This window comes from Xanthomonas arboricola pv. juglandis (assembly GCF_001013475.1).
GTDB lineage: Bacteria > Pseudomonadota > Gammaproteobacteria > Xanthomonadales > Xanthomonadaceae > Xanthomonas > Xanthomonas arboricola.
In genome coordinates this window covers 1,153,665-1,260,790 of the sequence record NZ_JZEF01000001.1, presented here as the reverse complement: position 1 = coordinate 1,260,790, position 107,126 = coordinate 1,153,665, and the positions used below count along the sequence as shown (strand labels likewise).

At 64.9% G+C, this 107,126-nt stretch carries 114 protein-coding genes, 9 tRNA genes and 2 pseudogenes (2 of these 125 cut by a window edge); 39 read left to right on the top strand and 86 right to left on the bottom strand.

Annotated elements, in window-relative coordinates:
- Window positions 1-1,116, top strand: the 3' portion of a protein-coding gene (locus XARJCFBP2528_RS05230; protein WP_144422025.1) for an ApeA N-terminal domain 1-containing protein. 162 nt of this gene lie to the left of the window's left edge; the window shows 1,116 of its 1,278 coding nt (coding positions 163-1,278); its start codon lies off the left edge, out of view; the stop codon is at window positions 1,114-1,116.
- Between the two features lie 185 nt (window positions 1,117-1,301).
- On the opposite strand, the gene XARJCFBP2528_RS21615 is transcribed toward XARJCFBP2528_RS05230, so the two are convergent.
- Both XARJCFBP2528_RS21615 and XARJCFBP2528_RS05220 read right to left on the bottom strand, forming a co-directional pair.
- The gene (locus XARJCFBP2528_RS21615) at window positions 1,302-5,711 is read right to left on the bottom strand and encodes an NACHT domain-containing protein (RefSeq protein WP_016903420.1); all 4,410 of its coding nucleotides are present in this window, start codon (window positions 5,709-5,711) and stop codon (window positions 1,302-1,304) included.
- A 141-nt stretch (window positions 5,712-5,852) separates the two neighbouring features.
- The gene (locus XARJCFBP2528_RS05220) at window positions 5,853-6,938 is read right to left on the bottom strand and encodes a site-specific integrase (RefSeq protein ID WP_016903419.1); all 1,086 of its coding nucleotides are present in this window, start codon (window positions 6,936-6,938) and stop codon (window positions 5,853-5,855) included.
- A gap of 105 nt (window positions 6,939-7,043) precedes the next feature.
- On the opposite strand from XARJCFBP2528_RS05220, the gene XARJCFBP2528_RS05215 reads away from it, so the two are divergent.
- Both XARJCFBP2528_RS05215 and XARJCFBP2528_RS05210 read left to right on the top strand, forming a co-directional pair.
- Window positions 7,044-7,985, top strand: a complete 942-nt coding sequence (locus tag XARJCFBP2528_RS05215) for a DNA-binding protein (RefSeq protein WP_026064550.1) — start codon at window positions 7,044-7,046, stop codon at window positions 7,983-7,985.
- Between the two features lie 147 nt (window positions 7,986-8,132).
- Complete coding sequence (locus XARJCFBP2528_RS05210; RefSeq protein WP_016903417.1) at window positions 8,133-8,405, top strand: BPSL0761 family protein; 273 nt, start codon at window positions 8,133-8,135, stop codon at window positions 8,403-8,405.
- A 514-nt stretch (window positions 8,406-8,919) separates the two neighbouring features.
- On the opposite strand, the gene XARJCFBP2528_RS05205 is transcribed toward XARJCFBP2528_RS05210, so the two are convergent.
- Both XARJCFBP2528_RS05205 and XARJCFBP2528_RS05200 read right to left on the bottom strand, forming a co-directional pair.
- The gene (locus tag XARJCFBP2528_RS05205) at window positions 8,920-10,728 is read right to left on the bottom strand and encodes a hypothetical protein (RefSeq protein ID WP_047124423.1); all 1,809 of its coding nucleotides are present in this window, start codon (window positions 10,726-10,728) and stop codon (window positions 8,920-8,922) included.
- Between the two features lie 13 nt (window positions 10,729-10,741).
- A complete protein-coding gene (locus tag XARJCFBP2528_RS05200) occupies window positions 10,742-11,341 on the bottom strand; it encodes an NfuA family Fe-S biogenesis protein (protein WP_024938663.1) in 600 nt (199 codons plus the stop codon).
- Between the two features lie 89 nt (window positions 11,342-11,430).
- Here XARJCFBP2528_RS05200 and XARJCFBP2528_RS05195 point away from each other — a divergent pair, with 89 nt between their 5' ends.
- The 3 genes from XARJCFBP2528_RS05195 (at window position 11,431) to zupT (ending at window position 13,304) form a co-directional block, all read left to right on the top strand.
- Window positions 11,431-11,787 (top strand): 4a-hydroxytetrahydrobiopterin dehydratase, encoded by a 357-nt coding sequence (locus tag XARJCFBP2528_RS05195; protein WP_024938664.1) that lies wholly within the window; start codon window positions 11,431-11,433, stop codon window positions 11,785-11,787.
- Window positions 11,784-12,206: an energy transducer TonB gene (locus XARJCFBP2528_RS05190; protein ID WP_016904560.1), complete on the top strand. Its 423-nt coding sequence runs from the start codon at window positions 11,784-11,786 to the stop codon at window positions 12,204-12,206. Before XARJCFBP2528_RS05195 ends, XARJCFBP2528_RS05190 begins: the two co-directional genes overlap by 4 nt.
- Window positions 12,207-12,485: 279 nt before the next feature.
- Window positions 12,486-13,304: a zinc transporter ZupT gene (gene zupT, locus XARJCFBP2528_RS05185; protein ID WP_016904561.1), complete on the top strand. Its 819-nt coding sequence runs from the start codon at window positions 12,486-12,488 to the stop codon at window positions 13,302-13,304.
- Between the two features lie 120 nt (window positions 13,305-13,424).
- Here zupT and XARJCFBP2528_RS05180 read toward each other — a convergent pair whose 3' ends face one another.
- The gene (locus XARJCFBP2528_RS05180) at window positions 13,425-14,411 is read right to left on the bottom strand and encodes an RluA family pseudouridine synthase (protein WP_047124422.1); all 987 of its coding nucleotides are present in this window, start codon (window positions 14,409-14,411) and stop codon (window positions 13,425-13,427) included.
- 410 nt (window positions 14,412-14,821) lie between these two features.
- On the opposite strand from XARJCFBP2528_RS05180, the gene XARJCFBP2528_RS05175 reads away from it, so the two are divergent.
- Window positions 14,822-18,553, top strand: a complete 3,732-nt coding sequence (locus tag XARJCFBP2528_RS05175; RefSeq protein WP_047124421.1) for an Rne/Rng family ribonuclease — start codon at window positions 14,822-14,824, stop codon at window positions 18,551-18,553.
- 585 nt (window positions 18,554-19,138) lie between these two features.
- On the opposite strand, the gene XARJCFBP2528_RS05170 is transcribed toward XARJCFBP2528_RS05175, so the two are convergent.
- The 3 genes from XARJCFBP2528_RS05170 to XARJCFBP2528_RS05160 all read right to left on the bottom strand — a co-directional run bounded on the left by XARJCFBP2528_RS05170 (window position 19,139) and on the right by XARJCFBP2528_RS05160 (window position 21,158).
- Window positions 19,139-19,786 (bottom strand): response regulator, encoded by a 648-nt coding sequence (locus XARJCFBP2528_RS05170; RefSeq protein ID WP_016904564.1) that lies wholly within the window; start codon window positions 19,784-19,786, stop codon window positions 19,139-19,141.
- Between the two features lie 209 nt (window positions 19,787-19,995).
- The gene (locus XARJCFBP2528_RS05165; RefSeq protein ID WP_047124420.1) at window positions 19,996-20,757 is read right to left on the bottom strand and encodes a sulfurtransferase; all 762 of its coding nucleotides are present in this window, start codon (window positions 20,755-20,757) and stop codon (window positions 19,996-19,998) included.
- A 35-nt stretch (window positions 20,758-20,792) separates the two neighbouring features.
- Window positions 20,793-21,158 carry a DUF6164 family protein gene (locus XARJCFBP2528_RS05160; protein ID WP_016902570.1) on the bottom strand — a complete coding sequence of 122 codons (366 nt, stop codon included), beginning with the start codon at window positions 21,156-21,158 and terminating at the stop codon, window positions 20,793-20,795.
- Between the two features lie 61 nt (window positions 21,159-21,219).
- On the opposite strand from XARJCFBP2528_RS05160, the gene XARJCFBP2528_RS05155 reads away from it, so the two are divergent.
- Window positions 21,220-21,651, top strand: coding sequence for an FKBP-type peptidyl-prolyl cis-trans isomerase (locus tag XARJCFBP2528_RS05155; protein ID WP_016902571.1), 432 nt, complete (start codon window positions 21,220-21,222; stop codon window positions 21,649-21,651).
- 11 nt (window positions 21,652-21,662) lie between these two features.
- Window positions 21,663-22,922: a TIGR03862 family flavoprotein gene (locus XARJCFBP2528_RS05150; protein WP_016902572.1), complete on the top strand. Its 1,260-nt coding sequence runs from the start codon at window positions 21,663-21,665 to the stop codon at window positions 22,920-22,922.
- On the opposite strand, the gene XARJCFBP2528_RS05145 is transcribed toward XARJCFBP2528_RS05150, so the two are convergent.
- Window positions 22,906-24,198 (bottom strand): nucleotide sugar dehydrogenase, encoded by a 1,293-nt coding sequence (locus tag XARJCFBP2528_RS05145; protein ID WP_016902573.1) that lies wholly within the window; start codon window positions 24,196-24,198, stop codon window positions 22,906-22,908. The two genes, XARJCFBP2528_RS05150 and XARJCFBP2528_RS05145, sit on opposite strands and share 17 nt — an antisense overlap.
- Before the next feature lie 142 nt (window positions 24,199-24,340).
- Here XARJCFBP2528_RS05145 and XARJCFBP2528_RS05140 point away from each other — a divergent pair.
- A tRNA-Leu gene (locus tag XARJCFBP2528_RS05140) sits at window positions 24,341-24,424 on the top strand.
- A 551-nt stretch (window positions 24,425-24,975) separates the two neighbouring features.
- On the opposite strand, the gene XARJCFBP2528_RS05135 is transcribed toward XARJCFBP2528_RS05140, so the two are convergent.
- The 13 genes and pseudogenes from XARJCFBP2528_RS05135 to XARJCFBP2528_RS05075 all read right to left on the bottom strand — a co-directional run.
- A tRNA-Gly gene (locus XARJCFBP2528_RS05135) sits at window positions 24,976-25,051 on the bottom strand.
- A gap of 81 nt (window positions 25,052-25,132) precedes the next feature.
- Window positions 25,133-25,206 (bottom strand) — tRNA-Cys (locus XARJCFBP2528_RS05130).
- Between the two features lie 68 nt (window positions 25,207-25,274).
- Window positions 25,275-25,350, bottom strand: a tRNA-Gly gene (locus XARJCFBP2528_RS05125).
- A 36-nt stretch (window positions 25,351-25,386) separates the two neighbouring features.
- Complete coding sequence (pgsA, locus tag XARJCFBP2528_RS05120; RefSeq protein WP_016902574.1) at window positions 25,387-26,019, bottom strand: CDP-diacylglycerol--glycerol-3-phosphate 3-phosphatidyltransferase; 633 nt, start codon at window positions 26,017-26,019, stop codon at window positions 25,387-25,389.
- A complete protein-coding gene (gene uvrC / locus XARJCFBP2528_RS05115) occupies window positions 26,019-27,875 on the bottom strand; it encodes an excinuclease ABC subunit UvrC (protein ID WP_016902575.1) in 1,857 nt (618 codons plus the stop codon). The genes pgsA and uvrC overlap by 1 nt, the downstream gene beginning before the upstream one ends.
- Complete coding sequence (locus XARJCFBP2528_RS05110) at window positions 27,872-29,290, bottom strand: hypothetical protein (protein ID WP_016902576.1); 1,419 nt, start codon at window positions 29,288-29,290, stop codon at window positions 27,872-27,874. Before XARJCFBP2528_RS05110 ends, uvrC begins: the two co-directional genes overlap by 4 nt.
- 23 nt (window positions 29,291-29,313) lie before the next feature.
- Entirely contained in the window at window positions 29,314-29,778 is a 465-nt protein-coding gene (locus XARJCFBP2528_RS05105; protein ID WP_026064339.1) for a low molecular weight protein-tyrosine-phosphatase, read from the bottom strand.
- Window positions 29,775-30,554, bottom strand: a complete 780-nt coding sequence (gene kdsB, locus XARJCFBP2528_RS05100; RefSeq protein ID WP_026064340.1) for a 3-deoxy-manno-octulosonate cytidylyltransferase — start codon at window positions 30,552-30,554, stop codon at window positions 29,775-29,777. Before kdsB ends, XARJCFBP2528_RS05105 begins: the two co-directional genes overlap by 4 nt.
- A 318-nt stretch (window positions 30,555-30,872) precedes the next feature.
- A complete protein-coding gene (gene lpxK / locus XARJCFBP2528_RS05095) occupies window positions 30,873-31,910 on the bottom strand; it encodes a tetraacyldisaccharide 4'-kinase (RefSeq protein ID WP_016902579.1) in 1,038 nt (345 codons plus the stop codon).
- Window positions 31,907-33,676 carry a lipid A export permease/ATP-binding protein MsbA gene (gene msbA, locus XARJCFBP2528_RS05090; RefSeq protein ID WP_016902580.1) on the bottom strand — a complete coding sequence of 590 codons (1,770 nt, stop codon included), beginning with the start codon at window positions 33,674-33,676 and terminating at the stop codon, window positions 31,907-31,909. Before msbA ends, lpxK begins: the two co-directional genes overlap by 4 nt.
- Window positions 33,673-34,137, bottom strand: coding sequence for an ExbD/TolR family protein (locus XARJCFBP2528_RS05085; RefSeq protein ID WP_016902581.1), 465 nt, complete (start codon window positions 34,135-34,137; stop codon window positions 33,673-33,675). Before XARJCFBP2528_RS05085 ends, msbA begins: the two co-directional genes overlap by 4 nt.
- A 3-nt stretch (window positions 34,138-34,140) precedes the next feature.
- Complete coding sequence (locus XARJCFBP2528_RS05080; RefSeq protein ID WP_026064341.1) at window positions 34,141-34,803, bottom strand: MotA/TolQ/ExbB proton channel family protein; 663 nt, start codon at window positions 34,801-34,803, stop codon at window positions 34,141-34,143.
- Window positions 34,697-37,243, bottom strand: a pseudogene (locus XARJCFBP2528_RS05075) (DNA internalization-related competence protein ComEC/Rec2); the annotation flags it as partial. The gene XARJCFBP2528_RS05080 and the pseudogene XARJCFBP2528_RS05075, both read right to left, overlap by 107 nt.
- Before the next feature lie 256 nt (window positions 37,244-37,499).
- On the opposite strand from XARJCFBP2528_RS05075, the gene XARJCFBP2528_RS05070 reads away from it, so the two are divergent.
- Window positions 37,500-38,564, top strand: coding sequence for an SDR family oxidoreductase (locus XARJCFBP2528_RS05070; RefSeq protein ID WP_016902584.1), 1,065 nt, complete (start codon window positions 37,500-37,502; stop codon window positions 38,562-38,564).
- A 241-nt stretch (window positions 38,565-38,805) separates the two neighbouring features.
- Here XARJCFBP2528_RS05070 and lolD read toward each other — a convergent pair whose 3' ends face one another.
- From lolD to XARJCFBP2528_RS24060, 10 genes are all read right to left on the bottom strand, one after another.
- Window positions 38,806-39,516 (bottom strand): lipoprotein-releasing ABC transporter ATP-binding protein LolD, encoded by a 711-nt coding sequence (gene lolD / locus XARJCFBP2528_RS05065; protein ID WP_476001609.1) that lies wholly within the window; start codon window positions 39,514-39,516, stop codon window positions 38,806-38,808.
- Window positions 39,517-39,532: 16 nt separating this feature from the next.
- The gene (locus tag XARJCFBP2528_RS05060; protein WP_047124419.1) at window positions 39,533-40,774 is read right to left on the bottom strand and encodes a lipoprotein-releasing ABC transporter permease subunit; all 1,242 of its coding nucleotides are present in this window, start codon (window positions 40,772-40,774) and stop codon (window positions 39,533-39,535) included.
- Between the two features lie 23 nt (window positions 40,775-40,797).
- Window positions 40,798-41,250 (bottom strand): hypothetical protein, encoded by a 453-nt coding sequence (locus tag XARJCFBP2528_RS05055; protein ID WP_047124418.1) that lies wholly within the window; start codon window positions 41,248-41,250, stop codon window positions 40,798-40,800.
- Window positions 41,201-41,449, bottom strand: a complete 249-nt coding sequence (locus XARJCFBP2528_RS05050) for an FAD assembly factor SdhE (protein ID WP_047124417.1) — start codon at window positions 41,447-41,449, stop codon at window positions 41,201-41,203. The genes XARJCFBP2528_RS05055 and XARJCFBP2528_RS05050 overlap by 50 nt, the downstream gene beginning before the upstream one ends.
- 111 nt (window positions 41,450-41,560) lie before the next feature.
- Window positions 41,561-42,343, bottom strand: coding sequence for a succinate dehydrogenase iron-sulfur subunit (locus XARJCFBP2528_RS05045; protein ID WP_047124416.1), 783 nt, complete (start codon window positions 42,341-42,343; stop codon window positions 41,561-41,563).
- 16 nt (window positions 42,344-42,359) lie between these two features.
- Window positions 42,360-42,569, bottom strand: coding sequence for a hypothetical protein (locus tag XARJCFBP2528_RS05040; protein ID WP_047124415.1), 210 nt, complete (start codon window positions 42,567-42,569; stop codon window positions 42,360-42,362).
- Between the two features lie 3 nt (window positions 42,570-42,572).
- Window positions 42,573-44,363, bottom strand: a complete 1,791-nt coding sequence (gene sdhA / locus XARJCFBP2528_RS05035; RefSeq protein WP_016902591.1) for a succinate dehydrogenase flavoprotein subunit — start codon at window positions 44,361-44,363, stop codon at window positions 42,573-42,575.
- Window positions 44,364-44,396: 33 nt separating this feature from the next.
- Window positions 44,397-44,783, bottom strand: a complete 387-nt coding sequence (sdhD, locus tag XARJCFBP2528_RS05030; RefSeq protein WP_016902592.1) for a succinate dehydrogenase, hydrophobic membrane anchor protein — start codon at window positions 44,781-44,783, stop codon at window positions 44,397-44,399.
- Complete coding sequence (sdhC, locus tag XARJCFBP2528_RS05025) at window positions 44,780-45,175, bottom strand: succinate dehydrogenase, cytochrome b556 subunit (protein WP_026064344.1); 396 nt, start codon at window positions 45,173-45,175, stop codon at window positions 44,780-44,782. The genes sdhD and sdhC overlap by 4 nt, the downstream gene beginning before the upstream one ends.
- A gap of 56 nt (window positions 45,176-45,231) precedes the next feature.
- The gene (locus tag XARJCFBP2528_RS24060; RefSeq protein ID WP_162839016.1) at window positions 45,232-45,402 is read right to left on the bottom strand and encodes a DUF1674 domain-containing protein; all 171 of its coding nucleotides are present in this window, start codon (window positions 45,400-45,402) and stop codon (window positions 45,232-45,234) included.
- A gap of 39 nt (window positions 45,403-45,441) precedes the next feature.
- Between XARJCFBP2528_RS24060 and ygfZ the strand changes: the two genes are divergently transcribed.
- Complete coding sequence (gene ygfZ / locus XARJCFBP2528_RS05020; RefSeq protein WP_047124414.1) at window positions 45,442-46,332, top strand: CAF17-like 4Fe-4S cluster assembly/insertion protein YgfZ; 891 nt, start codon at window positions 45,442-45,444, stop codon at window positions 46,330-46,332.
- On the opposite strand, the gene XARJCFBP2528_RS05015 is transcribed toward ygfZ, so the two are convergent.
- The gene (locus XARJCFBP2528_RS05015; RefSeq protein ID WP_016902595.1) at window positions 46,329-47,417 is read right to left on the bottom strand and encodes an ABC transporter ATP-binding protein; all 1,089 of its coding nucleotides are present in this window, start codon (window positions 47,415-47,417) and stop codon (window positions 46,329-46,331) included. The two genes, ygfZ and XARJCFBP2528_RS05015, sit on opposite strands and share 4 nt — an antisense overlap.
- Window positions 47,418-47,838: 421 nt before the next feature.
- Here XARJCFBP2528_RS05015 and zwf point away from each other — a divergent pair, with 421 nt between their 5' ends.
- The 5 genes from zwf (at window position 47,839) to XARJCFBP2528_RS04990 (ending at window position 53,713) form a co-directional block, all read left to right on the top strand.
- The gene (gene zwf / locus XARJCFBP2528_RS05010; protein WP_016902596.1) at window positions 47,839-49,269 is read left to right on the top strand and encodes a glucose-6-phosphate dehydrogenase; all 1,431 of its coding nucleotides are present in this window, start codon (window positions 47,839-47,841) and stop codon (window positions 49,267-49,269) included.
- A complete protein-coding gene (glk, locus tag XARJCFBP2528_RS05005) occupies window positions 49,266-50,273 on the top strand; it encodes a glucokinase (RefSeq protein ID WP_016902597.1) in 1,008 nt (335 codons plus the stop codon). Before zwf ends, glk begins: the two co-directional genes overlap by 4 nt.
- The gene (gene pgl / locus XARJCFBP2528_RS05000; protein ID WP_016902598.1) at window positions 50,270-50,989 is read left to right on the top strand and encodes a 6-phosphogluconolactonase; all 720 of its coding nucleotides are present in this window, start codon (window positions 50,270-50,272) and stop codon (window positions 50,987-50,989) included. The genes glk and pgl overlap by 4 nt, the downstream gene beginning before the upstream one ends.
- Before the next feature lie 95 nt (window positions 50,990-51,084).
- A complete protein-coding gene (edd, locus tag XARJCFBP2528_RS04995) occupies window positions 51,085-53,001 on the top strand; it encodes a phosphogluconate dehydratase (RefSeq protein ID WP_016902599.1) in 1,917 nt (638 codons plus the stop codon).
- Window positions 53,002-53,053: 52 nt separating this feature from the next.
- A complete protein-coding gene (locus tag XARJCFBP2528_RS04990; RefSeq protein WP_016902600.1) occupies window positions 53,054-53,713 on the top strand; it encodes a bifunctional 4-hydroxy-2-oxoglutarate aldolase/2-dehydro-3-deoxy-phosphogluconate aldolase in 660 nt (219 codons plus the stop codon).
- A gap of 943 nt (window positions 53,714-54,656) precedes the next feature.
- On the opposite strand, the gene XARJCFBP2528_RS04985 is transcribed toward XARJCFBP2528_RS04990, so the two are convergent.
- The 3 genes from XARJCFBP2528_RS04985 to XARJCFBP2528_RS04975 are packed head-to-tail and all read right to left on the bottom strand — an operon-like array spanning window position 54,657 to window position 62,379.
- The gene (locus XARJCFBP2528_RS04985) at window positions 54,657-57,743 is read right to left on the bottom strand and encodes an efflux RND transporter permease subunit (protein WP_047124413.1); all 3,087 of its coding nucleotides are present in this window, start codon (window positions 57,741-57,743) and stop codon (window positions 54,657-54,659) included.
- Entirely contained in the window at window positions 57,740-61,249 is a 3,510-nt protein-coding gene (locus XARJCFBP2528_RS04980; protein WP_047124412.1) for an efflux RND transporter permease subunit, read from the bottom strand. The genes XARJCFBP2528_RS04985 and XARJCFBP2528_RS04980 overlap by 4 nt, the downstream gene beginning before the upstream one ends.
- Entirely contained in the window at window positions 61,246-62,379 is a 1,134-nt protein-coding gene (locus XARJCFBP2528_RS04975; RefSeq protein WP_016904781.1) for an efflux RND transporter periplasmic adaptor subunit, read from the bottom strand. The genes XARJCFBP2528_RS04980 and XARJCFBP2528_RS04975 overlap by 4 nt, the downstream gene beginning before the upstream one ends.
- A 204-nt stretch (window positions 62,380-62,583) precedes the next feature.
- On the opposite strand from XARJCFBP2528_RS04975, the gene XARJCFBP2528_RS04970 reads away from it, so the two are divergent.
- From XARJCFBP2528_RS04970 to XARJCFBP2528_RS04940, 7 genes are all read left to right on the top strand, one after another.
- Window positions 62,584-62,976 (top strand): c-type cytochrome, encoded by a 393-nt coding sequence (locus XARJCFBP2528_RS04970; RefSeq protein WP_046342823.1) that lies wholly within the window; start codon window positions 62,584-62,586, stop codon window positions 62,974-62,976.
- 8 nt (window positions 62,977-62,984) lie between these two features.
- Window positions 62,985-63,446, top strand: a complete 462-nt coding sequence (locus XARJCFBP2528_RS04965; RefSeq protein ID WP_026064881.1) for a c-type cytochrome — start codon at window positions 62,985-62,987, stop codon at window positions 63,444-63,446.
- A gap of 103 nt (window positions 63,447-63,549) precedes the next feature.
- A tRNA-Ala gene (locus XARJCFBP2528_RS04960) sits at window positions 63,550-63,625 on the top strand.
- A gap of 45 nt (window positions 63,626-63,670) precedes the next feature.
- Window positions 63,671-63,746, top strand: a tRNA-Glu gene (locus XARJCFBP2528_RS04955).
- A 95-nt stretch (window positions 63,747-63,841) separates the two neighbouring features.
- Window positions 63,842-65,173 carry an IS4 family transposase gene (locus XARJCFBP2528_RS04950; RefSeq protein WP_080959819.1) on the top strand — a complete coding sequence of 444 codons (1,332 nt, stop codon included), beginning with the start codon at window positions 63,842-63,844 and terminating at the stop codon, window positions 65,171-65,173.
- A 496-nt stretch (window positions 65,174-65,669) separates the two neighbouring features.
- Window positions 65,670-65,745: transfer RNA gene (locus XARJCFBP2528_RS04945), tRNA-Ala, on the top strand.
- Between the two features lie 48 nt (window positions 65,746-65,793).
- Window positions 65,794-65,869: transfer RNA gene (locus XARJCFBP2528_RS04940), tRNA-Glu, on the top strand.
- Window positions 65,870-66,072: 203 nt separating this feature from the next.
- Here the strand turns inward: XARJCFBP2528_RS04940 and XARJCFBP2528_RS23815 are convergent.
- The 4 genes from XARJCFBP2528_RS23815 to XARJCFBP2528_RS04925 all read right to left on the bottom strand — a co-directional run bounded on the left by XARJCFBP2528_RS23815 (window position 66,073) and on the right by XARJCFBP2528_RS04925 (window position 68,334).
- Window positions 66,073-66,249 carry a hypothetical protein gene (locus tag XARJCFBP2528_RS23815; protein WP_016904778.1) on the bottom strand — a complete coding sequence of 59 codons (177 nt, stop codon included), beginning with the start codon at window positions 66,247-66,249 and terminating at the stop codon, window positions 66,073-66,075.
- A gap of 349 nt (window positions 66,250-66,598) precedes the next feature.
- Window positions 66,599-66,689 (bottom strand) — tRNA-Leu (locus XARJCFBP2528_RS23230).
- Window positions 66,690-67,173: 484 nt separating this feature from the next.
- A complete protein-coding gene (locus XARJCFBP2528_RS04930) occupies window positions 67,174-68,100 on the bottom strand; it encodes an SOS response-associated peptidase family protein (protein WP_047124411.1) in 927 nt (308 codons plus the stop codon).
- A gap of 9 nt (window positions 68,101-68,109) precedes the next feature.
- Window positions 68,110-68,334, bottom strand: coding sequence for a hypothetical protein (locus tag XARJCFBP2528_RS04925; RefSeq protein WP_047124410.1), 225 nt, complete (start codon window positions 68,332-68,334; stop codon window positions 68,110-68,112).
- Window positions 68,335-68,393: 59 nt separating this feature from the next.
- On the opposite strand from XARJCFBP2528_RS04925, the gene XARJCFBP2528_RS04920 reads away from it, so the two are divergent.
- Window positions 68,394-68,597 carry a hypothetical protein gene (locus XARJCFBP2528_RS04920; RefSeq protein WP_047124409.1) on the top strand — a complete coding sequence of 68 codons (204 nt, stop codon included), beginning with the start codon at window positions 68,394-68,396 and terminating at the stop codon, window positions 68,595-68,597.
- Between the two features lie 262 nt (window positions 68,598-68,859).
- The gene (locus XARJCFBP2528_RS04915) at window positions 68,860-69,306 is read left to right on the top strand and encodes a hypothetical protein (protein ID WP_047124408.1); all 447 of its coding nucleotides are present in this window, start codon (window positions 68,860-68,862) and stop codon (window positions 69,304-69,306) included.
- Between the two features lie 26 nt (window positions 69,307-69,332).
- Here XARJCFBP2528_RS04915 and XARJCFBP2528_RS04910 read toward each other — a convergent pair whose 3' ends face one another.
- The 40 genes from XARJCFBP2528_RS04910 to XARJCFBP2528_RS04735 form a co-directional block, all read right to left on the bottom strand.
- Window positions 69,333-69,758, bottom strand: coding sequence for a BLUF domain-containing protein (locus tag XARJCFBP2528_RS04910; protein ID WP_052767990.1), 426 nt, complete (start codon window positions 69,756-69,758; stop codon window positions 69,333-69,335).
- A gap of 155 nt (window positions 69,759-69,913) precedes the next feature.
- Entirely contained in the window at window positions 69,914-70,564 is a 651-nt protein-coding gene (locus XARJCFBP2528_RS04905) for a hypothetical protein (protein WP_047124406.1), read from the bottom strand.
- A 1-nt stretch (window position 70,565) separates the two neighbouring features.
- Entirely contained in the window at window positions 70,566-71,243 is a 678-nt protein-coding gene (locus tag XARJCFBP2528_RS04900) for a hypothetical protein (RefSeq protein ID WP_047124405.1), read from the bottom strand.
- Window positions 71,243-71,554 (bottom strand): hypothetical protein, encoded by a 312-nt coding sequence (locus XARJCFBP2528_RS04895; RefSeq protein ID WP_047124404.1) that lies wholly within the window; start codon window positions 71,552-71,554, stop codon window positions 71,243-71,245. The genes XARJCFBP2528_RS04900 and XARJCFBP2528_RS04895 overlap by 1 nt, the downstream gene beginning before the upstream one ends.
- Window positions 71,551-76,011 (bottom strand): TipJ family phage tail tip protein, encoded by a 4,461-nt coding sequence (gene gpJ / locus XARJCFBP2528_RS04890; protein WP_047124403.1) that lies wholly within the window; start codon window positions 76,009-76,011, stop codon window positions 71,551-71,553. Before gpJ ends, XARJCFBP2528_RS04895 begins: the two co-directional genes overlap by 4 nt.
- Complete coding sequence (locus XARJCFBP2528_RS04885) at window positions 76,002-76,394, bottom strand: NlpC/P60 family protein (RefSeq protein ID WP_047124402.1); 393 nt, start codon at window positions 76,392-76,394, stop codon at window positions 76,002-76,004. Before XARJCFBP2528_RS04885 ends, gpJ begins: the two co-directional genes overlap by 10 nt.
- Complete coding sequence (locus tag XARJCFBP2528_RS04880; protein WP_047124401.1) at window positions 76,394-76,855, bottom strand: DUF1833 family protein; 462 nt, start codon at window positions 76,853-76,855, stop codon at window positions 76,394-76,396. The genes XARJCFBP2528_RS04885 and XARJCFBP2528_RS04880 overlap by 1 nt, the downstream gene beginning before the upstream one ends.
- Window positions 76,852-77,208 carry a hypothetical protein gene (locus tag XARJCFBP2528_RS04875; RefSeq protein ID WP_047124400.1) on the bottom strand — a complete coding sequence of 119 codons (357 nt, stop codon included), beginning with the start codon at window positions 77,206-77,208 and terminating at the stop codon, window positions 76,852-76,854. The genes XARJCFBP2528_RS04880 and XARJCFBP2528_RS04875 overlap by 4 nt, the downstream gene beginning before the upstream one ends.
- Window positions 77,208-80,540 (bottom strand): phage tail length tape measure family protein, encoded by a 3,333-nt coding sequence (locus XARJCFBP2528_RS04870; protein WP_053051709.1) that lies wholly within the window; start codon window positions 80,538-80,540, stop codon window positions 77,208-77,210. The genes XARJCFBP2528_RS04875 and XARJCFBP2528_RS04870 overlap by 1 nt, the downstream gene beginning before the upstream one ends.
- A 3-nt stretch (window positions 80,541-80,543) precedes the next feature.
- A complete protein-coding gene (locus XARJCFBP2528_RS04865; RefSeq protein WP_047124398.1) occupies window positions 80,544-80,858 on the bottom strand; it encodes a phage tail assembly chaperone in 315 nt (104 codons plus the stop codon).
- Window positions 80,859-80,886: 28 nt separating this feature from the next.
- On the bottom strand, window positions 80,887-81,279 hold the full coding sequence (locus XARJCFBP2528_RS04860) for a hypothetical protein (RefSeq protein ID WP_047124397.1): 393 nt from the start codon (window positions 81,277-81,279) through the stop codon (window positions 80,887-80,889).
- 96 nt (window positions 81,280-81,375) lie between these two features.
- A complete protein-coding gene (locus XARJCFBP2528_RS04855; RefSeq protein ID WP_047124396.1) occupies window positions 81,376-81,843 on the bottom strand; it encodes a hypothetical protein in 468 nt (155 codons plus the stop codon).
- A gap of 102 nt (window positions 81,844-81,945) precedes the next feature.
- Window positions 81,946-82,143, bottom strand: a complete 198-nt coding sequence (locus XARJCFBP2528_RS04850; RefSeq protein WP_047124395.1) for a hypothetical protein — start codon at window positions 82,141-82,143, stop codon at window positions 81,946-81,948.
- A 36-nt stretch (window positions 82,144-82,179) separates the two neighbouring features.
- On the bottom strand, window positions 82,180-82,578 hold the full coding sequence (locus XARJCFBP2528_RS04845) for a phage tail terminator-like protein (RefSeq protein ID WP_047124394.1): 399 nt from the start codon (window positions 82,576-82,578) through the stop codon (window positions 82,180-82,182).
- Window positions 82,575-83,000 (bottom strand): hypothetical protein, encoded by a 426-nt coding sequence (locus tag XARJCFBP2528_RS04840; RefSeq protein WP_047124393.1) that lies wholly within the window; start codon window positions 82,998-83,000, stop codon window positions 82,575-82,577. Before XARJCFBP2528_RS04840 ends, XARJCFBP2528_RS04845 begins: the two co-directional genes overlap by 4 nt.
- On the bottom strand, window positions 82,981-84,078 hold the full coding sequence (locus tag XARJCFBP2528_RS04835; RefSeq protein WP_047124392.1) for a phage minor head protein: 1,098 nt from the start codon (window positions 84,076-84,078) through the stop codon (window positions 82,981-82,983). The genes XARJCFBP2528_RS04840 and XARJCFBP2528_RS04835 overlap by 20 nt, the downstream gene beginning before the upstream one ends.
- Window positions 84,078-84,434: a hypothetical protein gene (locus XARJCFBP2528_RS04830; protein WP_047124391.1), complete on the bottom strand. Its 357-nt coding sequence runs from the start codon at window positions 84,432-84,434 to the stop codon at window positions 84,078-84,080. Before XARJCFBP2528_RS04830 ends, XARJCFBP2528_RS04835 begins: the two co-directional genes overlap by 1 nt.
- A complete protein-coding gene (locus XARJCFBP2528_RS04825) occupies window positions 84,431-84,943 on the bottom strand; it encodes a DnaT-like ssDNA-binding protein (RefSeq protein WP_047124390.1) in 513 nt (170 codons plus the stop codon). The genes XARJCFBP2528_RS04830 and XARJCFBP2528_RS04825 overlap by 4 nt, the downstream gene beginning before the upstream one ends.
- 2 nt (window positions 84,944-84,945) lie before the next feature.
- Window positions 84,946-85,476, bottom strand: coding sequence for a hypothetical protein (locus XARJCFBP2528_RS04820; RefSeq protein WP_047124389.1), 531 nt, complete (start codon window positions 85,474-85,476; stop codon window positions 84,946-84,948).
- A gap of 48 nt (window positions 85,477-85,524) precedes the next feature.
- Window positions 85,525-86,472, bottom strand: a complete 948-nt coding sequence (locus XARJCFBP2528_RS04815; RefSeq protein WP_047124388.1) for a DUF2184 domain-containing protein — start codon at window positions 86,470-86,472, stop codon at window positions 85,525-85,527.
- 13 nt (window positions 86,473-86,485) lie between these two features.
- The gene (locus XARJCFBP2528_RS04810; protein WP_047124387.1) at window positions 86,486-86,926 is read right to left on the bottom strand and encodes a structural cement protein Gp24; all 441 of its coding nucleotides are present in this window, start codon (window positions 86,924-86,926) and stop codon (window positions 86,486-86,488) included.
- A gap of 3 nt (window positions 86,927-86,929) precedes the next feature.
- The gene (locus XARJCFBP2528_RS04805) at window positions 86,930-88,024 is read right to left on the bottom strand and encodes a DUF2213 domain-containing protein (protein ID WP_047124386.1); all 1,095 of its coding nucleotides are present in this window, start codon (window positions 88,022-88,024) and stop codon (window positions 86,930-86,932) included.
- A 3-nt stretch (window positions 88,025-88,027) separates the two neighbouring features.
- Window positions 88,028-89,830, bottom strand: a complete 1,803-nt coding sequence (locus XARJCFBP2528_RS04800) for an anti-CBASS protein Acb1 family protein (RefSeq protein ID WP_047124385.1) — start codon at window positions 89,828-89,830, stop codon at window positions 88,028-88,030.
- Complete coding sequence (terL, locus tag XARJCFBP2528_RS04795) at window positions 89,830-91,398, bottom strand: phage terminase large subunit (RefSeq protein WP_231103895.1); 1,569 nt, start codon at window positions 91,396-91,398, stop codon at window positions 89,830-89,832. Before terL ends, XARJCFBP2528_RS04800 begins: the two co-directional genes overlap by 1 nt.
- Window positions 91,313-91,807: a terminase small subunit gene (locus XARJCFBP2528_RS22070; RefSeq protein WP_080959816.1), complete on the bottom strand. Its 495-nt coding sequence runs from the start codon at window positions 91,805-91,807 to the stop codon at window positions 91,313-91,315. Before XARJCFBP2528_RS22070 ends, terL begins: the two co-directional genes overlap by 86 nt.
- A 30-nt stretch (window positions 91,808-91,837) precedes the next feature.
- Window positions 91,838-92,008, bottom strand: a complete 171-nt coding sequence (locus XARJCFBP2528_RS23225) for a hypothetical protein (protein ID WP_155410695.1) — start codon at window positions 92,006-92,008, stop codon at window positions 91,838-91,840.
- On the bottom strand, window positions 92,005-92,499 hold the full coding sequence (locus XARJCFBP2528_RS21610) for a hypothetical protein (protein ID WP_052767989.1): 495 nt from the start codon (window positions 92,497-92,499) through the stop codon (window positions 92,005-92,007). The genes XARJCFBP2528_RS23225 and XARJCFBP2528_RS21610 overlap by 4 nt, the downstream gene beginning before the upstream one ends.
- Window positions 92,496-92,696 carry a hypothetical protein gene (locus tag XARJCFBP2528_RS04780; protein ID WP_047124384.1) on the bottom strand — a complete coding sequence of 67 codons (201 nt, stop codon included), beginning with the start codon at window positions 92,694-92,696 and terminating at the stop codon, window positions 92,496-92,498. Before XARJCFBP2528_RS04780 ends, XARJCFBP2528_RS21610 begins: the two co-directional genes overlap by 4 nt.
- A 2-nt stretch (window positions 92,697-92,698) precedes the next feature.
- Entirely contained in the window at window positions 92,699-92,830 is a 132-nt protein-coding gene (locus XARJCFBP2528_RS24255; RefSeq protein WP_258864563.1) for a hypothetical protein, read from the bottom strand.
- 1 nt (window position 92,831) lies between these two features.
- Window positions 92,832-93,047, bottom strand: a complete 216-nt coding sequence (locus tag XARJCFBP2528_RS04775; RefSeq protein WP_047124383.1) for a hypothetical protein — start codon at window positions 93,045-93,047, stop codon at window positions 92,832-92,834.
- Window positions 93,044-93,541, bottom strand: a complete 498-nt coding sequence (locus tag XARJCFBP2528_RS21605; RefSeq protein WP_052767988.1) for a hypothetical protein — start codon at window positions 93,539-93,541, stop codon at window positions 93,044-93,046. The genes XARJCFBP2528_RS04775 and XARJCFBP2528_RS21605 overlap by 4 nt, the downstream gene beginning before the upstream one ends.
- Window positions 93,542-93,543: 2 nt before the next feature.
- Complete coding sequence (locus XARJCFBP2528_RS04765; RefSeq protein ID WP_047124382.1) at window positions 93,544-94,059, bottom strand: glycoside hydrolase family 24 protein; 516 nt, start codon at window positions 94,057-94,059, stop codon at window positions 93,544-93,546.
- 569 nt (window positions 94,060-94,628) lie between these two features.
- Window positions 94,629-94,850 carry a hypothetical protein gene (locus XARJCFBP2528_RS23220; RefSeq protein WP_144422095.1) on the bottom strand — a complete coding sequence of 74 codons (222 nt, stop codon included), beginning with the start codon at window positions 94,848-94,850 and terminating at the stop codon, window positions 94,629-94,631.
- Window positions 94,851-94,913: 63 nt separating this feature from the next.
- Entirely contained in the window at window positions 94,914-95,450 is a 537-nt protein-coding gene (locus tag XARJCFBP2528_RS04760) for a hypothetical protein (protein WP_047124381.1), read from the bottom strand.
- Window positions 95,440-95,688: a hypothetical protein gene (locus XARJCFBP2528_RS04755; RefSeq protein ID WP_047124380.1), complete on the bottom strand. Its 249-nt coding sequence runs from the start codon at window positions 95,686-95,688 to the stop codon at window positions 95,440-95,442. Before XARJCFBP2528_RS04755 ends, XARJCFBP2528_RS04760 begins: the two co-directional genes overlap by 11 nt.
- Window positions 95,685-96,206, bottom strand: coding sequence for a RuvC family protein (locus XARJCFBP2528_RS04750; RefSeq protein WP_047124379.1), 522 nt, complete (start codon window positions 96,204-96,206; stop codon window positions 95,685-95,687). Before XARJCFBP2528_RS04750 ends, XARJCFBP2528_RS04755 begins: the two co-directional genes overlap by 4 nt.
- Complete coding sequence (locus XARJCFBP2528_RS04745) at window positions 96,203-96,454, bottom strand: hypothetical protein (protein ID WP_047124378.1); 252 nt, start codon at window positions 96,452-96,454, stop codon at window positions 96,203-96,205. The genes XARJCFBP2528_RS04750 and XARJCFBP2528_RS04745 overlap by 4 nt, the downstream gene beginning before the upstream one ends.
- Complete coding sequence (locus XARJCFBP2528_RS04740) at window positions 96,451-96,696, bottom strand: hypothetical protein (RefSeq protein WP_047124377.1); 246 nt, start codon at window positions 96,694-96,696, stop codon at window positions 96,451-96,453. The genes XARJCFBP2528_RS04745 and XARJCFBP2528_RS04740 overlap by 4 nt, the downstream gene beginning before the upstream one ends.
- Window positions 96,693-96,866 (bottom strand): hypothetical protein, encoded by a 174-nt coding sequence (locus tag XARJCFBP2528_RS23810; RefSeq protein ID WP_169751459.1) that lies wholly within the window; start codon window positions 96,864-96,866, stop codon window positions 96,693-96,695. Before XARJCFBP2528_RS23810 ends, XARJCFBP2528_RS04740 begins: the two co-directional genes overlap by 4 nt.
- Window positions 96,863-97,258 carry a hypothetical protein gene (locus XARJCFBP2528_RS04735; protein WP_047124376.1) on the bottom strand — a complete coding sequence of 132 codons (396 nt, stop codon included), beginning with the start codon at window positions 97,256-97,258 and terminating at the stop codon, window positions 96,863-96,865. The genes XARJCFBP2528_RS23810 and XARJCFBP2528_RS04735 overlap by 4 nt, the downstream gene beginning before the upstream one ends.
- A gap of 74 nt (window positions 97,259-97,332) precedes the next feature.
- Here XARJCFBP2528_RS04735 and XARJCFBP2528_RS04730 point away from each other — a divergent pair, with 74 nt between their 5' ends.
- Window positions 97,333-97,926, top strand: a complete 594-nt coding sequence (locus XARJCFBP2528_RS04730) for a hypothetical protein (protein ID WP_047124375.1) — start codon at window positions 97,333-97,335, stop codon at window positions 97,924-97,926.
- Here the strand turns inward: XARJCFBP2528_RS04730 and XARJCFBP2528_RS04725 are convergent.
- The 5 genes and pseudogenes from XARJCFBP2528_RS04725 to XARJCFBP2528_RS04705 form a co-directional block, all read right to left on the bottom strand.
- Window positions 97,923-98,462, bottom strand: a complete 540-nt coding sequence (locus tag XARJCFBP2528_RS04725; protein ID WP_047124374.1) for a hypothetical protein — start codon at window positions 98,460-98,462, stop codon at window positions 97,923-97,925. The genes XARJCFBP2528_RS04730 and XARJCFBP2528_RS04725 overlap by 4 nt on opposite strands.
- 110 nt (window positions 98,463-98,572) lie before the next feature.
- Window positions 98,573-99,955, bottom strand: a pseudogene (gene dnaB, locus XARJCFBP2528_RS04720) (replicative DNA helicase); the annotation flags it as partial.
- Window positions 99,952-100,824: a hypothetical protein gene (locus XARJCFBP2528_RS21600; protein WP_052767987.1), complete on the bottom strand. Its 873-nt coding sequence runs from the start codon at window positions 100,822-100,824 to the stop codon at window positions 99,952-99,954. The gene XARJCFBP2528_RS21600 and the pseudogene dnaB, both read right to left, overlap by 4 nt.
- Window positions 100,824-101,015: a hypothetical protein gene (locus tag XARJCFBP2528_RS04710; protein ID WP_047124373.1), complete on the bottom strand. Its 192-nt coding sequence runs from the start codon at window positions 101,013-101,015 to the stop codon at window positions 100,824-100,826. Before XARJCFBP2528_RS04710 ends, XARJCFBP2528_RS21600 begins: the two co-directional genes overlap by 1 nt.
- On the bottom strand, window positions 101,012-101,491 hold the full coding sequence (locus XARJCFBP2528_RS04705; RefSeq protein WP_047124372.1) for a phage regulatory CII family protein: 480 nt from the start codon (window positions 101,489-101,491) through the stop codon (window positions 101,012-101,014). The genes XARJCFBP2528_RS04710 and XARJCFBP2528_RS04705 overlap by 4 nt, the downstream gene beginning before the upstream one ends.
- Before the next feature lie 261 nt (window positions 101,492-101,752).
- Here XARJCFBP2528_RS04705 and XARJCFBP2528_RS04700 point away from each other — a divergent pair, with 261 nt between their 5' ends.
- Window positions 101,753-102,238 (top strand): hypothetical protein, encoded by a 486-nt coding sequence (locus tag XARJCFBP2528_RS04700; protein WP_047124371.1) that lies wholly within the window; start codon window positions 101,753-101,755, stop codon window positions 102,236-102,238.
- A 131-nt stretch (window positions 102,239-102,369) separates the two neighbouring features.
- On the opposite strand, the gene XARJCFBP2528_RS04695 is transcribed toward XARJCFBP2528_RS04700, so the two are convergent.
- Entirely contained in the window at window positions 102,370-102,609 is a 240-nt protein-coding gene (locus tag XARJCFBP2528_RS04695) for a hypothetical protein (protein WP_047124482.1), read from the bottom strand.
- Window positions 102,610-102,693: 84 nt separating this feature from the next.
- On the opposite strand from XARJCFBP2528_RS04695, the gene XARJCFBP2528_RS04690 reads away from it, so the two are divergent.
- The 11 genes from XARJCFBP2528_RS04690 to XARJCFBP2528_RS04650 all read left to right on the top strand — a co-directional run.
- Window positions 102,694-103,368, top strand: a complete 675-nt coding sequence (locus XARJCFBP2528_RS04690) for a S24 family peptidase (RefSeq protein ID WP_047124481.1) — start codon at window positions 102,694-102,696, stop codon at window positions 103,366-103,368.
- An 11-nt stretch (window positions 103,369-103,379) separates the two neighbouring features.
- Window positions 103,380-103,805, top strand: coding sequence for a hypothetical protein (locus XARJCFBP2528_RS23215; protein WP_053055993.1), 426 nt, complete (start codon window positions 103,380-103,382; stop codon window positions 103,803-103,805).
- A gap of 6 nt (window positions 103,806-103,811) precedes the next feature.
- The gene (locus XARJCFBP2528_RS23210) at window positions 103,812-104,324 is read left to right on the top strand and encodes a hypothetical protein (protein WP_053051711.1); all 513 of its coding nucleotides are present in this window, start codon (window positions 103,812-103,814) and stop codon (window positions 104,322-104,324) included.
- Between the two features lie 180 nt (window positions 104,325-104,504).
- Entirely contained in the window at window positions 104,505-105,164 is a 660-nt protein-coding gene (locus XARJCFBP2528_RS04680) for a hypothetical protein (RefSeq protein ID WP_047124369.1), read from the top strand.
- Window positions 105,165-105,167: 3 nt separating this feature from the next.
- Window positions 105,168-105,533: a hypothetical protein gene (locus XARJCFBP2528_RS04675; protein ID WP_047124368.1), complete on the top strand. Its 366-nt coding sequence runs from the start codon at window positions 105,168-105,170 to the stop codon at window positions 105,531-105,533.
- Window positions 105,530-105,814, top strand: a complete 285-nt coding sequence (locus tag XARJCFBP2528_RS04670) for a hypothetical protein (protein ID WP_047124367.1) — start codon at window positions 105,530-105,532, stop codon at window positions 105,812-105,814. The genes XARJCFBP2528_RS04675 and XARJCFBP2528_RS04670 overlap by 4 nt, the downstream gene beginning before the upstream one ends.
- On the top strand, window positions 105,811-106,026 hold the full coding sequence (locus tag XARJCFBP2528_RS04665) for a hypothetical protein (RefSeq protein WP_047124366.1): 216 nt from the start codon (window positions 105,811-105,813) through the stop codon (window positions 106,024-106,026). Before XARJCFBP2528_RS04670 ends, XARJCFBP2528_RS04665 begins: the two co-directional genes overlap by 4 nt.
- Entirely contained in the window at window positions 106,026-106,148 is a 123-nt protein-coding gene (locus tag XARJCFBP2528_RS24250; RefSeq protein ID WP_258072381.1) for a hypothetical protein, read from the top strand. Before XARJCFBP2528_RS04665 ends, XARJCFBP2528_RS24250 begins: the two co-directional genes overlap by 1 nt.
- Window positions 106,145-106,399 (top strand): hypothetical protein, encoded by a 255-nt coding sequence (locus XARJCFBP2528_RS04660; protein WP_047124365.1) that lies wholly within the window; start codon window positions 106,145-106,147, stop codon window positions 106,397-106,399. The genes XARJCFBP2528_RS24250 and XARJCFBP2528_RS04660 overlap by 4 nt, the downstream gene beginning before the upstream one ends.
- Window positions 106,400-106,437: 38 nt before the next feature.
- Window positions 106,438-107,046 carry a hypothetical protein gene (locus XARJCFBP2528_RS04655; RefSeq protein ID WP_047124364.1) on the top strand — a complete coding sequence of 203 codons (609 nt, stop codon included), beginning with the start codon at window positions 106,438-106,440 and terminating at the stop codon, window positions 107,044-107,046.
- Window positions 107,043-107,126: the start of a KTSC domain-containing protein gene (locus XARJCFBP2528_RS04650; protein ID WP_047124363.1), read on the top strand. The gene runs 195 nt beyond the window's last position; 84 of the gene's 279 nt are visible here — the first part of the coding sequence; the start codon lies at window positions 107,043-107,045; its stop codon lies off the right edge, out of view. Before XARJCFBP2528_RS04655 ends, XARJCFBP2528_RS04650 begins: the two co-directional genes overlap by 4 nt.

The window sequence follows — 107,126 nt, the reverse complement described above, 5'->3', positions numbered from 1 at the left end:
GTTTTCGCAAGGCTCCAGGGTAGGCACGAGAAGGCCACGTTGTTCAATTGCTTCGCATCCGCCAGTAAGAGAGGCGACGGCACTGTGGTGTCCTCGAAGATCGAATCCACACGTATTGCGCTGGGTTCGCTACGCGAGGACCTAGGTGTTCGAGGCGTGCAGTTCCGATTGCTAGGTAGCCCGGCATGGTTTCATGAGCAGTGCTTCGACGCCGATATCGGGGACCAGTCTGGGGCGATCGTCCGCTTCAAGTCTTTCGAGTCGACGCGTTATCCCTTGTCGGACGAACTCACTCTTGAAAGGTTCTATTCTGCCACGGTGCCGATGGGCAATTGGGGCTCGGAGCAGTTCCATGTTGACCGTCCGATGGGTTTTCGGATCGTTTCGTCCAGGCGGCTGCATTTCGACCGGCTATGGGCGATGATGTATCGGCTACGCAGGTTTCTGGAGTTCCTGTCCCAACAGCACCTTCCGCACACGCACCTGATGGTCTTTGATGAAGCGGATGTCGAACGAGGCATGCCGGACATCGAGATCAGGCACTCATCGTTGCACGCCGTCAGGCCGAAGAAGTTCGAGTGGGACGACCGGCTGGTGCGGTTCGACGATATACAGGATCGTTTCCCGACGCTGCTATTGCGCTGGTTCGAAGTGCACCAGGCCTCCCCCGAAGCGTTCGACCGCTATTTCGCGGCCTTCGATCGCGACAGAAAGGACGTCATCCTGCACTTTCTCTGGAATGTCGCGGCGCTGGAGGAATTGCACAAGCTGCGGACCACGCGCGTGACCAAGAAAAAGTTCTCGCTGCTGGAACGCCTGCAGGACATCCGGACACGATGGTCCACCGCGTTTAAGGTCACGCCGTCGGATGACGTGCTCAAGCAGATCAAGGACAGCCGGCATTACTACGCTCATGCGGCCGGCGATCTCAGGGACAAGGCTGCCAAGGACTGGACCCTGCTTCGCTACGGCGATTTCGTCGCGGCCTTGTCGAATCTGGAGATTCTTACGCTGCTCGGCCTGAGCGATGAGGACGCGATTCGCTTGGCGAATAGCTATTGGATGAGTGAAACCCTCGCGTTGAACAAATATCCAACCCACAAGGCCGATCCATGATTCGCCGTCCCGGGCGATGTTCCGGCGGCAGCTATTTGCTTCATGCTGTCCAATAGGTAGGTCAGCTTATCGGACCTGGCGCATAAACAAGAAATATCGGGATTGGCGCATGGATGAGCAACCATGTGCCGATGCGCCGGCATCGGATCCATCGGCTGGGTGGAAGCCGACCGCTTGCCTCGGCCTTATGCAGCCGGAGCGAGCAGGGGCCAAGGTTGCCCCGATCGGATATCAGGATGGCGCGCTTCGGACTCGGGATAGCCGTAGTCGTCGCGGATGCCGTCGATCAAGGCCAGGCATTGCCTGGCAACACCTGCTTCGCTGGTCTGGGTCAATGCCAGGGAGAAAAGCCGCCTGCGCAGATCGTCCACGGGCACCGGGAACAGGGTAACGGCGCCACTGAACTGTGCGGAAGGCCGTTCGTCCATCGCGATTTTTCTGATGCTAATGTACAGGCCGTCGCCCGAGCGTCCTGTCCGCGCGTAGTAGCGGACGAGTGACAGGATGCTCTCCGTATCGGACAGCATGAGCAGGGCGCGCTCGATCGCAGAGGCCAGGATGCCTTTGTCCAGATGCTCCAGCAGCCCCAGCATGTCGGCTCTGAACTCGATGTGGTTCTTCGCAAGCTGTGCCAAGTGGGCGCGGAGTGCTTCGATATCGCGATACCCAGGATCGTCGAACGCACCGTCCCGCAGCAGTTGGAGCAGCGCTCGACCCGAAGAGTCGGTGCCGCGGGTGCTCAGGGCAGCCAGCCATTCGTGCTGTTGGGCCAATCCTGGAATGAGCGCCGCGAACTGCAGCAGGACGTCCTCGACGTCGGGCTCGGCGGAGGCGCCCAGCGCCGACAGCAATCCACGCATCTGGTACGGCTGCTTCAAATGCGGCTGTTCCAGGGCGGCTACCTCGTCGAGGATCGCGGCAGGACGTTCGGAAAATGCGAGCAATTCCACCCAACCGAAGAACGCGCTGTGGTGGTCGCCCAGCACCCAAGGCTTGGTCTCGGATTCGGCGAACAAGGCCCGAATGCACGATTGGATCGCGTCAACCTGCAGGCGTTCGCCGGAAAGCGCAAGAGCGACGTACAGGTCTCGTTGCAGGTTGAGCGGGGCCGGGATCTCGATCAATCGACGGACCAGCGCGCTGATATCGCCGCAGGGCATGCGGAAGGCCGCCACTGCCAAGCGGATGGCATGCAACTGCTCGTTCTCGCTACCGCCGTCAAGAAGTGACGTGACGGTATCGAGGATCGCCAGCGCCTCCGGTGCAGGCGGACGCTCACGGAGCCGCCGCCCACGCCGCACGGTCATCTCCCGCAGGAAGGTTCGCGGAAAGGTCGACGGAGTGGTCACGGGGTGCCGCTGCTCCCACAACTGCATGAGCGCGGAGGCCCCCTCCGCGCCGAATTGTGGATGGGACAGGCGCTGGACCAGCAGGTTCTTCACCTGCTCGGTGCCAATGGCGATGAAGGCGCGCTGGTACCAGTTCGTCCAGGAGTGCCGCGCGTCTGACGTCTGGTCGCGATAACCGGATGCGACGAACGCGGCGCGTGAGATGTCCCAACGCCGAAGGTCCTCCGACAGCAGCCGGTCGAGTGCCATGGCCAGCCTGGTATCGCCGACGGTGCCGATTGCGCGGGCGAGTTCCGCGAGCTCCGCCCGGGTGGAATCGGAGGTATCCACCATGGTCGGCACCCAGCGCAACAACGTGTCCACGAGTTGCGTCTTCTGCTCCTCTTCGAGAATCGCAGGCGGGCGAATGGCGGAGTCCTGTCCGCGATGGGAGGCCAGCAGTTCGGCGAACAGGGCGATTCGTCGCGGGTCGGTGGTATCGGCCCGCGCCAGCACCGCGGCAACCAAGGAGCTGTAGGGGGCGGTGATGACAAGACCTCCCAGGAAGCGCTGTTGCTCTGCCAGAGGTCTCCTCGCAGCTGGATCGCTTGCAGCCGGCGCGTCCAACTCCAGTTGTGCGTCGATCAGTCGACCGATCGAAACCGGACCGGCGATGCTGGCGGCATTGGTCCTGATTTTCTCGTCCAGGGCCGCATTGTTGACCATGCTGCGGATCGGATCCTCGTCGGTGACGATATGCTGTTCCTGCACGAGCAGGTTGGCCCGGAACGGGATCTCGAGACCCTGTTCGATTCTCCGCACCAAGGCGGAGGCGACGATCGACGGATATCGTTCGTGTGCCTGATACAAGGCGTGGTCCGCAGCACTGGCGCGGACCTCCAGCGCAGGATCAGCCAGCAACGTGAAGACCTCTTGCTCAGTTTCGATGCCGTCGACGTCGCCATTCAACACGAAGTGCAGCTTGTGTCCCGGATTCTGCATGCTTTCGAACGCGGCTCGACGTTCGGCGGCCATTCGGGTGGTCACTGCAGTGTTGTGGATCCCGGTAAGGGGATGTCCTGAGGCCAACTCCTGCCACAGCTCCAGAGGCGCGTCTTGCAGCACCCGGGCGGCTTGCTGATCCGCCCCGCACCAGTACAGGGATTCCACGACTTCTTTCTTTAAACGCACGCTTGAATCGGTCTGTGCCACCGATGCCGCGAACAGCGCACCTTCCATGCCGCCATGGCTGACCATCTCGCCGAGTACTTCGGCGCGGGTCGACTCTTCGAGCGTCGCCAGCCGGGTCTCCATGTCAGGCAACAGCGAGGGAGGAAACCGGCGTCCCGCACGCAGGACGTCCAGATGATGCCTGTGTTCGGAATCGGCGAGCAACGGCCACAAAAGTTCTGCGAATTCCGGCCGGCCGCTGTTGACGATGAATCCAATGGCGCGATCGACCTTGTCCGGCTGGTGCCAGCGTCGGAGGAACCCGGTCACTTCGTGTTCGACCCGGCCCCATGCCGCGGGTGCGCGGAAAATGATCTCGGCTGCGAGCATGGGGTCGATCGACAGGCAACGGACGATCGTCTTGGCTATCGCATCCAAATCGGCGCTGGTGCCCGATGCCATGCGTTCACAGGCGAACAGGATCGATTCCTCCCATGGACGGACGTCGAGGAACGCGATGGCGAGTTGTTCGGCCGCGGTGGCGTCGCCCGCAGCCATGTTTCGCATGGCGTGCTCCACCGCGAAGGAAGCGTACCATTCCTGGAACTGCTGGTGCTGGAAGCTGTATCCCGCCGGGGTGCCCGAGGATCGAACCAGCAAGTGTTCGGCGATCAGCGCGTCCAGCACCGTCATGGGCTGGGGCGCCGAATACGCGGAGATCTGGCCCTCGTCCGCAAGGCGGCGCTGGGTGGCCTGCACCGAGGCCCTGGCGTTGCCGTCGGGCAGGGACGTGTTGGCGGTGCGGGTGGCCGCGGCGGCAAGGTCGGCGAGGATCTGTTGCTCGTGGCCGAGGGTTGCGTCACGCAAGGCTTCGCTGCGATTGGCGACCTGATTGTGCTGCTCGACGAAGGCGGCAAGCACGCCTTCCTTCGTCGTGGGCAAGCGGCTTCCGGGCGACAGACGCAGGATCGCGTTGAGGAACAAGGGCACGGACACCAGTTCCCTGAGTCCCGGGATTGCGCGTGCTTCTTCCAACAGCGTCTCCCCGTCGGCCCCGCGCATCTCGCTGGCGACCTGGCGTTGTTGTGCATGGTCGAGCGGTTCGATCGCCACTACCGTGGTGGCGAAGGGGACGGCAACACTCAGATTCCTCGAACTGATGACGATGCCCAGTTTCGGGTAGTCGCGACGCAAACCCTCGAGTTCGTTGCGTGCTCGTCTACGGGATGCGCCGTCGAGCTGGTTCCAGCCATCCAGCACGAGGGTGAGTTCGCCAGTATGGGCAAGAAGCCGAAGATGTTCCTGGCGATACGGACGGAACGCCTGGCGTTCGAGGATGCTCTCGAACAGCGAGTGGGACTGGGCCGACCAGTCATCCAGCGGGAGAAAGCTGGCCACCGCGCCGCGCTTATTGATGATCGCTTCGGCGAGCTGCAGCAACGTGGTGGTCTTGCCGGTGCCCGGCGGCGACAGGATCACGATCTCGTTGAAGGCCTCGGTGGTGGTGGCCAAATCGTGCACGGAAAACGAATCCGCGTCCGCGTCGCCCTTCAGGCGCAGCTTCAGTTCGATGGCATGCTCGGTCCAGTATCGGGTCCTGCGGAAAGCGGCGGCATCTTCGCGCGCCGCCGCCACCAAGCTCGCCTTCAGCGCGACGAGATCCTCATCCACGGCGAGGTTGAACCGGTGCCGGATGTCGATGCCCTCGCCGGGATCAATTTGGAGGCCACGCATCTGGCTGGCACCGGCCATTCCCGCCATCAGCGCATGGAAGGATCGGTCTTCTGCCTGCCGTTTCCAGATTCGCAGGATTTCCGCGCTGAAGCCGCTGTCATCGGCGTCGACCGCATGCGCGTGATCCTGGCAGAGCCAGATCCCGTTGGACGCGTCCTTGCGCTGTTCACTGGTCAGCGCGGGGTCGTACCGGGGGCCTCCGGCAGACGCGGCGGTGATGTGCGCTGCGACGCCGATATTGATCGCGCCGGTACCACTCTCGTCTGCTCCGGATGTTGGCTTCCCGCAATGGGGATGCGCGCAGCGATGGCCGGCCTGCTTCGCCAGCAGTTCCTTGGCGGCCCTGTTGAAATCATCCCTCATGGTTGATCTCATCTAACGGACAAGCTCTTTGAGATTCGGGTCGGGTGAGAGCGTAGAAGGAAGCCATCAACCGATATTAGCTAACCGTTAGAAGGTCCGCTCCTTGCCGGAATGAGACGAAATCCTCCGCCCGTGATTGAGTCAGTCTTCGAGAAGACGAGCGGCGGGGTTCGCAGCGGCGCTGCCAGTTTGGAAATACCCCACAACACTCGACACCGACCGGTGCTCGGTCAGCTGCATGATCGCCGGCAGCGCCACCCCTTGGCGGCTGGCCTCGGTCACGAACCCTGACCTCAAGCTGTGCCCACCAAAATCCCCCTCCAGCCCGGCCAGGCGGGCCCGCCTTTGCACGATCTCACCCACCGCAGCGGGGGACAGGGCAGGGCCGACGCGCTGCTTCCACAGCCGTCGGAAGATCGCCCCTTCGGTGATCCCGGCTGCGTCCAGCCAGTCCTGCAGCGCGAGGGCGGCCCGATCGAGCACCGGCTTGTCCGGGGTCGAACTCGCGGTGACGCCGGCCTGCTGGGTCTTGCTGTGCTCCAGGCGGTAGATGTAGCCCGCCTCGCCGATCCGGCGCAGGTCGCGCAGGTCGGCGGCGGCGATCTCACTGCGCCGGCGCCCACCGCTGGCAAACCCGAAGCAGAGTAGGGCGCGATCCCGTATTCCTTCCAGGCTGTCGTCGCAGGTGGCCAGCAGGGCTTCCAGCTCGGGCAGGGTGATCGCGGTCTTCTTGCGCGGCCGCTCGCCGCGTTTGACTGCGGCTCGGGCGGCGCGGCTGAGCACGGTGCGGATCGCTGGCTGTTCGCAGGGATTGGTCGCCTGTTTGAGCCTGTGCGCGGTGGACAGCACGGCGACCCGATGCCGCGCGGTGGCCAAGGTCCAGGGCCCAAGCTTGGCCTTCAGGCCGGCCGCCACCAAGGCCTGGTCCACGATCGGCGGCAGCTCCCACGCCAGCTCACCGTCAGTCGAGCGGCGCTGCACGTGGTCGACCACAAACTGCAGCACGGTGGCTTCGGGCACCGGTAATGCGAGCTCGATGCCGTAGCGCGCCGCATGCCAGCCGGCCCAGTAGCGCAGGGCACTGGTGTAGCTGCGGGTGGTGTTCTCGGCCGCTGCTTCGGCCAGCAGCTCGCGCACCGCATCCGCCGCCTGTTGCGCCAGCTGTTCGGGCAGTACCAGCTGGTGGACGGTCTGGACGAGGGCGGCACTAGTGGAATTAGCATTCATAGTATGTAATGTACGCTACGAATAAGTAGCTGTAGCCACGATAATCATCACTTATCGCGACTACGTCAACTGCGGGGCAGGGCGCCAATACGGGAGACATTTTTGATGGCCAGAGGCATCACCGAATCCGACGTGCACGGCGCTGCCGATGCACTTGTTGCAGATGGCGAACGACCTACGGTTGAGCGTATCCGCGCCTATCTGGGTACAGGGTCACCGAATACAGTCGTGCGCTGGCTGGAGACTTGGTGGCAAGGTTTGGGGCCTCGCTTGGCAACGGACCGCCAGGTCCGGATTACCACAGCCAACGTGCCTGAAGCTGTCGCGGCCCTGGCAGGGCAGTGGTGGACGTCGGCGCTAGACCACGCCCGAGCCCAGGCCGATGAAGCAATGGCTTCTGATCGTGCATCCCTCTTAGACGCCCGAGAAACGTTGGAGCGAGACCGGCACGTTATGCAGGCCGAGCTTGCCCGACTAGAAAGCGTAACCCACGCTGCTCAGCAAGCCGAACAACTCGCCGCCGCGCGGACGTCCGAGTTAGAGCGCTTTGTCGAGCAGCTGCAGCGTCAGCTGGCCGAACTTAGCCAGCAGCGTGACGCCTCAGTTTTACGCGCCCTCGGCTCAGAAAGCGCCAATGAAATGTTACGGGTCCAACTCCAGGAGTTGCAGGATGCAGCGCGTGCCGAGCGCGACACCTTGACCCAGCATATGCGCGCCACTGAAGACCGGGCACATGCGGAGATCGATCATGCGCGTCAGGAATCCAAGCAGGCCAAGCAGCAGCTAACTGCCAGCCAGCGAGAGGCAGCACTGGATAAGCGCCGACTTGAGGAAGCGCTAGAACACGCGCAAGGCGATGTTTCAGCGCTCCGCCAAGACCTCACGATTCAGCAGGCACGCGCAGATGCACTTGAGGCGCAACTCGTCAAATTGAACGATCTGCCGGCAGCACTCGAAGCAGCGTGGCAGCAACATGTGGGACGGAGTCCACCTAAGCGCCCAAAACCCGAACGGTCTAAGCGAGATCGCAGTAAGGCGGTTAAGTGATGCACAGCAAGCGCCATGCCGTGTTACCTAGGAGCATGTCTAAGAGCTCGGTGACCAAACGCGGCCCGCCATTCGCGTAATCGCCGCTGGAACGCGAGCAGGGTCAAGCGTTACGCTAAGAATTCCTTAGCATTGGTGAGCAGTCACATGACCCTGCCTGACGAGCGCACTCGCAACCTGCTTCAAGCCGGAGCGTTTCTTAAGGAACTCGCCGGCAGCCAAGCCGTGCCCAAATCTGTGCGCCAGGAAGCCTACCGGCTGTTGCGTCACTACCCAACACTCAGTGATGTGGAAGCCATCGCCCAGCATGAAGAGCGGTTGCTGGACCTCACCCAATCGGCGTTTGTGCGGCCGTATCTGACCTCGCAGTTCGAGGAGGACTGGTTCCGCGGCTACCCCAAAGGTCCTCATCGGATTTGAGTGACGGCACGTATCCTCGTAGGTAATCCCCTGAAGCGCTAGCGCCACGGGCGCCTTCGCCTGCAAAAAACGCCTGGACGGGCAACTGGCGATTCTCGCTTGATAAGGGTGTCAACCTGCGGTCTCAAACTCAATGCGATCCAGCAACTCCTGCAGGACTGTAGTTGTCGACTCAGACTGACGGTCTTTGATCATAAATCTTGATCCTCGGAACGGCTCTTCACCGGTTGGTTTGGTGCCACTTGGGGCACATGCTGGCTGCCAGTGGGGCAATCAGCGTTGAAACTGGGGATTCCAGAGCGCGGCGTTAGGGCAAAAAACTAACGGGAGGCGCAAAACCTGTGACTTGCCCGAACTGGACGCCGGACCTGTGACTTGCCCGGTGGTGGGGTGAAAAGTCACAGCTTTACCGAGCCCGGTTGATCCAAAGCCAGATCCAGCGTAGTCGTGCACGCATCGCCCGATACGCAATTTCGCATAATGTATATTATGTCAGAGCTAGCTTAGCAGCCGACTACCTCACAGCCCCACTGTCGTCCTGCAGCTCCCGCTTGAACGGCACATCCGGCGGCGGTCTGGCTGTTGCCGGTTGATCGTTGAGGTTCGGGTCGCTTAGGCCGCAGCCGCCGCCGAACTGCAGCAACGACACCACACAACTGATCTTGGTGGTCGTGCCCGGGATCGGGATTTCGATCTTCTTCAGGCCGCGCCGGACCCATTCCTGCAGCAGCGACTGGTTCGGCATCCAGTACTTGTCCAGCGAGGTCGGCGTGTAGCCGTACGGCGGACGTTTGAGCCAGGTGCCGCCCTGGGCGATCTGGTCGCGGGTCCAGGTATCGGTTTCGCTGCCTGGCGGTCCGCGATCACCGGCGCCGTTGCCGGCATCGCCGGCTCCGGCGGCGACGTGAACGCTGCCGTCTGCGTTGAACATGCCGTTGCGTGTTCCATTGGCGCCTGTGGTTTCACCGGCGCGACGACGGTCGGATTTGCTCCAGTCGTCTGCATTGGCCGCGACATCCCAGCCGCCGCTGCGGTCTGCTGGCGCCGGGCCGGCATTGCTGGTCGCCGGCTTGGCTGCGGATGAGGCTGCCGCCGTAGTGCTGCTAGGTTGCGCCGATCGCGCCGGATTCGCCTGTGCCTGATTGGGCTGCATGGAAGCCGCAGATGGCTGGGTTGCTGCAGCTACCGATGTCGAGGGTGTCGGCGCTGGAGTCGCCGGCGTCGGTTGGGCTGGCGCGGCCGGTGCCGGCTGGGGTGCCGGATCCGGCACGCTTGGCAACTCGGGCGTTCGAATGGCCACGTCAGGCATGCGCGCTGTCGGTGTGATCTCGCGGCTGCGCACCGATGGCGCAGCTACCTGGGGCCGGTCCGGCACGACAATCTCCCGCTCGCGCACCGTCGGTGCGTTGGCAGTGCGCATCGCGACGGTCGCTGCGGGACGCTGCAATTCGCGCAGCTGCGGCTGCTCGGTCACGGTCTGGATATCGCGCTGACGCACCTCGATCTGCGGTGCGGCCGGTTCGACCGGACGCGGAGCGACCGTGATCGTCGGCGGTGGCGGCACGACAAAGTCGTTCGTGGCCATCGGTGTTTCGGTGACCTGCAGCGGCGATTCGATCGTGACCGGCGGCACCTGCACGGTCACGCGTGGTACCTCTGGCGCCACCGGTTCGCTGGCAGCGGCAGCCACCGGTTCCGGCGCAATGTCCTGGGCCTGGGCAGCGCTTGAAGGAGGATCGACGGACTCGACAGGCGCAGGCACAGCTGACGCTGCGCTCGCTGCGTTCGGCCTGCCGGTCGCAGCGGACTCACTGGATTGCGACGCCGAAGCCGCATCGCCCGAGGCGGCCTGCGCAGCCTCAGCGGGCTGCCCTTGCCCACCGCCCTGCTCTGCCGCACCGTCGCCGAGGAAGGTCATGCGCACCCGCGATTCGTCGCCGGTCTTGCTGTCATCCGGCGCCCAGCGCACCGTGACGACCCAGACCAGCAGTGCGATGAAGCCAAGGTGGATCAACAGGCTGCCGATTAGCGCCAGCCAGTGTTGAGGCCGCTGATCTTTCGGCCGCGGCTCCCAGTGCTGCCACCACAGGCTGCGAAATGCCTGGAACGGCGACAACAGCAACGCCATGCCAGCACCTGCAGGCGGCGCTGGCCGTGCCAGCAGCACGCCCATCACCTGGTCATCGTTGAACGCAGCCGCCGGCCCGATGCGACTGCTCATCCAGCTTGCCCAGCCGTAAGGCAGGCCGGTGCGCCGATCCAGGATGAGCTTGCCCGGCATGCGCGCGCGCAGTGCCTGCAGCAGATCGGCGGCCGTGGTCACCGGTGGCGCGGAATCAGGCCGCGCTGTCGCGCGGGATATACGGCGCGTCGCCGGTGGCGTGGTCGGTCGCGTCGCGCACCGCAATCACGCCGGGCACGCGCCCCATCAGGGTCTTCTCGATGCCCTGCTTCAAGGTCACATCGGCCATGCCGCAGCCGTGGCAACCGCCGCCGAAGCGCAGCAGCACGACACCCTCTGCCGAGACCTCCTGTACCGCCACACGGCCGCCATGCGACGCCAGCTGCGGGTTGATCTCGTTCTCCACCACCCAGCGCACGCGCTCCACCATCGATGCGGACTCGGCCGGCGCTTCGCCCTTGATCTTGGGTGCCTTGATGGTGAGCTGCTGGTTGCCGGTGGACTGGGTGACGTAGTCGATCTCGGCGCCATCCACCCAGGGCACGCTGGCGGCGACGATATATAAGGTGAAGCCGTCGCAGTCGATCGCCCATTCGTCGCCGCTCAGGTCCGCCGGTTCGGCGAACTCCAGCCGGGCGTCGGCGCGCGGGGTGCCCGCATCCACCGCGCTCAGGCGCACGCCCATGCCGGGCACGCCCTCGCGTTCGATGAGCTTGCGGAAATAGGTTTGGGCTTTGTCGGATATCTGGATCATGCGGGTTATTCTACCGCTCAATGCGCCTGCGCTCATGGAACACCGTGATCCTGAGTGAACGCGCTGTCCGCCACCCCTGCGAGACTGTCATGACCGATCTGATTCCCCTGGAACAGGCCCATTGCCTGCCGCGCAAGGGCAGCGACCACAAGCTCGGCGAAGCGCGTCTGGCTGAACTGCTGCCGCAGGTGCCGGGCTGGGAGCTGGCCGAAGTGGGCACGGCAATCACCCGCACATTCCGCTTTGCCGACTATTACCGCACGCTGGCCTTCGTCAACGCGCTGGCCTGGATCGCTCACCGCGAGGACCACCACCCCGACCTGGGCGTGCATTACGACCGCGTGGTGGTGCGCTATTCCACCCACGACGTCGGCGGATTGAGCGAAAACGACTTCATCTGCGCGGCCAAGGCCGCCCAGCTTTACGATCAAGGAGCCACCCCATGACCCTGTCTCGCGCTGCCCTCGCCGGCCTGTTCCTTGCCGTCGGCATCAGCGGGTGTGGCAAGTCGTCGCAGCAGCCCGCCGCACCGGCGGTGGCACCGACCGAACTGGCCGCCTTGAAGACCCCGCCGCCGGAATACTCGCCGCAGCTGGCCTGTGCCGGCATCGGTGGCACCTCCGTGCTCCGGGTCGTGGTCGGTGTCGAAGGCACCCCGACCGACGTCTCGGTATCGCAAAGCAGCGGTCAGCCGGTGCTGGACGAAGCCGCGCAAAAACGCGTGCGCGAATGGAAATTCCGGGCCGCCACGCGCAATGGCCAGGCAGTGCCGCAGACAATCCAGGTGCCGGTCGCGTTCAAGCCGCCGGTGCCGCGCCCGGACGAATGCTTCGCCATCGAAGAGCGTGCGCGTCGAGGCGGCTAAGCCGCGTTTGATGTAGGGCGCGCAGAAGCGCCGCCGCAGCAACGCGCCGGCGCGCAGCACGCAAGGCTGAGCACGGCGAACCGCCTGCATCAGCTCCAGTTACCCACGGTGCGCGCCTGATGCCGGCGTGCACGCGTCAGGGTTATCGCGCCAGACACCACGCGTTCGTCATCCAGGCATGGCCATCCTGCAGCCGCAGTGTGGTCATACGCAGAGTGCGCAGCAGCAGTCGCCACGCTCCCCGCCGAGTACGTTCTATTCCACGAGGTCGTGCGTCACATGCTCGAAGTGTCATCCCACAATGTCTGGACCGCATTTGCGGTCACGCTGGCCGCTGGCCTGGCGACCGGACTCGGCAGCCTGATGGTCGTGTTCTCCAAGAAGCCAAATCCGCGCCTGCTGGCATTCGGGCTGGCATTCGCCGGCGGCGCGATGGTGTACGTGTCGCTGTCGGAGATTCTCAACAAGTCGATCGCCTCGTTCTCCAACGCCTACAACGACAAGCTCGGCTTCACCTTCGGCACGCTGGCGTTTCTGGCCGGCATGCTGCTGATCATGGTGATCGACCGCCTGGTGCCCAACCCGCACCAGAGCCTGTCCAGCGACGATCCGCTGTTCCGCGACGACAACCGTGCCTACATCCGCCGGGTCGGCTTGATGACCGCCATCGCCATCACCGCGCACAATTTCCCCGAAGGCCTGGCGACCTTCTTCGCCACGCTGGAAAGCCCTGCGGTCGGCATGCCGCTCGCGTTCGCCATCGCCATCCACAACATTCCAGAGGGCATCGCCATTGCGGTGCCGGTGTACTTCGCCACCCGCAACAAGTTCTACGCATTCGGCGCCAGCCTGCTCAGCGGACTGGCCGAGCCGATCGGCGCCGGCATCGGCTATCTGGCCTTGTCCAGCGTGCTGTCCGAAGCGGTGTTCGGCACGGTCTTCGGCCTGATTTCCGGGGTGATGGTGTTCCTGGCGCTGGACGAATTGTTGCCGGCGGCCAAGCGCTACGCGCAGGGCCACGAGACGGTCTACGGCTTGGTGGCCGGCATGGGCACACTGGCGATCAGCCTGGTGTTGTTCCGCTTCGCCACGCCTTAACGCCCGGCCGAACCGCAGCCGCGGTGCCGGCACGACCATCGGCTCGACCGCCAGGACACATCGGCGACGCGCTGGCGACCACGACCGGGATGGAAGCGTCGCCGCGGCGCAACGGCGGCCTCAGCGCCCCAGCCGGTCCAATGCCTCGGCCAGCTCCGGCGCCAGCGGCGCGCTCAGCACATAGGGCGTCTTGCCGGCGTCCAGCGCAAATTCCAGCGAAGCGGCGTGCAGGAACAGGCGCTTCAGGCCAAGCTGGTCGCGCAGGCGCTTGTTGACCTCCGCTTCGCCGTACTTGTCGTCGCCGGCCACCGGGTGCCCCAGGTGCTGGGCGTGCACGCGGATCTGGTGGGTGCGGCCGGTTTCGATACGGACCTCGCAATAGGAGTGCCCGCCGCGTCGCTCCAGCAGCTTGAAGTGGCTCAGCGAAGGCTTGCCGATCGCATTGACCTGCACATGCCGCTCGCCGCCCTGGCGCAGCCCGATGTGCAGCGGCGCATCGACCGTCATCACCCCGTCGGGCATGCGGCCGACCAGCAAGGTCAGATAGCGCTTGGTGATGCCGCGGCCTTCGACACGGTCGTCCTCGCGCATCAAGGCCTGCAGCTCGGTCAGCGCTGAACGCTTTTTCGCCACGATCAGCAGGCCGGAGGTGTCGCGGTCGAGCCGGTGCACCAGCTCCAGGTTCTGGTTGGGCCGCAGGGCGCGCAGGGTTTCGATGGCGCCGAAGCTGATCCCGCTGCCGCCATGGCTGGCGACCCCGGAGGGCTTGTTGAGCGCCAGCAGGCGCGCGTCCTCGAACACGATCGCCGCTTCCAGCCGTGCCAGGAACGACGCCGGTGGCGCCGCCTTGTCGCCCTCCTCGGCCACGCGCACCGGCGGTATCCGCACTTCCTCGCCACCCTCGAGCTTGCGTTCGGCCTTGGCCCGCCCGCCGTTCACGCGCACCTGTCCGCTGCGCACCAGCTTGTAGATCAAGCTGCGTGGCGCGCCCTTGAGCTGGCCGAGCAGGAAATTGTCCAGCCGCTGCCCAGCACGGTCTTCCGGAACTTTGAGAATGCGCACGCCCACACGGTCGGTGGGCGGCTTGGGGGTCTGGGGGTCGGTCATCCGGCTCTTTATTCTGTTACACTCGGCGAGCGAGATAAGGGTTTGATTTCGTTGGAAGTTGATTGGCCAGAAGCCTGCCTTCCGATGATTCCGGCACAGTGCGCGACCACCGCCCCCGGGGCGGCCATGTTAGCGGCTCACCGGCCTACCCGGCCATCGCCGGCGGTTTTTGACCGTCGCGCTGAACATGTCCCGTGCGCTGCCCCGGTTCGTCCGGACGCGGCTGCCGGCCCTGAAACACCTATAAAACTTAAGACAAGCGCTCCCGCGGCCTGCCGTGGTGTTGCAGCGCTGGAAACCCTGGTCAGGCCTGTCCGCGCGTTGCGCGAAGGGCCGACAAGCTGTTCCAGAGGCGAAACGTCACGGCGTTCCGCGCGGTAGAGCGCGAGAGGAACGCAACAATGAAGCGAATGCTGATCAACGCAACGCAGGCCGAAGAGCTGCGCGTGGCGATTGTGGACGGCCAGACCCTGTACGACATCGACATCGAACAGCCGTCCAAGGAACAAAAGAAGTCCAACATCTACAAGGGCCGTATCACCCGGCTCGAGCCCTCGCTGGAGGCGGCGTTCGTGGACTATGGCGCCGAGCGCCATGGCTTCCTGCCGCTGAAGGAAATCTCCCGCGACTATTTCCAGGCTGGTGTCGACCACAACAAGTCGACCATCCGCGAGTTGCTGCGCGAGGGCCAGGAAATCGTGGTGCAGGTCGACAAGGAAGAGCGCGGCAACAAGGGCGCCGCCCTGACCACGTTCATCTCGCTGGCCGGCCGCTACATGGTGCTGATGCCCAATTCGCCCAGCGCCGGTGGCGTCTCGCGCCGGATCGAAGGCGAAGACCGCGCCGCGCTGAAGGAAGCGCTGGACAAGCTCGACATCCCCGACGACATGGGCGTGATCATCCGCACCGCCGGTGTCGGCCGTGACGCCGAAGAACTGCAGTGGGATCTGGACTACCTGCTGCAGACCTGGAAGGCGATCGCCGAGGCGGCGCTCAGCAAGCCGGCCGCGTTCCTGATCTACCAGGAATCGCGCCTGATCATCCGCGCCCTGCGCGACTACCTGCGCGCCGACATCGGCGAAATCCTGGTCGATACGCCGGAGCTGTATGCCGATGCCCAGGAGTTCATGCAGCAGGTGATGCCGCAGAGCCTGCGCAAGCTCAAGCACTACACCGACGACATTCCGCTGTTCAACCGCTTCCAGATCGAATCGCAGATCGAAGGCGCCTACGAGCGCAACGTGCGTCTGCCGTCGGGCGGCTCGATCGTGGTCGATCAGACCGAAGCGCTGACCGCCGTCGACGTGAACTCCTCGCGCGCCACCAAGGGCAGCGACATCGAAGAAACCGCCTTCCAAACCAATCTGGAAGCGGCCGAAGAAGTGGCTCGCCAGTTGCGCCTGCGCGACCTGGGCGGCCTGGTGGTGATCGACTTCATCGACATGGCCTCGACCAAGCACCAGCGTGAAGTCGAAAACAAGCTGCAGAACGCGCTCAAGTACGACCGCGCACGCGTGCAGCTGGGCCGCATCTCGCGCTTCGGCCTGATGGAAATGAGCCGCCAGCGCCTGCGTCCGAGCCTGGGCGAATCCAGCCAGATCGTGTGCCCGCGTTGCGATGGCCATGGCCGCATGCGCAGCGTCGAGTCGCTGTCGCTGTCGATCATCCGCGTGGCCGAAGAGCACGCCATGAAGGAAAACACCGGACAGGTGCTGGTCCAGGCCCCGGTGGAAATCGCCAACTACCTGCTCAACGAAAAGCGCAGCGCGCTGCGCGAGATCGAGCAGCGTCACGAGTCGCCGATCATCATCGTCGCCGACGAACAGCTGCACACCCCGCACTACGAAGTCACGCGACTGCGTGAGAACGAGCTGGGCGAAGACAGCGGCAAGCCGAGCTACCAGCGCGGCACCCCGCGCAAGTTGCCGGTGCATGCACTGACCAAGGCACAGTTGAATATCCCGGCTGCGCCGGCAGTGACCTCGATCAAGCCGAGCCAGCCGGCTCCGCTGCGTGAAGAGGCCCCTGCCCCGGTCGTTGCCGCACCTGCACCGGCTCCGGTCGCGCCACTGCCGCTTCCCGCGCCGGTCACCGGCGTGGTCGGCTGGCTGAAGCGCATCTTCGGCGGCGTCGAGCCGGTTGCGCCTGCGCCCGAGTCGACCCAGCGTCCGCGTCAGAACGATGCCGGCCGCAGCAGCCGCAACGAGCGTGGCGATCGTGGCGGCCAGCGTCGCGACGGCCGTGATGCCCGCAATGGTGGCAACGGTGGCAATCAGCACCGCGGCAATGGCGGTAACGGCAATGGTGCCAACAAGGAGCGTCGTGACGAGCGCCGTCAGCCGGCCAATGGCCAGGCTGCACAAAACGGCGGTCAGGCGCAGCAGGTGCAGGTGCCCAAGCCGCCGCGCAACGAGGCACAGCAACAGCCCAAGCAGCAGGCCCAGCAGCAGAAGCAGAAGCCGCAGAACCAGGCACCGCGCCCGCCGCGTGCAGCTGCGCAGCAGCAGGACGGCGCGCCGTCCGAGCGGCAGCAGCGCCCTGCGCGTCAGGAAGAAGGCACTGCCTCGGCGCAGACGCTGACCTCGACTGCTGCAACCGCAACGACTGCAACCGTGGTCGCGGCAATTGCCGACACTGCAGCACCGGCAACGCCAGTGGCAGCAGCTGCGGCCACCCCGGCGCATCCGGTCGAGGTCATCGTGACCGAGTCGCAGGCCGATCGCGGTACCGACGCAAATGCGGAGGGCCAGGCACCGGAGGCCGCAGGCGATGATGCGGCAAATGGCGAAGGCGGCAGCCGTCGTCGTCGCGGTCGTCGCGGTGGCCGTCGTCGCCGTCGCGGCGCTGGCGCAAACGGTGAAGGCGGTACCGGCGTCGATGGTCTGGAGACGGACGATCTGGACGGCGACGCCGAAGGCGATCTTGATGGCGACAACGAGAGCGACGAAGCCAGTGCGCAAGTCCACACCTCGGCTGCCCCGCGCGCTGGTCAACCGGAGTTCGACTTCGACGACGACGCGAGCACGCCTGCGGTATCGGCACGCGCCAAGCCGGAATCCAGCGCTCCGGCCGCAGTGAAGCCGCGTCCGGTTCCGAAGGAACGTGCGGAAGCACCGCTGGCGGCCGACACGACGTCGACCACGGCGCCGGTTTCCAATGCCACGCCGTCGTTCGAGCAGCAGGCTGCAACGCCGTCAGTCACCGCAGCCGAGCAGGCACGTGGCGATGCATCGGCGGCCTCTCCGGCACCGGCTGCAAGCGCATCGGCCAGCAACACGGCGCCGGCTGCATCGGCACCGGTTGCGCAGGCTTCTGCCGTTGCAGCGACGACCCCGCAAGCGCCGCAGGCTCCCGTTGTTGCGCAGGAATCGGCGAGCTCGCCGGCTCAGGCCCCGGTTGCCGCTCCGGCTCCGTCTGCTGCCTCGCCATCGGTTGCCGCCTCGGCTCCGGTCGCGACGCCAGTCGCGGCTCCGGCTCCTGCAGCTCAGCCGGTCGAGCGTGCTGCTCCTTCGGCCGTGCGTTCGCCCGAGCCGGCTGTGCAGTCAACCTCGGTGCCGCCGGCATCGGCCGACGCTACAGCACCTGCGGTTGCTCGGCAGGAACAGGCAGCACCGGTGGCAGCCACGACAGCATCGCAAGCGGAGCCGGTGAAAACCGACCCAGCGCCGGCAGCCGTCAGTGTGCCCAAGCCGGTCGCTGCTGCGCCTTCCAGCGCGCAGGCGGACGTGGTGACATCCAAGCCGCCGCATGCCGAGCCGTCAAAGGCAGCAAGCCCGGCAGCCGATGTTGCCGCGACGTCCACCGCCACGGTGCCGCAGACCTCGCCGTCTGCCGACGCTGCGCCGGCACGCAAGCCGTACGCTCCTGTGCAGACCACGCTGCTTGACGCATTGGCTCCGGCCGACGCAACAGCAGCGACCGCGACATCGACGCAGGCCGAAACGCCGGTGCCGCTTGAGGCGCCTGAGCGGCCGGCAGCAGTCGCGCCCGTGCTGTCTGCGGACGCCAACGAGCAGACCGCCGACAAGCCGAAGCCGACCGTCGTCGTGTCCGAAGCTGCAAAGCCGGCAGATGCAGCGCACAATGGCGATGACGCGCAGGAGCAGCAGGACGACACCAACAAGCCGCGTGGCGATCACTGATCGTTTCCCAGCCAGTTGAACCCGCCTGCGTGAATCCAGGCGGGTAGTGTCAAACAAGGCGGCCTTCGGGCCGCCTTGTTTTTGTGTGCGGCAGTGTCATGCCGATACTGGATGACCAGGCCTTGCAGGAATCGCAACGAAACAGTTGCCGCGCTCGCAGTCGCGCTTGACCCGGGCACTGTTTCCCGCCGCATCACGAGCGCCGGAGCTGCTGTCGCCAATGTCGCGACTCAGGCAGAAGCCAGCACCATCATGGCCCTACGCCGTAAGTGCATCCACGCCAGCAACCCGAAATATCCGCTGCTACGCATCGGCAACCGCTCGTCATCGAAGAATGCAGCAGCGCCCAGACCGACTCAATCGCCCTGCTTCAATGCCGCGGTGTGCTGCGCTACGCCAGGTCATCATCGGCGGCCGTTCCAAGCGAAGCACCTCTCGGGCGTTGAATGCCTAAGCGAACACGCGCGTTCGCGTAACGCAGGAGTTCCTCTCCAGAGCAAAACAGCGTCTAGGCTCTTGTCACTGACTCGTTGTGCAGCAGCATCTGACTGCTGCATCTGCAAGATCGAAACCCGAGGGCGTGGCTTACAAGGTACGCGCCGGATCGGTCAGACCGTACTGATTGGCCAGACGCGCCAGGGCGATGTTGTCCTGGATGCCGACCTTCTCGAACAGGCGCGCCTTGTGCGTGTTGATGGTCTTGGCACTGAGGTTCAGGCGCTTGGCGATGTCTTCCTGGCGCAGGCCCTGGGTCAGCAACAGGGCAACCTCCAGTTCGCGCGGCGATAGCGCGTCGAAGGGCGAGCTGCCCCCTTCCAGGTTGGACAGGGCCAGATTCTGCGCAATGGTATTGCCGAGATAGCGCCGGCCCAGTGCGACTTCGCGCACCGCACGCAGCAGCTCCTGCGCATCGCCGCCCTTGCCGACATACCCCGATGCGCCGGCTTCAAGCAGACGCTTGGGCAATGGGCCATCTTCCAGCACCGAGACGATGATGACGCGGGTGCCGTAATCGCCCTTGACGATGCGCTCGGTGATTTCCAGGCCGCTGACACCGGGCAGGTGCAGATCGCAGAGCACGATCTCGGGCTTGAGCTGACGAATTTGCGGCAAGGCCGCTTCCCCACTCTCCGCTTCTCCCACCACATCGATGTCCACTTCCTTGGACAGGATCATCTTCATGCCGGTACGCACGAGTGCATGATCGTCGATCAGAAAAACTCTGATGGTCATCCTTGTTGTCCTCGCTGTGCGGCTGGCTGGTGCAGCCTATCTCCGTGAATAATTCAGGGCAAGCTCGATGCGACGTATTACGTTCGAGTCAGAACGCGAAGTACTCTGCCGCCGCGTGTCATGGTAGGCATTGCATGCACTATCGCGGCGTGATCGGATGATGCGAGCGCGCCCAATACGCGAACATCGGGCATTTCACTCGCGCTCGGTCAGATTTTTCCTGCTTCGGTGCTGCGCTCGGCATCCACCAATGGGCGCAATTGCGCATCGAGTGCAACGCGTTCGTCGAACACGAAGCAGCGGCCATCGTAGCCTTCGCCCCCGACCTCTTCGAAATAGCCGAGGATGCCGCCGTCGAGCTGCAGCACGTTGTCCATGCCGTCGGCCTGCATCCACAGCGCCGCCTTCTCGCAACGAATGCCGCCGGTGCAGAAGCTGACCACGGTGGCGTCGGCCAACGCAGCGCGATGCGCTTCCAGCGCAGCCGGCAGGTCGGTGAACTTGTCGATCGGCAGCGTCAACGCGCCCTGGAACGTGCCGTACGCCACTTCCTGGGCATTGCGCGTGTCCAGCAGCACCAGCGGGCGGCCGCGATCGTCGTGCCCTGCCCGCATCCAGTCGCGCAGCGTGGCAGGCGTCACCGCCGGCGCACGGCCCTGCAGCGGCGAGGCATCGTCGCGACGAAAGCTGATGATCTCCGGCTTGACCTTCACCTTGAGCCGCGCAAACGGCTGCAACGCGCTCAGGCTGTACTTGATGCGCATCTGTGCAAAGCGCGCATCGGCCTGCAGCCACGCATAGAACGCGTCGATCTGCTCGGCTTCGCCGGCCAGAAACAGGTTGATCCCTTCTTCGGCCACCAGCACCGATCCCTTCAAGGCCTGCTGCCCGGCGTGTGCCAGGACGCTGTCGGCGAGCGACTGCGGGTCCTGAATGGTAACGAATTGGTAGGCAGCGGTATTGGTGATCATGCGGCCATTTTAAGCCGATGCGGCCGCAGGTGCGATCAGCCGCGCAACAGCAGGAACGGCAGCAGGACCAGCGAGGCGACAACCAGCATGCCGACCAACGTGGCGATCACGAACAGCGGCCGCTTGCGCAGTAGCGCGCCGAAGGTTTCGGCCGTGCCGGCAACGAGCGCATCCTGGCGCTGCGCACGCGCCGCAGCGCCGCGCTGGGCCTGATACGCATCCATCAGCGCCTTGGCGCGCGGGTAATCGGCATCGTCGCTGAGCCAGATGCCGCCGGCGGAGATGCCCCAGTTACTGGGCCGGGTTTCGTAGATCTGCACCAGATGCTCGCGCATCAGCGCCCGCACCTCGTCGGCTTCGTCATCGGGAACATTGCGCAGATTGAGCAGCAGCTTGGCCATGGGCGCGATGATACCGGGAGCCAGGTGCGATAATGACGCACTCCCTTTGCTGGACCATCCCATGCGCCTTCTGTTGACGCTTTGTGCTGCCCTGCTGCTCGCGGGCTGTGCGCCTGCCCTGCCGCCGTCCGGCGGCACCATCGCCACGTTCGAGCGGATCGACCGCAACATCGGCACCGGTGCCGAAGCCACACCGGGCGCCTTGGTCACCGTGCACTACACCGGCTGGCTGTACGACGAAAAAGCCGCCGACAAGCATGGCAAGAAGTTCGACAGCTCGCTCGACCGCGCCGAGCCGTTCCAGTTCGTGCTGGGCGGCCATCAGGTGATCCGCGGCTGGGACGAGGGCGTGGCCGGCATGCGTGTGGGCGGCAAGCGCAGCTTGATGATTCCGCCCGAGTACGGCTATGGCGACAACGGCGCTGGCGGCGTGATCCCGCCCGGCGCATCGCTGGTGTTCGATGTGGAATTGCTCGGCGTGCAGCCGCGCTGAAGGGCTGAGCAATGACGGATGCGAGCAAGCGGCGGCTGGCCATCATCGGTGGTGGGCCGGCCGGCCTGATGGCGGCAGAGGTGGCGGGTGCGGCAGGCCTTGCGGTCGACCTGTACGAAGCCAAGGGTTCGGTGGGGCGCAAGTTCCTGATTGCCGGCAAGGGCGGCTTGAACCTCACCCACTCCGATCCGATGCCGTTGTTTGCGCAGCGTTATCGCGAGCGCAGCGAGGCCGTCGCATCGTGGCTGCAGCAGTTCGATGCGGACGCGCTGCGCGCCTGGGCACGCGATCTGGGCGTGGAGACCTATGTCGGCAGTTCCGGGCGCGTGTTCCCGATGGATCGCAAGGCCGCGCCGCTGCTGCGTGGCTGGGTGCGCCGACTCAAGGAACAGGGCGTCACGTTTCATGTGCAGCATCGTTGGCTTGGTTGGAGCCATGACGGTGCGCTGCGTTTCCACTCGCCCACCGGTGATGTCGAACGCACCGCAGATGCGGTGGTGCTGGCGCTCGGTGGCGGCAGCTGGCCGCAGCTCGGCTCCGATGGTCGCTGGCAAGGCGTGCTGCAGGAACGCGGCATTGCAGTGGCGCCGCTGGTGCCGGCCAACTGCGGCTTCGACATCGCCTGGAGCCCGCATTTTGTGCAGCGGCATGCCGGCGCGCCGCTCAAGCCCGTGGTCGCACACTGGCAGGATCGCGATGGCACGCCGCAGCAGTTGCAGGGCGAGTGCGTTGCGACGTCCACCGGCATCGAGGGCAGCCTGATCTATGCGCTGGCTGCGGATCTGCGCGCGCAGATCGATGCCGATGGCGTCGCCGAGCTTGGTCTGGACCTACTCCCGGGACGCTCGCTGGAACGCGTCAGCGCCGAACTGGAAAAACCGCGCAAGGGACGCAGTTTCAGCGAGCATCTGCGCCGGCAGGTCGGCATCGACGGCGTCAAGGCCGCGTTGCTCTACGAACACCTGGGCAAACAGGCGGGCGACGATCTTGCGCTGGTGGCGCGTACGCTCAAACGCTTGCCGTTACGCCTGTTGCGAGCGCGTCCGCTTGCCGAGGCAATCAGCTCGGCCGGTGGCGTGCAGTTGGAGGCGCTGGATGCGCAGCTGATGGCGCGCGCGCAGCCTGGCGTGTTCTGCGCCGGCGAGATGCTCGACTGGGAAGCACCGACCGGCGGCTATCTGCTGACCGCCTGCTTCGCCAGCGGATTACGTGCCGCGCATGGCGCGGTGCAGTGGCTGCAGCAGCCCGACCGCGCTACAGACGATCGCTGACCGCCTCGCGCGGCCACACCGATTTGACGTCGTAAATCACCGCACCCGGTTTGCCCAGTGCGGCGATGCGCCGGGTGTCGTAGTCGCGGTATTGCGCATGCGCGACTGCCAGCACGACGGCATCGTACGCACCTTCGTCCGCAAGCTCGCACAACTGCACGCCGGCATGTTGCAGCGCTTCTGCGGGGTCGGCCCACGGGTCGCAGGTGTCGACCCGCACACCCGCGGCTTGCAGCAGCTGCACCAGCTCCAGCGCTCGGCTGTTGCGCAGGTCCGGGCAGTTCTCCTTGAAGGTGGCGCCCAGCACCAGCACCCTCGCCTGCGCAAGCACCACGCCACGTGTGGCCAGCATGCCGCAGACGCGCTCGGCTACGTGCCGGCCGACGCGGTTGTTGACCTGGCGCGCGGTGTGGATCAGGTCCGGGTGATAGCCCACGCTTTCGGATTTGTGCATCAGGTAATACGGATCCACACCGATGCAGTGACCACCGACCAGGCCGGGACGGAACGGCAGGAAATTCCACTTGGTTCCGGCAGCCTCCAGCACGTCCAATGTATCGATGCCCAGCTTGTCGAAGATCAAGGCCAGTTCGTTGACCAGTGCGATATTGACGTCGCGCTGGATGTTTTCGACCACCTTGGCGGCCTCGGCCACGCGCATCGACGGCGCCCGCCAGGTGCCGGCAGTGATGATGCTGGCGTACAGCCCGTCGACCGCATCGGCGGCTTCAGCGGTGGAACCGGAGGTGATCTTGCGGATATCGCGCAGACGCCGCTGGCGGTCACCCGGGTTGACGCGCTCGGGGCTGTAGCCACAGAAGAAGTCGTCATTGAAACGCAGCCCCGATGCGGCTTCGAGCAAGGGCACGCAGACTTCTTCGGTAGTGCCCGGGTAGACCGTGGATTCGTAGATCACCAGGTCGCCGGGTTTGAGCGCAGCGGCGATCAGCGTGGTAGCACTTCGCAGCGGTTCCAGGTCGGGCTGCTCGAAGCTGTCGATCGGCGTCGGCACGGTGACGATGAAGATGCTGCACGCAGCCAGGTCCGCAGCATTCGCGGTGTAGCGCAACCGGGTGGCGGCAGCCAGCTCGGTGTCGTCCAGCTCCAGCGTGGCGTCGTGACCGTCGCGCAGTTGCGCGACCCGCTGCGCATCGATGTCGAAGCCCAACGTATCGCATTGCTCGCCGAACGCGACGGCCAGCGGCAGGCCGACATAGCCCAACCCAATCACGGCGATGCGGGCCTGCTGCGGAGCGAGTAGCGTGGTGCTGGACATGCGGTTCCTTCGATCGTGCGCAGCCGGTTGCTGCGCGCCTGCGCGGTGGGAGCATAGCGCAGGCAGCCATCCGGTCATCAGTACGGCGAATCGGCGACGCGGCGATTCACAATCGGCGCGCAATCAGGCACGCTATCGCAATGCCCGGGTGGCGAAACTGGTAGACGCAAGGGACTTAAAATCCCTCAGCTGCAAGGCTATGCGGGTTCGATTCCCGCCCCGGGCACACTCTGATGGCGCTGCAAATCGCACAAGGCCATCGACGCGCAGGCAAACCTTGCCCGCTGCGATGTTGCAGCACTCTTGTGTTGAGCAGTCCAGCCTCCGCGTCGCGCTTACAAGTGCATGGCGCGCCCTCAGCCGGATCCCCTGTCTCGGACATCACCGCAACCGTCAGTGCATCGCAGGCTGAGGTGGAACAGCGCGGGCAGATTGGTGATCACGGCTGCGATAGACGTGGACAGCGATGCCAAGACCAGCTCTGAACGAGATGAAGCGGCGCGCCATTGCACAGCGATGCAGGCCGCTGTGCCCTTCCGTGCGTCTGGAGAGCACCAACCGCGGCATCCACGCAGTGCCAAGCCAACGATGCGATCTTGTTTGCGGCAAAAGACTTGGCGCGAGCGGTGCACCAAGCGCAATGCACATCTGGCATCAAGCACGCTGCCCTACGTCAGCGAGAAGAAGGCCAATAGTTACCCGCCTCAAGTGCTAGCCCGACACCAGCGTCGGCCAATAAAAAACCCTGTATATCGTTCGATATACAGGGTTCGAATTTGGAGCGGGAAACGAGACTCGAACTCGCGACCTCAACCTTGGCAAGGTTGCGCTCTACCAACTGAGCTATTCCCGCGTGGAGCAAAATTGTACAGCTTGTTACTTCGTTGCGCCAGTCCTGTCGTCGTTGCCGACGCATGAAACAACGCATGCAATGTGGAGGCCTGGGCCGGAATTGAACCGGCGTACGCGGATTTGCAGTCCGCTGCATAACCACTCTACCACCAGGCCGAAACATCAAACCCAAGGCATCCTGCCTTGAAACAACGAGACCTCCGGCAAGGGGCCTTGTCTACATCTGGAGCGGGAAACGAGACTCGAACTCGCGACCTCAACCTTGGCAAGGTTGCGCTCTACCAACTGAGCTATTCCCGCTTGGGAGGCGAAATTCTACAGCGAACAGCATCGCTGTCAACTATTGCTTTCGACTTTTTTCGGTTTGCTGGTGATCGCGGCTTTTTCGTCGGCGCGCAGGCTCGGCCAGGCGGCCTGCAGGTACTGGAATCCGGACCACAGCGTCAGCAATGCGGCGATCGCCAGCGTCCAGTAACCGGCACGGAAGATCAGGTTGCCGAACCAGATTTCGTGCGTGGGCATCTGCCCCGGCGTCACCGAATACAGCAGACAAAGCAGCGCAACCATCTGGGCGGTGGTCTTGACCTTGCCGATCACTGCCACCCGCACCTTGGCACGCTGGCCGATTTCGGCCATCCATTCCCGCAATGCGGAGACTGCGATTTCGCGGCCGACGATGACCGCCGCCCAGAACGCCATCCATGGTGTGGGGTGGCCCTGCACGATCAGGAACAATGCCACTGCGACCATCAACTTGTCGGCCACCGGGTCCAGGAACGCGCCGAAGGCCGAATACTGGTGATAACGCCGCGCGACCCAGCCATCCAGCCAGTCGGTAATGGCAGCCAGCGCGAACACGCCGGCGGAGGCGAAATTGGTCCAGGTGTACGGCAGGTAGAACACCACGACCAACACCGGGATCATCACGATCCTCAGCAGTGTCAGCCACGTGGGGATGGTCAACTTCATTACGGACTCGACTCGCCTGCCGCATCGGGAAGCGCCAGCCCGTGCAGGTTAGCGTAGATTCGCGCGGCAAGTGCGGCATTGACGCCCTCCACCCGCGCAATCTCGGCCTCGCCGGCGGCTTTGAGCCCGACCAGGCCGCCGAAATGCTTGAGCAGGCTCGCGCGTCGGCGCGGACCGATGCCGGGGATATCCTCGAGCTTGCTGGTCATGCGCGCCTTCTGGCGGCGGCCGCGGTGACCGGTGATCGCAAAGCGGTGCGCCTCGTCGCGCACCTGCTGGATGAACTGCAGTGCCGGCGATGCTGCGCCTGGCCGCAGTTCGCGGCCGTCGGCCATGATCAGCGCCTCGTGCCCGGCCCTGCGCTCCTCGCCCTTGGCCACGCCGACCAGCAGCACATTCTCGATGCCCAGGTCGGCCAGCGCGCCCTTCGCCTGCGCGAGCTGACCGGCGCCGCCGTCGATCAGCAGCACATCTGGCAGCACGCCGTTTTCTTCCACCGCGCGTCGAAAACGCCGTTCGATGGCCTGACGCATCGCCGCATAGTCGTCGCCCGGCGTGATTCCGGAAATATTGAAGCGCCGGTATTGGCCGCGCACCGGGCCGCTGGCATCGAACACCACGCACGAGGCCACCGTCGCCTCGCCCATGGTGTGGCTGATGTCGAAGCACTCCACCCGCCTGACCTGCTCGGCCAGCCCCAGCATCTCGCGCAGTGCCTCGCTGCGTGCGTGCTGCGCGCTCTGGCTAGTGAGTTCGGTGACCAGGGTCAGCTGTGCGTTGCGTGTCGCCAGCAACAGATAGCCGGCACGCTCGCCGCGCACGTTCCACTTCAACGTCACCTTGTATTCGGCGGCAGTGCTGAGTGCGGCTTCGATCAGCTCGGCATCGGGAATCTCCCGATCGAGCAGGATCTCGCGTGGCGGCGAATGTTCGGCGTAGTACTGCGACACGAACGCAGCCAGGATTTCGTCCGCGCTGTCTTCGCCATTGGTCTTGGGGAAGAACGAACGCGTGCCCAGGTTGCGGCCGTCGCGAAAACTCAGCAGCAGCACACAGGCTTGGCTGGCTTGCGTGGCGCAGGCCAGCACGTCCAGATCCGCCGCGCGGCCGTCCACGTACTGACGGTTCTGCATGCTGCGCAGCGAAGAAAGTAGATCGCGCAGGCGTGCGGCGCGCTCGAACTCCAGCGCCTCGCTGGCCTGCTGCATCGACTGCATGATCTCTTCGCCGAGCTGGTCGCTCTTGCCTTCCAGAAACATGGTGGCGCGGCGTACCGATTCGGCGTAATCGGGCGCGGCAACCAGCTCCACGCAGGGCGCGCTGCAGCGGCCGATCTGGTATTGCAGGCACGGCCGCGAGCGGTTGCGGAACACGCTGTCTTCGCAACTGCGCAGCTTGAACAGCTTGTGCATCAGGCTCAGCGTTTCGCGCACGCCGGTAACGCCGGTGTACGGGCCGAAGTAACGCCCCTGCACGGCACGCGGGCCACGATGCAGGGCGATGCGCGGCCACTGCTCGCGGGTCAGCAGCACGTAGGGATAACTCTTGTCGTCGCGCAGCGATACGTTGTAGCGCGGCGACAGCGACTTGATCAGCTGGTTTTCCAGCAGCAGCGCTTCGGCCTCGCTGCGGGTCACGGTGACGTCCATCCGCGCGACCTGCGACAGCATCGAGGTCAGTCGCGCATTCTTCGGCGTGCCGTTGAAATAGCTGCCCACGCGCTTGCGCAATGCACCGGCCTTGCCGACATACAGCAAAGTGTCGTCGCCCGCGTACATGCGGTAGACGCCGGGCGCGGTGCTCAATTGCGCAGCAAACGCCTTTCCATCGAAATCGGATTGGGGCCTTGCGTTCATTCTTCTATCGAAACATCGCGCAGTTCGCCGCTCGCCAGGTCGTAGCGCAACACGGCATGGGCATCGGTCTCGGCAACCCACACCGCACCGGCGGCGACCGCCAGCCCGGCCGGGCCATGCAGGCGGCGCGGCAGCGCGACCGTGGTCAGTTCGCCGCCACCCAGACGCAGGCAGCGCAGGCGGCCGTTGCCGGTGTCGGCAATCCACAGCATCGGCGAGTCGGCCGCCAGCGCGATGGCTTGCGGAAACTGCAGCCGCGCGGTGCCGCGTGGGCCGTCCTCGTCGCCGAACTGCCAGGTGCCCTGCCCGCCGACCAGGGTTTGCACCAGATCGCCACGCAATTGCATGGTGCGGATCGAAGAGCCCAGGCCATCGCAGATGTAGGCCACCTGCTGCACCGCGGCCAGGCCGGCCGGCTGTGCAAATGCGGCCAGATGCCCGCTGCCATCGCGAATCTCGAGCGCGCCAGTGCCGGCGCGTGCGCTCAATGCGGCGCGGCCCAGGTCATAGCTCCAGATGCGGTTGTCGCCCGCCATGGCGATCAACACCTGATTGTCGGCAACAGCCAGGCCTTGCGGGTAGTTCAGCGCCGAGGCGCCGGCGAATGCCAGCGGCCCCTCGACCGGCTCGCCGGAGCGCCCGGTACCGCACAAGGTGTCGACCTGCCCACTGCGCAGGTTGATGCGACGCAGGGCGTGATTGCCGGTGTCGGCGACATACAGCTGGTCGCGCTCCAGCGCCAGGCCTTGCGGACGCCGGAACGCCGCTTCACCGACGCCACCATCGATAAAGTCCGCGTTGCCGTGGCCGAACTGGCGCAGCACGCGGCCGCCATGCGTGGATTCAAGCACGCGGTGATGGCCGGTGTCTGCGATGTACAGGCGGTCCTCGGTGGCGGCCAGACCGGTTGGAAATCGCAGCTCCAGGCGCGGCTCGGGATCGCGCTCGGCCACCCCGTGCAGATCGGCATCCGACGGCGGCTGCTGGCCTTCGCACAGGGCGACCAGCGCCTTGTCGAGATCGCCGGTCACGCCGACCAGGCGCTGACGCTCGCGGCCGTAGGCATCGAGCAGCACCAGCGTCGGCCAGGAGTCGATGCCGAAACGGCGCCAGGTCTCCCAGTCCCTGTCGAGCAAGATGGGCGCACTGACGCCATGGCCGCGCAGTTGCTTGAGCGCGCGTTGCGGCTCGCGTTCGCTGTCGAAGCGCGGCACCTGCACCACGATCACCTGCAGCCGGCCGGGGCTGCGCGCCTGGAACTGCGCCAGCTCGGCCAGGCGCTCGGCGCACCACACCGAGCTGGCATTGACGAATGCCAGCACCAGCGCCCGCCCGCGATGCTCCTGCAGGGTGGATGGCCTGGCATTGAGCCAGGTAGGAAATTCCGGCAATTCCTGGGTAAGCTGGGCAGTCATACCGTAATTATGCCCAAGCCCGATTAGCTGCGGGTGAGTCTGGCCACGGTCTGGCGCGCAGCGGTATCGACCAGCTGCCAGGCACGCTCGAAATCGTCCATGCCACCGGTGTAGGGGTCGGGGATATCGTCACGCTCTTCCACACCGGCCCAGGGCAGCCAGAGCGCGACCTTGTCGCGCAGCGGCGCCGGGGCGATGCGTTGCAGATCGCGCAGATTGCTGCCATCGGCGCACAGCAGCCAGTCGAAGTGTTCGAAGTCGGCGCCTCGCACCTGGCGCGCGCGCAACCCGGAGATATCCACGCCATGCCCGCGTGCACAGCGAATCGCGCGCGGGTCCGGTGGATCGCCGGCATGCCAGTCACCGGTGCCGGCCGAATCGACCTCGATCCGCCGCGACAACCGCGCCTCGTCCAGCCGCGCACGCAGGGCGCCCTCGCCCATTGGCGAGCGGCAGATATTGCCCAGACACACGATCAGCACCCTCATGCCGCTGCCACGCGGGTTTGCGCGCGCGCCAGATCGTCCGGCGTATCGATGCCGGGCGGAAACTGCTCCGGCGTCAAGGCCACCGCGATGCGGTAGCCGGCCTCCATCACGCGCAATTGTTCCAGCGACTCGATGCGCTCCAGCATCCCGGGCGGCATTGCCGCAAAGCGCTGCAGAAATCCTGCGCGGTAGGCGTAGATCCCGATGTGGCGCAGCCATTGCCCGTCACTGGGCAAGCTGTCGCGCTGACTGGCGAAGCTGTCGCGATGCCAGGGAATCGGCGCGCGGCTGAAGTACAAGGCGTCGCCAGCTGCGTTACGCACCAGCTTGACCACGTTCGGATCGAACAGTTCGTGCGCGCCGTCGACCTGTGCGGCCAGCGTGGCCATCTCGGCGCCCGAGTGCAGCAGCAGCTCGGCCACCGCACGGATGCCGGCGGCCGGCGCGAACGGCTCGTCGCCCTGCAGGTTCACCACGCAGGTATCGGCTTCCCATCCGGCGATCCGCGCGCATTCGGCAAGCCGGTCGGTTCCCGATGCGTGCGCGTCGCCGGTCATCGCCACATGCACGCCGGACAGGCCTTCGATCACCTCGGCAATGCGTGCATCGTCGGTGGCCACCCAGACCTCACGCGCACCGGCCAGCAGTGCCCGCTCGGCCACATGCTGGATCATCGGGCGATTGCCGATCAACTGCAGCGGCTTGCCCGGCAAGCGCGTGGAAGCGTAGCGCGCGGGAATGGCGACGACGAAATCTGCAGGCGGTGAGTTAGTCATGCGTGCGCGCTCTGGAAAACAGGAAGAGATGAAGAAACGAGATAACCGAATCGCATGATGTCGTGGTGTGATTGAGCGAAGTCGCGGTGTTCAGTTGAGCAGCGATGCCCTACATCAGCACTACGCGCCGCTGCATGCACTGCTCGCACAGGCACACCGACCATCTTGATTGGTCCTTGCCCGCCCAACGTCGCGGGACCTTACGCGGCATGGATGCCGCGTAAGAGCCTACAAGGACGTACTTGCGGCGTGTCCCGCGACGGTGGCTGGGCAAGGGCCCTGCAACCAAGCCGCAGATCACCACTACCGGCGCAGCGTTCAAACGCCCTGCCGACTCGCCAACTTGTCCAGGCGATCCAGCAGACTCACCCAGAACGCCGCCGGCAGCTCCGCCTTGAGCGGCACGCTGTACAGCCACTCGTCGGCAAATGGCCTGCACTTCACTGCATCCTTTTCGGTCATCAGCACCGGCAGGCGGCTGCCGAAGCTGAAGTCGGTGGCGCGATAGACGTGGTGATCGGGAAAGGCATGCGGCACCACGCCGATGCCGCGCGCGCGCAGCATCGCGAAGAAGCGTTCCGGGTGCGCGATCCCGGCTACCGCATGCACGCGCTGGCCGGCCAGCCTGCTCAATGGCTGAGCGCGCTTGCCATCCATCGGTTGCACACTGTCGATGCTCAGGCGCATCTGCCATTCTCCGAATCCGGCGTCATCGGGCGCGGGTGCCGTCGTTGCTGCGCTAGCCTGGCCCAGATTGACCACGCGGAAATCGCAGTCGCGTGCGCGTGCAGCCGGCTCGCGCAGCGGCCCGGCCGGCAGCAGGCGCCCGTTGCCGTAGCGGCGCTGGCCATCGACCACTTCGATCTCCACATCGCGGGCCAGCCGGTAGTGTTGCAGCCCGTCGTCGCAGACGACGATGTCGCAGCCCGCTTCGACCAGGGCGCGCGCCGCAGCCAGGCGATCGCTGTCCACACGTACGCGGGCACCAGTCTTCCAGGCGATCAGGACCGGCTCGTCGCCGCCGAGCGCGACCGGCGTGTCCGCCTCGACCCAGCGTGCCGTGCCCGATTCGTCACGGCCATACCCGCGACTGGCCACGCCAGGCGTCCAGCCGGCCTCCTGCAACTTGGCGACCAGGGCAATCGTCAACGGCGTCTTGCCGGTGCCGCCGGCAGTGACGTTGCCCACCACGATCACCGGCACCGGCACGCCGCGGCGCTTGCGCCAGCCGCGGCGATACAGGGCGCGTCGCAGCGCGATGGCAGCACCGTAGACCGGTGCCAGCAGGCGCGCCGACAGCGGGATCGGCGCATTGTCGTACCAGTAACCCGGCGTGCGGGTGCCGCGCTTGCTCATGCCTGACGTTCGCGAAACTGCATGCCGTGCAGGTGCGAGTACAAGCCGCCCTGCTCCAGCAATTGGTGATGGGTGCCGCGCTCGACGATGCGGCCCTGATCCATCACCAGCACCTGGTCGGCATGCTCGATGGTGGACAGGCGGTGCGCGATCACCAGCGTGGTGCGGTCCGGCATCAGCTTGTGCAAGGCGTCCTGCACCAGGCGTTCGGATTCGTTGTCCAGCGCCGCGGTGGCTTCGTCCAGGATCAGGATCGGCGCGTCCTTGAGCATTGCGCGCGCGATCGCCAGCCGCTGGCGCTGGCCGCCGGACAGGCGCCCGCCCTTGGTGCCCACATGCGACTGCAGGCCTTCGGGCAATTGCGCGACGAACTCCATCGCGTTGGCGCCCAGGATGGCGCGTTCCAGCTGGCCGGCATCGGCACTGCGCATTTCGCCATAGGCGACGTTGTCGGCAATGCTGCCGTCGAACAGCATGACCTGCTGGCCGACCAGCGCGATCTGCCGCCGCAGATCGGCCAGCGCGTACGCCTGCACCGGGTGCCCGTCGAGCAGGATCTGCCCGGACTCTGCTTCGTAGAAGCGCGGGATCAACTTGATCAGGCTGGACTTGCCGCTGCCGGAACGCCCGACGATCGCCGTCACCGTGCCCGGTTGCGCCACGAAACTGACCTCGGCCAGGGCCGGGTTCACCTGGCCCGGATAGCGTGCAGTGACATTGCGGAATTCGATCAGGCCCTTGGCGCGCGTCAGCGGCACCGCGCCCTGGTCCGGCTCGTCGGGACTGTCGAGCACCGAGAACAGGCGCTCGGCCGAGGCCAGGCCGCGCTGCACCATGTTCTGCACATTGGTGAGCTGCTTGAGGCCCGGAATGATCGTCAGCATCGAGGTCATCAGCACCACGAAGTCGCCGGCGGTCAGCCGCCCGGCCAGTGCCTGGGCACCGGCGACGAACAGCAGCGCCGACAGGCCGATCGCGCCGATCATCTGCACCGTGGCGGTGGAAATGCCACGCGTGGATTCGACCTTCATCGCCAGACGCAGATTGCGGTCGGCCAGCGCGCCATAGCGCTCCATTTCGGTCTGCTGGGCACCGTAGATCTTGACCTCCTGATGGCTGGACAAGGTCTGGTCGGCCGCCTGCAGCAAATGCGCGCCGCTTTCCTGGATGCTGTGGCTGATGCGCCGATAGCGCCGCGCCACCTTGTCCATCACCCAGGCCAGCACCGGTGCCAGCACCAGGATGGTCAGCGTGACCTGCCAGCTATGCCACAGCATCAACGCCAGCGCGCCGATCACCTGCAGCGACTGCTGGATCATCACCTTGACCGCATCCACCGCCGCCTGCGCCACCTGGTCCGAGTCCGAGCCCAGGCGGATCAGCATCGACGGCACCGGTTCGGAATCGAAGCGCGATCCCGGCAGGCGCAGATATTTGGACATCACCTTGACGCGCAGGTCGCGCGCGATGCTGCGTGCGGATTTGCCCATCGCCATATCGGTGATGTAGCCGGCGACGCCGCGCACCACGAACAACAGGATGATCTGCACCGGCAGCCAGCGACTGACTTCGGCATTCTTGTAGATGAAGGTCTCGTCGGTGATCGGCTTCATCAACGCCAGGAAGCCGGTCGTGCCGGCCGCCTCGATCAGCGCGGCAATCAGCGCGGCGACCAGCAACAGGCGATACGGCTTGGCGAAGGCCAGCAGGCGACGGTACGTGCGCCAGGACGAAACTGGCGCCGGGCGGTCGTTGGAGGTGGTCACTGGCGGGTTCCGTTAGTGCGGGTCTGGCCGGTCGTGGGTGTCGCCCCGGCTTGAGGCGCTGTGGCGATCGCGATGCGGCGGAAGCCGAGTTGCCCCAATGCATCCTGCGCGGTCACCACCGCTTGATACGGCGTGCGTGCATCGGCGCGCATCAACACCGTCTGCTCGCGGTCGTCGCCGGCGAGCTGGGCGATGGTCTGCTTGAGCGAGTCCACGTCCGAGCGCAGCACTTCCTGATCGTTGATGAAATAACGCCCATCGGCATTGACCAGCACGCTCAGCGAACGTGGCGGTGTGCTGCTGTGCTGGTCGCTGGCGGTCGGCAGCTGCAATTGCAGCGTGGAGCGTGCGTCGAAAGTCGTGGTCACCACGAAAAAGATGATGAGGACAAGGATGACGTCAATCAATGGCACCAGATCGATATGCGGCTCGTCCTGGCTTCGGTCACTGCCGATGCGCATTCGTCAGCCCTTTGCCATGACAGGTTTGCCAGCTGCCGCGACCGGCGCCGCGGCGCCTGGCACCACGCGGCCGTCCATCGTGTCCAGCAACAAGGTGGCTTCCTGCTCCATCTCGATGATGTAACCAGCGATGCGGCCCTTGAAGAAGCGATGCGCCATCAATGCCGGTACCGCGATGATCATGCCGGTGGCCGTGCACACCAGCGCCTTGCCGATGCCGCCGGCCAGCTGGTTCACATCGCCCACGCCGTGATCGAGGATGCCCAGGAACATCTGGATCATGCCGACCACCGTGCCCAGCAGTCCCAGCAGCGGCCCGGCCGAAGCGATCGTGCCCAAGGCATTCAGATAGCGCTCCATGCGGTGCACCACATGCCGGCCGGTGTCCTCGATGCGCTCGCGAATCAACTCACGCGGACGACCGCGCACGTCCAGCGCTGCGGCCAGCAAGGCGCCCAGCGGCGAATTGCGCCGCAGCGACTCGATGTGGCTGGGATCCAGTTTGCCGCGCGCGGCCCAGTTGCGGACCTCCCCGCCCAGACCGGGCGGGGTCACCTCGTTGCGGCGCAGGCTCCACAGACGCTCCAGCACGATCGCCAGCGCGATCACGCCCAGCAACAGCAACGGCACCATCGGCCAACCGCCTGCCTTGACCAGCTCCAACACGATTCGATTCCTCCGGCAACGCGGCCGCCTATTCGCTGGTCGATAGGATAGCAGCCGACCGCCGCCGTTCCGCAGCATCCCAGAGCCGTGGCTGCCAGCGCCGCCGCTCGCGTACCTGCAGGCCGTCGGCGCCCAGCCAGACCCGGATTGCCCCGGCCTGGGCCGTGTCGAGCAACTCGGCGCCACTGCCCTGCCAGCGCTGCACCACCTCGGCACGCGGGTGACCGAAGCGGTTGCCGTGCCCGGAGGACACCAGCGCCAGCCGCGCGCCGGTGGCGGCGATGAAATCGGCATGCGAGCCGTCGGCGCTGCCGTGGTGCGGGACCACCACCACATCGGCACGCAACTCCGGAGCATGTTCCCGCAGCAGGCGGCGCTCGACGAGCTCACCGATATCGCCCGGCAACAATGCGCTTCCATACCGTGTTTCGATGCGCAGCACGCAACTGGACTGATTGCGCAGATACGGGAAGCCGGCGCTGGGGTGCAGGAAGCCAAAGCGCACCCCATCCCATGCCCATTGCTGGCCGGCACGGCAGCGGGTGCTGACGTCCAGTGGCGCCTGTGGCGGTGCCGCCGTCATCGCAACGGGCAATCCCGCACGCACCGCTGCATAGCCGCCGGCATGGTCGGCGTCGGCGTGACTGAGCACGATGGCATCCAGGCGGCGCACCCCGAGCGCGCGCAAGGCCGGCAGCACTACCCGCTCGCCGGCATCGAAGCCATCGCGCACCGCCGGACCGGTGTCGAACAGCAACGCATGCCGCTGCGTGCGTACCAAGACTGCCAGCCCCTGCCCCACGTCCAGCACCTGCACGTCGGCCTCGCCGGCCGCGGGCAGCTCGCGGTCCGGCCACAGCAGCGGCAACCACAACAGCAGCGCCATGGATTTGCCGGGCGTGCCGCGCGGCAACAGCAACCAGAACGCGCCGAGCAAGGCTGCGACCAACGCGAGCGCATCGGACTCGGGCACCCACCACAACGCCACCGAGGTCTGCCCAAGCCAGACCAGGCCCGGCCAGGTCAGCTCGAAGCACCAGCCAGCCAATCGCCATGCCCACACGCCCGCTCCCGGCAGCACTGCTTCCAGCCCGGTGCCCAGCAAGGCGAGCGGCACCACCACAAAAGTCCACCAGGGAATGGCGACCAGATTGGCCAATGGCCCCACCAACGACGCCTGGCCGAATAGGCTGACGGTCAACGGCAGAAGGCCGACAGTGGCGACGGTCTGGGCGGACAGGAAGCCGCGCACGACCGCGCGATTGTCCGCTGGCAGGCACCACACCAGCCAGGCCACCCCGGCAAAGCTGAGCCAGAAGCCCGCCACCAGCACGCTCAGCGGGTCCCACAGCAATACTGCCAACAAGGCCAGCGCGAGGATCTGCACGGTGCTGGCACGCCGCCGCAGCACCCGCGCCAACGCGACCACGGCAATCATCAGCACGGTGCGCACCGTGGGCAGCGCCAGGCCCGCCAGCACTGCATACCCTGCGGCACCGAGCAAGGCGGCGACCGCCGCCGCATGGCTACGCGGAATCCGCGTTCCAAGCACCGGCCAGGCTCGCCAGAGTCCGGCGACCAGCAGGGCGACGAATGCAGCCACCAGCCCCACATGGAATCCCGAGATCGCAATCAGATGGCTGAGCCCGGTCGCACGCAGCGTGGCCCAGGCTGCGTCGTCCAGCCCGCGTATGTCGCCCAAGGCGAGCGCGCGCAGGTAAGGCGCCGATGATCCGGGCACGCGGTCGGCAATGCGCTGCGACATCGCTTCGCGCCAGGCATCCACACCGCGCGGTGCAGCGGTCTGCCGCGCCGCAGCCGGCACCCGCACATAGCCGCTGGCGGCAATGCGCTGCGCCAGTGCCTGCCGCTCGGCATCGAAGCCACCGGGGTTGCGCAAGCCGCGTGGCGCACGCAGCTTGAGCCGCAGCTGCCAGGCGGCGCCCGCGCGCAGCGCGGCACGCGGCCCCATGCGCTCGGCACCGAAGTCGTCATACCAGGCCAGCTGCAGCAGCTTGCCGCGCAGTGCGGCAGGCTGTGCGGGATCGTCATCCACACGCAGCTGGAAGCGCGTGCGTCGTGGCTCGGCGACCGGCAGTTCGACAATCTGCCCGCGCACCGTCAGTTCCCGCGCTTCATCCTGCGGGCGCAGTTGTGCCTGCAGGACGCCGGCGACCTGCCAGCCCATCAGGCCGAAACCGAACACCACGCTGGCCAGTGCCCACACCAACACGATCCACCGCGGACGCAGCCATGTGCCGAGGCCGATGCCCAGCACCGCTGCAGCAAGGCATGCCGCATAGACCGCAGGCGACAGCAGCGCAGGCGACCACGCGCACACCACAATGCCCAGCAACAAGGCCGCTGCCACGGTCATCGTCGGTATCCGCCGCGGTGTAGGCGGTGCCTGTGCTGACGCATCCATGCTGTCGGTCGCCATCCCGGCCGTGGTCCATCCACCGACTCAAGTTAGACCAGCGCCTGCGTCGGGCACAGCAGCGAGCGGCGCATTGCGGGGTAGGAATCAGGCTGCCCCTGCAGTGGTATATCCAGCCGGTGCAAGGCGCTGCCACGCAGGTGCAATGCGCCAGGCAGGACAGCGTGTGCTGGCCGCACAGCAACCCTATCAGCCTGCATTCGCCTCGATTTCATGACTGCCGCGTTATGTTCGCCACTGTTTCTGAGGAGCTTCCCCCATGCGTAAAGGCACTGCACTGATTGTCGGCGTGACCGGCATTTCCGGTTACAACCTCGCCAATGTCCTGGTGGCCGATGGCTGGACCGTCTATGGGCTGGCACGGCGCCCGCTGCCTCAGGACGGCGTGATCCCGCTTGCGGCCGATCTGCTGGATGCCGACAGCACCAGCACCGCGCTGCGTGGCCTGCCGATCACCCACGTGTTCTTCTGCACCTGGACACGGCGCGACACCGAGCGCGAGAACGTCGAAGCCAACGGCGCGATGATGCGGCATCTGTGCGAAGCGCTGAGCGATGCGCCGCTGCAGCACATGGCGCTGGTCACCGGTACCAAGCATTACCTGGGCGCGTTCGAGAACTACGGCAGCGGCAAGGCGGAAACGCCGTTCCGCGAAAGCGAGCCGCGCCAGCCCGGCGAGAACTTCTACTACACGCTGGAAGACCTGTTGTTCGCACACGCCGAGCAGCATGGCTTCGGCTGGAGCGTGCATCGCTCGCACACCATGATCGGCATGGCCAATGGCAGCAATGCGATGAACATGGGCGTGACGCTGGCGGTGTATGCATCGCTGTGCAAGCACACCGGCCAGCCGTTCGTGTTTCCCGGCTCGCAGGCGCAGTGGAACAGCCTCACCGACCTGACCGATGCCGGCCTTCTCGGCAAGCAGCTGACCTGGGCCGGCCTGAGCCCGGCCGCACGCAATCAGGCCTTCAACACCGTCAACGGCGATGTGTTCCGCTGGCGCTGGATGTGGAGCCAGATTGCCGACTTCTTCGGGCTCGACGCTGCGCCCTGCCCCGAGACCCCGCAGCCGCTGGAGGCACGCCTGAGCGAGACCGCGCCGGCAATATGGAGCGAGATCGCCAGCCAGCATGGCCTGGTGGAGGCCGACGTCAATCGATTGGCGTCCTGGTGGCACACCGATGCCGACCTGGGCCGCGAGATCGAGTGCGTCAATGACATGACCAAGAGCCGCGAACTGGGCTTTACGGATTTCTACGACAGCCGTGCATCGTTCCTGGAACTGTTCACGCGCCTGCGCGCGCTGCGCATCATTCCCTGATGCGTTGGGTCGTCGCCACGCCCGTGGCGGCGACCGTTCTTCCTGTCACGGCGCGTCCTGTCACCGCGAGCATCGACGCGATGCAGCGCGCGAGCACTGCGTGCTGAGCGCGCATGTTGTGGCCACCGCCGGTCGGTGCATCACGCGAATGCACCCGCAATCAGCCCCAGGATCTTCAATCTGAGACCGCGGGTTCAACACCGCCCAGCCGCCAGGAATTCCGACGGCCAGGCAGTGCTTCTCACACCGCAGAAGGTGCCAGTTCGCGCAGCTTGCCCTGATGCAGCTCGAGCACGCGGTCCAGGCGCCGCGCCAGGCTGCGATCGTGCGTCACCAGGACCAGACTGGTGCGCTGCGCACGATTGAGTTCCAGCATCAGTTCGAACACGGTCTCGGCGGTCTTGTCGTCCAGGTTGCCGGTGGGCTCATCGCCCAGCACGCAGCCCGGCTTGTTGACCAGTGCGCGCGCCACCGCCGCACGCTGACGCTCGCCGCCGGACAACTCGCTGGGCTTGTGCTCGATGCGATGTCCGAGCCCGACCGATTCCAGCAACTGCAAGGCCTGCGCCCGCGCCACCGACACCTCTTTCCCGGACAGCAGCACCGGCATCATCACGTTTTCCAGCGCGGTGAATTCCGGCAGCAGATGATGGAACTGGTACACGAAACCCAGGGCCTGATTGCGCAGCTTGCCGCGCTCGCCATCGGACAACGCCGACATGCGCCGGCCGGCCACATACACCTCGCCGGAGGTCGGAATGTCCAAGCCGCCGAGCAGATGCAGCAGCGTGCTCTTGCCCGCCCCCGAGGCGCCGACAATGGCCACGGTTTCGCCGGTCGCCACGGTCAGATCCAGACCGTCGAACACCGGCGTGCGCATCTTGCCTTCGGCGTAGGTCTTGGCCAGACCCTCGGCGCGGATCACCGCCTCTGCTTGGTTTGGCGTTTGCATGGCCGATTCCCTGATCTCATTCATAACGCAGCGCCTCCGCCGGCTGCGTGCGCGAGGCGCGCCATGCCGGATACAAGGTCGCCAGGAAACTCATCACCAGCGCGACGACGGTGATCACCACCACGTCCTGGATCTGCATGTCGGTCGGCAAGCCGGTGATGTAATACACGTCCTCGGGCAGCAGCTTGACGCTGAAGATGGTCTCGATCACACCCAGGATGCGTTCCAGGTTGAGCGTCAGCACGATGCCGCCGATCACGCCCATGATCGTGCCCATGAAGCCGATCAACGAACCCTGCACCATGAACACCTGCATCACCCCCGCAGGCGACAGGCCCAGGGTGCGCAGGATGGCGATATCGGCCTGCTTGTCGGTGACCAGCATGACCTGCGAGGACACCAGGTTGAACGCGCCCATCGCCACGATCAGCGACAGCAGGATGCCCATCACGGTCTTTTCCATCTTCAACGAGTGGTAGAGATTGGCGTTCTCCTGGGTCCAGTCGCTGACCCGGTACGGGCCGTGCAACTTCACCGCCAGATCGCGTGCCACCGGCCAGGCCTGATCCATGTCGTGCAGGCGCAGACGCACGCCGGTGACGCCGTCCATGCGCAGCACGCGTGCCAGGTCCTGCATGTTGACCACGGCCAGGCCGCGGTCGATCTCGTTGTAGCCCGCCTCGAAGATTCCGCTGACGGTGAAGCGTTTGAGCCGCGGCATCGCGCCCAGCGGCGTGGCCTGGGTATCGCTGAGCAGCACCACGATGCTGTCGCCCATGTCCACGCCCAGCCAGATCGCCAGCTCCTTGCCGATGACGATGTTGTAGGAGCCCGGCGTCAGGCTGTCGACCGACCCCTGCTGCATCTTCTTGGCCAGCACCGACACCTTGCCCTCTTCGGCAGGAACGATGCCGCGCACGATCGCCGGCTGCTTGCGCGGGCCCTGCAGCAGCGATTCGGTTTCGATGTAAGGCGCGGCACCGGCGATGCGCGGATCGGCCATGGCGACCGCGACCGCGTGCTGCCAGTCGTGCATCGGCGCACCGTCCGCACTGACCGTGGCATGCGCGGCCATCTGCAGCAGACGGTCGCGGATTTCCTTCTGGAAACCGCTCATCACCGCCAGCGTGGTGATCAGCACGGTCACGCCCAGGGCGATGCCCAGGATCGATGCCATCGAGATAAACGAGATGAAGCCATTGCGCCGCTTGGCACGCAGGTAGCGCAAGCCGATGGCAACCGGGATAGGTTTGAACATGCGGTTCAACCAGGAAAGGGACGCTATGGTGCCACTTGCGGCCGCCGGGACGAAATGGCGTGTGCCTGAGCGGCCAGACGCAGTTCACGTCGCTGCGCTGCGGGCAAGGTGTCCGGCCAGAAAAGCAGGCGTTGGCGACGTGCATCCAGGCCGGTCCACGCCACCACTGCGATCGGCCCGCGCCACGCCACCTGCAGGCCCTGCACCTGCACACCGTCAACGCTGGCAGGCGTTTCGCTCCAGGGCACGATCACTTCCCGTGCTGACGAGCGCAACAGCAGGCGCAGCGATCGTCCACCGGTCAACACCGTATAGACGGACAACAGCATCGCCAGCCATGGCGGTGCCCCGCTCCGCCAGAGTGCCCACAATGCGAGCGCGCTCAGCACGCCCAGCGCGCAAGCAAGCCCGCGCGAGGGCCGCCATTCAAGCCGGCATGGCGCGAATATCGGCGATGAGTGCGGCGTTGACGGCATCCGGGCAGGCCTCGTATCCCATGAACCAGCGCCACAACTTATCGTCTTCGCAATCCAGCAGCTGTAGGAAAACCGCGCGCTCGGATTCGGAAGCCTGCGCCCAGCGTTGATCCAGATAGCGCCCGAACAATTGATCGAGCTCGCGCATGCCGCGCCGGCAACGCCAGCGCAGTTTCTTCAGCAGGGTTTGTTCGTCCATCTCACTCTCCAGCTCGCCTTGCCGGCGCCGAAAACGACAGCGGCACCAGACCAAGGGCCGGTGCCGCTGTGAACCATCTCCCCGCCAACGCGGGGCCGCACTGCCCTGCGATCAGGCGCGACGCGCCATCATCAGCTTCTTGATCTCGGCAATCGCCAGCGCCGGGTTCAGGCCCTTGGGACAGGTCCGCGCGCAGTTCATGATGGTGTGGCAGCGATACAGCTTGAACGGATCTTCCAGGTCGTCCAGGCGCGCACCGGTGTCCTCGTCGCGCGAATCGATGATCCAGCGATACGCCTGCAGCAGGATCGCCGGGCCCAGATAGCGCTCGCCATTCCACCAGTAGCTCGGGCAACTGGTCGAGCAGCAGGCGCACAGGATGCACTCGTACAGGCCATCGAGCTTGCGGCGGTCTTCCGGCGACTGCAGGCGCTCGCGATCCGGCGGCGGCGGGGTCTGGGTACGGATCCACGGCTTGATCGACGCGTACTGCGCGTAAAAGTGCGTCAGATCCGGCACCAGGTCCTTGACCACGCTCATATGCGGCAGCGGATAGATCGGCACCTCGGCCTTGCCGCAGGCGGCAATCGCCTTGGTGCAGGCCAGCGTATTGGTGCCGTCGATGTTCATCGCGCACGAGCCGCAGATGCCCTCGCGGCAGGAGCGGCGGAACGCCAGTGTCGGGTCGATCTCGTTCTTGATCTTGATCAGCGCGTCCAACACCATCGGACCGCACTTGTCGAGATCGATCTCATAGCTGTCGGTACGCGGGTTGGCTTCGCCATCCGGATCCCAGCGGTAGACCTTGAAGGTGCGCTTGTTCTTGGCGCCCTGTGCAGGGTAATGCTTGCCCTTGCCGATCTTTGAATTCTTGGGGAGGGTGAACTCTGCCATAGCTGCTCTCGTTGGCTCAGGCGATGCGCGGTGCGAACAACAACCGCACCGTGCGCATGAAGGTAAAGATGACGGATGCCACCGCCGCGGCGGTGGCGCAACCGCCGGCGGCTTGCCGGCGTTGCCCCTGCGTCATGGGGCGATCCGGCTGGCGCGGTGCATGGCTGCGGTACCCGGACAGGCCGGCCAGCAGAGGCAACGCGAAAGCGGATCGATCCATGCGCATCGATCAGTAAACGCGCGGCTTCGGCGGGACCACGTCCACGTCCTTGCTCAGCGTGTACATGTGCACCGGACGATATTCGAACTCGCACTTGCCCTTGTCGTCGACGGTGACCAGCGTGTGCTTCTGCCAGTTGACGTCGTCGCGGTCCGGAAAGTCTTCGTGCGAATGCGCGCCGCGGCTCTCATGCCGCTGCTCGGCCGAGTTGATCGTCGCCACTGCGTTGAGCAGCAGGTTGTTCAACTCGTAGGTTTCGATCAGGTCCGAATTCCACACCAGCGAGCGGTCCGAGACCTTGACGTCTTCGAAGCTGGCGAAGATCTCGGCCATCTTGTCGACACCCTCTTTCAGCGTCTTGCTGGTACGGAACACGGCTGCGTCCGACTGCATGGTGCGCTGCATGTTGTCGCGGATCACCGAGGTCGGCGTGGAGCCGTTGGCGTAGCGCAGCTTGTCCAGCAGGCCCAGCGCCTTGTCGCAGGCATCGGACGGCAGCGTCTTGTGCGGCTGGTTGGGCTTGACCGTCTCGGCGCAGCGGTTTGCCACCGCACGGCCGAACACCACCAGATCCAGCAGCGAGTTGGAACCCAGGCGGTTGGCACCGTGCACCGACACGCAGGCAGCTTCGCCGATCGCATACAGGCCCGGCACGACCGCATCCGGATTGTCGCCCTGCTTGCGCACGACTTCGCCGTAGAAGTTGGTCGGAATGCCGCCCATGTTGTAGTGCACGGTCGGCAACACCGGAATCGGCTGCTTGGTCACGTCCACACCGGCAAAGATGTGCGCGCTCTCGGCGATGCCGGGCAGCTTCTCGTTGATGACTTCCGGGCCGAGGTGGGTCAGGTCGAGCAGGATGTGATCCTTGTGCTCGCCCACGCCACGGCCTTCGCGGATCTCCACGGTCATCGAGCGCGACACCACGTCGCGCGATGCCAGATCCTTGTAATGCGGTGCGTAGCGCTCCATGAAGCGCTCGCCGTTGCTGTTGCGCAGGATGCCGCCTTCGCCGCGCACGCCCTCGGTGATCAGGCAGCCAGCACCGTAGATACCGGTGGGATGGAACTGCACGAACTCCATGTCCTGCACCGGCAGGCCGGCACGCATCACCAGGCCGCCGCCGTCACCGGTACAGGTGTGGGCGGAGGTCGCGCTGAAGTAGGCACGGCCATAGCCGCCGGTGGCCAGCACCACGCCGTGGGCGCGGAACAGATGCAAGCTGCCATCGGCCATGTCCAGCGCCAGTACGCCGCGGCAGACGCCCTCCTCGTCGAAGATCAGGTCGAGTGCGAAGTACTCGATCATGAAGCGTGCGTTATGCGCCAGCGACTGCTGATACAGCGTGTGCAGCATCGCGTGACCGGTACGGTCGGCCGCCGCGCAGGTGCGCTGCGCGGACGGGCCTTCGCCGTACTTGGTGGTCATGCCGCCGAACGGACGCTGGTAGATCTTGCCCTCTTCGGTCCGCGAGAACGGCACGCCGTAGTGCTCGAGCTCGATAATCGCCGGAATCGCCTCGCGGCACATGTACTCGATCGCGTCCTGGTCGCCCAGCCAGTCCGAGCCCTTGATGGTGTCGTAGAAGTGGTAGCGCCAGTCGTCTTCGCCCATGTTGCCGAGCGCGGCCGAGATGCCACCCTGCGCCGCCACGGTATGCGAGCGGGTCGGGAAGACCTTGGTCAGGCAGACCGTCTGCAGGCCCTTCTGGGCCAGGCCGAACGTGGCGCGCAGGCCAGCGCCGCCGGCGCCCACCACGACCATGTCGTACTTGTGTTCTGTAATCTTGTAAGCGGACATCGAATTATGGATTCCTGTTTGGTCGCGGACGACTCAGCTGATGCCCAGCGCAATACGCGCCACGGCAAACACGCTGACGATGGCGCCCAGCACGGCGACGAAGCGCACGATGGTCTGCGCAGCAAGCGCGAGCAGCGAGTTGTGCACGTAATCTTCCAGCACCACCTGCATGCCCAGCTGCGCATGCCAGAACGAGGCGATCAGGAAGCCGACCAATAGGATCGCGTTCCAGGGCTTGGCCACGGCGGCGCTGGCCGCAGCGTGATCGGCACCGATCAGGCTCAGCACGAAGATCAGGAACCAGATCGACAGCGGCACCAGGGCGGTGGCGGTCAGGCGCTGCACCACGAAATGCTCGGTGCCGGTCTTGGCGGCACCCAGGCCACGCACATTCTTCAGCGGGGTACGGTAGCGGTTCATACGGCACCTCCGGCCAGCAATACATAGGCCCAGATCGCAGCGGTGAGCACGAAGCTCAGGATCAGCGACAACCAGCCAAGACTGACGAACGAGCGCACTGCATAGCCCTGTCCGAAGTCCTGCATGATGTGGCGCAGTCCACCGAACAGGTGGAACGCGAAGCACCAGGTCCAGCCGAACAGGAAGACCTGGCCGTACCAGGCGCCTGCGTGTTCGCGGAAACAATTCCAGTGGTCGGGGCCGAGCATCAATGTCAGCAAGGCGGCGGCAATCGCCAGCGCGCCGATGGACAGTACGATGCCGGTGGCTCGATTGAGAATCGAGGTCACCATCTGTATCTGCCAGCGGTACACCTGGAGATGCGGGGAAAGAGGACGTTCGCGGATCGCCATTCGCTGGGCTCGTTTTCTCGGCTGGGCGGCACTAGGCCGCTGTGGCTAGAAGCTGCTCAAAAATCGATGCAGCGTCCATTTTTTTCCCAGTCGCCGTAGCGCGTTGGCTCGGGGCCGTCGCGTCCACCAATTTCCTTCGGCAGTGGCTGCTTCTCGGGAAGATGCTCCTGAGGAGAAGGCTGCGTCTCGGAATCCTGCGCTGGGGTGGGGGTTGGATGGCCTATCATAGTGGTCTCACAACGTTGCGATTTTAGTCCTCCCCTTCCATGGCTGACAACCTGAATCTTATTCCACAGGGTTTTGGCTCCCTGCACGACATGCAATACGTCCGCTTGATCGGGACGGATGCAGTGGCGTTCGCGCATGCGCAATTTGCCAACGACGTACAGGCGCTGGCGGTCGGGCAGTGGCAATGGAATGCGTGGTTGACGGCAAAAGGGCGCGTAATCGCCATCTTCGCACTCCTGCGTGAGGACGACACCCACCTGCTGATGCTGTTGCCCGATGGCAATGCGGCCGAGATCGCAACGCAACTCGGCCGTTTTGTGTTCCGACGCAAGCTCAAGATCGGCGTGGCGGCGCTTTTGGCGTTTGGCGGCCTTACCGCGCCCGCCCGCGCCCAGGGCGCGCAGGCCGATATCGGAACGCAGCGTATCGAATTGGACTTGGGCAGCCCTGCCCTGCCGCGCACGCTGATGTTGCTGGCGAACGATGAGGCATTGATCGCACCTATCGAAGTACCGCGCATGGACGCCGAGTGGCGCCGTGCGGACCTGCAACTGGGGCTGGCGCGCCTGCCCGATGCGCAACGTGAGCAGTGGACGCCGCAGCAGCTGGCGCTGGATCGCCTGCAGGCCTTCAGCGTCAAAAAGGGCTGTTACCCGGGCCAGGAGATCGTTGCGCGGACGCATTTTCTGGGCAAGGCCAAGCGTGCGCTGCAGCTGCTGCAGGTCGATGCCGTTGGCAGCGATGCGCTGGCCGAGGCGGGCCAGGCCGTGCTGCTGGGCGATGCCACCGTCGGCACGCTGGTCAGCGTGGCGGGCGATCTCGCGCTGGCGGTGCTGCCGCTGGAGCTGACCCTGGAGGCCGACGCCGTGCTGCAGGCGGGCGCGCATGCCGCCCGCCCGCTTGCATTCGTGCAGGGGCTGGCGCGCTAGGCCAGCGCCAGCCGTTCGCCGCTGGCCGGGTCGAAGAAGTGCAGCGCCTCGCTGCGCAGTGCCAGGCGCAGATGCTCCCCCACCGCCGGCAGGGCCTGCGGCGCGACCCGGATCACCAGCGGCTGGCCGCCGCGGTCGAGATTGAGGAAGATCTCGTTGCCGACCGGCTCGATCACATCGATACGCGCGTCAAAGCCCAGCGCGGCGTCGTTTGACGGCTGCAGATGCTCCGGACGCACGCCGACGATGACCTCGCGACCGAACCAGCTGCGCTCGACCCGCGCCGCACCCAGCGGCACGCGCCAGCCATCGGCCATGACCAGATGCAGGCCGTCCTGCTCATCCAGGCGCCCCTGCAGCACGTTCATCGCCGGGCTGCCGAGGAATCCGGCCACAAACAGATTGGCCGGGCGGTCGTACAGCGCCATCGGGCTGTCGATCTGCTGGATCACCCCATCCTTGAGTACCACGATGCGTTGGCCGAGCGTCATCGCCTCGACCTGATCGTGGGTGACGTAGATCATTGTGGTGCCGAGCTTGCGGTGCAGCTGCGCGATCTCGGTACGCACACTGTGGCGCAGCTTGGCATCCAGATTGGACAGCGGCTCGTCGAGCAGGAACACCGACGACTCGCGCACCATCGCCCGCCCCAGCGCCACGCGCTGACGCTGGCCGCCGGACATCGCCTTGGGCAGCTTGTCGAGCATCGGGGTCAGCCCCAGCAGCTCGGCGGCGTTGTTGACCCGCTCGGCGATGACCTGCTTGGGGTGGCCGCGCAGCTTGAGCCCGAAGGCCAGGTTCTCGGCCACGGTCATGTGCGGGTAGAGCGCATAGCTCTGGAACACCATGGCGATGTCGCGGTCCTTGGGGGCCACGTCGTTGACCACGCGCTCGCCGATCTTCAGCGTGCCGGCGCTGATGTCCTCGAGCCCGGCGATCATGCGCAACAGGGTTGACTTGCCGCAGCCGGACGGCCCGACCAGCACCATCAATTCGCCATCGGCGACCTCGAAGCTCGCACCCTGTACCGCGACCTGGCCGTTCTCGTAGACCTTGCGGACACCTTCCAACTGCACTTTCGCCATCTTCGGCCTCAACGTAAGTTGTGCGCCCTGCCCTCGGCCCTCCCGACGGCGGTGACGCCGCATGTGCCTGCAAGGAAATTTCCTGCAAACGAATGCATTGGTTTATTCTGACATGTAATCGTTTTCACATGGCAACATCGATCTCGGGAGGGACCATGCCGCCACCGACCCAAGCCGCTGCCTCAAGCGGTGCAGCCTACCGTGCAAGGCCCGCCATTCGGCCACGCATGTGCAGATCTACCGCCGCGGCGCTAACCGCTGACGGCCACTTGCTGCAACAATCGGGGATTGGGCGTACGCGTCCATCCCCCGCTGCGCGCACGCCAGTGTCGCTCAGGAACAGACATACCGACCGCCGGCTGTCCGGCGCCTTTCCGACCAGCTGCTGATCACGATGTCTCCAGAATCTGAAATTCGGTCCATGCACAACACCCTGATCCTGTTCGGCGCCACCGGCGATCTCGCCCAGCGCTATCTCTTCCCGTCCCTGCTGCGATTGTTCGTCGATGGCCTGCTGCCGGAGGATTTCCGTATCCGCGCACTGGCGCTGTCGCCGCACGACACCGAGGCATTCCGTGAGGTCCTGCGCCCGCGCCTGGCCGCCGCGCTGCCGATCGCCACGCCCGAGCAGATCGAAACGCTGCTGCAGCGGGTCGACTATCGCTCGGTGGATCTGCGCGATGCCGAGTCGGTGGCCAATGCCGTACGCGAGCTGGCCAGCCGCCAGTGCGTGAGCTACCTGGCGATTCCGCCGGGCCTGTACATCAGCACCTGCCAGGGCCTGGCCCTGGGCGGTGCGCTGGCCGCGCCGCACCGGCTGATGCTGGAAAAGCCGATCGGCCACGACTCGGACAGCGCCCGCGAGATCCTGCAGTCGATCGGCGCGCTGATCGACGAAGACCGCGTGTTCCGCCTGGACCACTACCTGGGCAAGGCGGCGGTGCAGAACCTGATCGCCCTGCGCTTCGGCAATACGTTGCTGGAAGCGGTGTGGAACCGCACCTACATCGAGTCGGTGCAGATCTTGGTGGCCGAGAGCGAAGGCGTGGACGGGCGCGACGCCTACTACGCACGCTCCGGCGCGCTGCGCGACATGGTGCAGAGTCATATCCTGCAGTTGTTGTGCCTGGTGGCGATGGAGCCGCCGGCCTCGCTGGAAGCCGATCGCATCCGCGACGAGAAGGTCAAGGTGCTGCGCGCCCTGCGCCCGATGACCGCCGAGCATGCCGCCCACGACAGCGTGCGTGGCCGCTACACCGCCGGCAGCATCAACGGCCAGCCGGCGCAGGCTTATCACCCGCCGGAAGGCAGCGACGTGGAAACCTTCGTCGCGGTGACCGCGCATATCGACAACTGGCGCTGGGCCGGGGTGCCGTTCCACCTGTGCACCGGCAAGCGCCTGGCCGAGCGCTCCACCCGCATCGTGGTCACGCTCAAGCCGGTGACGCATTGGCTGTTCGAGCGCCCGGACCGGCAGAACGCGGTGCCCAACCGCCTGACCTTCCAGCTGCAGCCGCAGGAAAACATCGAGCTTGGCCTGATGAGTAGCCTGGCCGGCCCGGAATGGGGCGCGATCGAACTGCAGCCGCTGGAACTGGAACTGTCGGTGCCGACCGGCCTGCACCGCCGCATCGCCTACGAGCGCCTGTTCGTGGATGCCTTCAACGGCAACCCGGCGCTGTTCGTGCGCGACGACGAGGTCAAGGCGGCCTGGTCGTGGATCGACAGCGTCAGCGATGCGTGGAAAGACGCGCAGTTGCCGCTGCAGCCCTACCCGGCCGGCAGCTGGGGCCCCGATGCCGCGGCGCCCTTCCTGCCCCCGGCCACCGACGCACAGGGACACACCGCATGACCGCTCCTTCCAAGCCGGTGCTGGTTGCCGATATCGGCGGAACCAATGCGCGCTTCGCGCTGGCCGACGTCGACGCCTCGGTGCCGCTTCTGGATGACACCTCGCGCGAATTTGCGGTGGTCGATTTCGGCTCGCTCGGCGAAGCCGCGCGCTATTACCTCGACCAGATCGGCGTGCAGGCCACCCAGGGCGTGTTCGCCGTGGCCGGCCGCGTGGACGGCGACGAGGCGCGCATCACCAACCATCCGTGGGTGATCTCGCGCTCGCGCACCGCGGCGATGCTGGGCTTCAGCACCCTGCACCTGATCAACGACTTCGCCGCGCAGGCCATGGCGATCAGCCTGCTGCGCCCGCAGGACGTGGTGCAGGTCGGCGGCGCCAGCTGGCGGCCGGCGCCGATCGATCAGCCGCGCAACTACGGCGTGATCGGCCCGGGCACGGGGTTGGGCGTGGGTGGGCTGATCATCCGCAACGGGCGTTGCTTTCCGCTGGAAACCGAAGGCGGCCATGTCAGCTTCCCGCCCGGCACGCCGGAGGAGATCCGCATCCTGGAGATCCTTTCCGAGCAGTTCGGCCGGGTCTCCAACGAGCGCCTGATCTGCGGCCCGGGCCTGGTCAACATCCATCGCGCGCTCAGCGAGATCGCCGGGGTCGACCCGGGCCCGCTGCAGCCCAAGGACATCACCGCGCGTGCGGCGGCGGGCGACCCGCGCTCGTCGCGCACCATCGATCTGTTCTGCGCCATCTTCGGCGCGATCGCCGGCGACATGGTGTTGATGCAGGGCGCCTGGGACGGCGTATTCCTCACCGGCGGGCTGGTGCCCAAGGTGCTGGATTCGCTGCAGCATTCCGGCTTCCGCCAGCGCTTCGAACACAAGGGACGCTTCTCCGCGATTATGTCGCGGGTGCCGTCGCTGGCGGTCATGCACCCGCATGCCGGCCTGCTCGGCGCCGCCGCCTATGCGGTGGATGCGCAGCGTCAGCATCCAGGGGAGCAACGATGAACCTGCAGGACAATCCGCGCATCACACTGGTGCGCTACGAAGACCCGGCCGAATGGACCGAGGCGGTGGCCAGCGAGATGGCCGACCTGCTGGAACAGGAGATTTCGCGCCGCGGCCAGGCACGCATGCTGCTGTCAGGCGGCACCACCCCGGCGCCGGTGTACGAATCGCTCGCCCACCGTCCGCTGGACTGGTCGCGGGTGGAAGTGGGCCTGGTCGATGAGCGCTGGCTCTCGCCGCAGGATCAGGACAGCAACGCCTGGCTGGTCAATCACAGCTTTTTGACCCACGCACCGGCGGCCACCTTCATCCCGCTGGTGCGCCCAGGCAAGCAGTTGCCCGAGTGCGTGCACACCGCGAACCTGCAGGCCACGCACGCCGAACCTGCGTGCCTGGCGGTGCTGGGCATGGGCGGCGACGGACACACCGCCTCGCTGTTTCCGGGCTCGACCGACCTGAGTAAGGCGCTGTCCAGCCCGCAGCCGTATGCGTCGCTGGATGCCACCGGCTGCCCCGGCTCGAATCAGTGGCCGCTGCGGATCACGCTGACACCGGCCGGACTGGCCACCATCCCGACCCGCCTGCTGCTGTTGCGCGGCAAGCAGAAGCTGGACGTGCTGCAGGCTGCATTGGCCGGTGACGATGTCAGCGAGTATCCGATCCGCGTGGCGCTGCAGCCGCCGGGCCCGAAATTGCGGGTTCATTGGTGTGCCTAGGTGCGAGTCCCTCGCAAGAGCCCGCACATCCATGTGCGGGTATCTACGAAAAGAACAGCGTGATTACCTTCCCCGTTTCTCATAGCCGGTAGCCAATGAGCCTGCATCCGAACATCCAAGCTGTCACCGACCGTATCCGCAAGCGCAGCGCGCCGTCGCGCGCGGCGTATCTGGCCGGTCTCGATGCCGCCCTGCGCGAGGGTCCGTTCCGTAGCCGTTTGAGCTGCGGCAACCTGGCGCATGGTTTCGCCGCGTCCGAGCCGACCGACAAGTCGCGCCTGCGCGGTGCGGCCACGCCCAACCTGGGCATCATCACCGCCTACAACGACATGCTGTCGGCACACCAGCCGTTCGAGCATTACCCGCAGTTGATCCGCGACACCGCGCGTACGCTCGGTGCCACCGCGCAGGTCGCCGGCGGCGTGCCGGCGATGTGCGACGGCGTGACCCAGGGCCGCGCCGGCATGGAGCTGTCGCTGTTCTCGCGCGACAACATCGCCCAGGCCGCGGCGATCGGCCTGAGCCACGACATGTTCGACAGCGTGGTCTACCTGGGCGTGTGCGACAAGATCGTGCCGGGCCTGCTGATCGGCGCGCTGGCGTTCGGGCATCTGCCGGCGCTGTTCATGCCGGCCGGCCCGATGACGCCGGGCATTCCGAACAAGCAGAAGGCCGAGGTGCGCGAGCGCTACGCCGCCGGCGAAGCCACCCGCGCCGAATTGCTGGAAGCCGAGTCGTCCTCCTATCACTCGGCCGGTACCTGCACCTTCTACGGCACCGCCAATTCCAACCAGGTGTTGCTCGAGGCGATGGGCGTGCAGCTGCCCGGTGCCTCGTTCGTCAACCCGGAACTGCAGTTGCGCGATGCGCTGACCCGTGAGGGCACCGCGCGTGCGCTGGCAATCTCCGCGCTGGGCCAGGACTTCCGTCCGTTCGGTCGCCTGATCGACGAGCGTGCCATCGTCAATGCCGTGGTCGCGCTGATGGCCACCGGTGGTTCGACCAATCACACCATCCACTGGATTGCGGTGGCGCGTGCGGCCGGCATCGTGCTGACCTGGGACGACATGGATCTGATCTCGCAGACCGTGCCGTTGCTGACCCGCATCTACCCCAACGGCGAAGCCGACGTGAACCGCTTCCAGGCCGCGGGCGGCACCGCCTTCGTGTTCCGCGAGCTGATGGACGCCGGGCTGATGCACGACGACCTGCCCACCGTGGTCGAAGGCGGCATGCGCGCCTACGCCAACGAGCCGCGCCTGCAGGACGGCAAGGTCGTCTATGTGCCCGGCACTGCGACCACCGCCGACGACAGCGTGGCGCGGCCGGTCAGCGCCGCATTCGAATCGCAGGGCGGCCTGCGCCTGCTGCGCGGCAACCTGGGCCGTTCGCTGATCAAGTTGTCGGCAGTCAAACCGCAGCACCGCACGATCGAAGCGCCGGCAGTGGTGATCGATACGCCGCAGGTGCTCAACAAGCTGCATGCCGCCGGCGTGCTGCCGCACGATTTCGTGGTGGTGCTGCGTTACCAGGGCCCGCGTGCCAACGGCATGCCGGAACTGCATTCGATGGCGCCGTTGCTGGGCCTGTTGCAGAACCAGGGCCGGCGCGTGGCCTTGGTCACCGACGGCCGTCTGTCCGGTGCCTCGGGCAAGTTCCCGGCGGCGATCCATATGACGCCCGAAGCCGCACGCGGCGGGCCGATCGGGCGTGTGCGCGAAGGCGACATCGTGCGCCTGGACGGCGAAGCCGGCACGCTGGAAGTGCTGGTCTCGGCCGAAGAGTGGGCATCGCGCGAGGTCGCACCCAACACCTCGGTGGCGGGCAACGACCTGGGGCGCAACCTGTTCGCGATCAACCGCCAGGTGGTTGGCCCGGCCGACCAGGGCGCCATCTCGATTTCCTGCGGCCCGACCCGTCCGGACGGCGCGCTGTGGAGCTACGACGCCGAGTACGAACTCGGTGCCGATGCAGCGGCCGCCGCCGCACCGCACGAGTCCAAGGACGCCTGATTCCCCTTCCCTCTGCGCGACCGCCTCGCGGTCGCCGTCTAACGGAGTTGAAATGACGATTGCCCAGACCCAGAACACCGCCGAACAGCTGCTGCGCGACGCCGGCATCCTGCCGGTGGTCACCGTGGACACGCTGGACCAGGCGCGCCGCGTGGCCGATGCGCTGCTCGAAGGCGGCCTGCCCGCGATCGAACTGACCCTGCGCACCCCGGTCGCGATCGAAGCGCTGGCCATGCTCAAGCGCGAGCTGCCCAATATCGTGATCGGCGCCGGCACCGTGCTGAGCGAGCTGCAACTGCGTCAGTCGGTGGATGCCGGTGCCGACTTCCTGGTCACCCCGGGCACGCCGGCGCCGCTGGCGCGCCTGCTCGCCGATGCGCCGATCCCCGCCGTGCCCGGTGCGGCCACGCCGACCGAGTTGCTGACCCTGATGGGCCTGGGCTTCCGCGTGTGCAAGCTGTTCCCGGCCACCGCCGTGGGTGGCTTGCAGATGCTCAAGGGCCTGGCCGGCCCGCTGTCCGAACTCAAGCTCTGCCCCACCGGCGGCATCAGCGAGGCCAATGCGGCCGAGTTCCTGTCGCAGCCGAACGTGCTGTGCATCGGCGGCTCGTGGATGGTGCCCAAGGACTGGCTGGCGCAGGGCCAGTGGGACAAGGTCAAGGAGAGCTCGGCCAAGGCGGCGGCGATCGTGCGGCAGGTACGCGCGGGCTGATTCTCTGGCCGCCGTATCCAGCAACTTGGAACCCAGGTTGCCGGGAAAGCTGGATAGCTGAGGAAAGCTGATCAGCTGGCGCTTTGGTTTTGAATGAGGAAAGCCCGGTTTGCTGGCGCTTTGCTTTTGGTTGAGGAAAGGCTGCTGGCGGGCGCCTTTGTTTCATGCGTGCGAGCGGCCCGCGGGCGCCGGGGTAGGACACGCCGTGAATCCATCCATGGGGACTCTTACACGCGCCATGTCGTGTAAGGTCCTGCCCCGGCGCCCGCGGACCACTCTCGAATGTTCCTGTGTTGGCGGAACGGAGAGCAACCACTGCCGCATGGCATGCCCGACCTAGCTTTGGTCGTTGCCCCGCCTAATGAGGCAGGGGCCTCTTCGCATCTCTCTTGAAGGCAGCGGATTGAGAGCGCTGGGAACCGTGCACTTCTGAGTAGTTGGCATCTGGGCGGTTTGTCTGAGAGCTACGAAGTCCAAGGTCCAGAGGACGTGCAGCGAACGTGGCGGATGATTGGCACGCACCAAAAATCGACCACTGAATCGGCTGTCGTTTTTCGTCGCTCAACGTCGCGGAAACGACTCGCCGAAGCGACAGCGCGGCCGGGGATTGGCGGAGAGCGGCACAGGGATGTGCCGCGGCGGCGAGTCAGACAGGATGTCTGACCGAGCCGAGGAGCCAGTCCGCGGACGCGCTGTCGCCCTCACCGAAGCCAGCGAATGGCAGCCGTGTACTGAGCAGTACCCAGACAACCCGTACCCTCTCACCCCAACCCCGCGCCCCGCGCCCGGCCCACGCTTGCGGCGCGGGCGCTCCAACGCGTGCCCATGGCGCGCAAGCCGCGCCTCCTCGCCCCAACGGGACAGGGGCTTTGCGCCTTGTCACTCAAGGCCTCATGCGCTGGTGAATGCCTTACGCCGGGGAAATTTCAGCAGGGTTGGCGGCTCACGATTCCAGCGCAACGCTTGCCGGCGGCGTCTTCGGCACGCCGCGCGCACGTCGTACCAGCGCGGCTGCGCCGTTGCTCATGTCATCGAGAATTGCGTAGATCGTCGGCAGAAACAGCAGACTCACCACCGTCGAGAACGCCAGCCCGCCGGCGATCGCGCGGGCCATCGGGAAGTACGGCGGGCCGTCGCTGAACATCGTGGTGCTGGTCAGCGAGATCGGCACCATCGCCAGGATGGCGGTGCCCATCGTCATCATGATCGGCCGCAAGCGCTCGCGTGAGCCTTCGATCAGTGCCTGGGTGCGGCCCATGCCGCGGCGGCGCAGGTTGTTGATGTGCTCGATCATTACGATGCCGTTGTTCACCACCACGCCCATCAACACCAGGATGCCGATGAAGGACATGATCCCGAACGAGGTGCCGGTGATCCAGAACAGCCAGAACACCCCGAAGATCGAAAACACCACGCCGCTCATGATCGCCGCAGGAAACAGCAGCGATTCGAACACCGCCGCCATCACCACGTAGATCATCACCAGCGCGATCACCAGGTTGAACACCATCTGGCCCATCGCTTCGCCGTCGTCCTGGTAATCGCCGCCGTCGAAGGTATAGCTGTAGCCGGCGGGGAAACTCATCGCCTTGAGCGGCTTTTCCATTGCCGCGCGTGCTTCCGGCACGGTGACCTTGCTGGCCAGATTGGCCTTGATGGTCAGCGTGGTCTGGCGATTGGTGCGGCCGATCTGGGTGGCGGCCGGGCGAATCTGCACATCGACCAGACTGAGCAACGGCACGCTGCGGCCATCCTTGGTGCGTACCGTGAAGCTGGCCAGGTCTTCCGGCTTGCTCTGTTCGGCGCCGGCAAAGCGCACCCACACCGGTACCTCGTTGTCGCCGCGGCGGAACTCGCGCAACGGCGTGCCACGCAACGCCAGACCGACGAAACTTGCCACCTGCTCGGCACTGAACCCGAAGGCCGCCGCACGCTCGCGGTCAACCCGGATCGCCAACTCGCTGGTGCGATCGCCGGTGTCCACATGCACGTCGCGCAATTCCTTGCGCTGCGCCAGCAGCGGCATCACATCGTCGGCCAGGGCCTGCAAGGCCTGAGTCGAGTCGCCGACCAACTGCACCTGCACGCCTTGATTGCCGCTGCCGCCATCGCCCTGATTGCCGATGCTGTAGTCCGCACGCGCCGATCGCGGCAAGGCCTTGCGGATCTGTTCCAGCAACGCAGGCAGCTCCTTGACCTTGCCCGCGTCGAAAGTCACGGTGGTGCTGCCGCCTTCCGCTTCGCTGAACCACGAATAGATCTGGGTGATGTGGTACTTGTCGCGATTGGCCTGCAGGTAATGCTCGACCCGCCCCACTTCCTCACCCATCTGCTCATGCGTGTACGAGCCTTTCCACTGATACTGGATGAAAGCCTCGTTGCCGCCATCGCCGCCGAACATGTCGACCTTGGTCAACTTCATCGGCACCAGGCTGATCGCACTGACCAACACGATGCCGGCCACACTCCAGCCGCGATGGGCCAGCGTCCATGCCAGCACCTTGGCATAACGGCGCTGCAGCCGCGCAATCACGCCGCGCTCGGAGCTCACCATCGGCGGCGTCTTCATGCGCGCCGACAACATCGGAATCAGGCTGATCGCCACCAGCCACGAGGCCAGCAGCGACACTGAAATGGTGATCGCGATTTGCGCCATGAAGATGCTGATGTTGTTGGTCTCGCCGAACAGGTTCGGCACGAACACGATGCAATGGCACAAGGTGCCAGCGCTGAGCGCGATCGCCACGCTGCGCGTGCCGAGCAGGGCCGCCAGCTGCGGTTGACCGGGCATGCGCTCGCGTTCCTGGTAGATGCTTTCCACCACCACCACCGCGTTGTCGACCAGCATGCCGACCGCCAGCAGCAGGCCCATCATGGTCAGGATGTTGAGCGTGACGCCGACGAAGTACATGAAGCCCAGCGTGATCGCAAAGCAGATCGGAATCGCCAGCGTCACCATCAGCGTCGATGGCCAGTGGCGCAGGAAGAAGAACAGCACCGTGATCGACAACAACAGGCCGACCGCGCCGGCTTCGGCCAGTTCCGCCAGCGACGAAGTCACCGCCTTGCCCTGGTTGTCGATCACCTTGATCTGCACATCGCGCATCGCAGGTTCGGCGCGGATGTCCTCGACTTCCTTCAACGCCGCCTTGGACACATCCACCAGGTTGGCGCTGCGCTCCTTGTAGATGTCCAGCCCGATCGCCGGGCGCCCATCCAGGCGACGGCCGTAATTCATCCGCGTCGGCTTCAACCGCACCTGCGCGATATCGGCCAACCGCAGCCCCTTGGCATTGAGCACCAGGTCGCGCAGTTCCTGCAGGTCGCGTAGCTCGCCGATCGGCTGTACCCGAATGCGCTGGCCGTTGTCGTCGATCTGGCCTGCCGACACCGAAAAATTGAGCTTGCCCAGGCGCTCGCTCAAATCATTGAGGCTGAGGTCGTGCGCGGTGAGCCGGTCCGGTGCGATGGCGATCTCCACTTCGTTCGGCGGTGCGCCGGAGATCTCCACCTTGGCCACGCCGGGAATCCGTTCGATGCGCCGCTTGAACTCGCGGTCGAGCATGTCGTACGCGCCGGTCAGATCGGTCTGGCTGGCCAGGCGTACCTTCAGCACCGGTTCGTCGCTGCTGGACCATTTGTAGATGTGGAAGCGCTGCAGATCTTCCGGAAAATCGTCGCGGATGGCATCCAGCCGCTCGCGCGCATCCGATGCGGCGATGGCGATGTCGCGGTCCCAGTCGGAGAACTCGATGAAGATGTTGGCGCCGTCTGCGGTGGCGGTCGAGCGCATGCGCTTGATGCCGGTCATCGTCGCCAGCGCCTCTTCGGCCGGCCGCACCAGGTTGCGTTCCACCTCGTCCGGGGTGGAGCCGGTGTACGGCAATTGCACGAACAGGAACGGTGCGGAAATGTCCGGCAGCGCCTCCAGCGGCAGCCGGAACGCGGCAATCAGCCCCACCACCACCAGCGAGACGAAGCACATGATGGTGGTGACCGGCCGACGGATGCTGAAGGCGGCAACGCTCATAGCGCCTCCAGCCCGTCGGAGTTACCGGTCGCCTGCGCACGTTGGCCGGCCGTGCGCCGGCCACGCTCCAGGTAGTACGCATCGGCGCGACGGTCCAGCAGGTCGTACACCACCGGGATCACCAGCAGGGTCAGCAGCGTGGACACCAGCAACCCACCGATCACGGTGATCGCCATCGGCGCGCGCACCTCGGCGCCCTCGCCCATCGCCACCGCCAACGGCAGGAAGCCGAACAAGGTGCACAGCGTGGTCATCACGATCGGCCGCAAGCGCGAACGCGCGCCTTCGATCAAGGCCTCGCGCTTGGGCACGCCTTCCTCGCGCAGTTGGTTGACCTTGTCGATCAGGATGATCGCGTTCTTGGTCACCAGCCCCACCAGCAGGATCAAGCCGATGAACACCACCACCGACACCGGCTTGCCGGTCATCAGCAAGGCCAGCACCGCGCCGACCATCGCCAGCGGAATGGTGAACAGGATGACGAACGGATGCAGCAGCGATTCGAACTGCGAGGCCATCACCAGATAGACCAGAAAGATCGCCAGACCGAACGCGAACAACAGCGACTTCACCGATTGCGCGAGTTCCTCGCCCTGCCCGCCGATATGCATGCCCACGCCGGCGGCCAGCGGATCGTTGCGCACCATCGATTCGACCTCGCGCACCGCGCCGCCCAGATCCATGTCATGCAGGCTGGCCGACACGATCGCCACGCGGGTCTGATCGGCGCGATGGATCTCGCTCGGCCCGGTCGTCGCCACCACCTCGGCCACCGCCGCCAGACGCACCGGCCGGCTGCTGCCCGGGTTGACGATCAGCTGGCGGATCGCATCCACACTGGCGCGGTCGCTGTGTTGCGCACGCACAAGCACATCGATCTTGCGATCGCGAAAGCTGTAGCGCGTGGCCACATCGCCGCGCACCTTCTTGACGATGACATCGGCGATCTGGCGGGTGGTCAGCCCCAACGCAGCGGCGCGTTCCTGATCGAAACGGATCTGGATTTCCGGGAAGCCCTCTTCCACCGTCGACTTGACGTCGGCGTAATGGCCATTGGCCCGCAGCATCGCCGCCAGTTTCTGCCCGGCACGTTCCAGCTCGCCCAGATCCTGCCCGCGCAGCTCCACTTCCAGCGGCGTGGAGAAACTGAACAATGCTGGCCGTGCAAAATCCACCTGCGCTCCCGGATGGTCCACCATGCTGCTGCGTAGTCGCCTGGTGGCCGCCGCTTCCACTTCCGGGCTGCCGCCGCCGGCCATCACCACGGTGAGCTTGCCGATGTTCTCGCCGCTCTCGGTGGGGTTGGCATCCAGCCGCGTACCGCTGCCGCTCACCCCATACAACGAGGCGATGCCCGGATCCTTGTCGTGCGCCAGCTGCAACTCGCGCACCAGTGCGTCGGTCTGCGCCAGCGGCGTGCCGGAAGGCAGCTTCACCGTCATTTCGAAGCGGTCCTGCGCCAGCTGCGGAATCAAATCCGCACCCAGCATCGGCACCAGCAACACGGTGCCGATAAATGCGGCGGCCGCCAGTCCCAGCACCAGGCCGGGCCGCCGCAATGCCGCCGGCAGCATCGCCAGATAACCACGCTCGGCGCGGCCATACGGCGCCATCGCCAGGTCGCTGGCCTTGCGCATTACCGGCGATACCACCCGTGCGATGCCGCGCCACAGCTTGACCACCGCCCACGCCACCGCGAAGAACGCGTAGCGCACGCTCGCGCCGGCCCCGCGCCGGCCGGCAGCCACCGGCTTGAGCCAGCGCTGCTGCGGCTGCCACTGCGGATGGCTCGGCTCGTCCGGGAATGCCATCGGCGGCGCCCCCTTGAGCGAACTCAGCATCGGGATCAGCGTCATCGACACCACCAGCGAGATCGCGATCGCGATCGCCACGGTCAGCGCCTGGTCGCGGAACAGCTGCCCGGCGATGCCCTCGACGAACACCAGCGGCAGGAACACCGCGATCGTGGTCAATGTGGACGCCATCACCGCCATGCTGACTTCACGGGTGCCGGCGATTGCCGCATCCAGCACGCTTAGGCCACGCTCGCGCGCCTTGGCAATGCTTTCCAGCACCACGATCGAATCGTCCACCACCAGCCCGGTGGCCAGTGCCAGCCCGCCCAGCGACATCACGTTGAGGCTCAGGCCCAACTGGCCCATGAAGAAGAACGTGGTGATGATCGACACCGGCAACGACAGGCTGATCACGAAGGTGCTCCAGCCATCGCGCAGGAACAGGAAGATGATCAGGATCGCCAGCACGCCGCCGATCACCGCATCCTTCTTGACGTCGCTGATCGCGTGCTCGATGAAGTGCGACTGGTCCTCGATGGTGGTGATCTCCACATCGCCGGGCACGGTCGCCTGCAACTGCTCCAGCCGCTTGCGCAGCGCCGCGGCGGTGGACACGGTATTGGCATCGCCTTCCTTGTAGATCGCCAGCTCCACCGCTTCCTTGCCGCCCAGGCGGATGATCGCCTCGCGTTCCTTGTAGCCTTGGCGGACCTCGGCCACATCCTTCAATCGCACCGGCATGCCGCCGGCGATGCTGCTGCTGGACGCCGCCGAGGTGCTCTGCACCTCGGCCGCCGCCGCCAGCGCCGCCTGCGACCCGGTGGATGCGGCAATCGCATACATCTGCTGCATCGCCGCTTCCGCGGCGCTGCCGCTGCTGCTTTGCGTGGTCACCAGCATGTTGCGGATCTCGTCCAGATCCACGAACTGGTTGACCGTGCGCACCAGATACCGCTGCGAGCCTTCCTCCAGCCGGCCGCCGGAGATATTGACGTTCTCCTCCTTGAGCCGGGTGATCACGTTGTCGATCGGCAGGTTGAGCTGCGCCAGTTTCTGCTGATCGATATCGACCTGGATCTCGTCTTCCAGCCCGCCGCCGACCTTGACCGCGGCCACGCCGGCCACCGGTTCGAGCTTCTTCTTCAGGTCTTCATCGGCGTAGCGACGCAGCCCGGTGAGCTGGCGGATCGCATCGTTGTCGGAGGCCGGCGCCTGTTTGGGCGACAGCGCCAGCCGCATGATCGGCTCGGTGGATGGATTGAAGCGCAGCAGCACCGGCGGCTTGGTCTCCAGCGGCAGCGACAGGGCTTCCATCTTGTCGCGCACTTCCAGGCTGGCCTGGTCCATGTTGGTGCCCCAGGCGAACTCCAGCACCACGTCGCTCTGCCCGGTGCGCGAGATCGACTTGAGCTTGCGCAGGTTCTTGACCACGCCGACGGCTTCTTCCACCGGCTCGGTCACCAGCGTTTCGATTTCCGCTGGCGCCGCGCCGGTGTATTCGGTGCGCACGGTCAGCGTGGGGTAGCTCAGGTCCGGCAACAGGTTGACCTTGAGACTGCGCAGCGCGATCAGCCCGAACAGCAGCATGGTTACGGTGATCATCGCGATGGTCACGCGCCGCCGCGTGGCGAAGGCCACCAGACCGCCGCCGCCAGGCAAGGGGGCATGCGGGTCGTGCACGGGTGCGTGCGGGTTGCCGTGATCGCTCATGAGCGTTTCCCGTCGCTATCGGCTGCCGGTGCCGCCGCCGCAACCGGCTTGCGGTCGGGCTGGCCGATGACCTGCACCGTAGTGCCATCACGCAGCGCCACTTTGCCGGCGGTCACCACTTGGTCGCCTTCCTTCAGCCCTTGCCGCACTTCCAGCCACGGGCCTTCGGCATAACCAAGTTTCACCGGCACCCGGCTGGCCTTGCCGTTACGCACCACGAACACCGCCGGCTCGCCATCGTCCAGCAGCGCCAGGCGCGGAATCACCAACGCGTCCTTGCGCTGGTCGTAGTCGATGCGGATGCGCCCGAACATGCCCGGCTGCAGCGCTTCGGCGCCCTGGCCGAACGCACAGATCACCCGGAAGGTGCCGCTGCCCGAATCCACCACCGGCGCAATGCGGTCGACCTTGCCGATGAACTGCTGACCGGGCAAGGCATCGGCCAGCAAGGTCACCGGCTGGCCGGACTTGAGCGTGGCCAGTTCGCGCTCGGGCACGTTGAGCGTGGCCTCCAGCTGCGAATCGTCGACGATGCGGAAGATCGGCGTATTGATCTGCACGAAGTTGCCGGTCTTGATCGAGCGCGAGGCGATCACCCCGGAAATCGGCGCCTGCACCGTGGTGTAGGACAGCTCCAGCGATGCCAGGCGATGCTGCGCGCGGCTGTTTTCGACATCGAACTTGAGCTGGTCGACATCGGCGGCACTGACCAGCTGCTGCCCCACCAACTGGGTGGCACGGCGGTAACTGTTCTCCAGTTTGCGCAGCTGCGCTTCGCTTTGCGCCACCGCCAGATGCGCACGGTCCGGATCCAGGCGAACCAGGGCCTGACCCGCGGACACCTTCTGGCCCTCTTCCACCATCACCGCCAATGCAACGCCGGAAGTCTTGGCCACCACCTGCGCTTCGGCACGCGGCTCCAGGGCGGCGGTGCCGGTGTAGCTGGCCGCCACCGCACGGCGTGCGGCCTTGGCAATTTCCACCGGTACCGCATCGACGGTTTTCTTCTCCTCGGCGGCCTTGGCCTCGCCATCTCCCGCCTTGCAGCCGCCCAATAACAGGCTCGTGGTGATCAACAATGCAGCGGCGCAGGTTCCGCTGCGGCCCGGCAAGAAGGAGAGTGGCGACATCGTCGTGTCCTAGTGGATGCGTGAACAGGTGTTGTAGGCAAGTAGACCACCCGAACGATCATGTCGCCAATGCGCCAAAGGTCATGGTCTGTTCAAGTTCGCGTATTCACCCCGTTTGCGCGGCGCCAAATCGCAGGCATACTCGGACCGGTTCCGCCACGCCCCCACGTGCGGACGTTCAATCAGTCTTCCGGATACGAAACCATGCGCCCGCAGCCGCTCGCCGCTTGTCTCGCTCTGGTCGTCTTCCTGCCGTTTGGGGGCGCATCAGCGACACCGTCAGTCACGCCAGCCGCACCCGCCACGCCTGCGCCCGCCGCGGCAGTGGCCACACCCGCAGCGCCCACCGGCAATCCGTCCAACGGCCGCTTGCTGGCCTATACCTGCCAGGGCTGCCACGGCGTCACCGGCTACAAGAATGCCTATCCCAGTTATCGCGTGCCCAAGATCGGCGGCCAGTCCAGCCAGTATCTGACCCAGGCGCTGACCGAGTACCGCCAGGGCAAACGCAAGCATCCCACCATGCAAGCGCAGGCGCAGAGCTTTTCCGAGCAGGACATCGCCGATATCTCCGCCTACCTGTCCACCCTCAAATAAGCGCCCACATGCCGAACGCCCTGCACGCTCCGCGTCTAGCCATCGCCCTGGTCGCTGCCCTGATGTTGGCGGCCTGCTCCCAATCCCAGGTTGAGTCCACCGATCATTCCGCCGGCGATGCCGGCCACGCCAGCGGCGAACATGGCTCCGGCTCGTCTGCCGGCCTGCCGGCCGGGCGCGCCGACGCCGGCGACAAACTGGCGCACGCGAAAGGCAAGGCCACCGGCCAGAGCTGCATCGATTGCCACGGCGCCGACGGCAACGCCCCCATCGACCCCAGCTATCCCAAGCTCGGCGGCCAGTACGGCGATTATCTTGCGCACGCCTTGCAGGCCTACCGCAGCGGCGATCGCCAGCACCCGTTGATGACGGCGCAGGCCACCGCGTTGAGCGATCAGGACATTGCCGACCTGGCCGCCTACTTCGGAGCACGGCAGACGCAGCTGCGCGACCTGCACGGCGTCAACTGACTTGCAGACGCACAGCGTGCCCGCGCACGCTGCGTCTCATGCGAAATGAAAAAGCACTTGCGCGGACATTAACAGGCCGCTATCATTTCGTTCTCAGTTTCGTGGGGCCATAGCTCAGCTGGGAGAGCGCCTGCATGGCATGCAGGAGGTCGGCGGTTCGATCCCGCCTGGCTCCACCACTCCTGACTTAGGCCGTCAGGGTGACAACTCAGGTTTTGATACGCGTCCCCATCGTCTAGAGGCCTAGGACACCACCCTTTCACGGTGGACACCGGGGTTCGAATCCCCGTGGGGACGCCAATCATCTGAAAGCCCCGGCACTGCCGGTAATGCTGTTCACTTAAGCAATTGAGTTACCGAAAATCTGGTATCAGACCTCTGGTATCGGATTTTTTGTGTCCCTTCAACAGCAGCTGTTCGACCTTGGCGATCTGTTCAACTTCTCCGACCTGAGCACGTTTACGCAGAATATTCCGGTGGAGTGGGTGGCCAGCGCGCTGGAACTGTCTTCCAAGGCCAGCATCCGGCGTCGGCGTCTTCCCAGTGATCAGGTGTTGTGGCTTGTCCTGGGCATGGCGTTGTTCCGTGACGAACCGGTGCACGAGGTCGCACGTCGTTTGAACATCTGCGCACAAGGGCTGGCCTCAGAAGATCTGTTGGCTCGCAGCGGTGTCAGTCAGGCGCGCGCGCGACTGGGCGCCGACCCGGTCCACCACCTGTTTGCAACGACTGGGGCGCAGTGGGGATGCGAACGCTACAAAGGCGATGAATGGCAGGGATTGCAGGTCTTTGCCGTGGATGGCGCGCTGCTGCGGACGCCAGACACTGAAGAACTGCGCGAACATTTTGGTTCCGGTAATACCAGCACGGACCGTCAGACACCATTTCCCATGCTGCGATTGGTTGCACTGATGAACGTACGCTCGCATGTCTTGCTCAATGCCCAGCTCAGTCCGTACCGGCGCAGCGAAATTCGCTTGAGCGAGCCGTTTCTACACTCCATTCCCGACCATTCGGTCACCTTGTTCGACAAAGGATTCTGGAGCGCTGATCTGTTGCTTTCGCTAGCCAACACTGGCACTGCACGCCACTGGCTGACACCAGCACGCAAAGGCCTGGTGGCTGAGGAAATCACGCGTTATGGCACTGATGATCGGTTACTGCGCATGCGTGTCTCGCCGCAGGCCAGAAAACGCAATCCAGCGCTTCCCACGCACTGGGACGTACGTGAAGTGAGCTATCTGCATCAGGGGAAGAGAAAGTCGGTGCTGACCTCGTTGCCTGTCACCACTTACAGCACCAAGTCTGTCGCACTGCTTTACCAGGAGCGATGGGAAATCGAACTGAGTTTGCGCGACATCAAAAGCTCGATGCAGCACAACGCGACGACCTTACGTAGCAAGAAGATCGACTTGGTGTACCAGGAGGTCTGGGGGTTGCTGCTGGCTTACAACATCATTCGACGTGAAGCCGGTCAGGCAGCGGAGGCGTTTGGCAAAACGCCTTCGGACATCCGATTCAAACCGGTTTGCCAGTACATCGCAGTGCAACTCATCGTGATGGCCGCAGCCAATCCAGCTTCCGCCACAGGAAGACGCTTATCCCAGCTTCGCTCAGGCATCGCGAGCCTGTTCCTCGATCACCGTCCAAGGCCTACCCGGCCAAGGACGGTGAAGATCTCGAAGACCCGCTATCCGGTAGATCGGAAGGCTGCTCCGCTTAAGTGAACAGCATTACGGCACTGCCGGGGCTTTTTTTTGCGTGTTTTTCAGCATCGATTGCGTGCGCGGTTATCTGCATGCGGTGCTCGTAGCGTGGCGTGTAATCTGTCGATATCGATGGTGCAACTGCTCCGCATCAGCAAGGTGCGACCTGAAGCTTTGCACCTCACCTGCTGCGGTTGCCATCACGGCTACGCAGATGGGGGCGCAAGCAAACGCAGGATGTTGCGATGCAGATCGAATGTTGTGTGCAGACTGTTGCACATGACCGAAGTGCAAAAGCTGCCATGGCCACTGCATCGCCACACCTTAGGCAATCAGACACTCGTGCGTGCAGACGACATCTAGGTCGATCAGTCTGCGACGCGCGCACTCATCGATGCTCGCGAAGGCACGCGCCACGCTACTCCCGCTACTGGCGAATCGGTCGAGCAAACTTTTTTGCACACACCACTTCCCAAGTGTCATCGATGTCGCTATGATTGCCGGCTCGCAGCATCGTGGGGCCATAGCTCAGCTGGGAGAGCGCCTGCATGGCATGCAGGAGGTCGGCGGTTCGATCCCGCCTGGCTCCACCAAATTCCGGACATAGGCCGTCTGGAATCTACAACCAGGTTTTGATACGCGTCCCCATCGTCTAGAGGCCTAGGACACCACCCTTTCACGGTGGACACCGGGGTTCGAATCCCCGTGGGGACGCCAATCATCTGAAAGCCTCGGCACTGCCGGGGCTTTTTTTTGCATCTAACTTAGGGCGCCCTGCTCCACCGCATGCAGTCGGTGGCGGCACGATACGCGCGCATCGCGCCACTGCATCCAAACATGCGCGGATCGACTATGGAACGCGCTCACTCGACGGCACACTTAACTTGCTTGCGAGTCGAACAAATCCGCACAACGACGGATCAGGTCTGGCCGACATCCAGCGCCTTGCGGCCTTCGTGAGTGAGATCGATGTCGCCATCTTCGGCCTGTGTTGCATAGCCGGCACGCACTGCCCAGTTGGCCTCTTCGTCGGCAACCGGCGTGGTGTCATGGATGTTGCGCAAGATGCGCAGTTGCTGCGAAGAATCGAAATCCATGGGAGGCCACCTGCTTGAAAAGAGCTTTCCAAGGTACGCATCGCGCGTGATGGTTGCGTGCCTGCAGGCGCCTGGCGGCAATCCACGCTCATCTCGCCGGAATTTTCAGCGACCACGCATCATCGATGCGCGGCAATGGAACACGCCGCAATACGGCGAAGAAAGGTGACGATGCCGCACCAACTGCTGCACCACGTCGACGACAAATCGCTCTGTTTCTGACCGCAATGCTGCTCGGCGCGACGAGGCAACAGCCGCCAACATTCGCAGGTTCCGACGATTATCGAGCGCACAAAAGAAAAGCCCCTCTGACCGTCGCCAGAAGGGCTTTGCTTGTACCGCTACATCCTGGTGCCGAAGGTGGGACTCGAACCCACACGCTTTTAAGGGCGGCGGATTTTGAATCCGACCCGAGAAGTAGACACGACAAGCACTTTGGCCGATTTTGCGTTCCGCAATGACCAGCAATTCAGTGCTCTGCATGCCTTACGCGACAAGGGGGGCGCCGTAGTTGCGGAACGATTTCTAGCCGGTCGAGGGGATCATGGAGCGGCGCCCTATCACCTGGGGAAGGTCCGCGCGAACTCGGCCGCCACTTCGAAAGCCTGAGCGATTGGCAGCGTCACAGGCGGCGGTATTACTGGGCTTCCGGCGATCGTCAGCGACACAACTGCCTCAGTTTCCCCATTACGCCGAACCCTTGCCAGGACATCTGCCCCTCCTGCACCGACACGCAAAAGGCACCATTCGCCTCGATCAACGTCCCCGCCGACGACGGGGTTGTGCCAGTTCATGTTGGGAGGGAGAGGCGGTAGCGTCACACCTTCGGGAGCAATGACGCCCGGTTCCTTAGATCGCTGAAGCGCGGCGCGATGTGCAGATCGTGATGGCATGGCTATCTATCCTGGTTGTGGCTGCTGCTGGTCATGCTGCTAGCCGGTGCTCGTAGAACGGGTGCCGCTTGTCGTCGAAGATGGCGTACAGAGCACCCAGGTTGCTCGGATCCGGATTGAGCCAGGCGTCGACGTGCTCGGGCTTAATGTTGATGATCGTCCGGTCATGGCCGGCGGCGGCGACCTCGGGCTCCGGCTCGTCGGTGATCGCGGCGAACGACAACAGGTCGGGTTCGACGCCTGCGGGATCGCGCCAGTGCGACCAGAGGCACGCCACCAGCATCGGCTCGCCGGTGCGCGGCACGAACTCGATGCGCTGGTTCTGCCCGTCTGGGCCTTCGACGTTCTCGTAGAACCGGTCGGCCACCATGAGCCCATGGCTGTAGCCGAACTGCCGGCGCCAGAACCCTTCCAGGTTGTCGCGGCGGGCGTTGTAGGTACCGGGGAATTTCCGGTCGTACACCGCCGGCGCGCCGGCCGGGCGGCACTGGTATCGCATCGGCTTGACGAAACGCTGGCCGTTCTCGACAACCAGCACAGGGCAATAGACGCCTGGGAATATCCGGCTGTCGTCCTGGCCGCGCGTGCCCTTGAGCGTGTCGAGGCGCCGCTGGGCCTGCTGGATCTTGTTCGTGCCGATGCGCACGTCCTCGCGCGCCTTCTTCGTTTCCTTGAGCTGAAGCGCCCGCTCGGCATCGCCGACACGGCGCTTCTGGTCGAAGATCTCACGGGTGAGCGTGTCAGCCTCTGCCGCATCCGCTGCGCGAAGGTTCTCTTGCAGCTCGGGCGGGCCGATCTCCAGCAGCTCGCGCACCATCGCACGGGGCGCCTTGATCCGCCGCGCCTGGGCGCCCTCGCCCCACCAGAAGGTTTTCACGTAGGTGTCGATGTCCATCACGGCGCCGAACGCCCGCTGGAACTCTTTGAACTCGGCTCGTATCAGCGCGGAGTAACACATGGCCGCCTCTCAATAGTCGCGGTCGGGATCTTGGAGGCCATGCCAGGCCAAGATCTCATCGAGCCGCCGGGAGACGAATTGGGCATCCTCGCCCGTGATGGCGCCGTCCTCAATGACGTCCGCCATGCCGGCGAAGGCCTGCCAGAAGTGACAGCGGTCGGGGCTGCTCTTCAACAGCGCCGGCACCGCGGCATCGAGATTTTCGAGATGGGTCCGGAGTTGGGCTCTGTCCATGCCCGCAGTATCGGCACGGCCGTCTCAGGGCGTGAGACAGGTGGCCGTAGACTGCGCGCATGGACACCACCACCCCCAGCCTCTTCGAACAGCTGCAGCAGCGGCTGGCGTGCGCTTCCGAGCCGCTGGAAGTGCTCAACCAGTTCGAAGCGGAGCTGCTGTATGCGTTCCCCGCCGAGGCAACGGTGATTGTCGAGCTGGTCGCGTCCTGGGGGCATCGTCTGGGCGTGCTCACACACGACGACCTTCAAGGCTACGTCTAGAGTGCCGGCTTGGCGCTGCTCAGGCGCTCCCGGGTTGAGCGACCAGCGGTCCCGGGTCCGGCAACTGAAGATTGGCAGCGATATGGGATTCACCATATCGGCATGGTCCCCACAGCCGCGTCGGATTTTTCCGACCGCGCGCGGCGTGCAGGCATAGCTCAAATGAACGTTTTTTTGCTTGTGCTGGCCATGCATCTTGGCCTTGCGCCGAGATGACCTCGCGCCGCCGGCAGTGACCGGCGCAGCACATTCGGAGAACGTAATGCACGCACTGCTGATCACCGCCGCCGCGGCGCTTATTAGCGTCGCCATCCCCGCCGCTGCCGGCGAAGCCAGCCAGTTCGCCCGCACCGCCCAGCTGTATGAGGAAACGTCCACCGCCGGCGAGACGCTGGATGCATTCGTCACCCGCATCGCGCCGCGCGCCCGCGCAGCCTCGGTGACTTCCCGAACCATCGTGTGCGGCCAGATCCAGGGCGCCGGGCCCTACACCCTGGCGCTCAAAACCGACGGGCGAAAGGAGTGGTGCGAGGTGCCGAAGACCTCCGCGCCCTATGTGCTGGTCAACGGCATCGCGAAGGACGCGGGCGAGGACCACATCCCGGCCATCTATTACCGCCGGCCCGGCTACCTGATAACCCCCTGGAGCATCAAGTTTCAGGACCGCACCGGCGTGCGGCGCGTAGAAGCATCTCCGATGCTTAGGTAGCGGCCTGACTATGTCGCCTGCGCTGCCTAACTCTCATCCCAGAAGGCAAGCAGCTGCCTTATTGCTTCCGGCTTGGTGCCCGCAGCCGCTAGAGCGATCCGTGTCCGGTCCCAGCGCTGAGCGCTAATTTGAACGATTGAGCCAATCTCCACTTTGCGACAGGCCATTTGCCAACCAGGGAAATGGCGCTCCGTGATCGGGCCGTTGTACACCTCTGCAATCAGGTCGTGCCGACTCGATAGCTTGATGCGGTCGTAAATTTCCCGCACATTTGCCGGTGCTCCTTCGATGTACTGGAAGAAGCGCAGGCCATCATGCAACAGCACGCCAGTGACCCCCAGTTGCCCATTGCGTGCGCTGGCCGAGACCAACAGGCGATCGATCTCAGCGACGGACATCGGTCGGCGGACCTCGCTCACATAGGCAACAGCATACAAGGGCAAATTTTTCAAAGAGTTCTACCTCGCGCCGGCCGGAATCTATCCGTTGGGTGCGGACGAGATCGCACCGGGATGTCCATGGGCCGGGTGGGACGCAAGTATCGCGCCGGCAGTGAGGATCAACAAGATTCGTTGCTGAACTCGTACGGCTTTCGCCGACGCGCTCGTTACGCTGCGATCCGTTCGACTGTCACGAGACTGGCTGCTATCGCACTGTCCGTTGCAGCCTTGATCAGCGCCTGGAGTTTCCAGCCGGCCAGTTCCTGCGTCGCCTCCGCGCCGGGATATCGGATGGCGTAGGTCGGCGCGATCAGGTCAGCGATGGGCGCCGCCAGCACGCCGAGGGCGGCGCCGCGATCCTCGACCTGGAACGTCACGGTGCCGGTGTCGTTGATCGGGTTCCAGATGATCGTGATCTGCTGCGCGAGCGGGTCCGCATCCGGGTCCGGTGTCACCACGTTCGCATCATAGGCGGCGCGGGTTGCTGCCTTGATGCCCAGCAGCAGATGCACACCGGGTTCGGTGACAGTCTCGCCCGCCACCTCCACGACCGCGCCGGTCGCTGAGTCAGTCTCGGTCCTCGAGGGCGCAGTGATCTCGTAACTGCGGCCGATCAGATCGCTGATCTGCACCGTGAGCACGCGCAGGAAGAATCGCTCCAGCGTCTGCGTCCAGCCATCGGGGTGAGGCTTGGTGGTCATCTGCTCGAGGTGGAACTCGACCGGCCCGTCGTTGGTGGCCGGGTTCCAGCGGATCTCGATGCGCGGCGACACGATTCTGGTCTGCGTGCCGAAGGTTTGGTTTTCGCTGATGAGCATGTCAGTAGCCTGTAACGTCGAGGATGGGAGCGCGCACCCAGGCCTGGCCGTAATTACCAGGGGGCGGTTGCGGATTTCGGTCGGTGCCGGTACGCAGATCCTGCGCGGTATCGATAGCAGAGATAGATGCGACGTTGCCGTTGATGTTGACCACGCCCTTGCGCCAAAGCACCTGCACCTGCCACTGCGGGCCGCCGCCGATCAGGCCGCCGATGGCCAGCATGATGTTGCCGGTGGAGCCTGCCAGCGCGGCATAGGTGCGACCTTCGGGCAGCGTGATCGATCCCCCTTGGTTGGCATTGCCCTGCAGCAGCGCCCGCACCTTCATGTACTTCAGCGTGGCGTCGAAATGCACCTGATCGGTATCCGGATTGGTGATCACCAAGTAATCCCGGCGTCCGAAGTTCGGCTCGTCGAAAACGTAGGCGGTAAAGCTGCCGCTGGTGGTGAAGCCGGTGAACGTGAAACTGTTTCCGCTCTGGGTGCGCGTAGCGAGCACGGCGTTGCTCTCCCCCAGAAACGCGAGGGCAGGATTGGTGCCGGCGACGTTGAGGCTCCATGTCTTCAGCACGCCGCTGCCTGTGGGCGTGATCGTCTGCTTCGACGCCAGCGCCAAGTTCTTCCAGGTTTCAGAGATGACAACGCGGTTGGGGCCGGCCTCGAAGATTGCATAGGCCATTAGAACCTCCCGTAAAACAGGGTGCCGCCTGCGCGTGCCGTCAACGTTGCAGAAGGCGACACCCAGCTGATGGTGTTGCCGTCGTCACTGAAATAAGGAAGCAGGCTATTTCCGGCCCCCGTGTCTGCGATGAACCAGTAGTACAGCTGGTTGGCGCTCCCTGTGACCGGTACCGGCACGGAGCCATTGCTACCGCTGGCGATCGCAATGGCTCCCATGTGCTGCGTCAGCAGATCCGAGTCGGCTTGATCGGTGATCTGCAACAGCACGACGCCGGTGTCGGCGTCGTTGATGATCAGGACATTGGTCATGTGACTCCGTACCCGAGTGCCACCACACGGCGGCCGTTGGGCGCATAGGCGTAGAACTTCCCGCCGACGAACTCATTGCGACCGCCGCCAGGCGTGGCGCCGATGATTTCCACCACGTCTGCAGAGAAGGTGATCTTGCCGATCACTCCGTTGTTTACCGAGCGCATGCCGATGACTTTGCCGTTCACGTCCAGCGCCCACGTGTAGGAAGCCTGGTAGCTCGCGACCCCGTTCTCGGCGATGGTGACGCGTGTCTGCAATGACTGGGTCGCGCTGGCGTACTTGAAGTCGATCGCTGTCGCCGACGGTGCCCACGGTGGGATGACCGTCGTCGCCGCCGCAACCTCGTTGATCGCTGGCTTGACGATCCACATAACCGGGCCGAACTGGCTGCTGTTGTCGTAGGGTGCCCGCATGCGAATCAACATGCGTACACGCACCGTCCCAGTTGGCGCCGTGCGAAACACACCTCTTCGATCGTATGCACTCAGCGTGTTGCCGCCAGCAGCATTGAAAGATTCGGAGAACTGGCTTTCTAGCATCTGGTCGTCGGCGTTGTAGAAGGCAATGCCGACCTCGCCAGCACAGCGCTGGCGCCCGCCATACGACGAGGCGCAGTAGCGCTTGCCCGGCTCAGCGGACATTCCTGCCGACTGGACGACGAAGTCGCCGTAGAGGTTCGGATTCGGGGACCGTTGAATCTCGAGGGCGTAGCAGCCACCCGGCACCCAGGTACCCGGAAGAACGCGCGTCAGCGATGTCGCCCCACCGTCCTGGTTGTAGTAGACGCTCCAACCGCTGGTGTCAGACTCAAATGCGGCGTTGTTGAGGAAATTCGCTCCCGAACCAGTCTGAGACCGTACCGCGGTGATCGCAGTTCCTTGCGATGTCACCTCATTCCCGACTTGGGTGACCTGCGTCTGTAGTGCTTGCAGGGCTGATGCATCCGCCTTGCCCGCGATCTGGCTCTGCACTGTGCTGATCTGTTGCGACAGCGCCGTCAGGCTATTCTCCGCCTGTGTGAGCCGCGTCGTCAGCGCCTGCACTGCAGAGGCGTCTGCCTTTCCACTAAGCGAGCTTTGGACACCGCGCACGTCGTTTGCGAGGACGACCAGTTCCTGATTGATCTGCTGAACGCGGTTGCTGATCTGGCTGGTCGATACGCTGATTGCCCCCATTGCTTCAGCAAGCGTCGCGTACTGACCGATGTAGTCCCAATATCGGGTGTCGTTGATCGCAACTCCTGCTGGCACCGCCTGCTTCGCCGCCAACAGCCCACCCTGGTATTTCACGAATGCGCCATCGGGCCATGCTTTGTTGTTTGTCCACTCCGGCGCGTCCACCAGCCCCTGCAGGTTCGCCAAATTCTGTGCCTGAGTCTGCAGTTGACGGGCCAACTCCTGATCGCGCGCGACTGCCTCCAGGAAGCCCTTGCGGATCTCTTCGGTTGTCTTGTCGATTGCCTGCTGCATCTCCTGCTGCAGCTCGCCCAGGTTCTTGCCCAGCGTCTTGGTGATGTACTTGGCCGCCACCGACAGCGTGCCGTTGGTGTTGCGCGCGCGGATGGCGAACAACCATTTGCCCGAGGACGGAATGGGCGAATCGAATGCACCGGTGTGGTAACCGCTGTCGCCTACCGGCGTCATGGCGTCCCACGCCGGCATCGGCGCGCCCTGCTCTGGGGCCTGGGCGTAGCGGATCTCCGCACCGGCCAGGTTGGCCGACTGGATGGTGTCGTTCCAGAAGCCCCAGGTATAGCGCCGGATGCCACCGGAGATCTCCTCCACGTCGAATAGGTCGTAGTTCACCGGCGGCGCGTCGGCGCCGATTGTCGTGAAGATCAGCGAGGCGCCCACGCCCATCTGCCCTTCCGGGCCGAACGGACGCACGTTGATCGTGTAGGTACCGGCGCGCGGGATGCGCCACCGCGCCGTGCGGGTGCGCGTCTGCGCTACTTCCACAAGCTCGCCATTGCCGTCCGACGCCGAGGCGTACACCACCGCGTGATCAAACGGGCCGGAGATGTCGAAGGTGGCTACCAGATCGGTGGCCGTGACATCACCGGTGGTGATCTGGTCCTCGTTGATTGCCAGGTTGCTGAGGATCGGCCGAGTGGCGAGCGATGAGCCATTTTCCGGCCGGATGTACTGGCCGGTCTTGACGAAGATCCAGAACTCAGGCGACTCAGGCACCACGCTGATGCCGGCCCCTTTCAGATCACTTTCCGGCTCGATCGCGACCACGCGGCCGACGTAGCCTGGCGTGATCTTAAAGTCGTAGATCCAAATGGTGTCGTGCGCTGGATTGTCCTGCCAGCCACCTGAAACCATAGCATCGTCATAGCCTTCGCCAGGCAACGCTGCGTCATCCGGCCACTCCTCCACCAGCTGGATGGTGTCGGTTGCTTCCGCGAAACTGCGCACACGGAACGTGCGGTAAACCGCTTCCCCAGGAATTCGCAGGCCGATGAACGCATTGCCCGATGCGGGCGGCGGAACCGGCTCGTCCAGCGTCAGGGTGACCGTGCCCAGCAGCGAGCTGCGCTCGGCTGCAACGATCCGCCCGCCAAATCCCCACTGCGTGACATCGTGGGACAAGGCCACCTTTGCTAGGCGTCGAAATGTCAGGTACTCGGTATCTAGCGCAAAACTTATGTCCTTGTACTGGAAAAGGCTTTGGCCCAAGTGGTAGCGGGCCAATTCCGCCGCATGCTCCTCGCGGCCGATACCCTCACCAGTAAGACGCGCCGGGTTGATCATCGTCTCCACGCCCGGCGCAGGAACGCGCAAGGTTTCAACCTTCTTGGTCGTGCTGTCGAAGTAGCTGTACTCGATGCCGTCCGCGGCATTGGCCAGCGTGTAATCGACAGCAAAGCTTCCCTTCTTCATCGTGGCCATGTTGACCACACCCGAGAGCGGCTGCTCGTCGGCTGCCCACACCACCGAAAGGCGACCTCCGGCCCAGCTGGTCTGCCCCATGCCAACCAGAGCGATCGCTTGCAGTACCTCGTCGTGGTTGCGCTCTTCGGTCAGCCAGTAGTCGTAGGTGTAGCCGTTCGCCTCGCAGTGACCCATAAAGCCCTGCAGCGACTCGATGTCGATCTCTTCGTCGCTCTTTCCCATGCCGGCGATGAGCTTGCCGTTCTGGTCGTAATAGCCGCGGACGTACTTGAGGATGTGGGCGCCCGGGTTGCTCGTCTCCTCCGTTACCCAGCTGCCATTTCGCCACACCGGGATCGGCGCGGCGATGTGCTCGGCGCGCAGTTCATCGGGCTGCCCGTTGATCTGGCCGGTGGCCTTCAGCAGGATCCCGGTGCGCGCCAAGCCGGCGTAGGTGGCAGCGTCGGCCTGCACGCTGCCCATCGTCGACCATTGGAAGTCGTTGCGCTGGGTGTTGTCACCCTCGTAGTTTCCCTGCCCCAAGATGCGCACGCGCACGTCGTACTGCCCCTTGGGCACATCTGCGGACACGGTCGCCCGCTTGCTGACGTCCAGCTTGTCGCCAGTGAACGTCTGCGTGGCCAGCGTGGTCCAGATCCCTGTGCCCGCAGGCGCGTACTGCACCTGCACGGTTTCGGAGACGTTGTAGGCCTTGCCCGACGTGCCCACACCGCCCAGCACGTATTCCAGGTTGATCTGGATGCGCACGGTGTCGGCGCTGGTGGTGCGGGTGACGAAATCGGCCGTATCCGGCAGCTCGCCGCCGTCGGTGGTGTCCACGTTGCTGTAGAGCGGAATGGTCTCATCCGGCATCTGGCTGTAGCCGGAGTGATAGATGCTCACTCCCTCGTAGCTGGACAGAGGCGTGTTGGCGTTAGAGAACACGCCTACGCGGCCCACGCCGATGCCCGGCGTGAGCACCATGCCGACGAATTGGTTGTCGCCCTCGTAGAAGGTGTAAGGCTTGCTGGCAAAGTCGGGGGCGATCGGCATGCGGCCGAAAAGCAGACCCACCGGCTCATACGGGCGCAGACGGTTGCGCGGCGCACCCAAGCTGTAGACGGTGCCCGCCGTGCTCGGCCCCGCAGGGCTCTCCACCTTCGGACCGAGCGTTTTATTGATCAGGATCGAACCAGCTACAAAGGCTGCCGTGTACGCAACCGCCGCACCGGTGGTGCCCAGCCCTGCCGCCCACGTCGCGCCAGCGCCGCCAGTGAAGTAGATCAACGCGGCCATGGCCACGATGTACAGCGCATTCCTGCCGACGGCGCCGCGCACCTCAATGACCTGACCATCCTTCGGATAGACGTAGGCCCACAGATGCCGCGGCACGACGCGCCCACCGATCGACACCGACCAGTCGCCTTGGTCCAGATCGATCACGTGCCGATGCAGGAAATCGCACAGGCGCTCGCCCGGCTGCAGATCCATCGCGATGTGGCGCTGCCCTTCCAGCGTGACCGGGTGCGGCGTCAGCACCAGCTGGCCGTTGCTCGCAGGCGTGGTCATCAGACCCATGTGTAATACCCCTCAATGCGTGCGCCGTAATCCGGCAGCTCGCGTGCCCGATGCAGCCAGCTGCTGCCGAGCGCGCTGGTTGTGTGAAGCACCCAGCCCTCGTGGGCTAGGTAGAAGAAGATGCCGACGTGTCCGGGCCGGCTCTGGCCTTTGTCGAACATCAGCACCAGATCGCCGTCGACCGGCTTATCGGTGGGCACGGCGTAAGCCCGGGACAGCTCGCCCAGGGCTGCCTGGCCAGCAGCACCGCGCGGGCGCCGCGCCGGCATCTGCACCACCCGGCCGAACAGCTCCCGCTGCACCTGCACCACCAGGTCTGCGCAGTCGTAGGTGTCGGCGTCGTAGGGGATGTTGAGGAAACGCTCAACCTCGCTGATGCGCATCAGAAAATCCCCGGCAGCGTGTGTGGATTGGCGCGGAGCTTCACTGCCTGCTGGCGCATGAAGAAATCCACGCCGATCTGCGCGGTGATCAGCGGGCCGGCAGCGCGCACCTGTGTTAGCGGCAGGTAGAACCGCCGAGCAATCACGTCGGGTTGCACACGGTCCGTGATCAGGACACGGCACATCACCATTTCGTTAGGCTGCATGCGCTCCAGGTCATCCGTGATCCCGCGCCCCACGTTGTCCACTTCGAGCTGTGCGCGTGGCGTTTGGCCGGCCTGGTCAGCTGGCGGCGTGAAGCGGAACGGATACCCGACGTAGGTGTTTCCGTTGCTCACCCAATCCTGCGTGTCGTTGGCGATGCGCAGAACCGCACCGAACGACGGCGCCGTCATCTCCAGCAGCTCAAGCGGCCCATCAGGGTCCGTGACGCGCTGCCGGCGTTCAAGGAAGTTGCTCATCGCCGGTACTCCAGAACAGCCTGCCGCGTGCCCTGGGTGAACGCGGAGTTGGCGGCCTGCAATCGGCCGATCGCGCCACCCTTGAAGCGCGCCGATATCTGCTGCCGCGTGCGCGGGTGCACCATGTCGAAGTAACCGACGCGGCCGATTTCGTCAAAGTAGAAATCGTCAAACGCGACCATCGATTCGGCAGTCAGGAACACCATGGTGACCGGCAGCTCCACCATGACGCGCGTGTTGATGATTGCTTGCTTGGCTGGCCCGCGTTCCATCTCCGTGCGCTGCACCGAAGGATCCGGTTCTTCGCCGAGATCCCCCGCGAGCAGTCGCACTCCCGCTGGGAAGGTGGCCATCAGCGTCGCTCCCGCACGTCAAAGCGGCTCTTTGTCGCGCCGGCCGTGCGTCCGCCGCTCGCCGTGTCGCCGGCGACCACGTCGATGATGAATTTCCTCAACTCGGTGCCGTCGGGCATCGTTGATCTCTGCTCACGTGCCAGCACCTGAGCACCTCCGTAGTTATTGATTTCGATCTTTGTTTCGGAGCTGGCGGAACTGCCGCTGCCCGAAGCCATCGGCGCGGCCGGAACCACCTGTCCGCGGTTGCCAGGAATCAGGTAGCTGCGGCCACCCTGCTGGAACAGCTCCGGATCGCCGCCTTCGCCCACTTCGTATAGCGAGCCCGGTGCGACTGGGCCGCCGTTGGCGCGGCCACCGCCAAAGCTGACGCCACCGACCAGCGACTCGCCCAGGCTGCTCGTGATCGACTGCGTGCCGCCAGTGACTGCAGCAGATCCGGCGGCACCAACTCCACCACCCATAAACGCACCGATCAGACCGACCGCCTGCTGCTTGAACGCGTAGCGCGCCAAGTCAGCGATCATCGAATCGATCAGGCTGCTGAAAGAGAGCTTTCCGGTTTGCGCCAACCGGACGAACGCGTCTTCGCCGGCGCTAAGGCCGTTCACAAGAAGCGAGCCAGCTTGCTCAGATGCGTTGGCTGCGGCGAAAACGTAGTCGTCCCACACGCGCGTGAAACCTGTTCGCCAGTCGCCCAGCAAATCCATTCGCTGTTGCTGGTAGTCCCGCTCGATGTCCAGCGAACGCGAAAGACTTCCCTCCAGCTCCGCCACCTGTGCGTTGTATGCACCGGGACTCAGCGCGGTGTTCTTGTCCAGCTGTGCCTTTTCGAGCTTCTCCCGCTCGCGCAAGTACTCGCGCTGAATCTCCAACTGACGCTGCAGCATTTGCGTAGCGTCGGCGCCGCGGCCGATGCCCATGAGATCGACATTGGATTGCTCCTGTCGCTGCTTCTCAAGCTGTTTAAGTCGCTCGGTGAGAGCGGCCTGCGCTGCCAGCTCGCGCTGAGTGCGTAGCGATTCGTCGTTGATCTTCTCCTGCGTCACCAAGTGGGCAAGCTTCGCGTCGACCAGATCCTTTTCGGCCCTTGTGGCCTTCTGATACGTATCCCCGGCCCGTGTCCTTTCGGCAAACTTCTCTGCTGCAGTCAGCTTGTCCGTCGACAACGCCTGAGCATCTATCGCCGCAGTCTGCTGGTTGATCTGATTGATCAGCGTGGCGAACGAAGTGTCCTTTCTGCCGACGCCCTCCCGCTGGTTGAACTGCTTGTCGATCTGCGCGTTGGATTGCGCGATGAGGCGTTGCATCGATCCGTCGGACAACCGCGAATCAGGGTTCCCCTTCGCGTCGCGCGCGCCTTCCAGCTTGTTGTAAAGCTCGATGATCTTGTTGCGGGCGGCCAGCTTGGCCGATTCACGGTCAAGCCCGGCAAGCCGCGTGGTGAGTGCTTCCGATGCTGCTTTGGCCGCAACATCCTGCTCCTTGTAGACCTTCGCCAGATCTTCAATCGCTTTGCCACCATTTACCTCCACCTCGAAAACCGGCGTGGGCATGCGGCTGCCGCCGATCAGAGAGTTCAAACGCTGCATCTGAGCCTTTGGCGACGCGAGCGTGGCGATCATGTCGAACTGCAGGCCAGATGCGGGAAGCAAGTTCTTGAGCTTTCCGCCGAGCCTTTCCAGCTCAGTGCTGAAGGTCATCACCTCGCCCCACGCACCGCCGACCTCGTCCTTCACATCTCGCCACCACTTCACCAGGCTCGGCATTGCTGCCTCGGCCTGATTGGCGACATTGATCGACCGCTCGTAGTAGATCTGCAGCGCTTCAGCAACAGCCTGCTGCTCGTGGCCCTCCTCCTGCAGTGTGCGGATACGCAGCAGCTGCGCCGCGGTGAGGAAGCCTTCCTGCCTATTGAGCTCCACCAATGCATCTACCGGATCACGCGCGATGCGCTGGAACGCCTCGACGGTCTTGCTGCTGGCTTGGCCGGTGGAAGACTCCATGCGGGCAGCCGCCTCGGCGACCATCAAGAACTGCTTGCCGGCAAACTGGCCGGAAGCAGCGACGGCTGTCAGCGCATCCACAGCGCCGCCGCGCGTCACACCTGCCAGCTTGTCCAGATCCGAAACCAAGCCGCGGAACTGGCCACCGCTGATATCCGCATTGCGGCCGGTGAGGATCAGGTTCTTCTGGAAGTCGAACAGCTCGTCCTGGCTCTGCTTCAGCGCCACCGCCAACGCGACTGCGGCAGCAGCCGACAATGTCATCGGATTGACCATGCCCAGCACATACGAGGACACGGCCTTCGCAGCCGGGCCGATGCCGCCGAGCTGGTCCTTCAGCTGTCCACCCTGCTGGATCGCCACCATCCAGATCGGCTGGCCAGCGACCACGCTGGTGACGATGTCCGTCATCTGCGCCGGGATCATGCGCATCGCCGCGGCCGTCTGGCGCGCAGTCATGCCGTACTGCTCGGTAGTGTTCTTGGACTTCAGCAGCGCCTGCCGGCTCGCCTCGATCTGCGCCTGGTATTGCTGCATCACCTGCGGCTTGATCAGCCCCAGGTCGCCGGCACGCTCCAGTCGCTCCTCCATCTCGGCCAGCCGGTTCAAACCGGCAACGGTGGGATCGATCTGCGCGAGCAGGCGCTTCAGGTTGATCTCCTGCGCCTGCGCCGCCTCCGCCGCTGCGCGCGCCTGGTTGGCGGTGCGTGCCTCGGCCTCCTGCAGCGCACGCGCACGCGCCACCATGCGTTCCTGCTCGGTGCCGGCGCGCGACATGGCTGCGGCCTTCACATCAATGCCTGCCGCCGCATCGCGCGCAGCTTCCGCCAGTGCACGATCCGACAGGTTCGACGTGCGGCCTGCCTCTGCGTAGGCCATCGCCTGCTGCGCGACGCTGCGGTAGCGCGCCTCCTGCTGCGCCAGCTGCTGCTCCAGCTTCTCAGACGCTGCAGCAGACGCGGTTGCATCGGCAGCAGCACTCTTGCCCGCCGCGCTGTAGGCCTTCAGTCCCGATGTTGCACCGGAGAGCCGGCCTTCCATGGCCGCCAGCGCCGAGACGATTTCCGCCTGCGCGCGGTTCATCGCCTGCAGCTCGGTGATGACCGTACCGGTACCGACACCGATGCGTTCAAGCGCACCGCCCAAGCGGTCACCCAGCGCGACGGCTGAGCGGTCGATCGAGCGGGACATCGACTGGAAGTAACGCTCCAGCCGATCTGCTGATCCACTGGCCTTGTCGGCAGCGGCGGCGTTCTGGTCGAGCGCATTGGTGCCTGCCACCAGCCCGGTCGAATCGACCTTGTAGCCAAGTTCGGCGATATCCATCAATCAGCTCCAGGTGTTGCCAGGTTCGGGCGGTCGCTCGCGCGCCGCTGCTTGTTCTTCGCGCACGGCACGCAGGTAGGCGTCGTCCATCGCCATGAGCATCTCCACCTCTTCGGGGAGCACATCGCGCAGCAGCAGTCGCTGCCACGCGTCGAGTTCGGCGTAGGACAGCGCCTCAGGGCCGGATCGGCGCCGGCCTGAGATCAACCAGAACCAGTCCCACACGTGGGTGGCTTCTTCTGGCAGATCGACGTCAGGGGCCGGTTCTTCGAATCGGGCATTGCGCTGCCGCCGCGTCTCGCCATTGGCGTCCGGCATGTCGTACCGGACGGTGAGATAGGTGGCGTCAGAGATCCTCGCCTTCAGGACTGCGAAAAAACTCCGCGCGGTTGCCCAGCTCCACCTCCAGCTGATCGCTGATCCATGGGAGCTCCTTCAGCACCTTGCGCAACGATTCGTCGGTCAGATCCGGCTTGCTGCCGTGGAAGGTGAGATCCCCCTTCCACTCCCAGCCGCCCACAGACGCGACGAGCATGTCGGTGCGGCCCTGCTCCATCTTCGACGCGGTGATCTTGCCCTTGCCCATCAGGCGGTCATCCAGCGCCTTGCGGCTGGCCTCGCGGACCTTCGGGTGGGTATCGGGCAGCAGCGTGATGCGCAGGCCCACAGGAGCCTCGGTGGCGGGATGCTTGATATCGATGACGCGCTCGGCGGCAACGATGGTGGTCAATTCGGTCATGGGTGATCCTTTGCGATCGATCCGGAGAGGAAGCGAGGGAAGCCGGCTGGATCAGATCCGGCTTATCAGGCGGCCGCCCTACCCCCCGCTGTTCGGTTACGGGGTGACCGGTGCCGGCACTTCGATCGGCACCTGGTTCAGGGCGAGCGAATAGACGTGCAGCACGAAGTCTTCGTTGCGACCACCCGGCGTGCGGGGACCGGTGACCAGGCCGCGCAGGTACTCGATTTCGCCGGACGGGCGCTCGACCTTGAAGGCGTAGGCGTCGGTGACCGACGGCAAGCCGGCGGCACGCATGGCGACCTGTCCCGGATCGTCCAACACGCGCGCCACCTCGACCTCGGGGTCGCCGGCATTCGAGATGCCCTTGCCCTTCAGTGCGACAGCGGTGTCCCACGTGTCGTAGGTGACGATGTTGGTGGTCAGACCGCGCTCGCCGACGCTTCCGACCTTCTTGACCTGCACCCAGGTCAGCGCCGCGAACTGGGTCTGGGTCAGATCCTCGTTCTTCGGCGTGGCGCAGATGTAGAGCTTGGAACCGCTATTGGTTTGTGCCTCAGCCATTGCTGATATCTCCTCGCTTTGGGCATAAAAAAACCCGCCACGGGGCGGGGTTGGGGAACGTAGAAAGGCCCGCGCTTGGCGGACCTTCAGGTATTCGATACATCAGGTGTCCGGCTTGTTGCAGAAGATGATGATCGGCGGACCATCCACAGCACTTAGAACCACCTCGCCCGGTTTGGTTTCAGGTCTGAGTCCAATCACATGCCTGCTGCCATCCAGAAAATGGGCGTGAATGACCTCGGCCACGGGCCGCTGAATCTCTTTGCCGTCGACTACCACCGTCATCGTTTTGGGTGCCATGTAATTTCTCCAACAGGTCCCCGCCAATGCTGTCAGCTACACGAAGCCGCGCCACATGATGGTCACCGGATGCATGTGCCGCTCCGGGTCTTGAATGATGGTTGAGGTCCAGGGCATGCGGTACACACGCATGCCGGCGAAGGTCGTGCCCTTGCCGAATGCCGCGATGATCTGGTCGGTGAGCTGCGTACCGACCATGATGCCGGCGCCCGGCCGGTAGCACGCCGCCAGCTGGCCGAAGCCCTGCATCAGCGACGGCCCGTCGTCCTCCATGCCGTAATTCTGCGTCTGGTTGGGGAACCACTGCAGCTCAAGCCAGGCTCCGCTGGTGGGCGGAGTGAAGCCGATGCCAGGATAGGAGCACGGCAGGCCGATGCTCGCGGCGAAGGCGCCAACCAGGCTGGCGAAGGCGTCATAGATCGCGGTGTCGCTCATGGAATGCGTGCCTTCACCTTCGCGGTGACCTCGTTGACGATGAAGTCCCAGTTCTGCGCCGCAGCTTGCATGAAGCCCTTGCCGGCCTGCTCGTACTGCCGGCCCAGGCTGTCCTTTCCGCTAAATCCATGCTCCATGCGCATCGCATAGGCGGCGGTCCAGCCAGCCCATACCGACTCGCCCAGCTGCAGCGCTGCGAAGACCAGCGCGGGGTCGCCGCTTTCCGAAGACGCTGGGCCATCTTTGGATGCCGCGACGGAATTGCGCAGGAACCCGGTATCAACCGGCATCTTTCCGCCCCGCCCCTCCGGCGTGTTGGCCTGATCCATCACCGCCTGCGCCGACTCGCGGAAGATCGCCTCCTGGCGCAGCTTTGCCTTCTCGGCGAATGCCCTGACTTGATCACCGAACTTGCTTGCCACGTAGCACCTCCGCCGTCATGTCGATCCGGTACTGCTTCGTGCAGCGGCAACCGACGATCTCGTCTGCGCCTGCGCCGAGGCTGGTGTCGCCCGGGTAATTCATCAGCGCCCCGCTCGGCGACTGGAACGGCTCGCCGAAGATCCGCCGTTGCCCGTTCATAGCCTTGTGCGTGTGGCGCGTGCGCTTGTCGCCGGTGTCGGACCAGGTGCCGAAGACGTTCTCGACGGCCAGGGCACCCGACTCGATCTGCTGGCGATACGCCTCCTCCCGGCCGGCGCTCATGCTGCCGATCGACTCAGTGCGGGCAATCATCTCGCCACGCAGCTGCAGCAGCCGGTCGGCATAGCGGCCAGCGATCTTGTCGATGTCCGCCTGCGATACCGGCTTGCCGGCGGCGATGGCGCGCTTGACGATCCCGTCCAGGCGCTTGTCGCGGCGCTTCCGACCGAAGTACTTCGCCATTTCCCTTGGGTCACCGCTGGCCAGCTCGCCACGCATGCTCTGCACGAACTGGCCCTGCTGCGCTGTCAGGCCCAGCACACCACCGGTGCGCCTGCCGGTGTCGCCGACCCGCCCCACGATGTCCAGCGCGCTCTGGCGTGGATTGCGGCCGGCGACCATACCGCTCTCCAGCACGTTGCGGATCAGCGTGCGCTGGTCGTTGACGATGCCGGTGATGAGGTTGCTGGACTTGTCGCGCAGCCATGCCTCGACGGTCGCATTGCGCAGGTCGAAGGTAGGCCGCAGCGCGGGCGAGCGCACATCCTGCCGTGGCCTGTAGTTGCCGGTGATGATCGGGTCCAGGCTGAGCCGCATCTTCGGCATCTCCGACACGCCCTGCTGCCCCCCTGCCGCGTAGGCGTTGCGCAGCGCTTCACCGAGATCGGCAAAGCGCGGCTCGTCCATCCCCAGGACGGTGAGCACGTCGTCAATGCGCCCGGCCTGCAGCAGGTCCGCGATGAGCTGCACGCCTGCCTGATTGGTCACCTCGGAAATCGCCCTGAGGAATGCGCGCGCGATCGCCGGCTCCAGCTTCGCCGCCAGCTGTTCGAGTTGGCGGGAAGTCGTGGTGGCCATCAGCGTCTCGCGTGGAATTCGTAGAGAAGGATCTGCCCGCCCGGTGAAAGCGGCTGCAGGTCAATGAAGCGATACAGCACGCCGCCGAGCAGGATCCTGTCGCTCAGCGTGGGCGCTACGTCGATCGCGGTGCTGATCAGCCCCAGCTTGTCGCCCTTGAGCACCAGCGTGGCGTCGCGGTTGGTCAGGCTGTAATCGACTTCCACCACATTGCAGTCGTGCCGTGTTGACGGCCCCTGCTGCGGGTTGTGCGGCGGCCCGGTGATGGCGCCGTCGCGCTCCAGCTGTGTGAGGTAGCCGAACTCGTCGATCATCTCGACAGCGACGCCCTGCATTTCGTCGTAGAACGCGCTCATACGACAAACACCGCAGGCAACGTGGCCGGCCGGCGAATCAACGGCGCGAGGATCTCGTCAATCACCGAAATGACCGGGCGATTCGGCACCCCGCCATCCGCCGACTTGTCGCTGTACGCAACTTCGATCGGCCCGACCTTCTTGCGGATCGCCAGCGCGCTCGCCACGAAGTCCGGTGACAGGCTGCCGGGCCTGGCCAGCTCTCGCAGCGCTGCTTCGTACGCCGCGTGCTCAACCTCAATCGGCACCACATCGGGAGCGATCGGGTTGCCGTCGTAATCGACTGCGCCGGTGCGGGGCCATTCGTTCGGCTGGCCACGCCCGTCTGTACGCACGCCGGGGAACATCGACTGCCACCGGCCCGAAAGCAGGAGCACCCGGTACCGGCCATCGATGTAGTCGGTACCGCGCACCAGCGACGCCTTGCGGGCATCCTCGCTGCCTGCTGCCCATGCCGTGTTGCCACGGATCCGGTGATAGTCGTCTGCTCCTTCCAGCGTGCCGTACATGGTCAGCTCCCGGTATTCGACTTCTCGGCTTCGTCCAGCGCGGCCTGAAGCTTGTCCACGCCCCAGCGCTTGTCGTGATTGATGCCGCCTGCTTGCAGCTTGGCAATCAGATCAACCTTCTTCTGGTCGGCGGCGACCTTCGCGTCGATCACCGCCTGCGCAGCTGCAGCGGCTTCGGCCTTCAGCGCGTCGAGCGATGCGCTGATGCGAGCCTCGCGGTCCACCTCATCCAGCGAGTTCCAGTCTTCCAGCGACAGGGCCGAAGCCTTGAATGCGTGCTGCACGACGTCGTCGCGCGTGACGCTCTCGCCGCCTTCGATGAGCAGGATGCTGTCGGGAAGGTTGAACGTGCCGAGCAGGAACGGCGCGGTGTCGTCCTCCGACTCGCTGAGGATGTTGGCGGCGAGCCACGCCTGCACGACGGCGTTCTTCTTGATGGCCGGCCAGTTCGGCACGGTGGCCGGCGAGCCGGGAATGATCTCGGTGCCGTCCGGCAAAGCCAGCGGCGTCTTGTGGTTGTTGCTGATCTTCATTGCATGCTCCGGTGTGGCCCCGCCGGTGACGCGCGGGGCCGTTGTGGATCAGATGCCGTCGACGTAGACGACCTGCTTCGGGAGGCGCACGTCCAGGCCGCCCATGCGCATCACGCCAGGTACGTCCCAGCGCAGCGGGCCGCTCTGGTACACCGGCAGGAAGCGGTGCGGCATCGGCATGTGCAGCTTCAGCACGTTGGCGTCGTAGCGGTACGCGACCATGCGCGCCTCGTTGCCGACACCGGCGTTATCCAGGCCACGCAGACCGCGCACCGTCAGCTGCTGGCCGGTCGTCGCGGTGTAGACGTTGTTGGCCAGGAAGTACTGCAGGATGGTCATGTCGCTGTAGTCGCTCATCTTCTTGGTGGAGATGAGCATGAACTTCGACCACGGCAGCAGCAGACGGTCGGCGATGGCGGTGGTGTTGGTGCCGTTGAAGACGTTGAGCAGCGCCGAGTTCATGTCGGCGACGATCTGATCCGAAGTTGCCGTGCCGGCCGCCTGCAAGGTGCCCCAGGCACCGGTCGGCGCAGCAGATGGCGTGACACCGGCAGCGTTGAACAGACCGGTGAAACCCTTGTTGGCGTCACCGAGCAGCGCGACGCGATCGACCATCTCCTCCGATGCACGACGCGCGGCGGCGGCGTCTTCGTTGGGCAGGTTGATGCCGAGCAACTGCGCGCGGCCGACCTCTTCCCAGCCATAGCCGTAGCCGATACCAGCGGTGTGCACGCCGGTCTGGAACTGCGAGCGGTTGGTGCCGGCCTTCGGGATGTCGTCGGCGTTGCCGTTGATCCAGTCAGCCTCGCCGTACTGGTCCTGCGAGTAGTAGGTGACCGACGTGGCGAACTCGCTGCCGGAAGTGTCGACCGGGATCAGGTCGCGGTACTGGATGTCCGGATAGACGGTCCGGTAGACGCCGGGCTCGATGATCGTGGTCTGCGAGACCACGAAGCCCATGACTACCTGGGCGTCGAAGAGTGGATGTGCACGCATGTGGCTTGGCTCCTTAGCCGAGACGGACGACGGCCAACTGGGCTGCCGCGGTGGTGCTGGTGTCCCAGCGGGCGCCATTGATGGCGGTGTTGTTGGTGGCGACGTTGGTGAACGCGCCGGCTGCGGTGAGGTACACCGGATCGCCAGCGGCGACGGCGACCGAAGCGGTCACCCAGATGTCGCCCTTGGTGATGACGCGCGCCGATGCACGCTGCGGGAACAGATCCAGACCAGTGGCCGAACGATCCAACAGCGTGATGCCGACGTACTTCAGGTTTGCGCCGCCGAACGTGACGATGCCCTTCTCCGCAGCACCCTGTGCCACAGCCAGGCCGAACGCGAGGCCTGCGACGTCCTCGACGTTGCGGGAGATGACGGTAGACGGGAGCATCGTGGCCTGCATGCCGCGCACGGCTGCAGGCTGGATGTCCGGGTAGTTGGTTTGCAGTGCCATGACTTAGGCCCCCTGGTTCTTGGTGCGGTAATCGAGGCCGGTGACGGACGCGGCGTAGCCGTTGTCCTGCACGACGGTGCGGTGTGCGGCGCCGTCGCTCAGTGCGCGCGCGACCGGATCGAACGCCTTGACGCCATCGGCGAGGATGTCGAAGCGCGCCTCGATGTAGGCGTCGCCCTTGCCGGTGATGGCGGCGTCGCCGAGCTTGCCGATGACGGCAGCCTTGCGAACGTCCGCATCGCTCTTGCCGCGATAGTCGGCGTCGTGGATGGCCTTGGCCGTGGCCAGCAGGTCGCCACGCGCCTGCACGCGCGCATCCAGGGCAGCGGCATCCAACACCTTGCCCTTCAGGTCGTCGATGGCGGCGTCGCGCTTGGCGATCTCCGCATCCTTCAGCGCGAGGGCTGCGGTGTGGTCGGTCGCCTGGCGCGCGGCAACTGCGTTGGAGTCGGAGAGCTGGCGCTGCAGCTTGTCGATGGCCTGGGCGCCGGCGTCGGTGGTCTCGACGGACAGCCCATCGACCAGGACGGTCCGGGTCTTGATGTCAGGCATTGTGATTTTCCTCAGTGGGTTGTCGTCGCCGATACGAAGGTGTTCACCACCGCGCGCCCGGTCGACTAGCGCGAGATGGTTGTTGCGGATGTTTCGTTGCACGGCGTCGTACGGCTCGCCTTCGGGCGTCACGCCATCCTCGAAGACGATCTCGGCGGTGTAGCCCTGCGATAGCTCGACCTTGCCGGCCTCCCAGTCGGCGATAGCCGCCTTGTCCATGAGCACCAGCGGCACGCGCACGAACTTGTCGTCGTGCCGCACCTCGTCGCCGGTCTGGCCGACGGCGTACTGCTTCCAGTTGCTGGCATCGACCATCACCGGTGGGTGGTCGTTGGTCATGGGCCGGTGCGCGAAGCTGCGCAGCGTGGCGTCGGAGAAGACTTCTTCCGGCGGCCGGTACAGCCGCACGAATGGCATTTCCGGCTTGCCGACCTCCGATCCCAGGTACTGCTGGATGCCGGTGCGGGCCACCTTTGCATCGGCCACGAGGTAGCCGTCTGCGGTGCGGCGTGGCGCCGACACCGAGACTCGATCTGTCAAAAACATGGTTCAGTCCTCGCGGAGCTCTTCGAAGATTTCCGGGCCCAGCACAATGCGGCCCCGGTATGGCTCAACCTTCGATAGGTCGATGGGCGCCTTGGTCAGGCTGATGTGCGGGGTGTAGTCCGGGAAGTCATGCGAGGCGCCTGCACGGACGATCTCTTCATGCCGCCAAGCGAGCTGCGTGGACGCGAACAGGATCACCGCCGACATGCCGCCCAGCGGCTCGATGGCACGCGGGCCACCGCGCGGGATGACCAGCTCACCCTTGTCGTCGCTGCTCCACTCACTCGCGTTACCCGCCTTGATCCAGTCGAAGCGCTGGCGCGAATAGGCCACCGTCACGTGCAGATCGTCTGCGATATCGGTGATGCCCTGCTCCCGTGCCCAGGATTCGATCTCTTCCGCGTTGAGCACGTCCCGGCGCACGTACAGCGAGCGAGGCTCGGCGTCGGTCAGCTGGTTACCCTGCGTGGCTGCCAGCGCTGCAGCTGCACGCTCGTCCTCTTCCTGATCCTCCTGCCAATCCGGGTTCGCCTTGATGAAGTCGTCCATTGCCGATTCCAGGCCAGGCGCTACGCCCGCCTCGGTCAGCATGTTCACCGCCACCTCGGCCAGCACCTCGTCGGGAATGAGCTTGGTGTCGGCGAGGGTCTTGATCGTGTCGGCCGTGGTCTTGCCGTTGGTAGCGCGCTCGGTGTCGCTGGTCTGCCACAGGCTGCGCCAGCTGTAGAACACGTCCTTCGGTCGGCTGCCGAGAGCCGAATAGATCAGGCACTCATCCAGCACCGACATGGCCGGCGTGTAGATCAACTCCTGGCCTGACTTGATGCGGTCGTAGTAGTTCCGGATGTCGTTGTCGCCGGTGCTGTTCAAGCCGCCGGGCGACTGGCCCAGAAGACGCGTCAGCGGGATATCCGCCGCGCCTGATACCTGCTGCAGGAAGGCCAGCATCACATCGACCAGTCCATTGAAGGTCGCCGACTTCTGCGTGTAGGTTTCCTCCCCATCCAGCACCAGCATGCCGTTGATGCCCTTGGCCATCGCCGCTAGCTGCAGGCGCTGGAGCAGCTGCGCCTCATACGCAGGATCTGCCAGCTGCGACATGAGGTTCGGGATGTTCAGCACATCGACCTTCGCCTCGAACACCAGGCTGGCGATATTGGCGCTCGTGCTGTCCGCCTGCTTCACCGCGTCGCCGGTGGCCATCAGAACCGAGTCGCCCCAGCCGTCACCGTGATCGATATCCGGGTCCGGCCGATGGGCGCCGTGCAGGATGACCAGCCGCGAGGGGTGAATCTCGACCTGGCCGGCTCGAGCCGAGGTCAACGTGTAGAACGCGGGCCGGCCGTAGGTGGGCGACTCAGCATCGCGATCCTGCTCGCCTGCAGTCAGCATGCGCTTGGTCAGCACGTTGAGGTGCTTGATGCCCTCCTTCCTGACGCGCGTCGGATCCAGCGGCTTCGTGGGGTCTGTATCACCGGTACCGATGTAGATCGCAGCGCCACCGAACAGCCGCGCCTTGGTGTGCGCCTCCAGCAGCTTCACCTGAAGGCCAAGGCGCTTCTCCTCCGCCTCGATGGCGCTGATCTGAGTCTGATCGGCATTCCACGTCCGCCAGTTGCGGCAGCCGTCGAGCGCAGGGATGTCGATGATCTTGCGAGCGAGCCATGTGCCGCGATAGGCGTTGCTGGCGTCAATGTCGCTCAGCGGCGTGAGCGCGTAGTGGCTGTGCAGCGCCTTATCGCGTCCGGTGCCCAGGTTGGCCACAAGATTGACCAGCCCGTCTTTGAGTTGTGCGAGCTTGCCCATCAGAGTGCGTTTCCAAGGTTGTAGGTGCTGCCAGTGACCAATTCAGCGAATGCGCCAGAGAGCGCGTCGACCTGGTCGTCGTGTTTGGCGTTGGGGAACTCGGCGATCTCGTCGAGGAAGGCGGCCACCCATGGGCCATTCACCAGCTTGATGTTCCCGGCCTCGGCCTGCGCCTCCACCGGTGTTGCGCGGACTTCCTTCGATCCGGACTCGATCGCGGCCTTGATGTCCCAGCCGGCGAGCAGCTTGATCTGGTGCGCGGCGTTGGACTTGCCGGCGGCGCCAGGATCCTGCGGGATGCGCACCTTGATCGTCCTGCCGTCCTGCCGCGCGGTATTCGTCAGCATTCGCTCCACGCCGGCGGGCGACACCTGGTCACGCACCACGTCGAGCACGTAGTAGATGCCGCCTGTCTCGCCCAACAGCAGGCCGACCGTGTAGTCGGGATCGCTGCTGGTCTTCTCCTTCGGGTCGGTGGCCGCAAAGTCCCAGCGCCGAACCTTGCGCGCGGTCGAGATGGCCGGCGCCGCTTCCACGACCTCGAACCAATCCCGCTTGAAAGAGCCGCCGTCGCGCGGTGTTGGCCGCTGCTGGTACTGGCCGGCATACGCGTAGGTGCCTTTGGCGCGCTTCAGCCGTTCGATCTCGGCGCGGGGAAAGCGCTCCGGAAAGAGCAGCTCACCCTCCTGGGTGCGCGGATCCTCGAAGAACAGCTTGCCGTCGACGTAGGTGCGGCACGGACCGCCGGTCTTCTTGCCGTCCTTGTCCGTCCGCTCCTCCTCGAACTCCATCGGGAGATTGAGGTGGACGAAGCCCAGGTCCAGCTCCATCGCCACCGCTGCAATGTCCTGCTGGTGCAGGCGCTGCATGATGATGACCATGGCCGACGACGTGATGTCGTTGAGGCGGTCGGTGATGCCCTCGCGGAAGATGCGGACGGCGGTCTTGCGCTCGGCGTCGCTCTCGGCTGTTTCGGTTGAGTGCGGATCGTCGACCTTGACCCGGTCGCCGCGTCCGCCCGTCATCGAGCTGAAGGGTCGGGCCTCACTGAAGCCGTTGCCAGTGTTCTCGAACTTCCCCTTGGCGTTCTGGTCGCCGCGCAGCTTCAGCGGCCACGCCGCCTGGTACTGGTCGCTCTCGATGAGGCGCCGCAGCTTCAGGTTGTCGCGCAGGACGTTCGGCTGGCTGTAGGAGGTGGCCAGCGTCTGCAGGTCGGCGCGGCCGCACGGGCCCCACTCCCACGCAGTCCAGAACACCAGCACCAGCGACTTCATCATGCCGGGCGGCACGGTGATCAGCAGGAACTGGATGCGCCCCTCGGTGACTGCCTCCAGGTGCTGGCACATCGCCCGCAGGGCCCAACCGATCTTGAGCGGCCTGGTCGGCTCCAGCACCCACCAGTGCTCGCGAATGAATCCCTCCAGCGACTGCGACCGCGCCCGGATGCCCTCAACGTCCTCAGCAATCCGCAGCCGCTCCCGCTCAGCCTCCCGCCTCGACCTCTCCGCTCGGATCTCCGCCAGCGACGGCAAGCGGACCGAGGATCGATTCAAGGCGATCGAGCTCATCGTCTGACAGTTTGCTCAGGTCGTAGGTGCCAATGGCACCGGAATGGCGGTGGCGCTCGACGGCGAGGCCGTACAGCTTTGCCTTGCCCATGGTGGCGGCGACCATCGCGGACGCCTGCTTCTCTCCCTGGGCAATGCCCCGGGCTTCCTCCAGCTCTGCAGCCAGGGTGTGGACGGTCACGGCTGCCTGCTGGGCGACCTTGGCCTGCGCCTTCTGGATGGCGGCAGCGATGTCGGGTTTGGTCAGGTTCTCCGACCCGACACTCTTGGCGGTCTTCTCGCTATACCCGGCGCGGATGGCGGCCCGGGTTGCGTTGCGGTCCTTCAGGTACTCGACCACGAACTGCTGCTGCTTCTGGGTCAGCCCGGGCGCTGCACGCGCCTTGGGCTTGGGTTTCTTCTTGGGCATGGGTTTGGCTCCCCGGGTGGGGCCGATGGGTCAGGGGAAGAAACCGCCCCACCACAGCAGGGCGAATATCAGGATGGTGGCCACGATGCTGGACACGGCGTCGTGGTGCCCCGTCTTGGGCTCACCGTGCCTGGCGATATCCAGGCCGATGCCGAGCATGGCCAGCGCGAGATAGATCAACTGAGGTGCTCCCAGGCTCATGGCGTCACCTCGGTTGGCTGCTGGACGGTTTGGTATCGGTCGATGGCTTCGTCGCGCTCGGACTGGGCGAGCTCGCAGGCTCGTACAACTCGCGCCGCGCTTGCCCCGCGTAGTCGGTCTTGTTCAGCAGCTTCTGCGGCAGCGGCGGCACCACCGGACAGACGGTCGGTTTCACAACCTGCCCACAGCCGCCGAACCCGGCCAAGCTCGGAGTCACGGCCAGCAACAGCAGCCGCAATGCGTGCGTCGTAGTCAGCATCGATCTTGTCCTCTCGGGTGGTGGCCTGGTCACCGGCTTGCTGCGCGGCTCCGGCCTGCTGGTGTTCTGTCGTCCTGGCGGCCTGCTCCCCGGCCAGGGCGCCGAGGGCGGCCCCTGCCTTGTTCTCGCTGGTGGCACCCTCGGCACGATCACCGCGCCAGGACCAGCCGACACCGACCATGGCGGCCGACCACAGCAGCGCGGCGATGATGGCGACCGCTGTGCGGTTCAAGGCGCTTTCTCCGATACCGCCTTGGTCGCCGACGCACCGCACAGCGGGCATTCGATCTTGTAGTAGTCGCCCTCGCGCTGGTCGGGCTGGCGAATGGCCTCGTTGGTGTTCCACTCGAACACGGTGCCGCAGGTGTTGCAGGTGCTCTCGTGTGTGTCCCCGACCGACGGGTGACGGCCCTGCTTGATGATGCGCATGGTCAGATCCTTGCGTTGGTATAGGCGATCCAGATCCACGCCAGCGCGGCCAGTAGCAGGCCGCACAGGGCGGTGATCAGCCAGCCGGGTGGATCGCGTGGAGGCGGCAGGCCTCGGTCCCAGTGGTCGGCCATCTCAGACCCCACTGCCGCGGCGGGAATTGGTGAGGTAGTGCGCCACCACCCCGCCGAGCGCCATGTTCAAGCCGCCAACCAGGCCGGCGAAGATCTCGCGGTTCTCTGGCGGTACCGGTGTGTAGAGCGCCACGAAGAGGGCCGCGCCGTACAGCGCGAGGATCACGAGGGCGATGCCGAAGCGTGCGGCGCCGATGTTCCTGCTGGCGAAGGTCATGGCGCACCCGCCGATGCTCCCATCACCAGCTTCATGACCAGCCGGCTCACCGCGCGCTTGTCACGGTCGGTGGACAGGCTGAAGTAGTCCCATCGGAACTCCTGGATGATCGAGCCGAATTCCACCCAGTCGCCCTTGCGGGCAGCCGCCCAGAGCTCGCTGTTACCGCGCACTGCCTCGGCGCCGATGATGTCGGCGATCGCGATGATGTACGGCAGCGAGGGACGCATCTCCGGGTGGACCGTCAACAGCTCGAAGAAGCGCCCGCGCAGCAGGTGCTGGGCGACCATCAGATCCTCGGTCAGCTCCATGGTCGCCACCTGCTCACTCTGGTCACGCAGCTCGATCGCTCGTCCGTAGCCGAGACGCATCACGTTGTGGCCATCGAGGCGCGGACGCTGCGTCAGGCCCCACACCTCTTTCAACAGCACGACCGCCTCATCGCGCGATTCGCGCTCGACCTGCAGTAGGCCTGCGTCGTCCAGGTCCGGCATCGTCATGCACTCCCGACCTTGCCGCCGGCCTTGGTGTACGCGGCGATGAGCTTTTCGATCTTGTGCTCCGGCTGACCGTAGCCGGCACCCGGCAGGCTCGCCCACAGGTTGCGGACCTTGGCCACCGCTTCCACGAAGCGACCGGCCTGGATGTCGGCGATCGCGCGGCGCTCCTTGATCAGCTGCAGCGCCCAGCGGTCCTGTGAGAGCGGGCCGAAGTCCGGCAGCTTCAGCAGGTCGCGGTAATGCGCGTAGTCCTTGAGCATGAACTGGTAGCGGCCAGACGCATTGCTGGTCAGACCCTTCGAGTTGATCGCTTTCGACTTGCGGCCGCCGGCGAACGGATGCCGGGAGTAGTCGGTGAAGATCTCCGGCTTGCGATCGGCGCCAGTGACGATGACGTCATACCCGGCGTTCTTCGTGGCCGAGCTGGTGGACGTGCCCTCCGAATGCGCAAGCATGTCCAGGAAGGCCACGACGTTGCGGCCACCGGCTTGTTCGGGCGTGATGACCGCCATTGCTGTCTCCAAACAAAAAGCCCCGCCGGCTGGCAGGGCTTGAGCCGCACGTCGGCGGCGGAAATAGGTGCCGGTTACGGTTCCGGCGCTGCATGTGCAGCCGTCTCCCGGGCGTCTCTCGACGAGCCGGAGGTGCCGCGACCGGGTACTCCCAGTCCAAGCGGCGATAGGTGCCCGCTCCGCTGCCGGCTAGGCATAAGAGTTGATCCGGTCTGGGATGCGGGCATTGAAGAACGGCGAGCACCGCCGCGGTGGTCCTGTCCCTTCAGCAGGTCCGCTGCGCCGCGCTGGTCCCGCCCAGCTGGGCAGATCGCGGCAGTGCTCTCCGATAGGTACCGACCGCCGCCGGCGGATGGGTGGGCGGCGTCATGTCGCCGGCCCGTGCGCGATCCCGGCGCGCAGCGCCTCGCTTCTCGACGAGGACCTGGCACGCTGGCAGCGGTCGGTATTGGGCCCCAGAAACGCAAAAACCCGGCGCTTGGCCGGGTTTCAGGGGGAACTCTTGACAGTGCCGAAATAGTGCAGATTTGCTACGTCACAAGTCAAGCCCTTTTTGCGCTTTGCTCTATTTACTGGCTTGCCCGTATCAGCTCAGACTGGATACGGGCATAGGCGGAATTAATGTGGCGCGGCTGCAAAGAGCGCAAATGCCGGCCGAATTCGGCCCGCTGGTCTTTCGACAGCGTTCGAACAAGCGCCTGAACTCCATGGCACAACGCAAGCGTTTCTGCGCCGGCCTCCATTAGACCGCGAGATTGGCCTTCCATCGGGGTGTCAGACTGCTCAGACATGTTCGGTCCTTAACTTGGCTGGAGGAGGCAGCATATTCCCCGCGTTGCAAGAATCAACTTCGGCTAAGCGGCTTCCCTGCCGCGGAGCCAATCAAGCGAGCGGCTGAGCTCGTACCTGTACTGTCGCAGTGTGAATTGCCCGCCATACTGCTCTGCCACAATCCGAGACTTCACCGCCTGGCTCGCTGCAACGGTGAACTCAGTGCGCATCACCAGCACGCGCAGCGGAAACTGCCTCGACATCGAAGCCAGCGCCCGGTCGATCCAGCGCAGGTCGTCAGGGATGCCGATGTCGACGGCGACCTCCGGATTGTCGTGCGGCCGGTCGGCGTCGTTCCGCGCGCGCACCGGATCGACGGCCCATGCCGGGATCTCGCGAAGCGCTGTCAGCCCAGCCCGCTCAGCCATGAAGCGCCGCCGCTGGCGACCGTCGCGCTCCACCAGCTCGCAGAAGGCCTGCTCCACCGTCTTGGGCGCGTAGTCCTTGGCGTTCTCCAGCACATGTCGGCTGCGATCGGCGCGGCTGAGGGTGTAGCGGTTTGCGTGGGCGTATCCCCACCGGCGCAGCTCAGCGAGCAGCGGATCTTCATTACGCCGCATGGCGAAATTCCTCCAACGTTTCATCATCCAGCCGGAACTGCGGCAGCCTGCCGTCGTCCTGGCACATCCCCATCTGCCGGCTCTCATTGCCTTTGCAGTGCACGATCCCCAGCGTCCGATCGCGGCAGCCGCAGAACGCGCACAGCCCGCGCTTGCGCACTGCCGCCGCGTACCGCTTCCGCAGCAGCTTTTCGTAGTAGGCCTCGGGCCGGCTCAGGTTCGTCGGGTTGAGCGTCATGCAGCGAGGGCTCCCGGCTGGTTCTTCTGCTCGTGCCACAGCGCCATCAGCAACGCCTCAGCGCGGTCGCTGTGCTTCTTGAGGGTCAGGTATGACGCTGCAGATGGAAACCGGCGGATGGCCAGTTGTCGCGAAGCTTCTTTGTCCTTGCCGATCAGTCCGAAATGGCGCTTCCAGCTCTGCGGCTCGGCCAGGCTGAAGGGGATGCCCATCACCTCGAGCACCGCCTTCGCCTTGGCGTAGCTCTCGCCGAAGTTCATCGAGGATTGCGCGCCGGCCTGTCGGCCGTCCTTCGGCGGCATGGCTCGAACCCGCTCCACGCATCCCGCGAATACCGCGCCGGGATGCTGGCTGCGAATCTCACGGATGAAAACCGCGATCGCACGCGCATCGACTTCCTGCTTCTTGCCGACCGTCATTGTCGGCATGTCCAGGATCGGGCCAGCCTCGCCGTCGATCAGCGCGGCCACGGCGCCGGACATGCCGGGGTCAATTCCGAACACCACGCGCAAGGTCATGCCGCAACCTGCAGCTGCAGGTGCGCACGCCGGTCCAACAGGTCATCGCGCAACTCTGCGTGCGTGATCCGATGGTTGTAGGTGCCGAGCAAGGTGCGCACCGGCAAGGCGTTGCGCACGCAGTCGGCGCGCCGGGTGCCTACTGTGCCGTCCAAGCCGACGTGCACGTTGTGGTTCACCTTCCTTTCCATCAGCTTTTTCATGACGGTACGCATCACTTCGTTGATTTCGTCGGTTAGCAAGTTCATCCCTGCTTCTCCAGTTCGGCCAGCAGCGCGTCGGCCTGCTTCACCGCGTCGTGCGCAATCCACTGGCTGACCTTCATGTCGTTCACGGCCGCATGCCGCGCCAAACGGTTGTAGCCGTCCTCGCTCTGGATGCTGCCGACGATCCCTTGCATTGCCGCCTTCGCGAACTCTTCGCGCTTGGTCAGAGTCTCCACACGCTGATCGCCGTTCGAGATCAGCTTCGCTGATTGCTGGATGCTCATGCCGCCTTCCTCCGCTCTTCATCGGCTTCGTCCCACCCTTCGCGCCACGCCTCGCGTAGCAGCGCGCCCTCCTCGCCCATGGCGTACTTCGGTGAGTCGTCGCGCTTCTTGCTGGCCTGACGCGCGCGGTGGCCGGCGAGCCGGGCGTTCTCATAGCTTTGCTGGTTCATGCTGCCCTCGGGATGTTGAGTAGTTGGTCCTGGTAGGTCTGCCAGGCTTCAGTGCCGCGGCCGCCCAGGACATCGAATGTCCAGATGCGGAACTCGCGGGCGTGGTGCTTGAAACTGGGTCCGAAGACCTCGCGCATGCGGTCGCGGGTCATGCCGGGCATCTGGTCGCCGTCGTGGTGCCAGGCGCCGAGTGCGACGACTGCGTGCTGGCCGATCTGCTTCTGACCGTGCAGGTCGCCGAGGTTGCGGTGGTGGATCTGCGTGTGGCCGCACTGGATGGCGCGCTGCAGGCCGGCGGCGATGCGCCAACGGCACACGACGCAGCCGAGTGCGCGCGCGGCGTCCTGGTAGGCCTGCTCTGCCCTGTTGGCGGTTCTGATAGCGCGGCGCATCAGCTTTTAGCCCTTGCGCTTGCCTGCCTGCCGGCTGCGCGGCACGATGCGGGCACAAGCTCAAAAGGACCGCTATGGCCGACCCAACCTACTGCCCTTGGATAATCGGCGCTCCATGCCTCAAGCCGGAAGTATGGGCAGCCTGGGTGCAGGCACTCCTGTCTGCTGCGGCAATCTACTTCGCTGCGCGTCTGGCCAACCGCCAAGAACGACGGACTATTGCGCGACGCGCCGAGGTTTACTTCCGATTGATGACCCTCGCATCGATCGAAGCAGCCAGAGTAAAAACGTTCTTCACTGGCGCAGCTGACGAGGTACCGCGCGCGTCCGTGTACCCGCCACTTGCAAAGCTTTTCGAGCAATACGCTCGTTCTTTGAGGGAGGTACCGCTCGACAGCATCGCGGACGCGCGTCTTTTTGTCCCGATTTACAACACGGCACAAGGGTGCGAGACAGTTGCCCAATTGCTTCGAGAAGAGAAATTCGAGAACGGCACTCCTGAGTTGAAGGCCTGGTTCGCTTCTCTCGAGGAGGCGCAGTTTCAGCTGGCACAAAGTTCCCGCCAGGCGCGCGCCGTGCAGGGTGACTATCACGTCGAACAGTTCACGACCACTGTTAAGCAGTGGGTGAGAGATTGGAGAATGAGCAGGATTCGAGCCAAACATTAGGCCGCTCTCCTTTGCTCGCCGGCCATCAGCAAGTACTCGGCTCGCAGGGTGTCCGTCAGGCCGGGCAGGTACCTTTTGTCGATGTGATCACAGATACCCCGGAAGAACTCGCCAAACTCGCCTTCGTCCATCTCATCGAATGCAATGGAGCGCGGCTGAGCGACAGCTGCTTTTCCCAGTGGGCCCAGATCGATCTCGAATGGCTCGCAGAAGACGCCGGCCTCGGTCTGCATGCGCTTGATGGCATCGTGCGCGGTAAGCGTTTCAAAGCCCTCGATGCCGTCCACCAGAAGATGCCCGAGCGCATGCACCATGCGATGGAAGGCCGGGTTGCGCGGCTGCTTCAGCTCCGCGCGGATCTCGCGGCCGACGTTGAAGCGGCGCTCACGCAGCAGCCGGCTATCGATCTGGTTCGCCGGCACCAGCGCGCCGACCAGCTCACCGGTGTCGGGATCGATCAGCTTGCGCACCACCAGGTAGATCGGGCGCGCAGCGCGTTTGGCCCGCACCTTCTTCGCGGCTTTGGTCATGGTCATGCGTCGACGTCCTGCTGCGGCTTGCGCGGCTTGAGGTTGCGGAAGCCGCGCGAGCGCGGCGCGGGCTTGCCGTCGTCGCTTTCGATCGGCGACGGCTCCCAGTACTCGGGCAGGTTCTGGAACTTGAAGCGCTCCGGCATGTAGAGCACGCGCACCTCGCCAGGTGGGCCACTGCGCTGCAGCGGAACCAGCAGCTCGGCGGTGCCCTTCCAGCGGCTGTCGCGGTGGTACACCTCGTCGCGGTAGATGAAGATCACTGCATCGGCGTCCTGCTCGATCGATCCGGAGTCACGCAGATCCGCAGGCTGCGGGCGCTTGTCGGGGCGGTCCTCCAGCTTGCGATTGAGCTGCGAGAGCAGCAGCACCGGCACGCCCAGCTCACCGGCAAGAAGCTTCAGGCCGCGGCTGATATCGCCCACGCCGTTGGCGCGGTTGTCGCCCTGGATCTCCATCAGCTGCAGGTAGTCGATAACGATCAGGCCCAGCGGCTTGCGGGCGTGCTGCCGGCGTGCCTGCGAGCTGACGTGCTCGACGCGTGCGCGGCGCGGCCGGCTGACGAAGATCTCCGCCGCGCGCAGCTTGCGCATCGCGCTGGTGACGTTCGTCCAGTCCACGTCGTCCAGGTCGCCGGAGCGGATCCGGTTGCCATCGATGCCGCCGACCGATGCCAGCATGCGATCGCCCAGCTCCTCCGCCTGCATCTCGAAGCTGAAGACCGCGACCGCTTTGCGCAGATTGAGCGCGACGTGCTCGGCGATGTTCTGCGCCAGCGTGGTCTTGCCCATCTTCGGGCGCGCCGCCAGGACGTACAGACCGCCCGGCTTTAGGCCACCCAGCAGCGTGTCGAGGTCGTCGATGCTGGTGGTGATGCCATGGATGCCGCCACCGTCGCGGGAGCGCTCGCCCAAGCGTTCGAAGACGCGGTCCATCACCGGCGCGACGGATTCGAGTTCGCATGGCTGGCTGTCCATCAGCGCGCCGATGCGCGATGTTGCGGCGCCGATCAGCTCAACGCTGCTCTGGCCTTCCGGGTTGAAGCCTGAGTTGGCGATCTCGGTACCGACTTCGATCAGCCGGCGCAGCCGCGCCTTGTCCGCCACGATCTCCGCATAAGCGCGGATGTTGGCCGCCGACGGCGTGGTGCTGGCCAACTCGATCAGGTACGCACCATCGGCCACCTGCTCCAGAAGCCCCTGCGCTTTGAACCAATCGCCCATGGTCACCATGTCGAACGGCCGACGCGGGTTCCCTGTCGCCATCTCGCGGATGGCGCGGAAGATCAGCACATGGTCGCGGCGGTAGAAGTCGCCCTCCTCCACCAGGTCGGCGATGTCGTCCCATGCGCGGTTGACCAGCAACAGGCCGCCGAGCACAGCCTGTTCGGCTTCCACGCTGTGCGGCGGCATGCGCAGCTGCTCGAGCTGGTGAGGCTGGTGATCGCCGCCGCTGGCGTACAGCTCGGCCATGCGCTCAATTTCGTCGTGGACGCTCATGCGGCGTGCTCCGTCATCGCCCGATCAAACAGCTTCGCGATGACGTTTTCGCGCAGCAGGTACTCGAAGTCGGGCTTCCAGTTTTCGTGGCCGGCACCGCCAGGTTTGCGGCCGGAATGGAACTCGTCGTCAGCGGCGGTCTCGAACAGCGCCGTCCAGAATTCGGGTGTTACACGCTCGTCGCCGTAGAGCTGCCGGCAGATCGCCCGGACGGTCGGCAGGGCCTTCTCGACGGCCTTGAGCCGCGGCTTGTTCAGCACGGTGCATGCGGTCAGTTCGCCGTTGGGCTTGGCAAGCACGCGGTTGTAGGCGGCCTGTGCTTCCTCGGCGATCTGCTGGATCCGCTCGGCTTTGCGTTTGCTCAGGTCTGCAGGTGGGGGACCAGGCGGGGTCAGCGTCAACGACGCGGACGAATCCGAGCGAAGCGAGGATGTTTCCTCTTCCCTTCCCTGTTCCTTTCCCTTCCCTGTTCCTTTCCTTTCAGGTGGTGAGGGCTCACTGAGTTGTGCGTGAGTCGTAACTGAGGACTCCCACACCACCTGCATCGCCTTGATTTTGCTGGGTGTTGGCCTGTTGACCCGCTGGTGCTCATCGAATTTCACGACGCGGCCATAGCGCTTCCCGTCTTCGCCGACGCCGAGCTCGATGAAGCCGACTTTTGCCAACGATTGGAGGCTGTCGTGAGTACTCACTGAGGACTCACGGAGCGGTAAGCACTCGGCTTTAACCAGTGCAGGGTTGGCGTTGAAGTAGCCCTCGTCATCCGCGTGGTTGAGCAACGCGGCGGCAAGCATGTGCGTGATCTCTGGCAGTGCGCTCAGATCCTCGTGCTTCCAGAATTCGGGCTTGATGGTGCGGATCCTGGCCATCAGACAATCCCGCCCGCCCGCTCCATGCGCTTTACCTGACGGTCGCTTCGGCCCTCGCACTCGCGCTTGAGGTCCAGCCAGTAGGCGCGTGCGAGGCCCTTCTTGCCGGCCCCCTGCGCCTGCCGCAGCAGCTCGGCCAAGCGGCGAATGCGGCGCTCCCGGCGCCAGTCTTCCAGCAGCTGCAGGATCATGCTGCGGCCCTCGTGACCTTGGCCTCGGCGAACGCGGCCTGCGCCATCTGGCCGAAGATCGCCTGCAGCTGGCCGCACAGCGTTGCCAGTGCCTTTGCCTCGTTGAGGGTGAGCACCTGGTCTGCGTACGAATCGGCGATGAGCTTGCAGAGCTTGCCCTTCAGCTCGCCGGCATCCAGCAGCGATTCGACAACGCCAGCGGCGAGCGTCACGTCGGCGCGCTGGACGATGAAGTCGTGCTCGGCGGCCAGCGCGTGCAGGATCCGGAAGTCGCCGCTCAGCCCCATGATCTCGCTGGCTTCGGCCAGGGTCAGGTGGTGCGTGCGCGTGTTCGGGTTGACCTTGCTGCGGAGGACGGCCGCAGACATCTGCTTCTCCTCGCCCTTGTCGTTGATCGAGATCAGGCGTGTAGCCAGGGCAAGGCTGCCGCCGGGATAGTCTTTGACGGTCTTGTGTGCTGCATCGGAGATGTTCATTGGCGGGACACCTGAACGGGGATCGTGAAGGGACCATCCGCCACGCTTTGCGCCATGGACGCACTGCAACGACGGATCAAGTCAGCGAGAAGAAGGGCCCCAAACGTCACGACGATCGTGCGTGTGGGAGGCAACGTATTTGGGCTGCGGTGGGTCGACGGCCGCATGCTGGTAAAGCTGTTACGGAAGGGAAGCTAGGTGGGCACGCGCCGGGCGGTACGATGTGGTTTCCCCCCTACTGCTAGCGAAGGAGATGGGCGAATGGCCGGACTTCTTGATCGAGCACTCCAGCGCAAATTGCTGGAGGAGCTCGCGACCGCGTATCCCAGCAACATTGAAGGTCACGAGCTGGCGAGGTTGATTCCAGGGGATGCCTTGCGGGTCAACATGGCTTACCTGGAAGAGCACGACTTGGTGAAGGCCAGGTTTTACAGCGATCTCGAACACGGACCGCAGCTCACCCACTGCAAAATCACAGCCAAGGGAATCGATTTTCTTTCCGATGATGGCGGCCTCGGCGCGATCCTCGGCGTAGTGACGATCAAGCTTCATGAGCAGGATCTCCAGGCACTAATTGCGAGCCGGATTCAGCAGTCGACGTTGCCTCAGACTCAAAAGCAACAACTGACCGATCAGCTGCGCAAGCTGCCTGCCGAGACCACAAAACACCTCGCCATGAAGCTTGTGGACACCGGCTTGCAGAATTGGCCAGCTGCACTTCAGCTACTTCAAAATGCCGTGGGCTAGCGGCCATGCGACGCATCACCAACCAACTGCTTTCCGTGAGGGCGATGCAAAACTCATCGACGCTGATCGCCCCGCGCGCGTCTTCCACGAAGAGGCCGCGCGGAGCAGCGACCAGCGCGTGGATTTTCACGTCAGGCAGCATCGGCCACCTCCCCTGCGGGGTTGGCCGGGGGCCAGATGTCGGGCCGCAGTTCGGTCAGAGAGACAGCTCCCTGGCTCTGAACGTGCAGCTGGCGCACCAGGCCGCCATCGAAGCGCTGGCCTTTGCTCATCGCCTTGCGGAGATAGCCAATGGAAGTGCCAGCGCGAACGGCGTAGTCGGCCTGCTCGGCTGGGGTCAAGGTCGTGAGGTAGCTGCGCAGAGTGTCCATGCGCAAACAATACCCTTGGGTAATCATCAAAGCAATACCCGCAGGGAATTTACTTGTAGGTAAGTGACAGGCTGCAATATGAGGATGGACAAATACGAAACCCGTCGCCTCGCCCTAAAGGCCTTCATCGACTCCCTGGGCCGCGGTGGGACAGCGCAGGTCGCATCGCGTATTGGCAAAGATGCGAGTTACGTGTCCCGCATGCTCTACGACGAGGGCAAGCCTGGGAGGAAACGGATCGGGGAGGACACCCTGGAAGCGCTGGCTAGGGCTTACCCGGAGAAATTTGGCTCGTCGATTTCTGTCTCACCAGTCCCAGCGACTGAGACGGCTGGGGATTACGTTCGCGTCCAACACTTGGACGCGGAGGCAGGCATGGGCGAAGGACGGATCAACGACGACTACCCAGAGGTGATTCGCTCGATGGATTTCGAGCCAGCTTACATTCGCTCAGTCGTGGGGTTCGTGCCGCCACCCGGCCGTTTGATCCTCATCACTGGCCGCGGTGACTCAATGATCCCGGTGATTCAACCAGGTGAGTCGCTGATCGTCGACACAGGTGTCGCAGGCTTCGACGGTGACGGCATCTATTTGATCAACACTGGAAACGGGCAGCAGATCAAGGCACTTCAGGATAGAGGTGACGCCATCTATGTCGTCAGCGCCAATGCTGGCCTCTACCCTGCTTTCCCTCTTCCCGCTCATGCTCTGGTAGCCGGGAAGGTTTACCTGCGCAACCGCATTGATCGATTGAACTAGGGGTGTAAGGGATGAAGTACTCATGGGTCACCGCCGCTCTGCTATCGCTGCTGCCTTTGCATGTATCAGCAGAAGATCAACCTCCAGCGCGTACCTTTTTGCAGGAGGTCAACGGCTCTTTTGTGAGCTGCCCCCGATTGCTGGGAGAAGAAGAGCTCAACAAGCGTCTCTATGGCCGAGCGGCTCCGAGCAACGCGGGAGCAATCGGCGACTGTGCAAACGACGGGCGTGCACGTTTACGTGCAGCATATGACGCATATGTCGCGTCAAACCCAGGCGCTGAGGCGAAATCTTCTGCAAAGAACCTGTACGCGGCATCGCTCGCTTACGGCGACGCGATCATCAAGGCCACTTCCAGGCGGGACTTGGACAACGGCATTGCACAGGCAGAGCTGAGTAAGGCCAAGTCGATTTTCATCATCGACTCTGGGTTGTAACGGGCAGTGGCGGGTACCGACGAAGCGTTCCAAACAGCGCTCATCGAAGTGCAACTGCTGACAGCTTTCTTGAACAAAACGCCTTTGGTTCCGGACGAGGTCAGCCTTGCGCTATCGCGGGAATACTCTCGATCAATGTGGGACAAGATGCTTGCTACGGGCTGCACCTTAGGCGAAGCATCAGGAGGTCCGGGGACTGCAATGGTGACCCGGGATCACGCGGAGTTTGTTGCGTATATGAGGTCCATTTCAGACGACCTTGCAGCGCAAATAAAGATCGTGAAAGAAGGTGTTGAACACTACCTCCGACATGGCGATTCTCCGCCGCCGGCGTACGCGTGGCGCGTGGCCGTGATCCTGCGAAAGCGCAAAATTTTCAGCGTAGAGGCTGATTTTTTGGAGGCATTCGCGGCGCATTTCTGCCACGAGAGCGTAGGCAGAACAGAGATCCAGATAGCCCAGAGGGCAATTAAGGCCAGAATGCTTGCCACACGGGCCGCCACGGCCGCACCTGAGTAGCACCACAAGGCCTATCCCAGCCCGACGAACGAAGTTTTGCCCTGTCACGCTACGAGGCGCGCAGCCCCGTGACCAAATAACTTACCTTTGGGTATTGACTTAACAGATACCCGCGGGTAACTTACCTCCATCGCAACGAACCACCCGGATCCCGCCGGGGACGTGCGACGGAGAACGTAGATGTACGACCAGCACCTACTTGTCGGAACCTCAGTGGCGATCACCATCGCCGCGCTGGCGGGACTCGGAACGCGCCTGATCAGGAAGCGCGTTTCGGCGCTCGATGCGGAAGCCTTCATGCGCTGCCCCGTTGGGGACGATTACGCACTGCAGCTCATCCTTGCGGTCAAGCAGCTCCCGGAAGCGCAGGCTGTAGACGCGCTCATCCGCCGTGGTGACTTGGACAGTGTGGGCGCCAGCATCCAGTGGTTCGTTCAGCGCCTCGGGGTGGATGCGGAAAGAAAGTGCGGTGCCTTTTTCGACAACGGCGCCAACGAACTGCTGCCCGTGTTCGACCCTCAGGCGATGGGCTTGGCCCTTCCCATCCCGGCCAGCTATCAGGCTTATGTCTGCGATGGTCACCGCTACACCGCCACGGTTTACGACCTTGATGAGAAGGCGGGTCGGCTTGTCATGGACTGGCTCGAACTGCATGCCGATTCGGAGACTGCGGGCACCTCGCACGTAGTTGATAGCCAAGTTCGAGACAGCGACCGCGCAGCCGATAACGGCAGCCGCGAACGTGACCCATTGTGCCCAGACAGGCATAGCGCTTCCTCCATTGGCGCGAATTCGCTTACAGATCATAGCGGCCAGTCCGCCCAGCGTGGGGAGGCCTGAGCCATGGTCAATCGCCACCCGTACCACCCGCAATGCGGCTGCGCGACCTGCAGCCGGCATGAGCTGTCCGACGAGCGCGCCGACGTTCAGGCGCTGGCCCTGCACCGCGATGGCGGCGTTCTGAGCGAGGCGCTGGGCGAGCTGACGACCGAGCAGCTGGCCCTGATCGCTGGCCACTTGGCACAGGGCAACGACGCTGGCGCGGCAGAGATCCTGCGCACCACCATCACCGACTACATCGCCAGCGAGATCGATCGGCGCATGGACGACGTGGGCACCACGAAGCTGGAAACGGTGCAGCACATGCTGACGGTCTACGAAGCCACGCCGGCGCCGATTGCCGCAATGCCGTGGCAGGTGGCCGCATGAGCGCCACTTACCTCAATCCCTGGCACGGCAAAGTGGCACTGTCCAGCGAGTGCACGCCCACATTCACGACGGATTCCAAGCCAAAGCAACATCGCGGGTTTCTGATCTACCAGCGCGTCCCGGGATCGTTCGAGGTTGTGAAGGATGGGGTTTGTCTGACGCAGCGCGCTGGCCTACATGGCGCGTTGTGGGCGATCGACAACCTGATCGACAACCCCAACGACTGGCAAGCACAGCGGATGGCTGGTTACCTGGCTCTCGCGACGCAGGTGCCGGCATGAGCGCCGTCATCCCCTTCCCCACCGCTGCACGCGGCGCCGACCTGGTACGCGACATCGCGCTCGATCGTGGTTATGGCGCGATCACCGTGGCGCAGCTGGTGCGCACCTTCCAGCCCGACAACGTGCGGCCGCTGCGGGTGCAGGCATCGCAGCACGTGCGCGATCCGGACGAGTCGGCAACCACCTACTTCGACGGCCCGGAGGCTGCGTGATGGACGAGATGGATGAGAAGGAATTCCAGCGCCACATGCTGCGCGAGGACATTCCGTTCGCGATCGTCTGCATGGTTGTGGGCGCTGTGCTGACGCTACTGGCACAGGCGGTGTTCTCGTGACCGGCCGCCGCTACACCAGCTTCGCGTGGCTCTGCGTGCTGGTTGTCGTGCTGGTGGCGTTTGGCTGGCTTGCCTATAGCCGCAACGCCGCTCTGATCGCCCAAGCGCTCCACACGATCGCGTTTTTCCTGGCGCTGCATCTGCCCGAGAGCTGGTGCAACGCCCGTGCGAGCGCGCACCGCGACCAGGTGCAGCCGGCCACCGGTAGCACACCCGATTTTCCGGAACCGCCGCGCCGCGGCATCCGCTGATCCCCGCCGGTCCGCCGGCACCACCGACGAGGTATCCAATGTTTCAGCTCGAAAGGCACGAGGCGTCCATCGCCAACGTCAACCAACGCATCCAGCGGCACGGCGAAGAGCGCCAGCTGGCCGCCGACATCAAGTTCGTCCTGAGCGTCAGCAATGAAGCGCTCGATTCGTTCGACTCCACGCTGCGGCACGACCTGTTCCGCAAGCCGGCGAAGGGCGAGCAGCAGGATTTGCCGCAGATCGGCGGCGATGGCCTGACCGCGGTGAAGCATCCGGCGCTGGAGCCGCTGAAGCTGAGCCACGAGTTCACCGGCTACGAGATGCACCTGGCCGGCCTGCTGGAAGCCGGCGATCCCATCGTTCTGGTCGACGTGAAGCTCAAGCGCTTCGTGATCGAGCCGAAGGAAGGCGGCAGCTTGGCGATGTCATTTACCGCCTCGTCTGAGGTAGACCCGCAGGAACTGGCCGAATTGTCGGAAGCGCTGATCCGCGAAGACGTGCTGTTGTCGCTGATCGCGCCGAAGCGCGCCGGCCAGGCTGCCGAGGATCTGACCGAAGGCGGCGACACCCTGGATGCGCAGGACACCGCGGCAGCTGCTGCCGAAGCCGCAAGCCTGATCGACGCCGGCAAGAAGGTGGCGGCATGAACGCGCCCGTCCGCATTCCGCTGATCGACGTGGAAAGCCGCCAGATCGCGGCGATCGGCCACGACTCTGCCAGCCAGACA

What these genes read in the sequence shown, in the direction of transcription:
- XARJCFBP2528_RS21615 (WP_016903420.1), bottom strand. Translation starts at nt 5,711, where the DNA reads ATGAGGGATGATTTCAACAGGGCCGCCAAGGAACTGCTGGCGAAGCAG.
- XARJCFBP2528_RS05220 (WP_016903419.1), bottom strand. Translation starts at nt 6,938, where the DNA reads ATGAATGCTAATTCCACTAGTGCCGCCCTCGTCCAGACCGTCCACCAG.
- XARJCFBP2528_RS05215 (WP_026064550.1), top strand. Translation starts at nt 7,044, where the DNA reads ATGGCCAGAGGCATCACCGAATCCGACGTGCACGGCGCTGCCGATGCA.
- XARJCFBP2528_RS05210 (WP_016903417.1), top strand. Translation starts at nt 8,133, where the DNA reads ATGACCCTGCCTGACGAGCGCACTCGCAACCTGCTTCAAGCCGGAGCG.
- XARJCFBP2528_RS05200 (WP_024938663.1), bottom strand. Translation starts at nt 11,341, where the DNA reads ATGATCCAGATATCCGACAAAGCCCAAACCTATTTCCGCAAGCTCATC.
- XARJCFBP2528_RS05195 (WP_024938664.1), top strand. Translation starts at nt 11,431, where the DNA reads ATGACCGATCTGATTCCCCTGGAACAGGCCCATTGCCTGCCGCGCAAG.
- XARJCFBP2528_RS05190 (WP_016904560.1), top strand. Translation starts at nt 11,784, where the DNA reads ATGACCCTGTCTCGCGCTGCCCTCGCCGGCCTGTTCCTTGCCGTCGGC.
- zupT (WP_016904561.1), top strand. Translation starts at nt 12,486, where the DNA reads ATGCTCGAAGTGTCATCCCACAATGTCTGGACCGCATTTGCGGTCACG.
- XARJCFBP2528_RS05180 (WP_047124422.1), bottom strand. Translation starts at nt 14,411, where the DNA reads ATGACCGACCCCCAGACCCCCAAGCCGCCCACCGACCGTGTGGGCGTG.
- XARJCFBP2528_RS05175 (WP_047124421.1), top strand. Translation starts at nt 14,822, where the DNA reads ATGCTGATCAACGCAACGCAGGCCGAAGAGCTGCGCGTGGCGATTGTG.
- XARJCFBP2528_RS05170 (WP_016904564.1), bottom strand. Translation starts at nt 19,786, where the DNA reads ATGACCATCAGAGTTTTTCTGATCGACGATCATGCACTCGTGCGTACC.
- XARJCFBP2528_RS05165 (WP_047124420.1), bottom strand. Translation starts at nt 20,757, where the DNA reads ATGATCACCAATACCGCTGCCTACCAATTCGTTACCATTCAGGACCCG.
- XARJCFBP2528_RS05160 (WP_016902570.1), bottom strand. Translation starts at nt 21,158, where the DNA reads ATGGCCAAGCTGCTGCTCAATCTGCGCAATGTTCCCGATGACGAAGCC.
- XARJCFBP2528_RS05155 (WP_016902571.1), top strand. Translation starts at nt 21,220, where the DNA reads ATGCGCCTTCTGTTGACGCTTTGTGCTGCCCTGCTGCTCGCGGGCTGT.
- XARJCFBP2528_RS05150 (WP_016902572.1), top strand. Translation starts at nt 21,663, where the DNA reads ATGACGGATGCGAGCAAGCGGCGGCTGGCCATCATCGGTGGTGGGCCG.
- XARJCFBP2528_RS05145 (WP_016902573.1), bottom strand. Translation starts at nt 24,198, where the DNA reads ATGTCCAGCACCACGCTACTCGCTCCGCAGCAGGCCCGCATCGCCGTG.
- pgsA (WP_016902574.1), bottom strand. Translation starts at nt 26,019, where the DNA reads ATGAAGTTGACCATCCCCACGTGGCTGACACTGCTGAGGATCGTGATG.
- uvrC (WP_016902575.1), bottom strand. Translation starts at nt 27,875, where the DNA reads ATGAACGCAAGGCCCCAATCCGATTTCGATGGAAAGGCGTTTGCTGCG.
- XARJCFBP2528_RS05110 (WP_016902576.1), bottom strand. Translation starts at nt 29,290, where the DNA reads ATGACTGCCCAGCTTACCCAGGAATTGCCGGAATTTCCTACCTGGCTC.
- XARJCFBP2528_RS05105 (WP_026064339.1), bottom strand. Translation starts at nt 29,778, where the DNA reads ATGAGGGTGCTGATCGTGTGTCTGGGCAATATCTGCCGCTCGCCAATG.
- kdsB (WP_026064340.1), bottom strand. Translation starts at nt 30,554, where the DNA reads ATGACTAACTCACCGCCTGCAGATTTCGTCGTCGCCATTCCCGCGCGC.
- lpxK (WP_016902579.1), bottom strand. Translation starts at nt 31,910, where the DNA reads ATGAGCAAGCGCGGCACCCGCACGCCGGGTTACTGGTACGACAATGCG.
- XARJCFBP2528_RS05085 (WP_016902581.1), bottom strand. Translation starts at nt 34,137, where the DNA reads ATGCGCATCGGCAGTGACCGAAGCCAGGACGAGCCGCATATCGATCTG.
- XARJCFBP2528_RS05070 (WP_016902584.1), top strand. Translation starts at nt 37,500, where the DNA reads ATGCGTAAAGGCACTGCACTGATTGTCGGCGTGACCGGCATTTCCGGT.
- lolD (WP_476001609.1), bottom strand. Translation starts at nt 39,516, where the DNA reads ATGCAAACGCCAAACCAAGCAGAGGCGGTGATCCGCGCCGAGGGTCTG.
- XARJCFBP2528_RS05060 (WP_047124419.1), bottom strand. Translation starts at nt 40,774, where the DNA reads ATGTTCAAACCTATCCCGGTTGCCATCGGCTTGCGCTACCTGCGTGCC.
- XARJCFBP2528_RS05055 (WP_047124418.1), bottom strand. Translation starts at nt 41,250, where the DNA reads ATGCCGTCAACGCCGCACTCATCGCCGATATTCGCGCCATGCCGGCTT.
- XARJCFBP2528_RS05050 (WP_047124417.1), bottom strand. Translation starts at nt 41,449, where the DNA reads ATGGACGAACAAACCCTGCTGAAGAAACTGCGCTGGCGTTGCCGGCGC.
- XARJCFBP2528_RS05045 (WP_047124416.1), bottom strand. Translation starts at nt 42,343, where the DNA reads ATGGCAGAGTTCACCCTCCCCAAGAATTCAAAGATCGGCAAGGGCAAG.
- XARJCFBP2528_RS05040 (WP_047124415.1), bottom strand. Translation starts at nt 42,569, where the DNA reads ATGCGCATGGATCGATCCGCTTTCGCGTTGCCTCTGCTGGCCGGCCTG.
- sdhA (WP_016902591.1), bottom strand. Translation starts at nt 44,363, where the DNA reads ATGTCCGCTTACAAGATTACAGAACACAAGTACGACATGGTCGTGGTG.
- sdhD (WP_016902592.1), bottom strand. Translation starts at nt 44,783, where the DNA reads ATGAACCGCTACCGTACCCCGCTGAAGAATGTGCGTGGCCTGGGTGCC.
- sdhC (WP_026064344.1), bottom strand. Translation starts at nt 45,175, where the DNA reads ATGGCGATCCGCGAACGTCCTCTTTCCCCGCATCTCCAGGTGTACCGC.
- XARJCFBP2528_RS24060 (WP_162839016.1), bottom strand. Translation starts at nt 45,402, where the DNA reads ATGATAGGCCATCCAACCCCCACCCCAGCGCAGGATTCCGAGACGCAG.
- ygfZ (WP_047124414.1), top strand. Translation starts at nt 45,442, where the DNA reads ATGGCTGACAACCTGAATCTTATTCCACAGGGTTTTGGCTCCCTGCAC.
- XARJCFBP2528_RS05015 (WP_016902595.1), bottom strand. Translation starts at nt 47,417, where the DNA reads ATGGCGAAAGTGCAGTTGGAAGGTGTCCGCAAGGTCTACGAGAACGGC.
- zwf (WP_016902596.1), top strand. Translation starts at nt 47,839, where the DNA reads ATGCACAACACCCTGATCCTGTTCGGCGCCACCGGCGATCTCGCCCAG.
- glk (WP_016902597.1), top strand. Translation starts at nt 49,266, where the DNA reads ATGACCGCTCCTTCCAAGCCGGTGCTGGTTGCCGATATCGGCGGAACC.
- pgl (WP_016902598.1), top strand. Translation starts at nt 50,270, where the DNA reads ATGAACCTGCAGGACAATCCGCGCATCACACTGGTGCGCTACGAAGAC.
- edd (WP_016902599.1), top strand. Translation starts at nt 51,085, where the DNA reads ATGAGCCTGCATCCGAACATCCAAGCTGTCACCGACCGTATCCGCAAG.
- XARJCFBP2528_RS04990 (WP_016902600.1), top strand. Translation starts at nt 53,054, where the DNA reads ATGACGATTGCCCAGACCCAGAACACCGCCGAACAGCTGCTGCGCGAC.
- XARJCFBP2528_RS04985 (WP_047124413.1), bottom strand. Translation starts at nt 57,743, where the DNA reads ATGAGCGTTGCCGCCTTCAGCATCCGTCGGCCGGTCACCACCATCATG.
- XARJCFBP2528_RS04980 (WP_047124412.1), bottom strand. Translation starts at nt 61,249, where the DNA reads ATGAGCGATCACGGCAACCCGCACGCACCCGTGCACGACCCGCATGCC.
- XARJCFBP2528_RS04975 (WP_016904781.1), bottom strand. Translation starts at nt 62,379, where the DNA reads ATGTCGCCACTCTCCTTCTTGCCGGGCCGCAGCGGAACCTGCGCCGCT.
- XARJCFBP2528_RS04970 (WP_046342823.1), top strand. Translation starts at nt 62,584, where the DNA reads ATGCGCCCGCAGCCGCTCGCCGCTTGTCTCGCTCTGGTCGTCTTCCTG.
- XARJCFBP2528_RS04965 (WP_026064881.1), top strand. Translation starts at nt 62,985, where the DNA reads ATGCCGAACGCCCTGCACGCTCCGCGTCTAGCCATCGCCCTGGTCGCT.
- XARJCFBP2528_RS23815 (WP_016904778.1), bottom strand. Translation starts at nt 66,249, where the DNA reads ATGGATTTCGATTCTTCGCAGCAACTGCGCATCTTGCGCAACATCCAT.
- XARJCFBP2528_RS04930 (WP_047124411.1), bottom strand. Translation starts at nt 68,100, where the DNA reads ATGTGTTACTCCGCGCTGATACGAGCCGAGTTCAAAGAGTTCCAGCGG.
- XARJCFBP2528_RS04925 (WP_047124410.1), bottom strand. Translation starts at nt 68,334, where the DNA reads ATGGACAGAGCCCAACTCCGGACCCATCTCGAAAATCTCGATGCCGCG.
- XARJCFBP2528_RS04920 (WP_047124409.1), top strand. Translation starts at nt 68,394, where the DNA reads ATGGACACCACCACCCCCAGCCTCTTCGAACAGCTGCAGCAGCGGCTG.
- XARJCFBP2528_RS04915 (WP_047124408.1), top strand. Translation starts at nt 68,860, where the DNA reads ATGCACGCACTGCTGATCACCGCCGCCGCGGCGCTTATTAGCGTCGCC.
- XARJCFBP2528_RS04905 (WP_047124406.1), bottom strand. Translation starts at nt 70,564, where the DNA reads ATGCTCATCAGCGAAAACCAAACCTTCGGCACGCAGACCAGAATCGTG.
- XARJCFBP2528_RS04900 (WP_047124405.1), bottom strand. Translation starts at nt 71,243, where the DNA reads ATGGCCTATGCAATCTTCGAGGCCGGCCCCAACCGCGTTGTCATCTCT.
- XARJCFBP2528_RS04895 (WP_047124404.1), bottom strand. Translation starts at nt 71,554, where the DNA reads ATGACCAATGTCCTGATCATCAACGACGCCGACACCGGCGTCGTGCTG.
- gpJ (WP_047124403.1), bottom strand. Translation starts at nt 76,011, where the DNA reads ATGGGTCTGATGACCACGCCTGCGAGCAACGGCCAGCTGGTGCTGACG.
- XARJCFBP2528_RS04885 (WP_047124402.1), bottom strand. Translation starts at nt 76,394, where the DNA reads ATGCGCATCAGCGAGGTTGAGCGTTTCCTCAACATCCCCTACGACGCC.
- XARJCFBP2528_RS04880 (WP_047124401.1), bottom strand. Translation starts at nt 76,855, where the DNA reads ATGAGCAACTTCCTTGAACGCCGGCAGCGCGTCACGGACCCTGATGGG.
- XARJCFBP2528_RS04875 (WP_047124400.1), bottom strand. Translation starts at nt 77,208, where the DNA reads ATGGCCACCTTCCCAGCGGGAGTGCGACTGCTCGCGGGGGATCTCGGC.
- XARJCFBP2528_RS04870 (WP_053051709.1), bottom strand. Translation starts at nt 80,540, where the DNA reads ATGGATATCGCCGAACTTGGCTACAAGGTCGATTCGACCGGGCTGGTG.
- XARJCFBP2528_RS04865 (WP_047124398.1), bottom strand. Translation starts at nt 80,858, where the DNA reads ATGCCGGACGCCAATGGCGAGACGCGGCGGCAGCGCAATGCCCGATTC.
- XARJCFBP2528_RS04860 (WP_047124397.1), bottom strand. Translation starts at nt 81,279, where the DNA reads ATGACCGAATTGACCACCATCGTTGCCGCCGAGCGCGTCATCGATATC.
- XARJCFBP2528_RS04855 (WP_047124396.1), bottom strand. Translation starts at nt 81,843, where the DNA reads ATGGCTGAGGCACAAACCAATAGCGGTTCCAAGCTCTACATCTGCGCC.
- XARJCFBP2528_RS04850 (WP_047124395.1), bottom strand. Translation starts at nt 82,143, where the DNA reads ATGGCACCCAAAACGATGACGGTGGTAGTCGACGGCAAAGAGATTCAG.
- XARJCFBP2528_RS04845 (WP_047124394.1), bottom strand. Translation starts at nt 82,578, where the DNA reads ATGAGCGACACCGCGATCTATGACGCCTTCGCCAGCCTGGTTGGCGCC.
- XARJCFBP2528_RS04835 (WP_047124392.1), bottom strand. Translation starts at nt 84,078, where the DNA reads ATGGCCACCACGACTTCCCGCCAACTCGAACAGCTGGCGGCGAAGCTG.
- XARJCFBP2528_RS04830 (WP_047124391.1), bottom strand. Translation starts at nt 84,434, where the DNA reads ATGAGCGCGTTCTACGACGAAATGCAGGGCGTCGCTGTCGAGATGATC.
- XARJCFBP2528_RS04825 (WP_047124390.1), bottom strand. Translation starts at nt 84,943, where the DNA reads ATGTACGGCACGCTGGAAGGAGCAGACGACTATCACCGGATCCGTGGC.
- XARJCFBP2528_RS04820 (WP_047124389.1), bottom strand. Translation starts at nt 85,476, where the DNA reads ATGAAGATCAGCAACAACCACAAGACGCCGCTGGCTTTGCCGGACGGC.
- XARJCFBP2528_RS04815 (WP_047124388.1), bottom strand. Translation starts at nt 86,472, where the DNA reads ATGCGTGCACATCCACTCTTCGACGCCCAGGTAGTCATGGGCTTCGTG.
- XARJCFBP2528_RS04810 (WP_047124387.1), bottom strand. Translation starts at nt 86,926, where the DNA reads ATGGCACTGCAAACCAACTACCCGGACATCCAGCCTGCAGCCGTGCGC.
- XARJCFBP2528_RS04805 (WP_047124386.1), bottom strand. Translation starts at nt 88,024, where the DNA reads ATGTTTTTGACAGATCGAGTCTCGGTGTCGGCGCCACGCCGCACCGCA.
- XARJCFBP2528_RS04800 (WP_047124385.1), bottom strand. Translation starts at nt 89,830, where the DNA reads ATGGGCAAGCTCGCACAACTCAAAGACGGGCTGGTCAATCTTGTGGCC.
- terL (WP_231103895.1), bottom strand. Translation starts at nt 91,398, where the DNA reads ATGAGCTCGATCGCCTTGAATCGATCCTCGGTCCGCTTGCCGTCGCTG.
- XARJCFBP2528_RS22070 (WP_080959816.1), bottom strand. Translation starts at nt 91,807, where the DNA reads ATGCCCAAGAAGAAACCCAAGCCCAAGGCGCGTGCAGCGCCCGGGCTG.
- XARJCFBP2528_RS23225 (WP_155410695.1), bottom strand. Translation starts at nt 92,008, where the DNA reads ATGAGCCTGGGAGCACCTCAGTTGATCTATCTCGCGCTGGCCATGCTC.
- XARJCFBP2528_RS04780 (WP_047124384.1), bottom strand. Translation starts at nt 92,696, where the DNA reads ATGCGCATCATCAAGCAGGGCCGTCACCCGTCGGTCGGGGACACACAC.
- XARJCFBP2528_RS24255 (WP_258864563.1), bottom strand. Translation starts at nt 92,830, where the DNA reads ATGGCCGACCACTGGGACCGAGGCCTGCCGCCTCCACGCGATCCACCC.
- XARJCFBP2528_RS04775 (WP_047124383.1), bottom strand. Translation starts at nt 93,047, where the DNA reads ATGACCTTCGCCAGCAGGAACATCGGCGCCGCACGCTTCGGCATCGCC.
- XARJCFBP2528_RS21605 (WP_052767988.1), bottom strand. Translation starts at nt 93,541, where the DNA reads ATGCCGGACCTGGACGACGCAGGCCTACTGCAGGTCGAGCGCGAATCG.
- XARJCFBP2528_RS04765 (WP_047124382.1), bottom strand. Translation starts at nt 94,059, where the DNA reads ATGGCGGTCATCACGCCCGAACAAGCCGGTGGCCGCAACGTCGTGGCC.
- XARJCFBP2528_RS23220 (WP_144422095.1), bottom strand. Translation starts at nt 94,850, where the DNA reads ATGTCTGAGCAGTCTGACACCCCGATGGAAGGCCAATCTCGCGGTCTA.
- XARJCFBP2528_RS04760 (WP_047124381.1), bottom strand. Translation starts at nt 95,450, where the DNA reads ATGCGGCGTAATGAAGATCCGCTGCTCGCTGAGCTGCGCCGGTGGGGA.
- XARJCFBP2528_RS04755 (WP_047124380.1), bottom strand. Translation starts at nt 95,688, where the DNA reads ATGACGCTCAACCCGACGAACCTGAGCCGGCCCGAGGCCTACTACGAA.
- XARJCFBP2528_RS04750 (WP_047124379.1), bottom strand. Translation starts at nt 96,206, where the DNA reads ATGACCTTGCGCGTGGTGTTCGGAATTGACCCCGGCATGTCCGGCGCC.
- XARJCFBP2528_RS04745 (WP_047124378.1), bottom strand. Translation starts at nt 96,454, where the DNA reads ATGAACTTGCTAACCGACGAAATCAACGAAGTGATGCGTACCGTCATG.
- XARJCFBP2528_RS04740 (WP_047124377.1), bottom strand. Translation starts at nt 96,696, where the DNA reads ATGAGCATCCAGCAATCAGCGAAGCTGATCTCGAACGGCGATCAGCGT.
- XARJCFBP2528_RS23810 (WP_169751459.1), bottom strand. Translation starts at nt 96,866, where the DNA reads ATGAACCAGCAAAGCTATGAGAACGCCCGGCTCGCCGGCCACCGCGCG.
- XARJCFBP2528_RS04735 (WP_047124376.1), bottom strand. Translation starts at nt 97,258, where the DNA reads ATGCGCCGCGCTATCAGAACCGCCAACAGGGCAGAGCAGGCCTACCAG.
- XARJCFBP2528_RS04730 (WP_047124375.1), top strand. Translation starts at nt 97,333, where the DNA reads ATGGCCGACCCAACCTACTGCCCTTGGATAATCGGCGCTCCATGCCTC.
- XARJCFBP2528_RS04725 (WP_047124374.1), bottom strand. Translation starts at nt 98,462, where the DNA reads ATGACCATGACCAAAGCCGCGAAGAAGGTGCGGGCCAAACGCGCTGCG.
- XARJCFBP2528_RS21600 (WP_052767987.1), bottom strand. Translation starts at nt 100,824, where the DNA reads ATGGCCAGGATCCGCACCATCAAGCCCGAATTCTGGAAGCACGAGGAT.
- XARJCFBP2528_RS04710 (WP_047124373.1), bottom strand. Translation starts at nt 101,015, where the DNA reads ATGATCCTGCAGCTGCTGGAAGACTGGCGCCGGGAGCGCCGCATTCGC.
- XARJCFBP2528_RS04705 (WP_047124372.1), bottom strand. Translation starts at nt 101,491, where the DNA reads ATGAACATCTCCGATGCAGCACACAAGACCGTCAAAGACTATCCCGGC.
- XARJCFBP2528_RS04700 (WP_047124371.1), top strand. Translation starts at nt 101,753, where the DNA reads ATGGCCGGACTTCTTGATCGAGCACTCCAGCGCAAATTGCTGGAGGAG.
- XARJCFBP2528_RS04695 (WP_047124482.1), bottom strand. Translation starts at nt 102,609, where the DNA reads ATGGACACTCTGCGCAGCTACCTCACGACCTTGACCCCAGCCGAGCAG.
- XARJCFBP2528_RS04690 (WP_047124481.1), top strand. Translation starts at nt 102,694, where the DNA reads ATGGACAAATACGAAACCCGTCGCCTCGCCCTAAAGGCCTTCATCGAC.
- XARJCFBP2528_RS23215 (WP_053055993.1), top strand. Translation starts at nt 103,380, where the DNA reads ATGAAGTACTCATGGGTCACCGCCGCTCTGCTATCGCTGCTGCCTTTG.
- XARJCFBP2528_RS04680 (WP_047124369.1), top strand. Translation starts at nt 104,505, where the DNA reads ATGTACGACCAGCACCTACTTGTCGGAACCTCAGTGGCGATCACCATC.
- XARJCFBP2528_RS04675 (WP_047124368.1), top strand. Translation starts at nt 105,168, where the DNA reads ATGGTCAATCGCCACCCGTACCACCCGCAATGCGGCTGCGCGACCTGC.
- XARJCFBP2528_RS04670 (WP_047124367.1), top strand. Translation starts at nt 105,530, where the DNA reads ATGAGCGCCACTTACCTCAATCCCTGGCACGGCAAAGTGGCACTGTCC.
- XARJCFBP2528_RS04665 (WP_047124366.1), top strand. Translation starts at nt 105,811, where the DNA reads ATGAGCGCCGTCATCCCCTTCCCCACCGCTGCACGCGGCGCCGACCTG.
- XARJCFBP2528_RS24250 (WP_258072381.1), top strand. Translation starts at nt 106,026, where the DNA reads ATGGACGAGATGGATGAGAAGGAATTCCAGCGCCACATGCTGCGCGAG.
- XARJCFBP2528_RS04655 (WP_047124364.1), top strand. Translation starts at nt 106,438, where the DNA reads ATGTTTCAGCTCGAAAGGCACGAGGCGTCCATCGCCAACGTCAACCAA.